At 54.0% G+C, this 87,854-nt stretch carries 67 protein-coding genes, 1 tRNA gene and 2 pseudogenes (1 of these 70 only partly in view); 55 read left to right on the forward strand and 15 right to left on the reverse strand.

Translation table 11 applies throughout. The features are described from left to right. The 3 genes from JWG43_RS06020 to JWG43_RS06030 all read left to right on the forward strand — a co-directional run. Positions 1-748, forward strand: partial view of a radical SAM protein gene (locus tag JWG43_RS06020; RefSeq protein ID WP_205241920.1) — the 3' portion only. It extends 188 nt beyond the left edge of the window; only the last 748 of its 936 coding nucleotides appear in the window; the start codon falls outside the window, past its left edge; it ends in the stop codon at positions 746-748. 483 nt (positions 749-1,231) lie between these two features. Continuing rightward, positions 1,232-2,479: an aminotransferase class I/II-fold pyridoxal phosphate-dependent enzyme gene (locus JWG43_RS06025; protein WP_205241921.1), complete on the forward strand. Its 1,248-nt coding sequence runs from the start codon at positions 1,232-1,234 to the stop codon at positions 2,477-2,479. Position 2,480: 1 nt separating this feature from the next. After that, positions 2,481-2,696, forward strand: coding sequence for a hypothetical protein (locus tag JWG43_RS06030; protein ID WP_205241922.1), 216 nt, complete (start codon positions 2,481-2,483; stop codon positions 2,694-2,696). A gap of 60 nt (positions 2,697-2,756) precedes the next feature. On the opposite strand, the gene JWG43_RS06035 is transcribed toward JWG43_RS06030, so the two are convergent. Continuing rightward, complete coding sequence (locus tag JWG43_RS06035) at positions 2,757-3,233, reverse strand: alpha/beta fold hydrolase (protein ID WP_240193424.1); 477 nt, start codon at positions 3,231-3,233, stop codon at positions 2,757-2,759. A 230-nt stretch (positions 3,234-3,463) separates the two neighbouring features. On the opposite strand from JWG43_RS06035, the gene JWG43_RS06040 reads away from it, so the two are divergent. From JWG43_RS06040 to purL, 3 genes are all read left to right on the forward strand, one after another. Then, the gene (locus JWG43_RS06040; protein ID WP_205241923.1) at positions 3,464-5,053 is read left to right on the forward strand and encodes a peptide chain release factor 3; all 1,590 of its coding nucleotides are present in this window, start codon (positions 3,464-3,466) and stop codon (positions 5,051-5,053) included. A gap of 55 nt (positions 5,054-5,108) precedes the next feature. Next, positions 5,109-6,641, forward strand: a complete 1,533-nt coding sequence (locus tag JWG43_RS06045; RefSeq protein WP_205241924.1) for a B12-binding domain-containing radical SAM protein — start codon at positions 5,109-5,111, stop codon at positions 6,639-6,641. A gap of 264 nt (positions 6,642-6,905) precedes the next feature. Further along, positions 6,906-10,706 (forward strand): phosphoribosylformylglycinamidine synthase, encoded by a 3,801-nt coding sequence (gene purL / locus JWG43_RS06050; RefSeq protein WP_205241925.1) that lies wholly within the window; start codon positions 6,906-6,908, stop codon positions 10,704-10,706. A gap of 314 nt (positions 10,707-11,020) precedes the next feature. On the opposite strand, the gene JWG43_RS06055 is transcribed toward purL, so the two are convergent. Then, complete coding sequence (locus tag JWG43_RS06055) at positions 11,021-11,338, reverse strand: cupin domain-containing protein (RefSeq protein ID WP_205241926.1); 318 nt, start codon at positions 11,336-11,338, stop codon at positions 11,021-11,023. 365 nt (positions 11,339-11,703) lie between these two features. Between JWG43_RS06055 and JWG43_RS06060 the strand changes: the two genes are divergently transcribed. The 5 genes from JWG43_RS06060 (at position 11,704) to tsaA (ending at position 18,416) form a co-directional block, all read left to right on the forward strand. Continuing rightward, complete coding sequence (locus JWG43_RS06060; RefSeq protein WP_205241927.1) at positions 11,704-12,600, forward strand: DMT family transporter; 897 nt, start codon at positions 11,704-11,706, stop codon at positions 12,598-12,600. Between the two features lie 67 nt (positions 12,601-12,667). Then, positions 12,668-13,504: a DUF362 domain-containing protein gene (locus tag JWG43_RS06065; RefSeq protein ID WP_205241928.1), complete on the forward strand. Its 837-nt coding sequence runs from the start codon at positions 12,668-12,670 to the stop codon at positions 13,502-13,504. Between the two features lie 208 nt (positions 13,505-13,712). Continuing rightward, positions 13,713-14,231: a lipocalin family protein gene (locus JWG43_RS06070; RefSeq protein WP_205241929.1), complete on the forward strand. Its 519-nt coding sequence runs from the start codon at positions 13,713-13,715 to the stop codon at positions 14,229-14,231. A gap of 407 nt (positions 14,232-14,638) precedes the next feature. After that, positions 14,639-17,923 (forward strand): PAS domain S-box protein, encoded by a 3,285-nt coding sequence (locus JWG43_RS06075; protein ID WP_205241930.1) that lies wholly within the window; start codon positions 14,639-14,641, stop codon positions 17,921-17,923. An 88-nt stretch (positions 17,924-18,011) separates the two neighbouring features. Next, on the forward strand, positions 18,012-18,416 hold the full coding sequence (gene tsaA, locus JWG43_RS06080; protein WP_205241931.1) for a tRNA (N6-threonylcarbamoyladenosine(37)-N6)-methyltransferase TrmO: 405 nt from the start codon (positions 18,012-18,014) through the stop codon (positions 18,414-18,416). 153 nt (positions 18,417-18,569) lie between these two features. Here the strand turns inward: tsaA and ilvC are convergent, their stop codons facing one another. Further along, on the reverse strand, positions 18,570-20,042 hold the full coding sequence (gene ilvC / locus JWG43_RS06085) for a ketol-acid reductoisomerase (RefSeq protein ID WP_205241984.1): 1,473 nt from the start codon (positions 20,040-20,042) through the stop codon (positions 18,570-18,572). Between the two features lie 565 nt (positions 20,043-20,607). On the opposite strand from ilvC, the gene JWG43_RS06090 reads away from it, so the two are divergent. After that, positions 20,608-21,039, forward strand: a complete 432-nt coding sequence (locus JWG43_RS06090; RefSeq protein WP_205241932.1) for a PilZ domain-containing protein — start codon at positions 20,608-20,610, stop codon at positions 21,037-21,039. A 30-nt stretch (positions 21,040-21,069) separates the two neighbouring features. On the opposite strand, the gene JWG43_RS06095 is transcribed toward JWG43_RS06090, so the two are convergent. Beyond that, positions 21,070-22,296, reverse strand: a complete 1,227-nt coding sequence (locus tag JWG43_RS06095) for a VanZ family protein (RefSeq protein WP_205241933.1) — start codon at positions 22,294-22,296, stop codon at positions 21,070-21,072. A gap of 328 nt (positions 22,297-22,624) precedes the next feature. Continuing rightward, positions 22,625-22,846 carry a Nif11-like leader peptide family natural product precursor gene (locus tag JWG43_RS06100; RefSeq protein ID WP_205241934.1) on the reverse strand — a complete coding sequence of 74 codons (222 nt, stop codon included), beginning with the start codon at positions 22,844-22,846 and terminating at the stop codon, positions 22,625-22,627. 634 nt (positions 22,847-23,480) lie between these two features. Between JWG43_RS06100 and fusA the strand changes: the two genes are divergently transcribed. The 14 genes from fusA (at position 23,481) to dsrP (ending at position 39,042) form a co-directional block, all read left to right on the forward strand. Next, complete coding sequence (gene fusA, locus JWG43_RS06105) at positions 23,481-25,565, forward strand: elongation factor G (protein ID WP_205241935.1); 2,085 nt, start codon at positions 23,481-23,483, stop codon at positions 25,563-25,565. 63 nt (positions 25,566-25,628) lie between these two features. Continuing rightward, positions 25,629-26,324 carry a P-loop NTPase family protein gene (locus tag JWG43_RS06110; RefSeq protein WP_205241936.1) on the forward strand — a complete coding sequence of 232 codons (696 nt, stop codon included), beginning with the start codon at positions 25,629-25,631 and terminating at the stop codon, positions 26,322-26,324. A 55-nt stretch (positions 26,325-26,379) separates the two neighbouring features. After that, entirely contained in the window at positions 26,380-27,141 is a 762-nt protein-coding gene (gene hisA / locus JWG43_RS06115; RefSeq protein ID WP_205241937.1) for a phosphoribosylformimino-5-aminoimidazole carboxamide ribotide isomerase, read from the forward strand. Beyond that, positions 27,128-27,304, forward strand: a complete 177-nt coding sequence (locus JWG43_RS06120) for a hypothetical protein (protein ID WP_240193433.1) — start codon at positions 27,128-27,130, stop codon at positions 27,302-27,304. Before hisA ends, JWG43_RS06120 begins: the two co-directional genes overlap by 14 nt. A 331-nt stretch (positions 27,305-27,635) precedes the next feature. Continuing rightward, the gene (locus JWG43_RS06125) at positions 27,636-28,493 is read left to right on the forward strand and encodes an HDOD domain-containing protein (protein WP_205241938.1); all 858 of its coding nucleotides are present in this window, start codon (positions 27,636-27,638) and stop codon (positions 28,491-28,493) included. A gap of 583 nt (positions 28,494-29,076) precedes the next feature. Next, positions 29,077-30,000: an MBL fold metallo-hydrolase gene (locus tag JWG43_RS06130; protein ID WP_205241939.1), complete on the forward strand. Its 924-nt coding sequence runs from the start codon at positions 29,077-29,079 to the stop codon at positions 29,998-30,000. A gap of 54 nt (positions 30,001-30,054) precedes the next feature. After that, the gene (gene yedF, locus JWG43_RS06135; protein ID WP_205241940.1) at positions 30,055-30,672 is read left to right on the forward strand and encodes a sulfurtransferase-like selenium metabolism protein YedF; all 618 of its coding nucleotides are present in this window, start codon (positions 30,055-30,057) and stop codon (positions 30,670-30,672) included. Between the two features lie 87 nt (positions 30,673-30,759). Beyond that, complete coding sequence (locus JWG43_RS06140) at positions 30,760-32,952, forward strand: carboxy terminal-processing peptidase (protein ID WP_205241941.1); 2,193 nt, start codon at positions 30,760-30,762, stop codon at positions 32,950-32,952. A gap of 162 nt (positions 32,953-33,114) precedes the next feature. Beyond that, the gene (locus tag JWG43_RS06145) at positions 33,115-33,639 is read left to right on the forward strand and encodes an RsbRD N-terminal domain-containing protein (RefSeq protein ID WP_205241942.1); all 525 of its coding nucleotides are present in this window, start codon (positions 33,115-33,117) and stop codon (positions 33,637-33,639) included. A 282-nt stretch (positions 33,640-33,921) separates the two neighbouring features. Then, the gene (gene dsrM / locus JWG43_RS06150; protein WP_205241943.1) at positions 33,922-34,941 is read left to right on the forward strand and encodes a sulfate reduction electron transfer complex DsrMKJOP subunit DsrM; all 1,020 of its coding nucleotides are present in this window, start codon (positions 33,922-33,924) and stop codon (positions 34,939-34,941) included. 34 nt (positions 34,942-34,975) lie between these two features. Continuing rightward, entirely contained in the window at positions 34,976-36,607 is a 1,632-nt protein-coding gene (gene dsrK / locus JWG43_RS06155) for a sulfate reduction electron transfer complex DsrMKJOP subunit DsrK (RefSeq protein ID WP_205241944.1), read from the forward strand. A gap of 29 nt (positions 36,608-36,636) precedes the next feature. Beyond that, positions 36,637-37,011 carry a sulfate reduction electron transfer complex DsrMKJOP subunit DsrJ gene (gene dsrJ, locus JWG43_RS06160; RefSeq protein ID WP_205241945.1) on the forward strand — a complete coding sequence of 125 codons (375 nt, stop codon included), beginning with the start codon at positions 36,637-36,639 and terminating at the stop codon, positions 37,009-37,011. A 23-nt stretch (positions 37,012-37,034) separates the two neighbouring features. Beyond that, a complete protein-coding gene (gene dsrO / locus JWG43_RS06165; protein WP_205241946.1) occupies positions 37,035-37,862 on the forward strand; it encodes a sulfate reduction electron transfer complex DsrMKJOP subunit DsrO in 828 nt (275 codons plus the stop codon). Positions 37,863-37,869: 7 nt separating this feature from the next. After that, positions 37,870-39,042 (forward strand): sulfate reduction electron transfer complex DsrMKJOP subunit DsrP, encoded by a 1,173-nt coding sequence (dsrP, locus tag JWG43_RS06170; protein WP_205241947.1) that lies wholly within the window; start codon positions 37,870-37,872, stop codon positions 39,040-39,042. 289 nt (positions 39,043-39,331) lie between these two features. Here the strand turns inward: dsrP and JWG43_RS06175 are convergent, their stop codons facing one another. Next, complete coding sequence (locus tag JWG43_RS06175) at positions 39,332-40,117, reverse strand: prepilin peptidase (RefSeq protein ID WP_205241948.1); 786 nt, start codon at positions 40,115-40,117, stop codon at positions 39,332-39,334. 64 nt (positions 40,118-40,181) lie between these two features. On the opposite strand from JWG43_RS06175, the gene JWG43_RS06180 reads away from it, so the two are divergent. Genes JWG43_RS06180 through aroA form a run of 5 tightly spaced genes read left to right on the forward strand, consistent with a single transcriptional unit; the run spans position 40,182 to position 44,744 of the window. Next, positions 40,182-40,964, forward strand: a complete 783-nt coding sequence (locus JWG43_RS06180) for a dihydroorotate dehydrogenase electron transfer subunit (RefSeq protein ID WP_205241949.1) — start codon at positions 40,182-40,184, stop codon at positions 40,962-40,964. Next, positions 40,952-41,893: a dihydroorotate dehydrogenase gene (locus JWG43_RS06185; protein WP_205241950.1), complete on the forward strand. Its 942-nt coding sequence runs from the start codon at positions 40,952-40,954 to the stop codon at positions 41,891-41,893. The genes JWG43_RS06180 and JWG43_RS06185 overlap by 13 nt, the downstream gene beginning before the upstream one ends. Continuing rightward, on the forward strand, positions 41,893-42,585 hold the full coding sequence (gene aroD / locus JWG43_RS06190; protein ID WP_205241951.1) for a type I 3-dehydroquinate dehydratase: 693 nt from the start codon (positions 41,893-41,895) through the stop codon (positions 42,583-42,585). Before JWG43_RS06185 ends, aroD begins: the two co-directional genes overlap by 1 nt. Beyond that, complete coding sequence (locus tag JWG43_RS06195; protein ID WP_205241952.1) at positions 42,585-43,439, forward strand: shikimate dehydrogenase; 855 nt, start codon at positions 42,585-42,587, stop codon at positions 43,437-43,439. The genes aroD and JWG43_RS06195 overlap by 1 nt, the downstream gene beginning before the upstream one ends. 27 nt (positions 43,440-43,466) lie before the next feature. Then, entirely contained in the window at positions 43,467-44,744 is a 1,278-nt protein-coding gene (aroA, locus tag JWG43_RS06200; RefSeq protein ID WP_205241953.1) for a 3-phosphoshikimate 1-carboxyvinyltransferase, read from the forward strand. 138 nt (positions 44,745-44,882) lie between these two features. Here aroA and JWG43_RS19575 read toward each other — a convergent pair. Both JWG43_RS19575 and JWG43_RS06205 read right to left on the reverse strand, forming a co-directional pair. Beyond that, a pseudogene (locus tag JWG43_RS19575) lies at positions 44,883-45,416 on the reverse strand (ABC transporter permease); the annotation flags it as partial. Positions 45,417-45,616: 200 nt separating this feature from the next. Then, positions 45,617-46,525, reverse strand: coding sequence for a hydroxymethylglutaryl-CoA lyase-like TIM-barrel protein (locus JWG43_RS06205; RefSeq protein WP_205241954.1), 909 nt, complete (start codon positions 46,523-46,525; stop codon positions 45,617-45,619). A 963-nt stretch (positions 46,526-47,488) separates the two neighbouring features. Between JWG43_RS06205 and JWG43_RS06210 the strand changes: the two genes are divergently transcribed. Together JWG43_RS06210 and JWG43_RS06215 are read left to right on the forward strand one after the other, a co-directional pair. Continuing rightward, complete coding sequence (locus JWG43_RS06210; protein ID WP_205241955.1) at positions 47,489-48,322, forward strand: nitroreductase family protein; 834 nt, start codon at positions 47,489-47,491, stop codon at positions 48,320-48,322. Positions 48,323-48,389: 67 nt separating this feature from the next. Beyond that, a complete protein-coding gene (locus JWG43_RS06215; protein WP_205241956.1) occupies positions 48,390-49,520 on the forward strand; it encodes a 6-phosphofructokinase in 1,131 nt (376 codons plus the stop codon). Positions 49,521-49,726: 206 nt separating this feature from the next. Here JWG43_RS06215 and phoU read toward each other — a convergent pair whose 3' ends face one another. Then, a complete protein-coding gene (gene phoU / locus JWG43_RS06220; protein ID WP_205241957.1) occupies positions 49,727-50,398 on the reverse strand; it encodes a phosphate signaling complex protein PhoU in 672 nt (223 codons plus the stop codon). Between the two features lie 265 nt (positions 50,399-50,663). Here phoU and JWG43_RS06225 point away from each other — a divergent pair, with 265 nt between their 5' ends. From JWG43_RS06225 to JWG43_RS06235, 3 genes are all read left to right on the forward strand, one after another. Then, on the forward strand, positions 50,664-51,359 hold the full coding sequence (locus tag JWG43_RS06225; RefSeq protein ID WP_205241958.1) for a response regulator: 696 nt from the start codon (positions 50,664-50,666) through the stop codon (positions 51,357-51,359). Between the two features lie 122 nt (positions 51,360-51,481). After that, positions 51,482-53,287 carry a sensor histidine kinase gene (locus tag JWG43_RS06230; protein WP_205241959.1) on the forward strand — a complete coding sequence of 602 codons (1,806 nt, stop codon included), beginning with the start codon at positions 51,482-51,484 and terminating at the stop codon, positions 53,285-53,287. A gap of 109 nt (positions 53,288-53,396) precedes the next feature. Continuing rightward, a tRNA-Asn gene (locus tag JWG43_RS06235) sits at positions 53,397-53,472 on the forward strand. A 370-nt stretch (positions 53,473-53,842) separates the two neighbouring features. On the opposite strand, the gene JWG43_RS06240 is transcribed toward JWG43_RS06235, so the two are convergent. Both JWG43_RS06240 and JWG43_RS06245 read right to left on the reverse strand, forming a co-directional pair. Then, positions 53,843-54,130 (reverse strand): hypothetical protein, encoded by a 288-nt coding sequence (locus JWG43_RS06240; RefSeq protein ID WP_205241960.1) that lies wholly within the window; start codon positions 54,128-54,130, stop codon positions 53,843-53,845. Between the two features lie 11 nt (positions 54,131-54,141). Further along, positions 54,142-54,813 (reverse strand): nucleotidyl transferase AbiEii/AbiGii toxin family protein, encoded by a 672-nt coding sequence (locus JWG43_RS06245; RefSeq protein WP_205241961.1) that lies wholly within the window; start codon positions 54,811-54,813, stop codon positions 54,142-54,144. Positions 54,814-54,935: 122 nt separating this feature from the next. On the opposite strand from JWG43_RS06245, the gene JWG43_RS06250 reads away from it, so the two are divergent. From JWG43_RS06250 to JWG43_RS06330, 17 genes and pseudogenes are all read left to right on the forward strand, one after another. Then, positions 54,936-55,079, forward strand: a complete 144-nt coding sequence (locus JWG43_RS06250; protein ID WP_205241962.1) for a hypothetical protein — start codon at positions 54,936-54,938, stop codon at positions 55,077-55,079. 751 nt (positions 55,080-55,830) lie between these two features. Further along, positions 55,831-56,394, forward strand: a complete 564-nt coding sequence (locus JWG43_RS19580; protein ID WP_240193426.1) for a hypothetical protein — start codon at positions 55,831-55,833, stop codon at positions 56,392-56,394. Positions 56,395-56,513: 119 nt separating this feature from the next. Continuing rightward, the gene (locus JWG43_RS19585) at positions 56,514-56,948 is read left to right on the forward strand and encodes a class II glutamine amidotransferase domain-containing protein (protein ID WP_240193427.1); all 435 of its coding nucleotides are present in this window, start codon (positions 56,514-56,516) and stop codon (positions 56,946-56,948) included. Between the two features lie 125 nt (positions 56,949-57,073). Further along, the gene (locus tag JWG43_RS06260) at positions 57,074-57,601 is read left to right on the forward strand and encodes a gamma-glutamylcyclotransferase family protein (protein WP_240193428.1); all 528 of its coding nucleotides are present in this window, start codon (positions 57,074-57,076) and stop codon (positions 57,599-57,601) included. Between the two features lie 162 nt (positions 57,602-57,763). Next, positions 57,764-57,991, forward strand: coding sequence for a helix-turn-helix domain-containing protein (locus tag JWG43_RS06265; protein ID WP_205241963.1), 228 nt, complete (start codon positions 57,764-57,766; stop codon positions 57,989-57,991). A 69-nt stretch (positions 57,992-58,060) separates the two neighbouring features. Then, positions 58,061-61,507, forward strand: a complete 3,447-nt coding sequence (locus tag JWG43_RS06270; protein WP_205241964.1) for a helicase-related protein — start codon at positions 58,061-58,063, stop codon at positions 61,505-61,507. Continuing rightward, positions 61,507-62,814 (forward strand): HD domain-containing protein, encoded by a 1,308-nt coding sequence (locus JWG43_RS06275; RefSeq protein ID WP_205241965.1) that lies wholly within the window; start codon positions 61,507-61,509, stop codon positions 62,812-62,814. The genes JWG43_RS06270 and JWG43_RS06275 overlap by 1 nt, the downstream gene beginning before the upstream one ends. Next, entirely contained in the window at positions 62,814-63,359 is a 546-nt protein-coding gene (locus JWG43_RS06280; protein WP_205241966.1) for a hypothetical protein, read from the forward strand. Before JWG43_RS06275 ends, JWG43_RS06280 begins: the two co-directional genes overlap by 1 nt. Further along, positions 63,334-66,432, forward strand: coding sequence for a DUF1156 domain-containing protein (locus JWG43_RS06285; protein ID WP_205241967.1), 3,099 nt, complete (start codon positions 63,334-63,336; stop codon positions 66,430-66,432). The genes JWG43_RS06280 and JWG43_RS06285 overlap by 26 nt, the downstream gene beginning before the upstream one ends. A gap of 48 nt (positions 66,433-66,480) precedes the next feature. Further along, a complete protein-coding gene (locus JWG43_RS06290) occupies positions 66,481-67,590 on the forward strand; it encodes an AAA family ATPase (protein WP_205241968.1) in 1,110 nt (369 codons plus the stop codon). Further along, the gene (locus JWG43_RS06295; RefSeq protein WP_205241969.1) at positions 67,583-68,134 is read left to right on the forward strand and encodes a hypothetical protein; all 552 of its coding nucleotides are present in this window, start codon (positions 67,583-67,585) and stop codon (positions 68,132-68,134) included. The genes JWG43_RS06290 and JWG43_RS06295 overlap by 8 nt, the downstream gene beginning before the upstream one ends. A 12-nt stretch (positions 68,135-68,146) precedes the next feature. After that, on the forward strand, positions 68,147-71,104 hold the full coding sequence (locus tag JWG43_RS06300; protein ID WP_205241970.1) for an ATP-binding protein: 2,958 nt from the start codon (positions 68,147-68,149) through the stop codon (positions 71,102-71,104). 284 nt (positions 71,105-71,388) lie between these two features. Continuing rightward, complete coding sequence (locus tag JWG43_RS06305) at positions 71,389-74,949, forward strand: DEAD/DEAH box helicase (protein WP_205241971.1); 3,561 nt, start codon at positions 71,389-71,391, stop codon at positions 74,947-74,949. Next, the gene (locus tag JWG43_RS06310) at positions 74,939-77,986 is read left to right on the forward strand and encodes a sacsin N-terminal ATP-binding-like domain-containing protein (RefSeq protein WP_205241972.1); all 3,048 of its coding nucleotides are present in this window, start codon (positions 74,939-74,941) and stop codon (positions 77,984-77,986) included. Before JWG43_RS06305 ends, JWG43_RS06310 begins: the two co-directional genes overlap by 11 nt. A gap of 7 nt (positions 77,987-77,993) precedes the next feature. Continuing rightward, positions 77,994-78,982 (forward strand): annotated as a pseudogene (locus JWG43_RS06320) (ADP-ribosylglycohydrolase family protein). Between the two features lie 415 nt (positions 78,983-79,397). Further along, positions 79,398-79,814: an alternative ribosome rescue aminoacyl-tRNA hydrolase ArfB gene (gene arfB, locus JWG43_RS06325; protein ID WP_205241974.1), complete on the forward strand. Its 417-nt coding sequence runs from the start codon at positions 79,398-79,400 to the stop codon at positions 79,812-79,814. 84 nt (positions 79,815-79,898) lie between these two features. Continuing rightward, complete coding sequence (locus tag JWG43_RS06330; RefSeq protein WP_205241975.1) at positions 79,899-82,376, forward strand: helix-turn-helix domain-containing protein; 2,478 nt, start codon at positions 79,899-79,901, stop codon at positions 82,374-82,376. A gap of 146 nt (positions 82,377-82,522) precedes the next feature. Here JWG43_RS06330 and JWG43_RS06335 read toward each other — a convergent pair whose 3' ends face one another. The 4 genes from JWG43_RS06335 to JWG43_RS06350 all read right to left on the reverse strand — a co-directional run bounded on the left by JWG43_RS06335 (position 82,523) and on the right by JWG43_RS06350 (position 85,129). Beyond that, complete coding sequence (locus JWG43_RS06335; protein WP_205241976.1) at positions 82,523-82,864, reverse strand: hypothetical protein; 342 nt, start codon at positions 82,862-82,864, stop codon at positions 82,523-82,525. A 459-nt stretch (positions 82,865-83,323) separates the two neighbouring features. Next, a complete protein-coding gene (gene hepT / locus JWG43_RS06340) occupies positions 83,324-83,746 on the reverse strand; it encodes a type VII toxin-antitoxin system HepT family RNase toxin (protein ID WP_205241977.1) in 423 nt (140 codons plus the stop codon). Further along, on the reverse strand, positions 83,736-84,131 hold the full coding sequence (gene mntA / locus JWG43_RS06345) for a type VII toxin-antitoxin system MntA family adenylyltransferase antitoxin (protein ID WP_205241978.1): 396 nt from the start codon (positions 84,129-84,131) through the stop codon (positions 83,736-83,738). The genes hepT and mntA overlap by 11 nt, the downstream gene beginning before the upstream one ends. Before the next feature lie 404 nt (positions 84,132-84,535). After that, on the reverse strand, positions 84,536-85,129 hold the full coding sequence (locus tag JWG43_RS06350) for a hypothetical protein (RefSeq protein WP_205241979.1): 594 nt from the start codon (positions 85,127-85,129) through the stop codon (positions 84,536-84,538). Between the two features lie 442 nt (positions 85,130-85,571). Between JWG43_RS06350 and JWG43_RS06355 the strand changes: the two genes are divergently transcribed. Together JWG43_RS06355 and JWG43_RS20200 are read left to right on the forward strand one after the other, a co-directional pair. Beyond that, a complete protein-coding gene (locus JWG43_RS06355) occupies positions 85,572-87,557 on the forward strand; it encodes a cache domain-containing protein (RefSeq protein ID WP_205241980.1) in 1,986 nt (661 codons plus the stop codon). 122 nt (positions 87,558-87,679) lie between these two features. Continuing rightward, positions 87,680-87,854, forward strand: a 175-nt coding sequence (locus JWG43_RS20200) for a transposase family protein (RefSeq protein ID WP_205241987.1), incomplete at its 3' end; no start/stop codon positions are given.

Here is an 87,854-nt window from a genome sequence, read left to right on the forward strand (position 1 = left end):
ACAGCCCCTGGTGGGAACCCACGGTTCCGGCACCATATTTCTGGCCGGCTGCAGCCTGCATTGCTGTTTCTGCCAGAATGACGATATCAGCCGGGGGAGTGATGCAGGCCAAGAGGTTGATGCCACTGATTTGGCGGCCATCATGCTCGAACTCCAAGCCATGGGCTGTCATAATATCAACCTGGTGACCCCAAGCCATGTGGTCGCGCAGATCCTGGCTGCCTTGCCGCCGGCAATCGAAGGCGGCCTTGACCTGCCCCTTGTATACAACTGCAGCGGGTACGAAAGTACTGTTGCCCTGACCCTCCTGGATGGGATCATCGATATCTACATGCCCGACTTCAAGTTCTGGCGGCCGGAAACCGCAGCCCGCTACGCCAATGCTCCCGACTATCCCGAGCGGGCCAGGGAGGCCCTGGTGCGCATGCACCGTCAGGTCGGTGACCTGGCCTTGGACTCGAATGGATACGCCCGGAGCGGTTTGCTGATCCGTCACCTGCTCATGCCGGACATGATCGCGGAAACCGAACAGATCCTGCATTTCATCGCCACCCGCCTCTCTGCCCATACCTATGTCAACATCATGGGCCAGTATCATCCCTGCGCCAGTGCCAATCAATTTGAAGAATTACGCCGCACCATAACCGGGGCCGAATACCGACAGGCTTTGGAGGCGGCCCGGGCAATGGGCCTGACCCGGCTGGATCAACCAGACCTTTCCCGACTGTTACGCCGTCTGCAGCGATGAGATGCAAGATATTTTTTTGACGTAAGGCTCTGGTTCTGGTATCTGCATGCAATACCTTGCCTGAATAGGTTGTATTGACCAGAATCTGTTTGCTACCGTCCTGGATCCATTCGCGCTCGTTTGCACATGAGCGATCACAGGCACCCCATCTTTACCCGGCCAAAACTGGCTGCACAATGGGGTGAGAGCAGGCAGCCGCACCTGGACAGATCTGGAGTGCCTGTACGTACCCTCGTCCAACACACAAGCATGACAAACCAGCCAGCTGCATCCCCGTGTTTGACTCCCTTTGCACGCCCTGAAGAGCGACGGGGACAGGTTGATTCAGAAACAAATTCTCCATATTTATAAATACATTTCAGCGTATTATATCATTACATCAAACAAAGAATCCATCCGTCACGGATTCAGGACCATCTCCTCTTAGACCAGGAGCATCGGTCTCCGGCTCCCGGCATTTTATTCCTTTGACAGGAGAGTATCATGAGTACCCAGACCCCCATCCGTTTTGCTGACCGCATGAGCCAGCTGCCACCCTATCTCTTCGGCATGATCAATAAAATCAAGATGGAAAAACGGTGGCAGGGCATCGATGTCATCGATCTCGGCATGGGCAACCCCATGGATCCGACGCCGGACAGAGTGACGGAAAAACTCTGTGAAGTGGCGGTGGATCCTAAAACCCACCGCTATCCGGCCGCCGGCGGGATGAAAAACCTGAAGCGCGAAATCGCCCTGTATTATAAGCGCAAGTATGACGTCGAGTTGAATGGCGAAGACGATGTCATCTGCACCATTGGCTCCAAGGAGGGCATCTCCCATCTCTGTCTGGCCCTGCTCGGTCCGGGTGATACGGTGCTGGTGCCTTCACCGGCCTTTCCCATCCATGTCTACGCCGCGGTCATCGCCGGAGCAAGTGTTTTCCGTTTCCCCCTGGGATCGGAGGAAGATTTTCTTCGTCAGGTCAGGGAAATGTGCAAATCGCTCTATCCCCATCCCAAACTGGTGATGCTCAACTACCCCCATAATCCCACCGGCACCCTGGCCTCGCGAGAATTTTTCCAGGAAATCGTCGCCCTGGCCAAGCGGTTCAATTTCATGGTCATCAACGATTTCGCCTACGGCCAGATCACCTATGATGGCCTTGTGGCCCCATCCTTCCTGGAGATCCCCGGGGCCATGGATGTGGGCGTTGAATTCGGCTCCTTCTCCAAATCCTACAACATGGCTGGCTGGCGGCTGGGTTATTGCGTCGGCAACACGGAGATCATCAAGGGACTGGCCAGCATCAAGGGGTATTACGATTACGGTATTTTTTCCGCTATCCAGGTGGCCGGTATTGTCGCCATGCGTGACTGTGACGACATCATTGTCGAACAGGTGGCCATCTACCAGAAGCGTCGGGACGTGCTGTGCGAAGGCCTTGTTCGCATGGGCTGGGAGGTGGAGAAACCCAAGGCCGGGATGTTTCTCTGGGTGAAAATCCCTGAGCCCTACGTACGTATGGGCTCAATCCGCTTTTCCGTCGAGATGATGAACCGTGCCAACGTGGCCCTGGCTCCCGGGGCCGGGTTCGGTGAGGAAGGCAATGACTTTCTCCGCCTGGCCCTGGTGGAAAACGAAAATCGCATCCGTCAGGCTCTGAAGCAAATGAAACGGGCCATGGTGGAAATCGACCAGGAGATCAATGCCGGTATTTTTATTCTTGAGGACAGCGGACAGGAAGCATGAGGTGTATCGTCGCTGGCCTCCCCTTTCTGCTGCCGGTCCATCAATATACCAGCCAGCTCAGGGAACCATCAAGGGATATGAGGCAACAAAAGCACTGATGATCAACCGCTTCTTCACCCAGTCCAGTCGCATGCTGGTGTTGAGCATGCAGGCCCTGATCAGGAAAAACCATCTCTCCCCGGCCGCTGCCGAGACCGTTGCCGTTGTCTCCCGGTAACCCGCAAGCTGCCCTGCTGCCACCGCCGGCGAACATTCTCCTGGACCACGAACCGAGGCTTCAACAGGCAAGCATCTCGCGCCAGTTCAGCTGTGGAAAGACGGTTGCCAGCATGTGATCATCGTCAACCAGGGTAACGACAGGAGCGGCAAAAGTTTGTTCCGCCAGGGGCAGCACCAGGTCCGGCGGCGTGACCGTGTCGTATTTGCCGATAATGATCCGGGTTGGGGTGGTGATTTTGACCGCGGGAGGGACGAAATCGGCGAAGTTCAGGGCCGGGGCCAGCAATATCAGGCGGTGGCACTGTTGCGGATAGCGGCTACAGTGGATGGTGGCCATGAGACCACCAAAACTCGAGCCTACCAGGATCAGGTGGGAGAGGCCTCGGCATTGCTCCGCCAACTGCTCCAGACGCGCGGCCAGGTCACCATGATAGTCCCGGCGCAGCATGGCGGGAAAATGGTGGGCAAACCATCGCCCCTTGGTGCCCTGGGCCGATGAATCGAGACCGTGCAAAAAAAGCAGCCTTTTCTCCATGGTTTTCTCTCCTTGCTGGCATCGTCTCCGGACCCGGAAAAAGAATCAAGATTGGACAAATCGGGCCCTTCAAGATATAGTATGGGGTTATTTTAAGCTTCGGCCCCTCTCTTTTCTGTCCCATCCAGCACACGCTCACCGGGTGGCAGCAATAAACCGCATGACCTGAACACCACGGATCCCGCATCCACAAACAATCCCCAACAAACGATAGACGGACACCATAAATCGTGAGCAGTCAACGACGCAAGGAAATAGAGAAACGCAGAACCTTCGGTATTATCAGTCATCCCGATGCCGGCAAAACCACCCTGACCGAAAAACTGCTGCTTTTCGGAGGGGCGATCAAATTGGCCGGGGCGGTCAAATCGCGGAAAACAGCGGTGCATGCCACCAGTGACTGGATGGCGATCGAAAAAGAACGCGGTATTTCGGTGACCACCTCGGTGATGAAATTCAATTACCGGGACTACGAGATCAATCTCCTCGACACCCCGGGACACCAGGACTTCTCGGAAGACACCTATCGGGTGCTTACCGCGGTGGACTCGGCCCTGATGGTCATTGACAGCGCCAAGGGCGTCGAGACCCAGACCACCAAACTGATGGAAGTCTGTCGGATGCGCAACACTCCGATTATCACCTTCATCAACAAACTGGACCGCGATGGACTCGAGCCCCTGGACATTCTCGCCGACATCGAGGACAAACTACAGATCGAATGCGCACCGCTCTCCTGGCCCATCGGTATGGGCAAGGGATTCAAGGGGGTCTACGATCTGCACCGGCGGCAGATTACCCTGTTCACCCCCAGTCAGGCCACCCGGCCCGAAGACTCCATCGTGGTCAAAGACCTCAATGATCCCAAACTGGAGCAACTGCTCGGTGCCTATGCCGCCGATAAGCTCCGTGAGGATATCGACCTCCTCGAAGGGGCCGCCAATCCGTTTGCCTACGAGTATTATCTCAAGGCGGGTCAGACACCGGTTTTTTTCGGCAGCGCCATCAACAACTTCGGGGTCCAGGAAATGCTCGATGCCTTTGTCGAACTCTCCCCTGCTCCAGGCCCGAGAGCGACCCTGACCCGGATGGTCCACCCCGAGGAAGAAGCCTTCAGTGGTTTCACTTTTAAAATCCAGGCCAATATGGACCCGGCCCACCGCGACCGGATCGCCTTTTTCCGCATTTGTTCCGGAACCTTCACCCGCGGCATGAAGGTGATGCACCATCGCCTGGGCAAGGAAATCAACCTCAGCAACGCCACGGTCTTCATGGCCCAGAGCCGTGCCCATGTCGACGAGGCCTATCCCGGGGATATTATCGGCATTCACAATCACGGGACCATCAAGATCGGCGATACCTTCACCGACAAGGAAGAACTCAAATTTACCGGTATTCCCAATTTTGCCCCGGAACATTTCCGACGGGTGGTCCTGCGCAATCCCCTGAAAATGAAACAACTGCAAAAGGGCCTGCTGCAGATGGCCGAGGAAGGTGCGATCCAGGTATTTCGGCCGATTGTCGGTAACGAGTATATCCTCGGGGCCGTGGGTGTCCTCCAGTTCGAGGTCACCATGACCCGGCTCAAAGATGAGTACGGGGTCGATGCCGCCTATGAGCCGCTCAATTATTCACTGGCCCGCTGGGTGAGCAGCGACAACAAGCAACAGTTGCGGGAATTCGAGAAAAAATACCAGTTCAACCTGGCCCTGGACGCCGAAGGCCATCTCTCCTACCTGGCTGAAGGCAGCTGGCGACTGGCCCACACCCAGGAACTCTTTCCCGAGATCGTGTTCCATACAACCAGAGAGTCGGTGTGACCAATCCGGGACCGCGGCGGCCCGAGGTATTGCCCAGATTTCCGCGCGCAGGGCAATGCTGCTGATTGCTCCCCCCGTGGCCAAACCGGATGCACCGCCCGCCGGAATCGCCCTGCTTGCCGGCAGCCTGCGCCACCATGGAGTTCCCTGCACCCTGCTGGACGCCAACCTGGAAGGATTACTCTTCCTCCTCGACCAGGCGGAAAACCCGGGCGACACCTGGTCGAGCCGGGCTTTGCGCCATCGCCACGCCCATCTCGTCGCCCTGCGCAGCCTCACCCTCTACCGGAACAGGGATCGATACCAACGAGCGGTCCGCGATATCAACCGGGTTTTGGCATCAGCGGTCCATTCACGCCCTGAACTCAGCATCAGCCTTGCCAACTATCAGGACTCCAGCGCCGATCCTCTCAACAGTCGCGATCTGCTCAGGGAAGCCGAACAATTCGAGCGCAGCATCTATACCCCCTGGTTTCGTGCGCGGCTTCCTGATCTGCTGGCAAGCGAAAATCACCGACTGATCGGCATCTCGCTCTCCTTTCTCAGCCAGGCGCTCCCCACCTTCGCCCTGTTGGGATACCTCAGGAGCACCTTTCCCCATCTGATCCTGGTCCTTGGCGGCGGTCTCATAACCTCGTGGATGAACAGCCGGGACTGGAACGATCCCTTTGCCGGCCTGGTTGATCACTGCATCGCCGGCCCTGGAGAAAACCCACTGCTGAGACTGTTCGGCATCGACAATGCCTGCGAAGACCCGGTGCCAGATTATGCGGATCTGCCGCTGACTGACTACCTCGCCCCCGGGCCGATTCTGCCCTACGCAGCCTCGCAGGGCTGTTACTGGAACCGCTGCTCCTTCTGTCCGGAGGCCGCCGAGCAGAATCGCTACCGGCCGATACGCCCCTCAACAGCCCTGACCCATCTGCGCCAACTTTGCGAGCAGATGCAACCAATGCTGATCCATCTCCTGGACAACGCCCTCAGTCCGACCCTGTTGCAGACCCTGGGCGAGCATCCACCGGGTGCGCCCTGGTACGGCTTTGCCCGGGTCAATGAGCAGCTGGCCGACCCGGACTACTGCCGGACCTTGCGGTTGTCCGGCTGTGCCCTGCTCAAACTCGGTCTGGAATCAGGCAGCCAGCACGTCCTTGATGCCATGAACAAAGGCATTCAGCTGGACCTGGTGATCAGGGTCCTTGATACCCTCCACCAGGCCGGCATCGCCACCTATGTCTACCTGCTCTTCGGCACCCCGTCGGAGTCAATTGACGAGGCCAGACAAACGCTCGCTTTCACCCTTCGCAATCACCAGGCCATCACTTTCCTCAACCTGGCGATTTTCAACATGCCGCGCGGCAGCAAGGAGGCTGTCCAGGTCGGTGGCACTGCGTTTTCCGCGGGCGACCTCTCCCTGTACCGGGATTTTATCCACCCCCGGGGGTGGGACCGGCGGGCGATCCGAACCTTTCTTGATCGGGAATTCACCCGGCACCCGGCAATCAGCAGCATCCTCCACCGCGACCCACCCCTGTTCACCTCCAACCATGCCGCATTTTTCAGTGATTGTTTTCCCTGGCCGGCCGGCTGAAGGAAAAAAGAATGGAGAAATTGTCTACTTTGGGGCGGAAAAAAACCACGGTTCATGATAGATTTGCCCTGCTTGATCGGCCTGATTATCACCGGTCAACGGAGTTATACCTGTGTGGTTTATCAGGTTCCTGTACTGTATCTTCCTGCCACACTACCACATGGCGCGGGTCACCATGCTGCGAAAAAGAGTCAGGGAAAAACCGTTGTTTCTGAACGGGCACTGACTCCCTCCATCCCTTGAACCAAAAGGATATGCCTGTTCATGGCTTCTCTTGTTACTCAACTCCATCGTCAGCTCACAGCAGATTTTGCCTACTGTTTCAACATTGAAACCAGCCGTTCGCTCGAAGCAGTGGAAATGGAGCGGCTGCGGCTGCTTCTGGCCGACGGTTTTCTCCTTGAGACCGTCACCCCGGAACCGCGACTTGCCGGGGAACGGGTGATCGAGGTCGGCCCCCGGCTCAACTTCGCCACCGCCTGGTCCTCGAATCTGGTGTCGATCTGTCAGGCCATCGGCCTGGACTGCGTCAGCCGGGTGGAACGCTCCCGCCGCTATCTGATCCCCGAGGAAGAAGACATCGAGACCTTCCTGGCAGCCCATCACGACCGAATGACCGAATGTGTCTATCCGGCACCACTGATGAGCTTCGAGACCGGTCTTGTCCCGGAGTCGGTCTACGAGATCGACCTGATGACCAAGGGGCCGGACGGATTGCTCGACATCCCCGGTATATCCATGGACCAGTGGGACCGGGAATTGTATTATCGCTATTTTGTCGAACGCTGCGGCCGCAATCCGACCATTGTCGAGATCATGGATCTCAACAATGCCAACTCCGAACACTCCCGCCACGGCTTTTTCCGCGGCCGTCAGGTGATCGATGGCCAGGAGTATGAACAGACCCTGTTCCAGGTCGTCACCGCAACCCTCGAGGCCAACCCCAAAGGGAGTCTCGTCGCCTTCAAGGACAACTCCAGCGTGGTGGCGGGTCACATCATCCCCACCCTGCACCCCGAGGAACCCGGCGCACCTGCACCGCTCAAGGAGGTCTCGGTCCGCTATCATCCCCTGCTGACCGCCGAAACCCATAATTTTCCCACCGGCGTCGCGCCGTTTCCTGGCGCCGAAACCGGCACCGGGGGCCGCATCCGTGACGTCCAGGCCACCGGCCGAGGTGGTTTTGTCCTTGCCGGCACTGCCGGCTACTGTGTCGCCAACCTGCACATCCCCGGCTATCCCCTGCCATGGGAAAACGATTATGATCGCCCCGACAGCCTCGCATCAGCCCTCGACATCGAGATCGAGGCCAGCAACGGCGCCTCGGATTACGGCAACAAATTCGGTGAGCCTCTCATCCAGGGGTTCACCCGCTCCTTTGACCTGCGCCTGGACAATGGTGAGCGCTGGGGATTTCTCAAGCCGATCATGTTCACTGGCGGGATCGGACAGATCGACGATCGCCATACCGAAAAAAAGGAAGCCCGCAAGGGCATGCTCATTGTCCAGGTCGGCGGTCCGGCCTATCGGGTCGGTTTTGGGGGCGGTGCCGCCTCCTCCATGCTCCAGGGCGAAAACGTCTCGGAACTCGATTTTGATGCGGTCCAGCGCGGCGACGCCGAAATGGAACAAAAGATGAATCGGGTCATCCGCGCCTGCAACGAAATGGGCGACCAGACCCTTATCGATGTCATCCACGATCAAGGGGCCGGCGGCCCGGCCAATGTCCTCAAGGAACTGGTCGAACATGCCGGTGGTCGGGTTGAAATCCGCAATATCCGGGTGGGGGACCCCACCATGTCGGTGCTGGAGATCTATGTGGCCGAATACCAGGAACGCAACGGCTTTCTCATCAGTCCGGAGAACATTGACCATTTTCAGGCCATCTGCGCCCGGGAGAAGGTAGCCTGTGAAATCCTTGGTGAGGTCACCGGCGACCTCCGCTTCATAGTCCATGATCAATGGGACAATTCCACTCCGGTAAACATTGAACTCCCTGAGCTGCTTGGAAACATTCCCCAGAAAACCTTCACCGACACCCGGACAACCCCTGCCCTGTCTCCCTTTGTCCCCTCGGACAATCTCGGGGTGCGCGAGGCGCTGCACCAGGTGCTGCGCCTGCTGTCAGTGGGGTCGAAACGTTTCCTGACCAACAAGGTGGACCGCGCCGTCACCGGCCTCATTGCCCAGCAGCAATGTTGCGGCCCTCTGCAGCTGACCGTTGGTGACGTCGCTGTGGTCGCCCAAAGCCACTTTGGCTTCACCGGTATAGCCACCGCCATCGGCGAGCAACCGATCAAGATGCTGGTGAGTCCGGCGGCCGGGGCGCGGATGGCGGTGGGGGAAGCCCTGACCAATCTGGTCTGGGCCAGGATCGATGATCTCCATCAAGTCAAGTGTTCAGCCAACTGGATGTGGGCCCCGAAGCTCAGCGGCGAAGGCACTGCCCTGCGGGATGCGGCCGAGGCCATGGCCGCGACCATGATCGCCCTTGGCATGGCCGTGGACGGCGGCAAGGACAGCCTGTCCATGGCCACCATGGTGGGGCCAGAAACAGTCAAGTCCCCAAGAGAACTTGTTATTTCCGCCTATGCCGCCATGGCCGACATCCGCAAAAAAGTCACCCCGGACCTCAAGGCATCCGGCACACCGCTGTTGTTGATTGATCTGGCACCAGGTAAAAACCGCCTGGGGGGCAGTGCTCTGGCCCAAGTCCATGGCCAGATCGGCAACGAGGTCCCGGATCTGGAGGACCCGGCTCTGCTGCAACGGACCTTTCTGGCTGTCCAGGAACTGATTGACCAGGATCTCATCCTCGCCGGCCACGACCGCAGTGACGGCGGCCTGATAACCACGGTCCTGGAGATGGCCTTTGCCGGCAATCGCGGCCTCAACCTTGCCCTGCAAGGTTCGGCGACCGCTCTGGAGGTTTTGTTTAGCGAGGAACTCGGCCTGGTGATCGAATGTAACTGGGAGACCCTGGCCCGGGTGAAAAAACGGCTGGAAATGGACCGCCTGCCCTGCACGGTGCTGGGTACGACCACGGAGAGAAAAGCGGTTACCATCCTATACAACGGCGAGATGGTGCTCGATGACTCCCTGGTGCTGCTCCGCCAGTGGTGGGAGGAAACCAGCTATCAACTGGAACGGCTGCAGGTCAATCCTGATTGTGCCGATGCGGAAAAATACAATATCTTCGACCGGACCGGCCCGAGCTATCAGCTCCATTTCACCCCTCAGGCCACCCCCGCTGCAATCCTCAAACAAGATGGCAAGCCCAAGGTGGCCATTCTGCGCGATGAAGGCTCCAACTCGGACCGGGAGATGACCGCCGCTTTTTACAGTGCCGGATTCGAACCCTGGGATGTGACCATGACCGACCTGCTCAGCGGCCGGATCGATCTCTCGTCATTCCGCGGCCTGGCGGCGGTGGGTGGATTTTCCTATGCCGATGTGCCGGAAAGCGCCAAAGGGTGGGCCGCCACCATTCTCTTCAACGAACGACTGCAAGAGCTTTTCCAGACCTTTTATGAGCGGCCGGAAACCTTTTCGCTTGGTATCTGCAACGGCTGCCAGCTTTTTGCTCTCCTAGGCTGGGTCCCCTGGCAGGGGATCGCGGCGGATCAGCAACCCCGCTTTGTCCGCAACATCTCCGGCCGGTTCGAATCACGCTGGGCCACGGTCCGCGTCCTGCCCAGCCGGGCCATTATGCTCCATGACATGGACGATCTGGTTTTTGGCATCCATGTCGATCATGGCGAAGGGCGGCTCCTTTTTCCCGAGCAGGCCATTGCCGAACGGGTCTGGAAGGAAGAGATGGCGGCAATAGTCTATGTCGACGACGCAGGCGAGCCAACCGAAGCCTATCCCTTCAACCCCAACGGTTCCCCGGGGGGACTCACCGGCCTCTGTTCCCCGGATGGTCGCCATCTGGCCATGATGCCACATCCGGAGCGGACGTTTCTGCCCTGGCAGGCGCACTGGCTGCCGGGTAAAATGAACCAATTGCCGGTCACACCCTGGCTGCGGATGTTTCAGAACGCCTACGAATGGTGCAGACTATAACAACAACGCCCTGAACGGACCATGTCCGCCAGGGCGTTGATGATTGGTATAAAAGGACCTGAATCCGTGAGCGTTCGTCCGTGCGTCAGCTTCGTTGTTCGTGACCGTTCGATTAAAGTAAACTTTATCGGGCGGTTACGGGCAATGAAGATGGCGTGCGGACGGATGCCCCGAAGGGCGGCTGGTGAAAGGTATTGCCAAGGGTTCCGCTGCAATTATAAGATGATTACCGCAAGATATATCCGAAACAAGAGTCCAGCCGTCACGGATTCAGGAAGGATACAAGCGAGCTGGGGTGCCGTTGACCGTTGACCTCAAATCGGCGGGGCGATGGTCACCACAATCCGCATGTCGGTGCCGGCCTTGACACCGTGCGGTTCACGAATGTCCGAGATGAGCATGTCACCGGTTTTCGCCGGGATGGAGACTTCATTGTCGCCGAGAAAGGCTCCTTCTCCCTCAATCACCAGGATGCTCAACTGACCGTCCAGGTCGTGGGAATGAACCGGAAACAAAGCCCCGGCCTTGAGGTTGAAGTTGAGAATCTTGAAATGTTCGGAATCATGGAGCAGGACACTCTTCATTCCCAGAGGATTGAACTCCCTGGTTGCAGCCAGTTCGATTTTTTTCATGACGACCTTCCTTCTTGATGCGGTGCAATCGGTTCTGCCGCCAAACAGGAGGCTGGAACCCGCCAGTTCCGTTAACCGGATCGGTTGATCCGGCACAACGGTGGATACATCTTGGGGGCAAACAATACATAACCCTGAATCCGTGAGCGTAATTGCAGCAAAATATATCCAAAACAAGAGTCCAGCCTTCACGGATGCAGGAGTATGCCAAACGTACCGATAAGACGCAATACGAAACATTTCCCGCACCCGACGAATGTTTGCGTGCAGCATCCTTTGCATTGCATAATAGATCGCTATGCTTTGCATTTCTTTTCCCCAACCTCTGAATCCTCCTCGCGAAGGATCTTCCCAGGATTGTTTCCATGTCCCGGCACACCAAGGCCTGCCTGTTCACGCTTCTCACCATTCTTTTCTGGTCGACAGCGGCCTCAGCCTTCAAAATTGCCCTAGGTCATGTCAGCCCCTACACCCTGCTGATCTATTCAGTGGCGACCTCCACCCTGGTCCTGCTGCTCATTCTTGTGCTCCAGGGCAAGCTGGGCTCGCTCTGGGATGTCTCGGGCCCGGTGCTGGGCAAAGCCCTGCTGCTCGGGATCCTCAATCCCTTTCTCTATTATGTGGTCCTGTTCGCCGCCTACGCCCGTCTTCCCGGCCAGGTCGCCATGTCGCTCAACTACGCCTGGCCCCTGGTCCTGACCCTGCTCTCGGTTCCCATCCTCGGTCAATCCCTGAACCGTGGCCAGCTGATTGCGGTGGCGGTCAGTTTTTTCGGGGCCATCATCATCGCCACCCAGGGACAATTCATCCACTTTGGTGATTTCAACCCCTTGGGACTGATATTGGCCGCCGGTTCCACCCTGATCTGGGCTTCCTTCTGGCTGTTCAATGCCAGAGATGGCCTTGACCCGGTCCTGAAGCTCTTCCTGGGCTTCTGCTCCGGGTTGTTGTGCACTCTGCTGTGCAGCCCGTTGTTCGGCGGCATTGTCTGGCCGCCGGCCGCGGCCTGGCCGGTTCTCATCTATATCGGTCTTTTTGAAATGGGCCTGACCTTTGTCCTCTGGCTCCATGCCCTGCAACTCGCCACCACTGCTGCCCGGGTGGGAAATCTAATCTACCTCACCCCTTTTTTCTCGCTCCTCCTGCTCCGGCTGATTATCGGTGAACAAATTCATATCACCACCTTTGTCGGCCTTCTTTTCATTGTCGGGTCCATCGTCTCGCAGGAACTGTGGGGCAAGCATGTCGAACAGAAGCCTTAAGCACACGGACGAGCGCGCACGGATTCAGGACAATATTTCAGCCCACTCAGCCAGAGGAATGACCCCAATGAACCAAAAGCCAATCGCTATCGTTGAACGGTTTGTCAACTACCACGACTCGGTTGCCACCTGCCTGGATCGTCTGGGTGCCGGTCCTTTTTTATGCGCAAGCGAACAGATCCTCATCAAACCGAATCTGGTGAACAGTACCCCCTTTCCAGTCACCACCTCACCGGAGATGATCCGCGCCCTGGTGGCGTATATCCGCGCCAACTCCCGGGCCCGGGTGATCATTGCCGAGGGATGCGGCGATGCCCGGTTGGAGACAGGGGAAATCTTCACCCGACTGGGGTTTACCGAACTTGCCCGTGAACTTGATGTCGAGCTGGTCGATCTCAATCACGAGCCCGTGACCATGCTGAAAAATCCGCACTGTAGAGTCCTGCCGACCATCTACCTGCCGAAAATTGCCCTCAAGGGCGCACTCATTTCCGTACCGGTCCTCAAGAGACACTCCCTGGCGGGTGTCACCCTGACCATGAAAAACATGCTGGGTCTGGCACCGCCTCAATACTACCGGCAAAAAGGGAGTTGGAAAAAATCATTCTTTCATAACCAGATGCACCGATCGATCCTTGAATTGAACCTGTATCGGGCCCCGGATCTTTCCCTGATCGATGCTACCGTGGGGATGGCCGAATACCATCTTGGCGGCAGAACCTGTGATCCAGCGGTCAACCGACTTGTCGCCGGCTTTGATCCGGTCCGGGTGGATGCCCTGGGTGCCGCTCTTCTTGGCCTCTCCTGGCGGGATATCCCCCATATCCGTATGGCCCATGGGCTTCTGGGCAAGGCAGAGGAGGAGGCAGGGGCCTCTTTTTCAAACGGCCGTCACAGCTCATAGGGAATACACGTTAAAAGTGGTACAGACCGATAGACTGTTCTTCTCCTCAATCCCTGACGGCTGGGCGCCACGCTTATTTTTAATATATCTTACTGTAATCATATCATAATTACAGCAAACCCCTTGAAAAATACGTTTCACCAGCCTCCCTTCGGGGCATCCGCTCACGGATTCAGGCTTCTTAATACTGCTGACCAGGAGAGAAACCATGAAAAAAATACTGGCCCTCATTACCTTTACCTTGCTTGTCTCGGGATGCGTCGGCATGCCCGATGGTGTCAAACCTGTGGAAAATTTCAACCTGGAGTCCTATCTTGGTACATGGTACGAAATCGCCAGGCTCGATCACTCCTTTGAACGTGGGCTGAGCCGAGTGACGGCTGAATACAGCATGCGGGAAGACGGCGGTGTCAGGGTCATCAATCGTGGATACTCGGCGGAGCAGCAGATCTGGAAAGAGGCCGAGGGCAAAGCCTACTTTGTCGGCAGTCCGGATCAGGGGTTCTTGAAGGTCTCCTTTTTCGGCCCGTTTTATGGCTCCTATGTTATCTTCGCCCTGGACCATGCCGAGTATCAATATGCTCTGGTAAGCGGTCCCAACAGGTCATATTTATGGCTTCTGGCCCGAACTCCGACAATTACCGACGACCTGAAGGAAACTCTGGTCGGCCGGGCGCGGGAACTGGGGTTTGATACCAGTCAGTTGATTTTTGTCGAACATGACTGAAACCTGAATCCGTGACGGCTGGACGCTTTTTTGATATATATTACTGTAATCATATTATAATTACAGCTAAACCCTTGAAAAAAACTTTCACCAGCCGCCCTTCGGGGCATCCGTCCGCACGCCATCTTCACTGTCCGTAACCGTCCGATAAAGTGTACTTTAATCGAATGGCCACGAACAACGAAGCTGACGCACGGACGAACGCTCACGGATTCAGGTGAAAGACACCGACCTCGCTGAATCAGGGCCAGCCCACAGAAAAATCCCTTGATCCGGAGGCCTTGGTGCAAACGTCCGTCTTTTTTCCTGAATCCGTATCATCTGTTCCCTTGCCAGCATGCTCGGGTTGGGGCAAAATATTGATAAATGGACCATGACCAGCAGGTCAGAAAAATAGTAGGAGGTTTATGATCACCACACTCGTGAAGCGGACCTGTTATCCCCTGATATCGTTCTGCCTCGCAGTATTCCTCTCGAGCCTGTTCTGGCCTGCACAACCGGTTGCCGATACCGGAGCTACAATTCCTGCCACTGCCCAGCCTGCCCACAATTTGCCCCTGGTCGAGCGCCTGCGCATTGCCGATGATGTCGCCTATGCCCCTTTTGTCTTCCTGGGTGCCGATGACCGCCCTGCCGGGATAACCGTCGATATCTGGAAATTATGGAGCAGCAAGACCGGCATCCCCGTTGACTTTGAACTCATGCAATGGAGCAACGCCCTTGCCGTCGTCCGCAACGGTACAGCGGATGTCGTGGGAGCTCTTTTCAAGACCGAAGAACGGCAGGAGCACTTTGGTTTCACCACTTCATTCTACTCGATTGCCACCACGATTTTTTTCCACGAACAGATTCACGGTATCAGAGGAATTACTGATCTGCGGGGGTTTCCCATCGGCATTGTCAAAGGCGACAGCGCGGAGGCATTCATCAAAGCTCGCTACCCGCAGGCCCAACTGGTCCATTATCCCAGTGCCGAGGCCCTGATCGAGGCAGCGGTGGGGGCAGAGATCAAGGTTTTTGTCGCCGACGCGCCGGTGGCCCGGTTTTACCTGGCCAAACACGATCGCGAGGGTGTTTTTCGTGAAGCCCTGCGGCCTGTTGCCACCAATCCACTCCACGCGGCAGTGCGTAAGGACAATAAAGCCCTCCCGACAGTGGTGGAGGAGGGCTTCAGTCGCATCTCCCAAGACGAGATCAATGATATTGTTGCCGCCTGGAGCGGCACAAAAAAGGCAACATCGATCTCATGGACAACTGTCCGCCTGGTGGCGGTAATAATCGCTTCGTTGCTCTCTTTGATCCTCCTCTGGAACTTTCATCTGAGAAGAACAGTGGCCAAAGCCCTGCAACAGGTCGAACAACGCGACCGGGAACTGCAGGACAGTGAGATCCGAATGAAAACTTTCTTCGATCTGGCGCCTTTCAGCTGCGTTGTCACGGACCTGCAAGGCCGCTTCCGTATGGTCAACAAAGTCTTTTGCAGCCGGATCGGGCAACGGGCAGAAGACGTGCTGGGTCGTACTGGGGAAGAAGTGGGGCTTTTCCTCAATCAATCGATATCAGAGGATATTTTCTCGGAACTGAAACGAACCGGTGCCGTCACACACCGGGAAATTCTCTTCAATTCATCCGAAGGGCCACGGTATGCGCTTTATTCGAGTCGCCTGATGGAGCTGGACGGTGAAAAACTGATTCTTTCCTCAGCGGTTGATATCACCGACCGTAAGCAAGCGGAAGCAGCGCTGCGCGAAAGTGAAGAACGCTTTTTCAAAGCCTTTGCCCTGTCGCCTGCCCCCATGGTCATTTCCGACATCCGAACCGGCCGTTTCATTGATGTCAATGAACAGTGGCTGCGCATGCTTGAGCATACCCGGGAAGAAACTATCGGCCGAACTTCCTATGAGCAGGGTATCTGGGAAGATCCCGACATCAGAACCCGCTTGGGGCAGCGACTGCGGCAGGAAGGATCTTTTCGGGACGAGCCGATCCGCTTTATCACTAGATCAGGAAAAATCCGGGACGCTCTGTGGTCGGCGGAAACGGTCAATCTCGGTGGATCAGAAGTCATGCTGTCTTTGATCTACGATTTCACCGAGCGAAAAAAAGCGGAGGATGCTCTGCGGGAAAGCGAATCGTACAATAAGATGCTGTTCCACGATTCCCATATCCCCCTGGCGGTCCTTGACCCCATGAGCCACCAGTTTATCGACTGCAACCTGGCTGCCCTGCGTATATACGGATTATCAGATGACAGCGAACTCCTGGGAAAAAGCCCTGAACATGTTTCCGCACCAGAACAATACGACGGCCGTCTTTCGGAAATCGTTGCTGCCGAGAGAATCCAACAAGCCCTTGAACAGGGAGAAATCCTTTTCGAATGGCGGCATCAGCGACCCAGCGGAGCGTACTGGGATGCTGAGGTGCACCTGGTCCCCTTTACACATCAATCAAGAAAACTGATGCAGCTGAGCCTGCAGGATATTACCGGGCGTAAACAGGCAGAATCAGAACGGGAAAAAATGCAACACCAGCTCCTCCAGTCCCAGAAGATGGAGTCCATAGGCCGGCTGGCCGGCGGCGTGGCGCACGATTTCAACAATATGCTCAGTGTCATCCTCGGGCATGTGGAACTGGCCATGCAATCCATGGATCAGGACCAGCCACTGTATCCACGCCTCCTCAACATCCGCAAAGCCGCCGAACGTTCAGCCGCCCTTACGGGACAACTGCTTGCCTTTGCCCGCAAGCAGACCGTGGCTCCCAAGGTTCTCAATCTCAATGAAACCGTGGCAGGGATGCTCAAGATGCTGCGCCGGCTCATCGGCGAGAACATCGACCTGTCCTGGATTCCAGGGGCAAACACGGGAGCGATCAAGATGGATCCATCCCAGCTTGATCAGATTCTGGTCAACCTGTGCGTCAACGCTCGGGACGCCATCAGGGACACCGGCTCGATCACCATTGAAACCGGTGTGGCCAGCCTGGACGAGGATTTCTGCGCCGCCATCCCCGGGGCCAAGCCCGGTGAGTATGCCCGACTCGCCGTGAGTGACAACGGTTGCGGCATGGATGCCGCAACCCTGGCACACCTGTTTGAACCCTTTTTCACCACCAAAAAAATGGGCGAAGGTACCGGCCTGGGTCTGGCGACAATCTATGGGATCGTCAGGCAGAACAAAGGCTTTATCAATGTCTATAGCGAACCGGAGCGGGGTACGACCTTCCGGATCTACCTGCCCCACCACACTGCTATGGTTGAAGAGCAACCCAGGGCAACGACCGTCGACTCTCCCGCTGCACAGGGGACGGAAACCATCCTGCTGGTGGAAGACGAGCCCATGATCCTGGACATTGCCTCCAACATGCTCAAACTCCAGGGATACACAATCCTCCCGGCATCCTCGCCGGGCGAGGCAATCCGCCTGGCGAGGGAGCAGGACGGCGCTCTTCACCTGCTCATAACCGATGTCGTGATGCCTGAAATGAATGGTCAGGATTTGGCGAAAAAGCTGCTTGCCCTCTTTCCCGAACTCAAACTGCTGTTCATGTCCGGCTATACGGCCAATGTCATTGCTCAGCATGGAGTACTCGACGAGGGCGTCCACTTTCTCCAGAAACCCTTTGTCCTCAAGGATCTCGCCGCCAAAGTTCGGGAAGCTCTCGACACAAAAAAAGCAGTCAGGAGTAGATGATTGCTTGTCTCGAAACCGAGAACAGTTCTGGCCCGAAACAACACTGCCATTGCCCCTCCGGATGGTGCAAATTTTGTGAAACAGCCCTATGGACCTCCCTGAATTACGCTGTATCGGTGTGCTGCACGGCGACATCACCACTTGTGAAGATGCTCCCAAAAATTTTGATATCTCAAACCGCAAGGGAACACTGGAAATCTACCCTGAATACCAGCAAGGTCTTGACGGGATCGTCCCGGGCCAGACCATTGTGGTCCTTTTCTGGCTGCACAGGGCCAACCGTGATATCCTCAAAGTCTATCCCCGAGGTGATCGATCCCGGGGACTCCGGGGGGTCTTTGCCACCCGAAGTCCGGCACGGCCCAACCCCATTGCCATTTCCGAACTCAAAGTGCTGGCCGTCGACGGTCTTCATCTGCAGGTCTCAGGACTGGATATCCTTGACGGGACTCCCATCCTTGATATCAAAAAAAAACTGAGCGAACCTGGGTGAAAGAAGGCATTCAACCCTGCCAGGATCACAACCTGAGCGAGTATTGCCGGGTTCACTGGCATAACATCGAAAAAAATCCCCCTCCGCAACAAAAACGAAGGGGGATATACCGCCGCCGGATCACAGACCGGCGGAGCAGGAGGAGATTTTTTATCAGAGAATCGGCTTCATGGCGCTCATGTGGGAACGAAGCTCCTCGCCCACCTGTTCGACCAGGGTGTAGCGGATGGCGGCATTGATGTCGATCAATTCAACATTGTCCACCGCATTGTCGGCGAGATCGAGTCCTTTGCCGATCACATCCGCCTCAACAGCGCTCATGAAATCGGCCAAAAGTGGCACGGCTTGATGAGCAAAAAGATAGCAGCCATACTCAGCCGTATCCGAGATGACCACATTCATCTCGTAGAGTTTTTTGCGGGCGATGGTATTAGCGATCAGCGGCACCTCATGCAGACTCTCATAGTACGCTGACTCTTCCTTCATGCCGGTGGCGACCATGGTGTCAAAGGCCAACTCCACTCCTGCCTTGACCATGGCCACCATGAGGATACCATGGTCGAAATATTCCTGTTCAGGTATCTCGGTCGTGGTGGATTGCGCCTTTTCAAAGGCTGTTTCCGCGGTCTGAGCCCTCCAGGTGAGCAGGTTTTTATCATCATTGGCCCAGTCTTCCATCATGGTGCGGGAAAATTCCCCGGACATGATATCATCCATGTGTTTTTCAAAAAGGGGTGTAAGAATTTCCTTCATATCCTCGGCAAGATAAAAGGCACGGATCTTTGCCGGATTGGAGAGTCGGTCCATCATATTGGTGATGCCGCCATGCTTGAGAGCTTCGGTGATGGTTTCCCAGCCGTACTGAATCAGTTTGGAAGCGTAGCCGGCATCAATCCCCTTTTCGATCATCTTATCGTAGCAGAGCAGGGAACCGGCCTGCAGCATGCCGCAGAGGATAGTTTGCTCACCCATGAGATCCGACTTGACCTCGGCGATAAAAGACGATTGCAGGACCCCGGCTCGATGGGCACCGGTCCCGCAGGCATAGGCTTTGGCGATGTCCCAACCCTCACCTCTGGGATCGTTTTCCCGATGCACCGCGATCAAAGTTGGTACCCCAAAGCCACGCTTGTACTCTTCGCGCACCTCGGTACCAGGGGACTTGGGAGCCACCATGATGACAGTCAGGTCGGGGCGGATCTGCATTCCTTCCTCGACGATGTTGAAACCGTGCGAATAGGAAAGGCAGGCCCCTTCTTTCATCAAGGGCATGATTGCGGCCACGACTTTGGCATGCTGCTTGTCCGGGGTCAGGTTGATGACCAGATCAGCGGTGGGGATCATCTCTTGGTAGTTACCCACCTTGAAGCCATTGTCCCGGGCATTCCTGAAAGACTGCCGTTGTTCGGATATGGCGGAATCACGCAGGGCATAGGCAACATTCAGTCCGGAATCACGGAGATTGAGTCCCTGGTGCAACCCCTGGGCGCCGCAACCGACAATAACGATTTTCTTGTCTTGCAGTTTGGCAACACCCTCAAATTCCGAAGCAGCCATGAAACGACACTTGCCTAATTCCTCCAGTTGCAGCCGTAGAGGTAATGAATTGAAATAATTAGCCATAATAAAAATCTCCCACGGTTGTTGTTGGCAGCGGGAGGACGAGGTCCATCACTCCCGAAAATTTTGATGAAAAAAGCATGGTTCCTGTACTACCTGGATCCGTGAGCGTTCGTCCGTGCGTCAGCTTTGTTGTCTGTGACCGTTCGACTAAAGTACACTTAATCGGACGGGTACGGGCAATGAAGATGGCGGGCGGACGCACCGAAGGGCGGCGGGTAAAGGCTATTATCAAGGGTTCCACTGCAACTATAACCCAAGTACAGTAAGATATATCCAAAACAAGCGTCCAGCCGTCACGGATTCAGGGTAATGATGATCCGATATACTATGCGCAGAGACCGTGCATGCATGAAATCGCATTGCCTCATACCATAGATTTGCGGCCTTTTCTGCTACTTTATGGATAGCAATGGCAGCAAATTCTGTGATAGAATGCCCCAGCGAACCATTGAGTCCGCTCCTGTTCATCCACGTGGTACAGCATACACTCGTATTGATAATAACGAAGGATTGATATTTGTATTAAAGCAAAAGACGTGCGCGCGTTCTTCACCAACCGGAGTCATCCATGCATGGACGATCACAGACCTGTACAGTCAAAAACGGCCGCATCCGTGTGCTCTGCAACCGGTGCGGGAAAAAACGCTATTTAACTGTCCCTGCCGGGCTGAGAAAAAAATCGGTGCGCTGTATGTGCGGGATGTCGGCGTTCTATACCCTCAACCACCGTGCTTTCCCTCGAGAGTCAACCTGCGGCAAAGCCCTGGTCTTCCTTGCCAACGGTCGACAGATCCCGGTCTATCTCTGCGACAGTTCCCTGGGCGGTATTGGTTTCAATGTTCCTCCCCAACACAGCCGGTCCATGGCCACCAATCAGGACCTCAGTATTAAATTCCGCTCCGGCAGCGGCGCGACGGTGCAGAGAAAAATTCGCGTCAAAAGCATGATGAACAACCGAATCGGTGCCCAGTTCCTTGATGGCTGCCTGCCGACCTTCTGAGAGCACCAGCCAGTCCCAGCCCTTGCATATTTATTTTCTAGTGGCCGCCCAACAGGCCACGCCTAGGGTAGTGACCATCAAAATACCCAGGACACCGAGAAGCGTTGCTTGAGAGACGCGGGTTATCAGAGAGTTGCTCACCGGGCTGTGATACCGGGGTCCATCACCACCCAGTTCTTCCCACCTTTGCCGCACCGCTGAAGGCCAGGCATAGCCAGAATGGTGGAGGATATTGGGAAAATACAACTCCAAAATGGTGTTTTCACCATGGGCGATATGGGCGTATCGCTGTTGGCGCTGGGCAGCGTCGGCGGCCTGCCTTGCCATGGCCGCATAGCGGTCACGCCGAAACAGATGTACCCGGGCTTCCGCCAGCAAAGGATCCTGGTAGGCTGGAAAACGGGTGACAAACTGATGATACGCCTGGTCACTGCGCAATTGATCAAGGACGGCAGCCACCTCGCCATATCTGGTCCGATCCTGATGAGCCAGCTCTTGCAGATCAAGGCGTGAATAAAAACCACCAAACCTCGAATCGAGGTGATAGAACCCATACTCCGCGGTGACCTCTCCGATTCGTTCACTGCCGGGAATGACGTTGATATACCAGCTTCGCAAGGCCGGAGTGTTGGAGACACAGAATGCCAGCAGCAGAAGATTGACAAAAGCGAGCAGGCAGCCGAGCTGTAGCCCCCGGAAATCGGTGCCCGGATACCTGCGGAAGGGCTGCACGGCCGGAGCAATGGCCAGCAAAGCCAGCAGGACGCCCAGGGTATTCAGGCCGATGTCTCGGTAATCGAAATACCGCAGAGGAACGAGCCATTGAATCAATTCATCGATGATACCGAAACCGATTCCGGCCATGGCCACGGTAAAATAGAGAGGCCAGCCATCCAGCCGGCTCCGGAAAGCGCGCAGCAGCAACAGGCTCAAGACACCGTACTGCACGAAATGAAAGCTTTCCTCGGGATTGCCGCGCAAAGACCAGGTCAGCCATGCATACAGGGAAAAAACAGTGCAGACACAAACCAGAACGGGAAGTGTCAAGAGCAGTTGGCCACGCCGGGCAGCACGGACCATTCCAATCGCCGCCAGCGCCAGGGCGGTGAAGGTTACCCAGAGAAAGAGATGTTTGCCTACACTGGCGCTGACCCACTCCTGCAGGGAACGGGCCAGAGGTATGGAGCCGTAAATGAACAGAACCCAGAGAAAGACCGCTGCCCAGTTGCTTCGCTCCTTGCTCGCTGGTTGCATCATATGGCTTTGCCTCCGAAAAATTGATTAGCATGTACCAAGTAAAAAGGCCGCCGTCCACAAGACATTGCGGACGCGGCCATTCAACCGGCAACAGCCGGTCTGCTGATCATGCACACCTGGATCCGTGAGCGTTCGATTAAAATAGAATTTTATCAAACGGTTACGGGCAACAAGGATAGAAGACGGACGGATGCCCCAAAATACGGCTGGTGAAGGTTATTATCAAGGATTCCTCTGCAACCATAATAGATTATAGTATGACATATCCAGATAAAGCATCCAGTTGTCACGGATTCAAGGGCATACATTCCGATAAGCTGTTATCCGCTTATTGCCACCAGATAATCCTTTTGGGCGGGTTACCAAAGGAATCGAAGGCGTCGCCGGATTCCCGCAGCACATCGTTCAGATCCTCGACTGAAAAAATATAGCCTTCTGTCGCGGCCAGCGCGACAAACTCTTCTTTACTCCGCAAGGCATCATACCTTGTGCGGATCTGCTCATCAGCACCACCTGCTATCAAAAGTTTTTCAACATTCTTTTTTGACATGACCGTCTCCTTTTCTGTGTACAAAATTTTTCATTTGGGCACCTGAAACCAGCGGCCGGATCCCCTCAGCCTGACCCCTGCTAAAGCAAAAAACAGGCCATATCAACAAACAGTACATAATCAAACAATTCGACATGAAAAACTGCCCCAGGGCAGATCCGGGCTTTAGCATTTTGAACAAAATTGCATTTTACGTGGCTCAAAAAATTCATTTTTGTCGACAAATAGTCATTACGTCATGGTGTATGTTCACCCGGTACAGGATGTCGTGTCCTGGGTTGAAGCGCGCTGCGCACGGACGGACGCTCAGGGATCCAAGAGCAACCCATAGTTTTTTTGCGAAGATCAGTCAAAAAGCTTTACAAGAAAGCCATGATGCATTAATAAAATTTTTTTCCTGTAACAGGACACCTGCCACCTGGCCGCAAAACCGGCAGGGTGACACCGGGGTCGGCTCCTTGAAGGTTGTCAACAACCTTCGCCTCCCCAATCCGGCCAAGACCATCAAAAAGTCGAGCATGGAGTTACAGAACCTGCTGTAACTCCATTTTTATTTACTCACCCACCAGACAATATCTTTTGCCAACGGCAAACATGAAACAAGCGATCTGCAAGCGGTAACGAGGAATTCGTGATGAAAAACAATCTGGAGAAAGTACGCAATATAGGAATAAGCGCTCATATCGATTCGGGGAAAACCACCCTGACCGAGCGCATCTTGTTTTACACCCAACGAATTCATGCCATTCACGAAGTTCGGGGTAAGGATGGGGTCGGTGCGACCATGGATTCCATGGAACTCGAAAAAGAGCGCGGCATCACCATCCAGTCCGCTGCCACGTACTGTTCATGGAAAGATTATAACATCAATATCATCGACACCCCCGGTCACGTGGACTTCACCATCGAGGTCGAACGTGCGCTGCGAGTGCTCGACGGTGCCGTGCTGATCCTGTGCTCGGTTGGCGGTGTCCAGTCCCAATCCATTACTGTCAACCGGCAGATGACCAGGTACAAAGTCCCTCGAATCGCTTTTATCAACAAATGTGACCGAACCGGAGCCAATCCGTATCGGGTGACCAGGCAGCTGCGGGATAAACTGGACCTTAACGCGGTCATGATTCAAATACCCATTGGCCTCGAAGGTGACCTGCAGGGCATGGTCGACCTGGTGGCCATGAAAGCCGTCTATTTTGACGGCGCCCAGGGCGAACAGATCCGCACGGAGGATATTCCGGTTGATCTGCGGGACGAGGCCGAGAGCAAACGGGAAGAGCTGCTCGATGCGGTCTCCATGTTTTCCGACGAACTGATGGAGGCGATGCTGGAAGAGGCCGATATCCCTGAGACCCTGCTGCATGATGCCATCCGGCGGGCCACCCTCAGCCTGGAACTGACCCCGGTTATGCTCGGTTCCGCCTATAAGAACAAAGGGATCCAACTGTTACTTGATGCGGTTGCCTCCTACCTGCCCTGTCCCACCGACATTGAAAATACCGCCCTTGACCTGAACAAGGATGAGTCCGAAGTCATGGTCAGCCACAATCCAGACGACCCGCTGGTGGCCCTAGCCTTTAAACTGGAGGATGGACGCTACGGCCAGTTGACCTATATCCGCACCTATCAGGGCACCGTCCACAAAGGAGACACCATTATCAACAGCCGGACCGGCAAAAAGACCAAGGTCGGTCGCCTGGTCCGCATGCACGCCAACGAGATGGAGGAAATCGAGGGAACCGGATCAGGGGATATCGTTGCCCTGTTTGGAATCGATTGTGCCTCCGGAGACACTTTCTGCAGCAATGATCTCAACTGGTCGATGAGTTCCATGCATGTCCCGGCCCCCGTCATCTCCCTGGCTATCAAGCCGGTGGACAATAAGGCCCAGATTAACATGTCCAAGGCGCTCAATCGCTTCACCAAGGAAGATCCGACCTTCAGGACCTATGTTGATCACGAAACCAGCGAAACCATCATCTCCGGCATGGGTGAACTGCACCTCGAGGTCTATGTCGAGCGGATGAAACGGGAATACAAGGCGCTGGTCGAGGTGGGGGCGCCCCAGGTTGCCTATCGAGAGACCATCACCCAAAGAGCGGAATTCAACTACATCCACAAAAAGCAGACAGGAGGCTCCGGTCAGTTCGGCCGCGTCAGCGGCTTCCTTGAGCCTCTTGATGATGGCGAGTATGAATTTGTCGACCAGATCGTCGGTGGCGTCATACCGAGAGAATTCATCAGCTCCTGCGATAAGGGGTTTCAAAAAGCGCTGGAAAAGGGCACCCTGACCGGTGCACCGATTACCGGTATCCGGGTGACCATCAACGACGGCAGTTATCATGCCGTGGACTCCTCGGATGTTGCCTTTCAGCAGGCGGCCATTGGCGCCTTCAGGCAAGGATACCCCAAAGCAGTCCCGGTTATCATGGAGCCGATCATGAAAGTGGCGGTGGAAGGTCCTTCCGAGTTTCAGGGCGCGGTCATGGGCAGCCTCAATCAACGCCGCGGTGTGATTATCGGCACCCTGGAGGAAAGCAATTACACAGTGGTCGAGGCGGAGATGCCATTAGCCGAAATGTTCGGCTATTCAACCACATTACGTTCCCTGACCCAAGGAAAAGCGGAATTTACGATGGAATTTTCCACCTACAAACAAGTGCCGAAAAGTGTTGCTGAAGAATTAATCAAGAACTTTGCCTCACAGAAGAAAGAGGCGTAACCCGGCCTGGTGATCCGCTGCCAATCGGAGAGAACAAGTGATAAACACTAGAGAGGAATGCATATGGGATACGAGCCACTGGTCCAGCAGAACCCGCTGAGGGTTCTCGATACGGGCGGAGAAAACAATCAGATGGGTCTGGTCATGGCCCGGCCGGGCCTCGGCAAAACCGCGCTACTGGTGCAGATAGCCCTGGACAACATCTTTCGGGGCAAGAGGGTCATCCATGTCAGCATCGGTGAAAGCATCGATAAGACAAAAAGCTGGTATGACGGCATTCTTCAGTCCATCATTCAGGATTACAGCTTGTCCAACCCCCAGGAACTGATCGACATGGTGACCCGTAACCGAATGATCATGACCTTCAAAATAGCCGCCTTCAGCCGTTCCAGACTGGAAGAACGACTCAACGATCTTGTCCTCCAGGACATATTCCGGCCCAACTGCCTCATTGTCGATGGCTTTGATTTCGTGAACGCCGACCGTGAAGCCCTGGAAGATATCAGAAACCTCATGGAAACCATGAACATGCAGGCATGGTTCTCCGCTAATTGCCGCCGCGAGGACACCCGGGTCTCACCCGCCGGAGTCCCGGCACCCTGCCATGAGATTGATGATCTCTTTGACATGATCATCCTGCTCAAGCCGGAACAGGATGCCACCATTCAACTGGACATCATCCGAAACTATGGTGAACAGGTGGAAAACGGCAAAGGGCTGCGCCTGGACCCCACCACCATGATGGTCAAAAAAATTTAATTTCCAGGGGGCGACGGTCCCGGCTCCGGCGGCCCCCTGCTTCAGGATCATCGCCATGCGGTTCCGTCCTTGCATAGACTTGCACGAAGGCAGAGTCAAACAGATTGTCGGCTCAACACTGGCGGGCAATGGCACCGGGCCGCACACCAATTTTTCCTCGGAACTTCCGTCTTCTTATTACGCCGAGATGTACCGTCGCGACCGCCTGACCGGCGGTCATGTCATCATGCTCGGTCCGGGCAACGAAGCGGCGGCTCGTGAAGCACTACGCGCCTGGCCCGGCGGTCTGCAGGTGGGCGGTGGTATTAGCGACCAAAACGCTGCCCAATGGCTCGAACTCGGAGCCTCCCACGTCATTGTCACCTCCCATGTCTTTCACGACGGCCACATTGACCGGCAGCGCCTGCGCCGGCTGAATGACCTGATCGGCGCCAGGCATCTGGTGCTCGACCTTAGTTGCCGCCGTCGCGGCAATGCGTATTATGTGGTCACCGACCGATGGCAGAAATTTACCGACGTCACGATCAATGCCGCGGTTCTTGATTCGCTGGCAACCTGCTGCGATGAATTCCTGATCCATGCCGTCGATGTCGAAGGCAAATGCATGGGGATTGATGTGCAACTCCTGAAAATCCTTGCCACAGCTACACCCATCCCGACAACCTATGCCGGCGGAGTGGCTTCAATGGCTGACCTGGAACTCATCAACACTGCCGGTCAGGGGCGCATTGATGTCACTGTGGGCTCCGCCCTCGATATTTTCGGCGGCACCGGTCTTTACTACCGTGACGTGGTGGCGTATTGTGACCACACCTGAACCGCCCTCAGTTGACCTTGCCGAATTGAAACTCCTGATTCCCGAGGAATTGTACCGGGCTTTTCAACGATGCCTCTGGGTCCGGATCAATGAAACCGGACAGACGCAATTACAACTCATGGAAGAAACTGTCCGTGACTTTCTCGCCAAGCATGGATGTTGACCGAGACATCGTTGCTTGACCTCCCTTCCTCCTTCATTTAATATTAATCTCGATCACCACTCCCATGGTCCTCAATCCGTGACGGCTGGACTTTTTTCGATATATCTTGCTGTAACCAAATTATAATATTGGCGGAATCCTTGATAATACCCGTCACCAGTCGCCCCTCGGGTCATACATCCGCACGCCATCTGCATTGCCCGTAAACGTCTGGTGAAGTCTACCTTTATCGAACGCTCACAGACAGTACAACTGACGCATGGACGAACGCTCACGGATCCAGGATGGTATCTGTCCACCAGCTCTTATTATTGTCTCCGTTAATGAACCTATGAACGAACGACAAAAAAAACTTGAGAAAATCCAAACTGTTGTCGATAAAATGCCCAGCTTGTCCACCACGGTCGGCAAGGTATTGGAAATCTGCAGCAGAGTGGATACCTCACCCAACGATCTCAACAAGGTCATATCCCTTGACCCCGTGCTCACCGGCCAGGTCCTGAAGCTGATCAATTCGGCTTATTATTCGTTGATGAACAAGGTCACCTCGCTGACCCGTGCCATCATCATGCTGGGTTTGAATACTGTCAAAAATCTTGCCCTGTCCACCGCCATCATCCGTTGTGTCGGTCAGGTAAAAAAATCCAAGGCCTTGCCGATCAAGGCATTCTGGACTCATTCCATCGGTGTCGGGGTCATGGCGAAACTCCTTGCCGCTGAACGTGGGATTCCCCTGGCTGAACGGGAAGAATATTTTGTTGCCGGTTTGCTCCATGATCTGGGAAAAATTCCCTTTGGGGATGAATATACCGATGTCCTTGCCCGGGTGCGGGACATTCAGGAGGCTCTTGTTCTCGTCGAACGCCAGACCTTAGCCATTGACCACGAAGAGACTGGCCAGATGATCGCCTCCAAATGGAAACTTAATGCCGTCATTACCGACGCCATCTGCCATCACCATACCCCCGACCAGGCCCACCCGGACAACCAGGCATTGGTGGCCACCGTTGCCCTTGCTGATTTTTATGTGTGTCTGTTCGATATCGGCTACGCCGGCAACCTTTTCCCGGAGGAAACAAACCTGACCTATCTTCTTGAAACCTGCGGTTTGCAATGGAGTACGGTCGCCGCTCTATCCGAAACCGTGGACCTTGAAATAGAAAAAGCGGAAATTTTCCTGCAGATCTGAACGAAATATCCGAGAATCAAAGAAAAGCTCACCGCTTTTCCAGACTATCACCTGCCTGGATCCGTGAGCGTTCGTCCGTGCGTCAGCTTTATTGTCTGTGACCGTTCGATGAAAGTAAACTTTATCGGACGGTTACGGGCAATGAAGATGGCATGCGCACGGACGCCCCGAAGGGCGGCTGGTGAAGGTTCTCTTTAAGGATTCTGCTGCAATTATAATATGCTTACAGCAAGATATATCCAAAACAAGCGTCCAGTCGTCACGGATTCAGGACCTGGATTCGTGACGGCTGGACTCTTGTTTGGGGGGTTTATTTTGCTGTAATCAGGTTGTGATTGCAGCGAAATGTTTTATGATAACCTCTACCAGTCGCCCTCCGGGGCGTCCGTCCATACGCTATCTTTATGGCCCGTACTCGTTCGATACAGTGTACTTTCATCGAACGGTCAACAACATCAAAGCTGACGCGCGGAAGAACACGGACCAGGTATCAATAACACGCTCGCTGCGTGTTGCAGGACGTTCCACTTTGCACAGATAGGCCCGATGAACCTGTACAACACACACTGATACGACTGATACAATGATCAAGGTGAAATTCTGGGGCGTACGCGGCTCCATCCCCTGTCCGGGACCCAAAACCGTGAAATACGGTGGCAATACCGCCTGCATTGAGTTGCGATTTCCCGAAGTCGATCGCCATATTATCATTGATGCCGGTTCCGGGCTTCGCGAACTGGCCAACTATATGCTTGCCCACGACCTGCCCCGTGGCCCCATTGCCACGGAAATCTACCTGTCCCATACCCATTGGGACCACATTATGGGGTTTCCTTTTTTCATTCCTGCATATATTCCAGGAACCTCCATCAAAGTGTTCGGGCCAGTGACCTACGAGGATGAACCTCTGGAAGCAGTGGTCGGCGGTCAGATGAAATACCGCTATTTCCCGGTCAATATGGGAGAACTGGCTGGCTCCATTGCCTATCATCGACTGAAAGAGGAACCGCACATTGATCTTGGCGATGGTATTATTCTCTCGACCACGATCATCAACCACCCCATCACCACCCTGGGATACCGGTTCAGCTTCCGCGGCGCTGTTTTCTGCACCGCCTATGATACGGAACCTTTTCGCAATCTTTTTGTCACCGATCCAACCGATCCATCCTATGATGAACTCATGGCCCATGAGGGAGAAGAAGCCGCGAGGGAGCAGAATCAGGCCCTGGAAAACTTCTTCAAAGGTGCTGACCTGCTCGTCCATGACGCTCAATATACGCGGCATGAATATGAAAAAGGCAAAACTGGTTGGGGCCATACCCCCATTGAGGATGCCATAGCCGCCGCGCGCCGGGCCGGTGTCAAGCAACTGGCGCTCTTCCATCACGATCCGGAACGGAGCGATGAACAGATTGACACCATGACCTCTCTGTACTGTACCCCGGAACAGACCGGCACCATGCATGCTTTTTTCGCTTATGAGGGCCAGGAAATCATCCTCTGAGCCTTACCCAACTTCTTTCCGGAACACCCGGATAGCTCCACGCAAGGTGGCCCCATGACGTATATGCTTCTGGATTGCAGCGGTCTTGCCTGCCCCCAACCCGTTCTCCGCACCAAGGAAACCCTGGAGCAGGGCGCGGTTCTATTTGATGTGGTTGTCGATAACGAGGCGTCAAAGAACAACATTCTTCGCTTTGCCGGCAGCCAGGGACACCATGCCGAGGTCATCGATACCCGGAAAGACCGCTTTACCATCCGTATTCAGGCGACAGCGACACCTGCCGCCAACCAACCATTCACAGGTGATGCGTACCAGTGCGATCCCCCCGAAGGAATCAGCATGATCTACGTCATCTCGGCCGATGCCATGGGCCGGGGCAATGATCAACTGGGGTGGGCTCTCCTCCAGACATACATCCAGACGATCAAGGAGGTGTCGCCCCTGCCTGATAAAATTCTGCTCTACAACAGTGGCGTCAAGCTGGTGACAGCCGCCTCCGGGGCGCTGACTGCCTTGGAAGAGTTGCAGGCCAAAGGGGTGGAAATCCTTGCCTGCGGCACCTGTCTGGATTTTTATAAGTTAAAGTCGGCAATCAAGGTCGGCCGTATTTCCAACATGTATGACATAATGCAGGCAATGGCCGATGCCGATAAGATCGTCAGTCCATTGTAATGCAGCATCACCGGAGTTTTTCCCTTGCATCTGCGTATCCTATCCCGGAAAAACCCTGCTTCTCTCTCTTCTGACCCCACATGACCGATGACACACCAAAAAGCCCCCTGCCGTCGTAATCGCCCCGATGTTGGCCTGTGCCTTTACTCCTCCAAGGTTTTCGTGCGAGCTGTCTTTTCCTCCCTTGTCACCACCCTGTTGCTGCTGGCCCTGGCATCCGGATGTCTCGCCAGGACAGCTCCGCCATCCTTCGATGAGGACCGTAACCGCCTCATCGCGTTTATTCTCAGCCAGCAACTGCCCAACCAGCATTTCGGCCATGAGTCGCTGGATGACACTTTTTCCCACAAAGCCTTCGATCTCTACCTCCGCCAGTTGGACCCGAGAAAAAGATTTCTGCTCCAATCCGATGTCAGCGAGCTTTCCGCTTTTTCGTCCCACATCAGCAATGAACTGGCCAGAGGCCGGCTTGTCCTCGCTGATGCCGGAATGGACCTGCTCAACGACAGAATCAACCAGGTGCAGCGATTCATCGACCCAGTCCTTGACCAGGGTTTTGACCTGGAACGAAAAGAATATCTTGAAATTGATCCGAAAAAACTGGACTACGCCAAAAACATCGATGATCTGAGGGAACGATGGCGTCTTTCCCTCAAGATACAGGTACTGGACACCTACATCGAAGCTCTCATCGCCCAAGGAAAACAGCATCCCGAAGCCCTTGCACATCTCACCCCAAAATACCACCCAGCCGAATATGAAGAGGCCGTACAAAAGGTCAGGGCCAGTACCCATCGCTCACTCAACCGATTATTGCAACAAACCCGGCAGGATCATTACGATCGCTATTTCAATGCGGTGACCAGGGCGTTCGATCCTCACACCGACTACATGCCACCCACATCCAAGGAAGATTTCGATATCCAGATGAGCGGATCACTGGAAGGAATCGGTGCCCTGCTTCGCGAGGATGAAGGGCTCATCAAAGTGATGAGGATCATACCCGGAAGTGCAGCGGAAAAAGAGGGACAGCTGCAGGCGGAGGACATCATTCTCGCCGTAGCCGAAAAAAATGGGGCTCCAGTCGATATATCAGAAATGCGGATTCGCGAGGCTGTCAGATATATCAGAGGCCCTAAAGGGACGGAGGTCCGTCTCACCGTCCAGAAGCCCGATGGGGCCAAGCGCATCATCACCATTGTCCGCGACGTCGTCCGTATCGAGGAGTCTTATGTGCAATCCTTTATCCTCGAAGGCGAAAATGACCTTGCCGTCGGCTATCTGCGCATACCCAGTTTCTATCGCGATTTTGCCGCGCAGAACAATGGCCGACCAGGTCGAAATGTCACCGATGACACCAAGGCCGAACTTCTCCATTTACGCAGCCAGAACATCGGGGGCCTCATTCTCGACCTTCGCAACAATGGTGGTGGAGCCCTGACCGATGCGGTCACTATTTCCGGCCTGTTTCTTCCCGGGGGCCCGATTGTCCAGGTCAAGGACTCGCTGGGATCAATCAGGGTCATGGAGGATGAGGAATCCGACGTTATCTACGACGGCCCCCTGATTGTCCTTGTCAACCAGTTCAGTGCCTCTGCCTCGGAGATCCTCGCCGCCGCTCTCCAGGATTATGGTCGGGCCTTGATAGTCGGTGGAGAACATACCCACGGCAAGGGAACGGTACAGGCACTGCTTGACATGAACAAAAACCTTCCCCTTCTCAACCTGCGCAGGCATGACGACCTTGGCGCACTCAAACTGACCATTCAAAAGTTTTATCGAATCAGCGGAGGATCCACCCAATATAAAGGAGTTGAACCCGACCTGGTGTTCCCTTCTCCCTACGATCATATTCAAAGCGGGGAGCGATTCATGGAACACTCACTGCCGTGGGACCAGGTTGAAGATGTACCTTTTACCCCGTGGTCCGGTGTCCGTTTCGATACCAGAAAGGCCGAAAAAATGGGCAGGCAATGGGCTGCAACGAACGAACTCTTCCTGAAGATTCAGGATGAAACCAACAAAGCCAGGGAGCGGGGCGAGCAAACCAGGATGGCGGTTGCCCTGGAAACCATGTGGCAGGAACGCCAGGAACTGGCAACCGCGCGCCGAGAGGCACGGATCGCCGGTCTGCTTGAGGACGAACAGGATCCGGATACATATCCTGACGAGAGCATTGATCTCGAACAACGTCTTGCTCAGGATCCTTTTGTACAGATCTCACTGTTTTTAATAAACAATGCGATTAAAAACACCGGCACGGTCGCCCGCACCCCATGAACTTTTATCTTGAAACAAACCTCCAATCATGCTAGAGGATGCAGTGCATGAATCGTCATTCATTTTCAGACCGATGGGACTTGCTGGTAAATTGAAGCAACTATCTGAAATGTCCCACTCGTTACGTACCAAACTGAACATTCGGGCCGATATCCGCACACGATGGAATTAAGTGAAGCACTGTCCGCCAAGAAAAAAGATATAGTTGGCCTGTGGATTGACAGAACTCTTGACAGCTATTCTTCTCCCGGTTTTTTCAAAAAATCGACGGATCCTTTTGCCAATCCGGTTGGCAGCATTATCTCCCAAGGCCTCACCATCCTGTACGAACACTTGCTGGCCAATGCTGAACAGCAGGAATTTGTAGAACCCCTTGATCAGGTGGTTCGAATCCGGGCTGTGCAGGATTTCGCGCCATCCCAAGCCATGGCCCCTTTTCTGGAATTGAAATGGGTGATTCGGCAGATTTTTTCCGCCTCCAAGGAAACCCGGCACCTGCTGGGTGAGTTGGATAAACTTGATTGCAGAATTGACGCCATGGCCCTGGCGGCCTTTGACAACTACCTTGTATGCCGGGAACAACTATTTCGTAACCGAATCCGCGAACTGAAAAGCGGCAGAGCTATCCTGACGGATTCGGCATGCCCTTCGGCGATAATGCGACACAACAACGACCAGAGTGCATAGGTGGTCAACGAGACACGTGATAGCTTGGTGTGCATCGAGTCGCTCTGGCGGCTGTAACCGCAGACATATTGAGACTATTCCGAGGATACATTTGACAGCGTAACAGAGCATCAGGGGGAAGAGAGCCGTTGCTGGACGGCCAGAGTCAGGATGAGCTGCCCCCTGTCTTCATTGTGTATGACCGGTCAGATCGTCACCATCGCAAAGAGAACGTTTCTGGTTCCGGCCTTAATCATAACGTATTGGACGTTAGTGTTTAACAAGAATGAGAAGGAGTGATCGATGAAGTACGCCTTCCCTTTGGCGGCAGTAATTGCCCTGGTGTTGATTGCGCTGATTGGAGTGCAGATACCGGGAATGCAATATCTTTTTGGTGTTGCCATTCCCTATCTGGCCATGGCGCTGTTTTTAGGCGGTTTTTGTTACAGGGTCATCTATTGGGCCAAATCGCCGGTCCCGTTTAAAATTCCCACCACCTGTGGTCAGGGCTACTCGCTGCCCTGGGTCAAGCAGGATAAACTGGAAGCGCCGGTGAACACCGGGCAGGTCATCGCTAGACTGTTCCTGGAAATCTTTCTGTTCCGCTCACTGTGGAGAAACACCAAGGCCACCGTCCATAGCGGTCCGAAATTAACCTACGAGTCGAGCAAGTGGCTCTGGCTGTTCGGTATCCTGTTCCATTACAGTTTCCTGGTCATAATCATCCGCCATATGCGATATTTCCTCGATCCAGTGCCCTGGCTGGTCTCTTTCGTGGAAACCGCTGACTCATTACTGGAGATCGGCTCACCCCTGATGTACACGACCGACGTGGTCATCATCCTTGGCCTCCTTTTTCTGCTGGCACGAAGGCTGTTCAATCCCCAGGTCCGGTACATTTCCCTGTCCAACGATTACTTCCCGCTCTTTCTCATTCTCGCCATCTGCATCACCGGTATTCTCATGCGGTATGGCCTGCGCACCAATGTGGACATCGTTGCCATCAAGCAACTGGCCGTTGGCCTGGTCACCTTCAGCCCGACCATTGTGGCTGAAATCAGCTCTTTATTCTATGTCCACCTTTTCCTGGTCTGCGTCCTGCTGGCCTATTTTCCCTTCAGCAAGCTGATGCACCTGGGGGGCGTTTTCCTCAGCCCAACCAGAAATATGGCTAACGACTCGCGCATGAAACGGCACATCAATCCGTGGAACCCCGATATCAAGCCTCACTCGTATGCGGCTTATGAGGATGAATTCCGAGAAGACATGGTCGAACAGGGCATTCCGGTGGAAAAAGAGCTGCCTCCCAAGGCAAATGACTAAAGCTGGATAATTTCTAGAGCATAAGGATATAGCAATGGCAGTAGTAAAGGTAGATAAGCTGGCAAGGAGCGTTGCCGAGGGACCTACGCTGATGACAGGCTCCATCCCGAAGCGGGACTGGATGGACACCCCTGTGGTGTTCAAGCCTGGTAATTATGCCTATCCGACCAAACCCGAGGTACTCAAGTATCTGGACAGTCAGAAAGGTGTCAGTTTTCCCAACGCACGCGAATGGAATCCGGAACAGGACGACTGGAAACTTCCGGAAAACTGGAAAGACATTATCCTTCAGGGTTTGGCTGATCGGCTGGATCGCTTTCGTTCCCTGAAGATTTTCATGGACTGCTGCGTTCGCTGCGGTGCCTGCTCCGACAAGTGCCATTTTTTCCTTGGCACCGGGGATCCGAAAAACATGCCGGTGTTGCGTGCTGAACTGCTACGTTCAGTCTACCGGCAGGATTTCACCCGCGCCGGCAAGATTCTCGGTAAACTCGCCGGAGGCCGTGAAATGACGGTGGGTGTCCTCAAAGAATGGTTTATGTATGCCTACCAGTGTACTGAGTGTCGGCGCTGTTCCGTGTTCTGTCCTTATGGTATTGACACCGCCGAGATCACCATGATGCTCCGTGAACTGCTGCACCTGGTCGGCGTTGGCATCAACTGGGCAATGGAACCCGTGTCAAACTCGAACCGGACCGGTAACCACATGGGTCTGACCCCTCAGGCCTTCAAGGGCAATGTCGAATTTCTCTGCGAGGACATTGAAAACCTCACCGGGGTCAAGGTGAACCCCACCTTCAACCGCAAAGGGGCCGAGGTGCTGTTTGTCACCCCATCGGCGGATGTTTTCGCCGAACCCGGTATCTTCACCTGCATGGGCTACCTGTTGCTGTTCGAGGCCATCGGCCTTGATTACACCTGGTCGACCTATGCCTCCGAAGGTGGCAACTTCGGCCTGTTCACCTCCAACGAGATGATGAAAAAGCTCAACGGCAAAATCTATGCGGAGGCCAATCGACTTAAGTCCCGCTGGATCCTGGGCGGCGAATGCGGTCACATGTGGCGCGTCCTCCACCAGTATATGGATACCATGAATGGACCCACCGATTTCATGGAAATCCCCCGTTCACCGATTACCGGCACGGTGTTTGAAAATGCCAGATCAACGAAGATGGTCCACATCTCCGAATTCACTGCCGATCTGATCAAAAACGGCAAAATTACCCTGGACAAGAGCCGGAACGCGCACGTCAAGGCTACGTTCCATGATTCCTGTAACCCTTCCCGTGCCATGGGTCTGCTTGAAGAACCCCGGTACATCCTTGATCATGTAGTCGACAACTGGGTGGAAATGCCCGCCAACACTATCCGCGAGCAGACCTTCTGTTGCGGCTCGGGAACGGCGCTCAACACCGACGAAATCATGGAACTCCGCATGCGCTCCGGTTTTCCACGCGCCAACGCGGTGAAATATGTCCACGACAAGCATGGTGTCAACACCCTTGGCTGTGTATGCGCTATTGATCGCGCCACCCTGACCACGCTCATGGACTACTGGGTCCCTGCTGTACAGGTGGCCGGTCTGAGCGAGTTGGTCGGCAACGCTTTAGTTATCGAAGGTGAGCAACGACAAGACCTGACCGAAGGGCTCAGGACCATGGTATAATCTACCGGCAGGAATGGAGGATACAAGAGATGTATGACAGCGGTAAAATAATCCCGGGACTGTTGATTTTCGTCCTGTTTGTCACCATACCCATATGGTACAACCGCGGTACCGCCCAGGCAGTACCGGAAATCGTGTTGCCGAAAGATGTCGAGAGCTGTGTCCTGCCTCTGGCGGCTATCCGGTCCGATCATATGAAGCTGCTGATGACCTGGCGTGACGATGTGTTACGGGATGGCGATCGATCGACCTTTGAGATTGAAGGCAAGCAATACCAGAAGAGCCTGACACTGACCTGTTTGCAGTGTCACGCCAATAAGGAACAGTTCTGTGACCCTTGCCACACCTATGTGGCCGTCAGACAACCTAACTGCTGGGATTGCCATTTTGCTCCAGTTGAGTGAACGGCAAAGGAGGAGATAGACAGATGGATATAAAACGACGAAATTTCCTCAAAGTGGCCGGCATCACCACCCTCGCCGGACTTGGAGGAACCGCGGTGGTTGGTCGGTTGGTCGCCAGCTCAGGTCTTGCGCAAGCCGCGGGTGGTCAAGGCGCAGCACAAGCAGGCCAAGCCAACCTCAATGGCAATCAAACCAATCCCGGTGTCAAGCGATATGGCATGATCATCAATCTCAAATCCTTCCGGGACGACCCAACCCTGGGAGAAAAAATTGTTGAGGCCTGTCATTCCTACAACAACGTGCCTGATGTCCCCAATCCTAAAGACGAAATCAAATGGATCTGGATGACACGGTACGAAAACGCATTTCATGAAAACTACCACCTGTACAGAGATGAGGCCACCGAAAAACAGGAGCTGCCTGTCCTCTGCAACCATTGCGACAAACCACCCTGTGTCCGGGTTTGTCCGACCAAGGCAACCTTCCGCAACAGGGATGGTGTTGTGGTCATGGATTATCATCGCTGCATTGGTTGTCGGTTCTGCATGGCCGCCTGTCCCTACGGCATGCGCAGTTTTAATTATATCGAACCCGCTCCCTATATAAGCAACCTGAACCAGAACAAACCGCGAAGAATGCGGGGGGTGGTTGAGAAGTGCAACTTCTGCGTTGGGCGCATAGAGGTAGGACAACTTCCAGCCTGTGTCGAGGCGTGCGGCGAGAGCAAGGCTCTGGTCTTTGGCGATCTCAATGATCCAGACTCTGAGATCAGAAAACTGCTGAGGGAAAATCATACCATTCTGCGCAACCCATCCCTTGGCACTCTTCCTTCAGTCTTCTATATAGTATGAGGCAGCCATGTTTGAGAAAGCATTAAAAGGAAACAACTACTACTGGATGTGGCTGGCCTTTCTCGGCTTTTTTATCGCCGTGGCCGTGGTCGCCTACCTTCGGCAATATTTTGTCGGATTAACGATTACCGGAATGAGTCGTGATGTCTCCTGGGGGCTGTATATTTCTCAGTTTACCTTCCTGGTCGGTGTAGCCGCCGGGGGTGTCATGCTCGTTCTTCCTTATTATATTCATAATTTCAAGGCATTTGGTCGCATCACCATTCTTGGAGAATTCCTGGCGATTTCCGCACTGATCATGTGCCTGATGTTTATCATGGCCGACCTGGGGCAACCTCTGCGTGGCCTTAATGTTGTCCTGTTCCCCTCTCCGGGATCCATGCTTTTCTGGGATATGATAGTCCTCTGGGGCTACCTCATCCTTAACATTCTATGCGGTTGGGTTGTCCTCACCTCGGAGCGAAACCAGATCGCTCCTCCCAAGTGGATCTATTTTTTCATTTATCTGTCCATCCCTTTTGCCTTTTCCATCCACACTGTCACCGCCATGCTGTACTGCGGTCTTCCCGGTCGCCACTTCTGGTTGACAGCTATCACGGTACCCCGATTTCTCGCCTCGGCTTTTGCCGCCGGTCCGGCACTGATTGTCATCATGGCCTTGATCCTCAAGCGTGTTGCTAATTTTGATGCTGGCAAGGAAGCAATAGATAAAATAGTTACTATTATCATTTATGCTGCTATTGCCAACGTCTTTTTTCTTGCCATGGAATTTTTCGTTGGCTTCTACTCCAACATTCCGGGCCACATGCACACCATAGAGTACCTGTTCTTTGGCCTGGAACACCACGGAAATGTCTACAACAATCTTGTGCCCTTCATGTGGGCCTTTATCGCCCTCTTTTTTGTCGGCTTGGCCCTGCTCAGCAATCCCGGCACCCGAAGAGGAAACGACCTGTGGCTGGGTCTCGGCTGCGCCTCGATCTTCACCGCATTCTGGCTGGACAAGGGCCTTGGTTTCGTCCTTGGCGGTTTTGTCCCCAGCCCGCTGGAAGAAATAACCGAGTACTACCCGACCCTCAATGAAATTTTCATCACCATAGGGATCTGGGCAACCGGATTTTTCATCCTCACTATTCTCTACAAGATAGCCATCGGCGTCGAGCACGAAGTCGAAGCCTGACACCAATCAGAATCTTCTCCATACCCCCCGAGTCATCGGGGGGTTTTTTTTTGCCTTTCATCCTGGATCCGTGAGCGTTTGTCCGTGCGTCAGCTTCGTTGTTCGTGACCGTTCGATTAAAGTACACTTTATCGAACGGTTACGGACAATGAAGAGGGGTGACGGACGCCCCGAAGGGCGGCTGGTGCAGGGTATTCTCAAGGATTTTGCTGCACTTATAAGCTGATTACAGCAAGATATATCCAAAGCACGAGTCCAGCCGTCACGGATTCAGATTTGATTCAAGGGATCAGAATCCGCTCATGCTGAGATACATCGTCCAAAGCGAGTTAATCTGATCATTGAAAATCAGATACGCCATGGCCCCCAACGCCAGAAAAGGCCCATACGGGATGCGGGTTCTTGCCCCCGTTTTCTGTTTGATCATCGCCGCTACACCCACCACACTGCCGGCAACTGAACTGGAAAACACCACAAACAGCAGGCTCTGCCAGCCGAGAAAAGCGCCGATCATCGCCAGTAGCTTAATATCTCCGCCCCCCATGCCTTCACGTCTGGTGAGAAAGAAATAGCCATAGGCCACCGCGTACAGGATCCCACCACCCAGGAGAATCCCCAACCCGGATTGCTGCCAGGTGACCTGGTCATTGAAAAAAGAACCGGCAAACCCTATGGCAATTCCGGGCAGGCTGATACGATCGGGAATTATTTGATGATGGAAATCAATAAATATGATAACCAACAAGGCAGCAAAAAAAATAAAATAGAGGATGAATGCAAAACTGAGAGCAAACCGGGCCGCCAAGACCGCCGCCAGCACAGCCATGGCCAATTCGACCAGCGGATATTGCAGAGATATCGTTTTCCCGCAGGTTCTGCATCGTCCCCGCAGTAGCAGATAACTGATGATCGGAATGTTATCAAACCAGCGCAGGGGCTGTTTGCACCGCGGACAATGTGATGCGGGAAAGATGATGGACCTGTCTGTTCTGGGCAGGCGCAGGATGACAACATTCAGAAACGAGCCCACCACTGCGCCCAGCAAAGCCGCCGAAAAAATAAGATAAAGTTCCATTGCAAATAGTTCACCAGTTCATAATCACGGTTTAACCTCTTCCTTCTTCTTTCTATCTGTTTCCATGCGCGAGTACCAGGAAAATTCCGTTGTCCAGGCGATCGATCGCTTATCCGACTCCTTTCATCGCCTGACCCTTTTTGCCCCACGGATAGCAGCTGCCGCCCGTCCCGGTCAGTTCGTGATGGCATCCTGTGGAACCACCCTTGATCCGTTGCTGCGGCGGCCTTTTTCGATCCATCAAGCCTTTGCTGATGGCGCCCTGGAGCTTCTGGTCAAGGTCATCGGCCGCGGAACCAGTTACCTGTCCACTCTTCGTCCCGGTGCTGAGCTGTCCCTCATCGGTCCCCTTGGCCGTGGATTTCACCTGACCACTCACGGCCCGGTCACCCTTGTTGGTGGCGGTATCGGTATAGCCCCTCTATTATTTCTCGCCAGCCATTTGCCAACCGATTCCAAGATATCCACCTGTACCGTGTTGCTCGGGTCCCGGACCAATACGGATCTCCTTGTCCTGACTGAAGAATTCAAACAACTTGGCTGCCAGGTCCGTACGGCCACTGATGACGGCAGCCTCGGCCACCATGGATTTGTCAGCGAACTCCTGCCCGCTGCTCTTCCCGGAGCGCACATGGTTTTCACCTGCGGTCCCCATGCGATGATGACCACCGTTGCCCGCCTGTGCCTTGACGCCGGCATACGCTGCGAAGCCTCGCTCGAGGCTCACATGGCTTGCGGCCTCGGCGCCTGCCTGGGCTGCACTATTCATGGTGCCGGAAACACCTACCGTCATGTCTGCAAACACGGCCCGGTTTTCGATGCCACGGAGGTCGCATGGACACCTTGACCACTGCCGTACCTCCGGAAATGAAGATCTCGCTTGGCCCTTTGCACCTGGCCAATCCGGTGATGACCGCCTCCGGAACCTTCGGGTATGGTGCCGAGTTTTCCAACCTGGTCGACTTGCAGCGTCTGGGCGCCTTGGTAGTCAAGGGGATCTCTCTTGAGCCTCGACCTGGTAACCCACCGCCGCGGGTCGTCGAGACCGCCTGCGGCATGCTCAATGCCATCGGTCTGGAAAATGTCGGCCTGGATCGCTTTATTCACCAAAAAATGCCGTTTTTGCGCACCTGCGGTAGCCGAATCATTGTCAACATCCTTGGTGACTCCATTGACGAATACGCCATTCTTGCGGAAAAATTAACCCTGGTCACTGGTGTCGATGGTCTGGAGGTCAATATCTCCTGTCCCAATGTCAAGAAAGGCGGAGTTGCCTTTGGCACGGTTCCGGAGATGGCCGCCGCTGTGACTCGGGCGGTGAAGAACGCCACCGACCTTCCTGTCATCATCAAGTTGTCTCCCAACGTCACTGACATCGCCGCCATGGCCAAGGCCGTTGATGAAAGCGGTGCTGATGCAGTTTCCCTGATCAATACCCTGATCGGCATGGCCATCGATATCCACAGCCAAAAACCAAAACTGGCCAATATAATCGGCGGTCTTTCAGGCCCAGCCATCAAACCTGTTGCCCTGCGCATGGTCTGGCAGGTTGCTCGGACGGTATCGATTCCAGTTGTCGGAATCGGCGGGATTGGTACCGCTGAAGACGCCATTGAGTTTCTCCTTGCCGGGGCCTCGGCAGTGCAGATCGGGACAGCCAACTTTTACAACCCGGCAGCAGCGGAACAGATACTCACCGGGATCGAAGCCTACCTCAGCCGGCAGGGGGCTTCGTCGATTCATGACATCATCGGCTCCCTGCGGACGACCATCTAATGACACAGCGTGGTCGACTCTGCGTTTCTGTTGCCGCACCCGACGCTGGTAGTGTGCTGGCGGCAGTCATGCCGGCGGTGCACCTGGTGGATGTCGTCGAAATCCGTCTAGATGCCATGAAGGATCCTCACATAGCTCAATGTATTGCCGATCTGCCCTGCCCGGTGCTGGTCACCAACCGGCCACAGTGGGAGGGGGGACTGTTCATGGGCAGTGAGGAGGAGCGGATACACATCCTTTGTCAGGCAATCCAGGCCGGTGCCCGATATGTGGACGTCGAACTGGGTGCTCGCCAGGATTTGCGTCGCAAGGTGCAGGAAACAGCTCGGCACAACGAGGCCGAAGTCATCTTGTCCAGTCACGATTACCTTGCTACCCCCCCATCGGCCAGACTCAAGGAAATCCTTGCCGAGATGATCACTGCCAAAGCCGACATCGGTAAAATCGTCACTACCGCGACAACCGCGGCGGACGTGCTTCGCATCCTGGCGCTGCATGAAAATGCGGCAGCCGCGCACTTCCCTCTCTGCGCCTTTACCATGGGTGAGGCAGGGCGAATCAGCCGACTGGCAACCCTCTATCTGGGCGGGTTCATGACCTATGCCGCCATTGACCAACAGCAGGTAACGGCCCCCGGGCAGATCTCCATTGCTGATCTGCATACCCTGTGCACTTTGCTCGAGGCTGAATAATGATCAACGGCACAACCCGCTTGTTCGGCATCATCGGCAACCCGGTTGCCCACTCCCTCAGTCCGATTATGCACAATGCCGCCTTCAAAACCCTGGGGTTGAACGCTGTCTACCTGCCCATGCAGCCGAAGAATCTGGATGAAGGGTATCGGGGTCTGCGTGCCCTGGGATTTGTCGGCGTGTCGGTCACTGTCCCCTTCAAGGTTGCCATCATGCCGCTGCTGGACCAGATCGACCCGGTGGCCCGCAAAATCGGTGCAGTCAACACCCTATTGTTTCACCAAGATGCCCATGGATCAACCCTGTGCACGGGCTCCAATACCGACTGGATCGGTTCTAATCGCGCCTTAGAGACAGAGATTGACCTGTCCGGCAGCACGGTGCTGATTCTTGGTGCCGGTGGTGCCGCCAGGGCGATAGGGTTTGGCCTTGTCGAGGCCGGAGCGACCATCCTGGTGCACAACCGCACCGAAACCAAGGGCCGAAAACTTGCCGCCCAGCTCGGCGCTACCAGCGTCCCGGACCAGCAACTCGCCGACATTCGGGCTGATGTCCTGATCAACACTACCTCGGTGGGCATGTCCCCAAATCACCAGGCACTGCCGATCAACCCGAAGCTGCTGTCTCATTTTTCCGTGGTCATGGATATTGTCTATGCACCTCTGGAGACCGCCCTGCTGCGGGAGGCTGCCGCCTGTGGCTGCAGAACTGTTGACGGTCTCCAGATGCTGCTGCATCAGGGAACCGCTCAGTGCAGTCTGTGGACCGGCCAGGAAGCACCGCTGGCCGTGATGCGGCAAGCCCTGCTGTTGGAACTTTCGTCCCGCGGCACTGCCCCGGCACCAGGCACCTAATCCTCTCCCGCCCCTTGAGCAATTGCCATGAAAACCATAACCCCTGTCGGACCCATCGACACCACCATCAAAGTTCCCGGTTCAAAAAGCCTCACCCAGCGCGCCCTTATCGCCGCCGCCCTGGCGGAGGGGACTTCGCACCTCATCGGTCCCCTGGCCAGTGAAGACACCCGCTTCACTATGGAGGCGCTCCGGCTTATGGGTGTTGTCTGCGATGACAGCGACCCTGAGCGCTGGCAGGTGCAGGGAACCGGCGGTCTGATCAGTACACCTCGCCGTGATATCTTTCTCGGTAATAATGGCACAGCGACCCGTTTTCTGACCTCGGTGGCCACCCTCGGCCAGGGCCGATTCCACATCACCGGCAGTGAGCGGATGGCGGAACGGCCCATCCTGCCGTTGATGGAGGCCCTGCGTGGCTGGGGTGTCGAGATCGACAGCGACACCGGCAACGGATGTCCGCCGCTGACCATCAACGCCAACGGCCTTGGTGGCGGCGCCACGGTTCTTCCCGAGGGCAAGTCAAGTCAGTACCTCTCCTCACTCCTCCTGGTTGCTCCCTATGCGGCAAATCCGGCGGCACTCGAAGTCCGGGGTGAAATCCTCTCCCGTCCTTATGTGGAAATGACCCTGGCGGTGATGGCTGATTTCGGCATCCGCGTTGAAGCCGCGCCGACACTGGATTTTTTCAGGATCCCGCAGGGGCGGTATCAGGCCAGAAGATACTCGATTGAGGGTGATGCCTCCGGGGCCTCCTACTTCTGGGCAGCAGCCGCCATCACCGGCGGCAGGGTAACGGTTACCAACATCCCCCTCCCTTCCCTGCAGGGAGATACCGGACTGCTGCCCTATCTGGGGCGCATGGGCTGCTGGATCGATCTTGATGATGCCGGCGGCATTACCCTCACCGGCACAGACCACCTGCAGGCGATTGAGGTGGACATGGGGGACATGCCCGATGTCGCCCCGACTCTGGCCGTGGTTGCCGCTTTTGCCGAGGGCACCACGGTGATCAACAATATCGCTCACCTGCGGATCAAGGAATGCGACCGTCTGTCAGCGGTGGTCACGGAACTGCGCAAACTCGGCGCCAACGTCGAAGAGGGGCCGGATCGAATGATCATCCATGGAAAAAAAGGCGGCGCCAACCTGCACGGCGCCACCATCACCACCTACAATGACCACCGTATAGCCATGTGCTTTGCCGTCGCCGGTCTGCGCATTCCCGGGGTGCGGATTACCGGCGAAGAATGTGTGGACAAATCCTTCCCCGATTTCTGGGAACGTTTCTCCTCTCTGGCCTGAAAGAAACAATTCAGACGGTTCTGGTCCAGCGGCACACACGACGCTCGATAACATCCAGCACCATATAGAAAAAGAACCCAGGGCAGCCATGGCAACGATTCCCGCATAGAGCCATTCATAGTCCGCCTGCCCCCAGGCGGCCATGATAATAAATCCCAACCCATTAGTGGTGGCAAAGCTCTCCACAAAAAAGAGGATAGCCACCGCCGTGCCAATGGAAATACGCAGTGCGGTCAGGATTTTTGGCAGGGTAGCCGGCCAGACAACGTGCCGATAGATCTGTGCCCTGCTGGCACCCAGAGTCTGCATGGACAGAAAATAGTTACGATGGATCGATTTGGCCGCATCCAGGGTCGTGACCAGGATTTGAAAAAATACGATCAAGGCAATGAGGATAATTTTGGAAAGATCACCAATGCCAAAGAGAATGATGATCAGGGGGAGAAGAACCACATGGGGAATGGGATAGAGCAGATAGATGTAGGGTGAGAACCGCCGATCCAGTACAGCTTCCGTTCCGACCAGTAAACCCAGCGGCACCGCGGTTACCAGGGCCAGGCCAATACCAAGGAGAGCACGAAGGGCGCTGATGCTGATATCTCCGGCCAGCCGACCGTCCTGCATCATGGCCGCCAACAGGGAAAAAACCCGCCAGGGTTCGGGCAGTGCCATGGAATCAAGCAATAGGGCCACTGCCTGCCAAACGCCGAGCAGGATTACAGCAAAATAAAACCCGAACAAGCGTCCCGCTGTCACGAATCCAGGTCTTGTTTTGGATGAATTTTGTCCAGGTCCAGCAGACGCGCGACAGCTTTGTGCACAATTCTGCCGTCACCTGAGGCTCGGACGAACATCCACGGATTCAGTCTCTCTCAATTCCGCCCTGGAATATAGCGGTATGCTCCCATGCGGTCAACCGTATGCGATAACCGGCGCCCGAGGAGATGCTCGAGATGAGCGACAGCCCGACGGAGACGATGTCCATCAATAGCGATGCTGTACCCCCTTTGCTGAAGAAGAAACACCGCATCCTCGGTGGCAACATTACCGCCGCTGCCCTGAATGAAAGGGCAACCGCCCAGACCTCCCAGCACCGTGTCAAAGAGACGCACCCCGCCTGCCAGCCCGGCGGTCATGTTGGCCAGCCCCTGATCCCGGGCCCCGTGGAGATGGAGGGAGAGGACAGCAGCCGGAACCAACCGTCGTATCCGGGTAACAAGTGACTCCACCTGATCTGGTCCGGCCGCGCCGGCGGTATCGGCCAGATTGACTTCCATGGCTCCGGCCGCCGTCATATGTTCCACCGCCCTGACCACCATCGCCTCGGAAACCTCCTCTTCATTGCCACAGCCAAAAGCGCACTGCACTCCGGCCCGGACAGAGAGCCCGGCCGCGGTGGCCGCGGCTATCAGATCAGTCATCACTTCCAGAGCCCTTGCTGCCGGCAGGCCTGCATTACTCCGGCTATGGCTGTCTGCAACCGAGACCGACATGCTTACATGGGTGAGGCCGCAGCGAAGGGCACGCTCCAATCCTTTTCTGTTGAGCACCAGCGCTGTACAGACCACCGCCGGATATTCCCGCTGCACCATTATGGCCAGGAGATCGGTATCGGCCATCTGCGGTACTCTGCGAGGATCGACAAAGCTGCCGATCTGTAGACGGTTGACCCCGGCCTCGATGAGCAGACGGGCAAGGTGCAATTTTTCCGTCAGACTGAACAATCTGCCTTCCGCCTGTAAACCATCACGTAAGAGTTCTTCTTCCAACACGACAAACATGCTCTTCCTGAAAGAGAAGACATTTATGCAGCGCTATCACCACACATTCTCTGGGTCGCCGCTACTTTTGTCGGTGCCCTGAATCAGGTGAACTGGCAGGTCAGTGAACTGGCCCGGCAGTATATGATAGCCACCGGCATGATGAAACCACCCTGAATCCTTGACGGCTGGACTCTTTTTTGGGTATATCTTGCTGTAATTATATTATAATTTCTGCAGAATCCTTAAAAAAGTACTTTCACCCGCCGCCCTTCGGGGCGTCCGTCCGCACGCCAACTTTATTGCCCGTAACCGTCCGATAAAGCTCACTTTAATCGAACGGCCACAGACAATAAAGCTGACGCACGGACGAACGCTCACGGATCCAGGACCACTGCACACCCTGGTTGATTATTCCTCACATATCAAAGGGGTCGAATATTTAATCTGTGTCGCCTTTTTCGTGGCCTTTCCCATTTTCTTTAAATATGTTAATGAAGAGAAGTAAAGGGTCCCGGTCAAAAAATAGTCTGTCCCATAAAGTACCCATCACGGGCCCGATTGTCGCAATCGGGCCCATTATCTTTGTGCACACGCCTCTTTCGCTTCCCCTGTCAGTTTCCTGAATCCGTGACGGCTGGTCGCTTGTTTTGGACATATCTTATTGTAATCATATTATAATTGTAGCTGAATCCTTGACAATAACTTTCACCAGTCACCCTGCGGGGCACTCATCCACACGCCATCTTTATTGCCTATGACCGTCCGATAACGTGTAGTTTAATCCAAGGGTCAGAGATAATAAAGCTGAAGCACCGAGGAACGCTCACGGATCCATGAACAGGGCTGACGAATGGCTGAGTATTTACCTGTCCAGACAGGTCTCAGCAAAGGCCGCCAACTATCGAAAACAATGTTCTCCACACAACCAGGGAACATACCAACAGCCGGTCTGCTGAGATCGGGAAGACTCCGGAGGCATATATGGAACCGCAACTTTTCATCGACCATGATCTCTGTATCCAGTGCGGAGCTTGTGTGGACGACTGTCCTTTTCATATCATCGCCCTGAACCCTGAGTATCCAGAACTGTTGCCGCAACGGGTCCATCACTGCATCCATTGTCAGCACTGCCTGGCAGTCTGCCCCACTGGCGCCTTGTCGATTTTCGGCTGCGACCCCAACCAATCAATGCCCCTGCCGCGGAGTCTTCCCGAACCGCGGCAAATGACCGCCTTGATCAAGGGACGCCGTTCCGTACGCCACTATCGGCCGGAACCCCTTGAAACCGAGGTGATCGAAACCATGCTGCGCACCGCAGTCAATGCCCCCACCGGTAAAAACATTCGCGGGTGCCTGTTCACGGTGATTGAAAATCAGGCCACCATGGCTCAGCTGAGAAGAGAAACACTGGAAGGGCTCCGGCAGGCAGTGATCGAGAAGAGACTTTCTGAGGGTTTGAGTTATTTCCGCCATGTAGTGTCGGCCTGGGATAACGGCCGGGACATTATTTTCCGGGACGCACCCCACCTGCTGATTGTTTCTGTTCCGGCAACGAATTCCACGCCCGATGCGGATATCATCATTACCATGAGTTATTTTGAACTGCTGGCCGCAAGCATGGGAATCGGCACGCTGTGGAATGCCATGGTGAAATGGGCTTTTTCAGTGATTCCAGATGATATGTATGCCCGCCTGGGGATCCCCGACGATCATATCAAGGGCTATGCCATGCTGTTCGGTCGTCCTGCGGTCACCTATTATCGCACTGTGCAGCGGGACTCTGCAGCCATCAACCGGGTTCGGCTCGATCCTTAAAGGGTTGAGAGCTGACACATATCCAAAACAAGATCCAGCCGTCAAGGATTCAGGTAAAGGAGAAGACATGGCAAGATGCATCGGCATCCTCACCGCGGGAGGCGACAGCCCCGGACTCAATGCAGCCATACGGGCCATCGGTAAAAGTGCCCTCAACGCGTATAACATGCAGGTTATTGGTTTTCGGGATGGTTTTCGTGGCCTCATGGAAAACCGCACTGTCCTGCTCGAAGGTGAGATCCTTTCCGGCATACTCACCCTGGGCGGCACCATTCTCGGCACCAGCCGTGACAAGCCCCACAAAATGCCGGTCGGCTCCAGGGTGCAGGACATGACCGAGGTCATGCTGGACAATTACCGCCGCCACAACCTGGAGGCCTTGATCTGCATCGGTGGTGGCGGCACCCAGAAAAACGCTCACCGACTCGCCCAGGCCGGTATGCATATCATGACCTTGCCGAAAACCATAGACAACGATGTCGCCATGACCGACATCACCTTCGGCTTTGATACAGCGCTGTCGATTGCCACCGATGCCATAGATCGGCTCCATTCCACCGCCCACAGCCACCACCGGATCATTGTCGTTGAAATTATGGGCCACAACACCGGCTGGCTTGGTCTCGGTGCCGGCATGGCCAGTGGGGCCGATGTCATCCTTATTCCCGAAATCCCCTACGATATCAAACAGGTAGCCGATGCTATCCGCAGACGAAGACACCGGGGCAAAAACTTCAGCATCGTCGCAGTCTCCGAAGGAGCCATTTCCATCGAGGACACCCGAAAACTGGCTGCATTGCAGAAAAAAAAACAGGCGGCCGGGGACAGCAAACAGCAGAAAAAAACAACGGCTGCCCTGGAGGCCTTCAAGGCCCAGCAGAACAACAATACGCTGCACCTGTCCCGTCAACTGGAAGTCCTCACTGGCCTGGAAAGCCGCCTGACCATCCTGGGTCACCTGCAGAGGGGCGGGACTCCAACGGCCGCCGACCGGATCCTGGCAACCCGCCTTGGATCAGCCTGTGCCGCGGCCATCAATGAGCGGCAATTTGGCTGCATGGTGGCGGTGAAAGGAGAAACCACCGCCCTGGTGCCGCTGGATCAGGTTGTCGGCAAACGCAAGGTCGTCCCCCTGAACCATCCCTGGATTCGGGCGGCCCTGGAAACCGGGACCTGTCTGGGGAATCACATTTTTTGACTTCAGCACACCCCCGCCCGAAAATAAAGGAAATCGGCCCGGCGAATTCATTCCTGTCGCTCAGTCCTGAATCCGTGGCGACTGGACGCTTGTTCTGCACACATCTTACTATAATAAGGTTATAAATGTAAAGCAACCCTTGACAACAACCTGCACCAGCCGCCCTTCGGGGCACCCGTCCAAACGCTCACAAACCCAGGTCAGTGTCAAGGATCTTCGCTGCTTCGCACGATTTCCCCTTCCACCAGATAGATAATCTCTTCGGCGATATTCGTGGCCCGATCACCAATCCGCTCCAGGTGGCGGGCGATCAGGTAAAGATTCACCAGGCAGGCGGCATCGGCCGGCTGGCGACCAATCTCCTCGATCACGGTTTTATAGGCCTGATCGCGGGCACGATTGACTTCGTCGTCCATAAGAAAAATCTGACGAGCCAGGGCGGCATCCTCGGTCACCAGCGCATCCAGGCATGTTTTCACCATCTCCATAATCTTGGCTGCCATGGGCTGATAATCAAGTACATAAACAAAATCGCTCGTTTTCTTCTCACTGATGGTCAGGATCCGCTTGGCCAGATTGACGGCAATATCCGCTATCCGCTCAAGTTCACTGTTGATTTTGATCACCGCAACAATCAGCCTGAGGTCTCGGGCCACCGGCTGGTGCAAAGCAAGTATCTTCAGGCATTCCTCCTCGACTCGGATCTCCATGTCGTCGACCTCCCAGTCCGAGGTCATAATCTTGCGGGATTCCTCCTCGTCCTGGGTCTCGAGAATGGCGCAGGCGCGTCGTAGACGGTCTTCCACCAGGGTCCCCAAGGTGATGACCATATCCTTGAGCTGATCAATCTCACGGTGAAAAAACATATGTTTACTCACAGAAATCCTCCGGTTTATTTAAAAGAACCGTTCACCAGCACACCATCTGCAGAGAATCAGGCTGCTGTGATGGGATCTTGATTGGTTCAAGCAATGCGAGGCGATCCGGGCATGGCATAATCTACAAACGGACAAAATACAAGGCGTTGATTACTCCTTGGTTATAAATGAGTTAGGATAGTGTTAATCGGCTTTTTTTTATTGCATCACCGGTGGCGCTGCATAAAAATAAAGCAGTAAAAAATCATTACCGGGGGACAATAGCGTGAAAAAACCAAGCATTCTGGTTGTCGAGGACGATACCGACATCCAACAGCTTGTCAGTTACAACCTGATCAAGTCAGGTTTCAATGTCACCTGTGCCGACACTGGCGAAGAGGCGCTGCAGTTGCTCGGTCGGGAATTGTTTGACGCCATGGTCCTTGACCTGATGCTGCCGGGTAAAGACGGGAATGAAGTCTGCCGGGCGGTGCGCAATCAGGAATCGACCCGAGCCATCCCCATCATCATGCTCACTGCGAAAAGCGAGGAAGATGATATCGTGTCCGGCCTGGAATGCGGCGCCGATGATTACGTTACCAAACCTTTCAGCCCCCGGGTACTGATTGCCAGACTCGAAGCCGCCCTGCGCCGTACCCCGGAGCAGCAGTCTGACATTGACGATGCCGCCGGGGTGATCATCCGGCACGGAATGGAAATCCATCCCGGCCGTCATGAAGTACGGGTCAACGGTGAAGAAGTCCATCTCACCGCTTCGGAATTCACTATTCTTGAACTGCTTGCCAACAGACCTGGCTGGGTCTTTTCCAGGCAACAGATCATCGACCAGGTGCGGGGGTACGACTACAGTATCACTCCGCGGGCGGTGGATGTGCAGATTTTCGGACTGCGGAAAAAACTCGGCTCCTGCGGATCCTGCATCGAGACCGTGCGAGGCATCGGCTACCGGATTCGAGAGTAATCCAAAACAAGCGTCCAGCCGTCACGGATTCAGGGCCATCGCCCGGCCCGCTCCGCGAATCCGGCCCGCACCCTTGCCGACCAAGACGCAACCCCAAACAACAACCCCTTTACATTGATCCCATGCGCAATATTCGGCTTTTCTGGCAGATCTTTCCCACCTGCGTCGGTATTACGATTTTTTCCCTTGTACTCGCCGCCTGGTTAGCCACCACCACCAACCAGGCATTCTATATCGATCATCTGAAAACCGACCTCCGGAACCGTGCCCTGCTCATGGAACCGACCATCACCTCGCTCAGCAGCGGTGACATGGGACAACTGCAGCAGTTTATCCGTCAGACCGGGCGACGAGCCGCCACCCGCATTACCCTCATTGATGCCGAGGGCCTGGTTCTGGCCGATTCCCATGAAAATCCTGCCTTGATGGACAATCATGCCACGCGATTGGAAGTCGCCGCTGCCCTGGCCGGCGAAACCGGCTTTTCCCTGCGTCTCAGTCCCACCCTGGGAGAACCGATGCTCTATACGGCTATTCCCATTGTCCTGCCCCATACCGACCACCGGGGAGCACTACGAATGGCCCTTCCTGCCACCGCTGCCGACAAGATGCTGTCCGCACTGCGGATGAAGATGATCGGGATCGGCCTTGCCGTGGTCGGCCTCGCGGGACTCCTCTCGCTCTATAGCGCTCGAAAAATCAGTCGCCCTTTGGAAGAGATGAAAGCCGGCGCTGAACAGTTGACCAAGGGCCGCATCGATCAGCTTGTCAAAATCAGCAGCGACCGCATGTCCGTTGAGATGGCCGGCCTGGCCGATTCCATCAACCAGATGGCGGAACAGATCAACCGGCGCATCCGCATCATCATTCAGCAGCGCAATGAATTGGAGGCTGTTTTTTCCAGCATGGCCGATTCCGTGGTGGCCATCGACGCCGATAAGAAAATTATCCGGATGAACCAGGCGGCCACAGCCTTGTTTGCCCTACCCTCCGAAGTGGTCAAGGGCAAACCGGTTCAGGGTATTATCCGCAATGCCTATCTTCTCGAGATGATCGATTTCACCCTGGCGCAGGAAACCGAGCATGAACAGAAAATCACGCTGTTCAACGGGACCGAGCCTATCATTCTCCAGACCCATGCCATCCCTCTCCGCGATGAGGACAACCGGAGCATTGGGGTCTTACTGGTCATGAACGACCTGACCAAACTCAATCGCCTGGAAAACATCCGCCAGGATTTTGTCGCCAATGTCTCCCATGAACTGAAAACCCCGATCACCGCTATCAAGGGGTATGTTGAGACCTTGCTGGATGGAGCCCTGGAGGATCATGACAATGCCCGCCGCTTTCTCGACATCATCGCCCGCCAGTCCAACCGGCTCGATGCAATTGTCGATGATCTGCTCACCCTGTCCCGTATTGAAGATGCCAACAACAAGCATACTATCACCCTGACCATGAATCGGATCGCTCCGGTCCTGGAAAATGCTGTTCAGGTCTGCGCCGGTCATGCCGAAAAAAAGAACATTGAAGTTCAGATCGATTGCGACGAACATCTGACAGCGCCCATCAATCAACCCCTCCTCGAACAGGCAATAATCAACCTGCTCGAAAATGCCATCGCGTACAGTTCAGTTGATTCGCGGGTCTCGCTGCGTTGTTGCAGCAGCCGCACCATGCAGAATGAAGAGTTTATTCATCTCAGCGTCCTTGACAACGGTCCCGGCATTGCCAAGGAGCATCTCCCCCGTTTGTTCGAACGCTTCTATCGATGTGACAAGGCGCGGGGCCGCGATCAGGGCGGGACCGGCCTGGGCCTGGCTATTGTCAAACACATTGCCCAGGCCCACAAAGGGTCCGTGGAGGTCGAAAGCACCCTCGGCAGTGGCTCGACCTTCACCATTACCCTGCCGATGGCGGACCGATAAGCGACACCCTGGAAACTTTCTCTTGACGACCCGTTTTCTCTGTGCTAATTAGCCATTCTCAAAGCGACTGCGGACAAGTTTCACCCGCATCCCGTCCTTCGTGCCCTATTCCTCGGTAGCTCAGCCGGTAGAGCAGGTGGCTGTTAACCACCCTGTCGGCGGTTCGAATCCGTCCCGAGGAGCCAACCACGAATGCAACCCTTTTCCTAACCGGTTGCTTAACGCATAGAGCCCCGCATCGATGATGCGGGGCTTCGTTGTTGTTATGACATTGATTTCATAAAGTTACGCCAGCACCGACATTCCCAACTTCTTTCTCCATTCTCCGCCAAACCGTCCGTTTCATGTCCAGCGTCGGATATTTAACCTGAAATTCGCCTTCGAACCTCGAAACGAACGCGGAATTTTCTGATTCTCCGTTTTTCAAAATTCCTTGTTTAACAGGCCGGTTGCACCAGGGTATGCGTGATTTGAGGTTGCTTGAAGCGGTTGTAACGTTGCCGTGAGCCTGTTTCCATGGACAAAGCCTTTATCATAAAGAGTCGAAGGAATTGTTCAGTCCAGTCCTTTGTGGCGTTTTACGTTAAGCGCCTTCCATTCGAGAAGCGGCTGGCCTTGGATAAGTTTCTGCAGGGCTGTATCAGATGTCAAAAGCGTCGCGTCAATCTTCCCCCGGTCGAGTAGCAGGTCCAAGAATTCCCGCTCAGCTCTTGAAAAGGGCAGCACCGCCGACAAACCATCTCGACATTCTTTCACCAGTCGCGCACCGTATTCAGTTGATTCCACCTGGAGTTCCGGCGAATTGACGCGTAGCGTAGGAATCAACTGCCTGGCCAGTTCCATGGCGTCGAATTCTACATCTTTCGCGGAAACGTCCTCCAGTCTTTCCTGATCATAGCGCCGTAGACCACGAATCCGATTCGAAGGCGGCGAGAATCGAGGTTGCCCATTTGGAGAATCCGGTGACTGTCGAACAGGTCCCGCGCTTGTCTGCGTGCAAGCAGCGCCGCCAATTTCCCGGCTGCCAGTTCGTGGTGCTCCAACACGGGAATTTCCGTAGCCCGCCAAGTCCCGACGGAATGAGAGTCCCTGATCGTCACCGGCCACAACGGGACACGGAACATGAAATTCAGATCGACTTCGAGGTTACCGACCCGTCCGGGACCGTTTTCATACCGCAACGACCACTTGCCTCCGGCGTGTTCTTCAGGCATACGCCTGACCGTAAACCCCTCCCGGGCAAAAACCGCTTGAACGGCCTGCTCGACCTTGGGGCGGTCAGCGAGCATGCCTTCTCGATCTTCGGCACCCACATAGTTCAGATCGATGTCGACGGAGAGTCTGGGTACATCGAAAACGAAGAGGTTCAAGGCCGTTCCGCCCTTGAGTGCCAATTTCCCTTTCAGGAATGGGTGACTCCGCAAAGCATCCAGCAGCCCCAACAGCTGAGCGACTTTTTCGAGCACATCCGGTCTGAAGCCTGTCGCCTCCGCTTCGGCTGCAAGCTTCTCAGGGGAGATCTTCATAGCACCTCCCCCCAGGATCGTTCGAGAACTTCCCGTGGTATTACCAAGTTCCATTCCGATACGAATCGACCGGATTTCCGCTTCGAACGGTTCAGGTAATGAGGCTGCCTTGGGCGCATGTCGTGAAGCAAATTGAGATGGTGGTCCTCGACCATCAAGGTTTGGCGGTGCTGATCGAGAAAGAACCCCACCTTCGCCCCGGTGGTCGCATTTCCGAGAAGAAGCGCGTACTCCACGACCTTATCAAGGTCGAAAAATTCGACTGACTCCAGCGACCGCCATATTTCCTCCCAGCTTCCTGAGAGATCTGGACGATCAAGCACATCGACCAAGGTCCGTTCCAGTGACGCAACCTTCAATTTCTGCCCAGATCGTTCCGAAGTCGAAACGCCGAAATGTTCTTTCCCAATACGGAGAAGCGCTTGACGAAACCTCGTTCCCCGGAAAACGTGCCTACGAAATGTCAAAGGTCCGAGCGGACGAGATGCCGAGTAGGTGAGGTGTGTATGAACCGAGTAAGCCTTTCCATGGAATTCAAGCGCGGTGTGGTGCGACAGAATTGCTTCCGGCGTCAACTTTGCGGCCACAAGGAACGGGTCGACCGGATATGAATCTGGGTCGGCTCCCGGGGGGATAACGGCATACAACCCTCGTCGCACCGGGATAACCCGACCAACCTTCCGGTGATAAGCCAGAAGTGCCTCCTGCGCTCGCCCGCCGACTTCGCCCAGGGACGATAAATGGTCACTCAGTTCTTTTCCGGTAAAAACCGGATGCTTTCGGAAAAACCCGTCATGTTTCATTATCGGTATCTTTGACATTGTTACATGTTACCCATAACAATGGTATGGGTTTCAAGTAATATTGTCAAGAAAAAACCTTCGTCCCGCCAAACCTTCACTCGGCCTGGCTACTTGATAATATTACACATAAACCATCTTAAATTATGAGTTTCGCGTGCGCGTGTCAAGAATCAAGTAATCCGCCCACCGACACCCCCCCTTTCCGTTAAGAAACATGGAGAGAGAGTTCTCCCCCGCTACGAAGCAAGAATGCCGCACCTACAATGTTAAGAACAGAAGAAAATCCGACGACGGCATCAACTGGGACAACGAAAAAGAGATCACAGGCATCGCGGCGGGCGGCTACCATGTCGTCTGCGCCCTGAAAACTTCGGATCGTTTGCGGATTCTCTACTGGGACCAGAACGTTCCAAAACAGCCCTATGCCATGGCCGGTCTGCGCACCGCGATCTGCAATCCCCAGGTCGATGCCTCGGCGTTCACCGAAGACACCGCCTGCACGGGAGACCTTGTCACCGAGGGAAGCGAACCGGTCTGGAACCGAGGCCACTACGGGCCCTCGTTCCTCTGGTACAACCCGGAGCCGTCCTCCGCCCCCGGCAAGCTTTTCACCTGGCGCTACGCCATGCTCTTCATCGCCTCGACCGGCGGCAACGACAGTCTCGGTCTGGGTTACTCGGACGACGGGTTGAACTGGCGACTGGGCAAGAAACGGCGACGGGTCGAGGAACGGGAGCACCTGGACTGGCTGTTCACTCGGCTGCTGGTTTTGAGCTAAAGCCGGGGTCCGCACGCAACCGGGGTGGCCTGGCTCAATCGGGACGGCGAGCATCGCCTCTTCAAAAGACCGGTTTCCGCCGGTGTCAGTTCGTCACCGACAAGGCATTCCACGAGGTCATGGCCGGTATCGACAACCGCACAACGGTTCTGCTCGGCCACACCCGCCGGCGGACCCGAGGGGATGAACAGGTCAATCGCAACAACCACCCGATCCGGGCCGGGGACGTCATCGGCATCCACAACGGCACCATCTACAATGCCGACTATCTGTTCCTCCGTTTCAAACTGAGGCGCTTCGCCGAGGTGGACAGCGAGCTGCTTTTCCGCCTGGCGGCCAGGGCCGCACGGAGCGGCCGGATGGATATCGAGTGGTTCAAAGAACGGCTTCGTCGCTGCCGGGGCCAGATGACAGCGGTGCTCGCAACCCGGCTCGATCCTGAAACCATCCTCGTGCTCAAGGGGAACAAGCCGCTCGAGCTCCGCACCCACCGAAAGCATCGGGCAGTGCTCTACGCCTCCGATCCGGCCTTTCTGGATGCGGTCCTGGCCTAAGAGCGCGGCTGGCGGGAGCTGTCTGTTCGCTCCATGAGCATGATTGTGTTCCGGCACGAGGTTCTCACGGAGTTCTCGAGGGAGACTCTCGAGTTCATCGTCCAGGAAAAGAGGGGGAAAGCACCATGACAGAGCATGCAATGAACCCCGATGAACCCTTGAAGGAGAACACACAGGGAATGCTGAGATTATTCGTTTACGGAACCCTGAAGCGCGGGTTCTGGAATCATGACCGTTTCTGTGCTAGCGCAAAGAAAATCGAACCGGCCATGGCCTGGGGTAGGCTCTATCATCTCTCCGCCGGATATCCAGCCTTGGTGGTTCCGGAAAGCATTATTCTGGCACATGGAACGAAAGATCCTTTGTTGGACACCCAAATCCAAGCCAACATACGTTTCCAAATCTGTAGCCGTCCGGATGGTGATTGGGATCTGGTTCACGGTGAGTTGGTCACATTCACCGACCCGCTGAATGATCTGCCGCCTATCGACCGCCTGGAGGGGTTTCGCCCTGGCGGACACAGCATGTACCAGCGAGTGCTTGTGGCGATTGTAACGCAAGATCATATCAATGTCATGCCTGTTTGGATCTACATTATGGAATGCCGAACTCAATGCAAAAGGATCTCCGAAGGTCGGCGGGAGCGTATTTAAGCCTGCCTGTGCATGCCTATACAGACAAAAACAATTGACAGCGAGTATTTGCCCATGTATATTAGCGGAAGGTTTAGATTGGGGTAGCTGTGCCCAGCTACCCCGGTTTTCGTCTATGGCGAAGGTGACTATTAACCAAATCCCCCATGAGGAGCATAAAAGATGGCCGAGATTGAAGACCGTTGGTTATCAGTAGATGAAATTGGCAAGTACCTTGGGGTCAGCAGCGACACCGTGTACCGGTGGATCGATAAGCATAACATGCCTGCTCATCGTATGGGTCGTCTCTGGAAATTCAAGAGAGATCAGGTTGACGCGTGGGTCGAAGCTGGCGGGGCAAACATGGCGGGCTCAAGTTCTGGCCGGCAGAAGGACTCCACGGGAAATTAATGGAGAATCAGCGTGAACAGATACAAGGCAACAAGCGAGTATGACCACCGAAAAGGGACATGGTAAGACATGAATCTTGAACAACTCAAACCAAATGCCATCGCATACGGGCCGGTGTTCCCTGAACCCGTGAAAATCATTGCCGTTGTTCCAATGGGAATCTCGGTTAAAGTTATCGCGGAAGGGCTGGATTCAGGCAAAGTTCATCAGCCCGTTCTTTCCCCGGAACAGATAGCGACACTCGAAGTTTCGCCGGATTCAAAGCCATACGATGGCGATTCGGAGCGTTTCCGGCTTGGGATTGAATCTATTCGTTTAGGCCTGGCATATGAGTATGACCCCTACTTCAGTCTTTCCATCGCTCGCGTAGACCCCTTACCGCACCAGCTTGAAGCCGTTTATGATTACTTTCTCAAACTCCCGCGTATCCGGTTTCTGCTCGCCGATGATCCCGGTGCCGGAAAAACCATCATGGCAGGATTACTTGTCAAAGAATTGAAAGTCCGTGGCCTGATTCGCCGTGTGCTGATCGTCACCCCCGCCAATCTTTCCTTTCAGTGGCAGCGTGAACTCAAAGATCGTTTCCGTGAGGACTTCACAGTGATCCGAAGCGACTTGCTTCGGGCCAATTATGGCGCAAATCCCTGGCAGGATATAGACCAGGTGATTACCTCCGTTTCCTGGATTTCCCGCATTGAGGATGCAAAAGACAGTCTGATGCGCAGCCACTGGGATCTAGTGATTGTCGATGAAGCACACAAAATGAGTGCCTATGGGGAGGAAAAAAAGACGCTGGCATATCAATTGGGGGAGTCGTTGTCGCGCATGACGGACCATTATCTCTTAATGACTGCCACACCGCACAAAGGCGATCCCAAGAACTTCTCATTATTCCTGCGGCTGCTCGATCCTGATGTATATGCCGACGTAAAGAGCCTACACCTCGCTATGGAACGTAATGAGGCGCCGTTTTATTTGCGCCGCGTCAAGGAAGCGCTGGTCACTTTCCCTGATCAAAAAACTGGAAAATCAAAGAGCCTGTTCACCAAGCGGATTGTCCACACTGCCGGATTCGAAATAGACGACGCAGAGCTGGATTTCTACGATGCGTTAACCCAATATGTTGAAGACCAGTCCATTCGTGCGTCGGAACAGAACACGGCGGCAGCCAGGGCTGTCGGATTTACAATGGCCATGCTTCAGAGGCGTTTCGCGTCGAGCATTTATGCCGTCCGGCGCACCTTGGAACGAATGATACAGAAGCGTCGCTGGATTCTTGAGAATCCTGAAGAATACCGGCAAAAACAAATTGATAAGAAAATACCGGACGATTTCGAAGATCTGCCCGAGGACATGCAGCAATCCGTTCTGGAAGCCGCCGAAGCAGCCGTCATTTCCATCGACCCCCAAGCCCTTCGCGATGATATCGTCGAACTCGAAAACCTGGTCGAGAAGGCGCGTGCGCTGGAAAAACGGGAAGTGGAGTCAAAACTCGTTCGCCTGAAATCCTTCCTGACCGACGAGAATTTCTTTGATGACCCTCGAATGAAGCTGCTCATATTTACCGAACATAAAGACACACTGGACTATCTCGTGGCCGACGGCCACGATGGGCGTCCTCTCGGGAAGTTACGAGAATGGGGATTCAACGCCACGCAAATCCATGGTGGTATGAAGATCGGCGACCGGAACACCCCTGGGACCCGTATCTATGCAGAACGAGAGTTCAGGGAGGATTGCCAGATTCTCGTGGCCACAGAGGCTGCCGGTGAGGGCATCAACCTTCAGTTCTGCTGGTACATGATCAACTACGACATCCCGTGGAACCCGAATCGACTCGAGCAGCGTATGGGGCGTATCCATCGCTACGGTCAGGAAAAGGACTGCTATATCCAAAACTTCGTGGCGACGAACACCCGTGAAGGCCGGGTTTTCGAAAAGCTCTTTGAGCGGATTGATAAGATCGAAGCCGATCTGGACCCGAACCGCACAGGAAAGGTCTTCAATGTCCTTGGCGACGTCTTTCCTGCCAACCAAATCGAGCGGATGCTCCGGGACATGTATGCGCACAACCAGATGACCGAGGAACTCATTAAATCACGCATCATTGAACAGGTGGATACCGAACGCCTGCGCGAGATCACGGAATCCACGCTGGAGGGACTGGCCAAACGAAGCCTGAACCTATCGGCCATTGTCGGAAAGTCCGAAGAGGCCAAAGAGCGCCGTCTTGTGCCGGAGGTTATGGAGGGTTTTTTTCTTGGAGCCGCACCGCTGGCCGGCGTTTCACCCAAAGCACAGCAGCAGAACCGGCACGTTTACCGTATCGGGCGTTTGCCCCGCAATCTGATGCCGCTTGCCAATGAACTCGAGCCACAATTCGGCCGCCTGGGCAGAGAATACAAGCACATGGTCTTTGACAAAGAGGAGCTTCAGGAAGATCCAACCCTCGAGTGGGTGACACCCGGCCATCCATTGTTTGAGTGCATCCGCGTTTTTATTGAGCGCGATGTGAGAGATTGCCATTCACGCGGCGCTGTATTCTACGATTTGCACGCATCAAACCCCGCGCATCTGGACGTTTTCTCAGCGGAGGTGCGGGATGGGCGGGCCAATGTGCTTCACAAGCGACTGTTTGTCGTACAGACTGACGTCAACGGTCGTATGATGGTCAAGCAACCTACCATTTTCCTCGACCTGTCCCTTGCGCCCAAAGGCACCGAAATACCGGCGGGGTTGACACAGCCCGACGCTACCGCTCTGGAAATTGCTCTCCATGAACAAGCGCTGCAGCCATTACTGAAAGCGGAAATAGGTCGCCGGGAGCAGGAAACGCGTAGGATTTCCGAACATATGGAAATCAGTCTCAACGCGGTCATAGACAAGGTTCAATGCCAATTCGCCGAACTGATGAACCAGAAAGAGGCGGGCACCAATGAAATCGGCCTTGAGGGGCGTCTCAAGATGACTGAGGACCGTCTCGATGAACTGAATAATCGTCTCGAAACTCGTCGGGCCGAGCTGCTTAAGGAGCGTGAATGTACCATCAGTAACATTCACCATTTCGCCTCCGCTTGGGTATTGCCGCACCCGGACCGTGAGGCTCCTGACATAAAGCCCATGGTAAGCGATCCAGAAATCGAGCGTATTGCTGTGGAAACTGTCATTGCCCACGAAGAGGCCCGTGGATGGAAGGTGCAGAGCGTTGAAAGTGAGAATCGTGGCTTCGACCTCATCTCGCGCCGGCCCCATTCCGAAGACCCGCAGACCTCTGTTGAAGTTCGATTCATCGAAGTCAAAGGCCGTTCCCACATCGGCGAGGTGGCTCTTACGACCAATGAATTTCAGACCGCCAAACGGCTCAAGGGTGATTTCTGGCTCTACGTCGTCTTCAACTGTGCCACTAATCCGGAATTGCACATCGTTCGCAATCCCACCAGGCTCGGATGGAAACCAATCGTCAGGATCGAGCATTACCATGTGGGGCCGCAGGCGATTCTGCAGGGAGAAGAGTAATGGCAAAGCAGACTCATGAAATTCGCGACCCTGTTCATGTTTTCGTCCGTTTGAGCACAGCAGAGCGAAAGGTTCTGGATTCCAAACCACTTCAGCGATTGAGACATATACACCAACTGGCGACAACATTTTTGGTGTATCCGGGAGCGACACATAAGCGGTTTGAACATTCGCTGGGCGTTATGGAACTGGCAACCCAAGTTTATGATGTAATCACTCGGCAAGACAGGCTCCGCGAGGATGTTCGCAGTATTCTCCAGATTGGGGAGCACTTTGACATGGAGTACTGGCGCCGCGTTCTTCGAATGGCTGCGCTATGTCACGATATCGGACATTTGCCCTTTTCCCACGCAGCGGAGAAAGATTTGTTGCCGGATGGCGTAAATCATGAGCATTTCACCTGCGAAATGATCGTTGATAACGATATGGCCCCTTTATGGGACGATTTGCATGTGAAGGCTGAGCATGTGGCAAAATTGGCTGTTGGCCCAAAGGACTTGCCGGAAACCTCCTTTACGGATTGGGAGACCATTCTGGCGGAAGTCATCACGGGCGATGCTTTTGGCGTGGACCGTATGGATTACCTATTGAGGGATTCGTTGCATACAGGAGTGGCCTACGGCCGTTTTGATCATCATCGGTTGATAGATACCCTGTCTATTTTGCCGGTTAAGCAAGACGGTTCCGTTGAACCGAAACTCGGTGTTGAAATCGGCGGCATACATGGTGCGGAGGCTTTGCTGCTGGCCAGGTATTTTATGTTTACCCAAATATATTTCCACCCGGTCAGACGTATCTATGACATCCACCTTATGGATTTTCTCAAGCAGTGGCTTAAGAACGGGAGATTTCCAGCTAAAGCGAATAAACTCACCGAATTCACAGACAATGAAATAATGACGGGAATCCTGAAAGCATCCAGAAGTGATAAAATCAAGGGGCATTCTTATGCACGGCGGATAGCAGACCGGAGACATTTCAAACTGCTCTATGAACGCAATCCGGAAGACATCAAGAAAAATCCAAACGCTACCGAAGCCATCTTTGAAAAAGCTGTCGAAAAGTTTGGGCATGAGAATGTACGTTTGGATATCATACCGGCAAAGAGAAAAGGCTATGATTTTCCAGTTCTCACCAAGGATGATCGAATTGTTTCATCGACAATGGTATCGGAAATGTTGAGTCGGATTCCCCCCGCAGATGTTGGATATGTTTTTATCGAACCCGGACAACTTGACAATGCCAGAAAGTGGCTTGACGGGAGCCGTGAATTTATAATTTCAACTCCAGGAGAGGAGAACGAATAATGAAAAGACTTCAAAGAGATAGCGTACTTATATCGCTTATTGAGGCCCTCAGGGATAGGGGTAGTTGGTGCGGTGAAACGCACATGCAAAAGATATCCTATTTTTTGCAGGAACTCTTGGAGGTGCCTCTGAGCTTCAATTTTATCTTATACAAACACGGCCCGTATTCCTTCGATTTGAGTGACACCCTTGCGCAAATGGAAGCGGACTTTCTCATCAGGCCCGTTCCAAAAAGCCCTTATGGACCGACAATCACGATAGAACCGACAGGTAAACGTTTCCGAGAAAAATTTCCAAAAACAAATAGAAAATACAAGGGCGCGGTTGACTTTGTTGCGAAAAAACTCGCCGAAAAAAATGTGGCGGAATTGGAACGGATTGCCACGGCAATGTATGTCACGCTAAATGAAAATAGTATCGTAGACGTGTCAAATCGTGCCGAGAAGATTCATCACCTAAAACCGCATTTATCATTAGACCAGGCGATAGAAGCGGTAAAAGAGTTTGATCAGATTAAATTTGAAGCGCAAAGAATTCAAAATTAAGGCTGACTCGATGACCGATTATCCCAAAAGACTAATAGAAGTGGATATGCCGATCAAACGGATTTCGGTACATTCTCGGCGGGAAAAGTCGATTCGCCATGGCCACATTTCGACACTCCATATCTGGTGGGCGAGGCGGCCGTTGGCGGCGTGCCGGGCTGTGGTGTGTGCATCATTGTGGCCCGATCCGGCCGATGACATCTGTCCGCCACGGTTTGTCGAAACAGCCAAGCGGTTGATGCATTACTGGGGCGAAAGATACCTGCAAAAATGCAGTGCCGACAGCTATCCGCGGTTCAACAAGATCGCCAGGACACCAGGCTGCCTGGATGATGGGATGGAGTTGCGCAAGGCGTTGCTTGATTTCATTGCCGACTTTGCCGACTGGGATAACTCGACCAGCGCCGAATACCTGGCCGTTGCCCGGACCCTGACTGTTGCGGCGCATGACGCTCTGGAAAATTCGGATACCTTTTCCCTTCCCGAATCCATAAGTATTGAAAGTCTCAATGACGCCATCAGGGATGCGCCTCGACCGTTGCTCGTCGATCCGTTTGCCGGAGGTGGCGCGATTCCCCTTGAAGGTTTGCGCTGCGGAGCTGATGCCTTTGCCAGCGACCTGAATCCCGTGGCGGTTTTGCTTAATAAAGTCGTACTTGAATATATCCCCAAGTACGGCCAGCGACTGGCTAACGAAGTCGAAAAGTGGGGCAAGTGGATCAAAGAAAAGGCAGAGGAGGAACTGGCCGAATGCTATCCGAAGGACGAAGATGGCGCGACGCCGATTGCCTATCTCTGGGCACGGACGATTACCTGCGAAGGCCCCGGCTGTGGTGCGGAAGTGCCGCTGATGCGTTCCCTCTGGCTGGCGAAGAAGGGGGCCAGGTCGGTTGCTGTGCAAATTGTGCCGAGGCCCGATGAGAAACGCTGCGATTTTGTCATCATCCGGAAAGAGAACGGGAAATGGGTTTACCAGGAAGGTGGAAATCTCGCACGGAGCCACGGAGACACGGAGAACACCGCTCAAAAAACGCTCCGTGGCTCTGTGGCTCCGTGCGAGTCCCCTAAATTCGATGGTACGGTGGCCCGAGGTTCGGCCACCTGTCCCTGCTGCGGGTTTACCACACCCGTCAAATCGGTCCGCGCCCAACTCAAACCACGGAAAGGCGGCGCGAACGACGCCCGCATGTTCGCCGTGGTCACTACCCGGCCAAAACAAAAAGGGCGGTTTTACCGATTGTCGACCGAACGCGATCTTGAAGCTTTCTGCAAGGCCGCAGAAGAGCTTGAACGTCGAAAAGAGGCGCATTCCGGCGAACTCACTCTGGTGCCGGAGGAACGAACGCCATCACAAAGTGGGCATAGAGCTGTGTCGAGTGTCCAAATTTACGGCATGAACCATTGGGGGGATCTCTTCACCCGTCGGCAATTGCTGGCGTTGACAACATTGGTTGGACTGGTGAAACAGATAGAGGATGAAGCGACAAAGGCTTTACTAACATGTTTTTTTGGACGCGCTGCAGAACACAATTCTGCGCTGTGTCGCTGGAATGCTAACGGCCCGAAAATACAAGCTTCTTTCGGGCGCCAAGCCCTCCCTATGACTTGGGATTTCGCAGAATCAAACATTGTAGGGAGTTCTGTTGGTAGCATTGAGAATCTTCTTCCACTATTGGCTATCGTTTTTAAATCCATTCTTTGCTTGGATAAACCTGGTGATGTTGAAACATGTAATGCGTTGGATAACCCACTGCCTGATGACTCTGCAGGGGCTTTCTTCACTGACCCTCCTTATTATGATGCGATTCCTTATGCAGAACTTTCTGATTTTTTCTATGTTTGGCAAAAACGCTGTATTGTGGCGTTGAATAACCAGAATTTGACTCCCAAGAAAGAACAAGCCATTGTATGGCACCCTGGTAACATTATAGAGCGAGAATCCTTTGAAGAGAAGATGAACAAAGCCATGGCGGAGGGCCGCCGCATTTTAAAACCATCTGGCATTGGAACCATCGTGTTTGCCCACAAATCCACTCTCGGTTGGGAAGCCCAAATGCAGGCAATGGTCGAGGCTGGATGGACAATTACCGGCTCGTGGCCCATCGACACTGAAATGGGTAGCCGTATGAATGCTATGGACACCGCGTCTCTCGCATCTTCCGTCCACCTCGTCTGCCGCCCTCGCGAAGACGAGGACGGCAACGTAATCGAACGGATTGGCGACTGGCGGGATGTGCTTTCGGAATTGCCGGGGCGCATTGCAGCCTGGTTGCCACGTCTGGCATCTGAAGGTGTGGTGGGGGCTGACGCTATCTTTGCCTGCATAGGACCTGCTTTAGAAATCTTCTCTCGTTATTCGTCAGTTGAAAAAGCCAGTGGCGAGGTCGTGCCGTTGCGCGAATATCTGGAACAAGTCTGGGCCGAGGTGGCGCGGCAGGCCCTCAACATGATCTTTGAAGACGCTGACGTCAGCGGCTTTGAGGAGGACGCCCGATTGACGGCCATGTGGCTATGGACCTTGCGCACCGACGCAAATGGCAATGGCGAGGACGAAGAGAAGGCCACTAGCCTGCCGGGCTATACCCTCGAATACGATGCGGCCCGCAAGATTGCCCAAGGACTGGGCTGTCATCTGGAGAATCTGACCCACTTGGTCGAGGTTAAGGGGGATAAGGCCATGCTGCTGTCCGCAGAGTCGCGGGCGCACTATCTCTTCGGCAAAGAGGATGTCCGCACGACAGCCAAACGCAGCAAAAAAAAGGTGGGGCCGATGCAGCAAGACCTGTTCTCACTCCTGGGAGTGCCCGACGAGGAAGAATCTGCGGCGGAACGGGCTGAACTCGAGCGGCCTCCGGCGGGCAAAACCGCACTGGATCAGTTACACCAGGCGATGCTGCTATTCACGGCGGGTCGAGGCGCGGCTCTCAAGCGTTTTTTGGTGGATGACGGCATCGGCGCTAATCCGCAGTTTTGGACGCTCGCCCAGGCGCTCTCGGCTCTCTACCCGTCCCACACCAACGAAAAACGCTGGGTCGACGGCGTGCTGGCACGGAAAAAGGGATTGGGATTCTGATATGAATGAATCGACCGATCATCAACCGATGATAAAGGAAATCGACCGATGATAAACGAAATCTATATCGACAATTTCCGGTGCTTGACCAATTTTCGAATTGAGCCGAAAGATTTTCAACTTTGGCTTGGCGACAATGGATCGGGGAAAACATCCGTGCTTGATGCGATCCGGTGCGTTCAACGGCTGATGCGCGGCGAGCATGTAGACGATATTTTCAAGCAAAATAGCCTGACAACCTGGGATAAAAGGAAAGACCAGACATTCGGGCTCTCTCTGATGATAGAAGGAGAGGTCTACAAATATGAATTGACTGTTGAATATTCCGATCAGGAAGATAAGCGGCGCATCAAGCAGGAAAAATTGATCTGGAAAGATTCGCCTTTCTTTTGGTTCGATGGACAAGAGGCCCATCTTTATCGAATCAATCGGAACACCCAGAAAGCAGAAGAAGGCGCCGCTTTTCCCGCGGATTGGCGGCGGTCCGTGATTCCGACCATCGCCCAGCGTGACGACAACTTCCCTTTGATTCGGTTCAGGGAAGAACTTGAAAATGTTCTGCTGATTCACCCGGTTCCATTGGGGGTAAAAGACGCCGCTGAATCCGAATCGCGCAATCTGTCGGATCACGCCGAAAATTTTGCCCAATGGTACCGCCATCTCCTACAGGAACAACCATCCATTGGTTATCAAGCCAAACAGATTATCGATGACGTTCTTCCCGGTTTCGAACAATTAAGTCTTCGAAAATTCGGCGAATCTCGAAAATTGATGGTGACATTTCGTATCGACGACAAGGACCAAGATTTCGATTTTGCAGATATTTCCGACGGCCAACGTCAACTGATCGTGCTCTATACGGTGCTGGAGGCTTTGCGCGCAGGGATCTTCTCGACGGTGCTGATCGATGAGCCGGACAACTTCGTTTCGATGCGCGAAATTCAACCCTGGATTGAAAACCTCAATGACATCTGTGATGAAAAAGAAAAACAGGCTATCATTATATCTCATCACCCTGAAATCATAAATAAAATGGCAAGAGGTTCGGAGCTGTGGTTTTCCAGGAAGTCGGGGGCGCATGTTGTGGTAAAGCCCTTCCCCAAGGTGACCGAGTTGCCGCCGGCGGAAGTTATGGCGCGGGGGTGGGAAAATGAGTAAAGCATCGCAAATCATCGTTCTCTGCGAGGACAAGGCCCATGAACTCTTCGTGAGACGCTTCCTGAAAAAGGGATGGGGTGTAAAGCCCCGCGCCATTCGGGTGCCGCCTTACCCGAATGGGAAGGGATCGGGGAAAAAGCATGTGGAGGACAATATTTCCCTGGAAGCCGAAGCGCTGCGCAGGCAGCAAGCCTCGACGATTTTACTGGTGATTCAAGATGCGGACGAGATTTCCGTTGGCCAGGTGAAAACCAATCTGGATGCGAAACTTCAGAATCCCAGGGACGATAAGGAGCCGATAGCTTACATCATACCCAAGTGGCATATCCAGACCTGGATAGCGTATCTGGACGGCGAGAAAGTCGATGAATCGGATAAGGACGCCTACGCACGCAAGTATCGTGCAATTTCCGAGAGCAAAGAGGCGCATCCCTTTATCGATAAGCTTGCAGACGATTGCAGAGGCAATCGGGAACTTGAATCACCGCCGGATTCACTGGTTACGGCTTGCGAAGAATTCGAGCGCATACGCAGCGCGCTATAGGGAGAGTGCATTATGCCCACATTGAAGCCCTGGTATAAAGTCGTGACCCCCCGCGAGGATCTGCGGGAGGGCCGCCCTTTAGACGCCTCCGAGTTTGCGGTCCATCTGGATCACATTCGAGACGGTGACGCCCATCCTGACTATCAGGACCCGGTGCGGTTCTTCGAGCGAACCTTCCTGACCCGAAACCTGCGCGCCGTATCAGGAGAAGTGTTGCGTCGTTTAAACGGCATCCATACCGAATCGTCAGCCCTGTACAACATGACGACGCAATTCGGTGGCGGCAAGACCCACTCCCTGGCGCTGCTCTACCATTTGGCGACATCCGGCGATGCAGCTAAGGCGTTCATGGGCGTCCAATCCATTCTCCAGGCCGGGGGCGTCAGCGAAATTCCAAAGGCGAATGTCGGTATTTTCGTTGGCACACGCTTCGATGTGCTGACCGGACGTGGTGGCGACGACGGAACACCCCAGCGCCGTACGCCATGGGGCGAACTGGCGTGGCAACTGGGTGGGGAAGCCTCTTTTGATATCGTGCGCGAACACGACGCCCAGGGGATTGCCCCGGCGGGGGATGTCATCAGGAAAATGATCCCGAACGATAAACCCGCCTTGCTTTTGATTGACGAAGTCATGAACTACGTCAGCACCGAGCGCAAAACCAAAAAAGCCGGGGAGATGTATAACTTTCTGATGAAACTCTCCGAGGAAATAGCGGGGATGGATCGCGTGGTCGCAGTGGTGTCGATTCCCGCCTCGGAATTGGAAATGGGGGCAGACGACGAAGCGGACTATACGCGTCTCAAGAAGATGCTGGACCGCAAGGGTAAGCCGGTCATTATGTCCGCCGAAAATGAAATGTCCGAAATCATCCGCAGGCGCTTGTTCGAGTGGGACCTTCGGACCGTGGGCACGGAGGGACGGCTATTGCTGCCAAGGGATGCCGTGAATGCCTGCAAGGAATATGCGGATTGGATTCAGGACAACCGCAATCAGGTTCCCAACTGGTTCACCGACCATGCCCACGATGCATTCGAGACAACCTACCCCTTCCACCCGATGGTAATTTCGGTTTTCGAGCGCAAGTGGCGCGAGCTGCCGCGTTTTCAGCAGACCCGTGGTGTCCTGAGGCTCCTGGCCCTGTGGGTTTCCCATGCTTTCCAGAGCGGGTTCAAAGGGGCGCAGAGAGAATTGTTAATCAGCCTGGGTTCCGCTCCACTGGGTGATTCCCAATTTCGTACGGCAGTATTCGAACAGCTCGGCGAATCACGATTGGAAGGTGCCGTTGCAACTGACATTGCGGGTAGCAGGGAATCGCATGCCGTACTCCTGGACAAAGAGGCGGGAGAAACCCTTCGCAAGGCGTGCGTCCACCAGAAATCCGCCACGGCTGTGTTTTTTGAGTCGAACGGCGGCCAGGGTGAGAAGAGGCAGTCGGCGACGGTCCCGGAGCTGCGACTGGCCGTTGCCGGACCGAACATTGATATCGGAAATGTCGAAACGGCCCTGGAGTCATTGACCGACCGATGCTACTACCTGATCCTTGAACGCAACAGCTACTACTTCAGCATGATGGAGAACCTCAACAAACGCTACTCGGACCGGCGCGCCGGGGTAAAAGAAGAGGATGTTGCGCGGTTGGTTCGTGAGCAGGTTGAAATGGTGTTTGCCAATGCAGATGGGCTGGAGCGCATATTCTTTCCCGAGAAAAGCGGACAAATTCCCAACCGGCCTGTTATTACCCTCGTAATCGGTCCGCCAGAGAAATCCTTTCGAGATACACCGGAACTTGTTTCCGAACTCACCGCCATGACAAAAGAATCCGGCAGCTCCATGCGCACGTTCAAAAGCGCTTTGATATGGGTGGTGCCGGACAACGCGGACGTTATGCGGGATGACGCCCGTAAATTGCTGGCATGGGAGGCAATCGATGCCGAAAAAGGCACGATGAACCTCGACGACGGCCAGCGGCGACAATTGGCCGAGCATTTGAAGCGCGCGCGCCGGGACCTGAAGGAAAGCGTCTGGCGTAGTTACAATAAGGTTATGCTTCTGGGAAAAGACGGTGCGCTGAAAACGGTCGATCTCGGATTGGTAACATCAAGTTCTGCCGAGTCGCCAACAAAGTTGATTCTATCCACATTGCGGCAGAATGATGAGATTGTGAAGGCGGTCAGCCCGCGGTTTTTGCTCAAGAACTGGCCGCCCGCTAAGCCGGAGTGGAGCACAAAGGATGTCAGGGATACGTTCTTCGCATCCCCGCTATTTCCTCGCTTGCTGAGCGTTGAGGCCGTCAAAGGAGCTATTGCCCGGGGTGTTTCAGAAGGACAAATGGCCTATGTGTCCCAGGGAACGGACGGATATGATCCCTTCATCTATAAACAATCCCTTAATGAGAACGATGTCGAGATTTCAGATGATGTCTTCATTATCACCGCAGAAGATGCGGAGAAACACATCAAGCCGCCGGAACTGACTCGTATCCTTGTCACCCCCGAATATGCGCAGATGAAACCGGGGACAAAGCAAACCTTCAGTGCAAAAGGATTGGATCAGTTTGGCCGTGACTTCGAATGTCCGGATCTCGAATGGAACGCGACCGGCGGAGTCATGGACAAGCAGGGCGTATTTCAGGCGAGGGAGGACGAGGGACGATTTCTTGTGGTTGTAAAGGCCATGGGTGTAAAGGGCGAGGCGAGTGTCTCTGTAGCCAAGGAGCCAGGTCCTGCAGGTGAGAAACCGACACCTGTTACACCTCCGTCTGAGCAGACAATGAAATGGTCAGGCGAAATTCCGCCTCAGAAATGGATGAATTTTTACACGAAGGTGCTTTCAAAACTTGTATCAGCCGGCGGCCTGAAGATTACGGTAAATGTTGAGTCCTCACCGGAAGGAGGCCTTGGCGAACGGCAAACAGATGACATCCGCGCGGCTTTGAGAGGATTGGGGTTAAACGACAACGTTGAATAGAGGATGGCAACACGCTGGGGTAATAAGTATAAAGCAGTACTGAACTGGAAAAATCTATTGTTCGGGGGGTCAGAGCGAGTATCAAGCCGTTAAGTGGTGGAAAAACATAGCCCATGAACAAAAATCTTTTAGAATGCACACGGTTGATCATGCGAAGACAAAGGAAAATCTCATTGGTTTTGCCCTTGAACTGAATACTAACGGTTACCATAGAATCAAGAACATTCATGAGTTTGTTATAGAAAATGACGGACCGACCAGACGCAAACAAAATGCAGGCATCCATGGCTCACCTTTTGGGTAAGGCGTCAAAGAACCTTGCGCGTTTTCTGGAAAAGGTTCTGCCGGACCTTTTTGACAATTGGTGGTATGAGGCTGTAGTCAACATTCTTTCATTTCAGCAACGGCGTAGGATCAAAGAACGCGACATCAATACCTTGGCATCTTTGGACCTCGCCGCGCTGCTTCGTGTGCTTGATCAGAACTGGTATCAGATATCAACGAAACTGGAGTTGACGTCGGAGGCACGCCACTTTGTTAAAGAGATGCAGACAGTTCGAAACAGATGGGCGCATGCGGGCAGTGAGGGGTTTCCTGAAGACGACGTATACCGGGACCTGGATACGCTGCAGCGCTTCGCTGTTGTCGTTGAGGCTGATGAAAGGCTGCTCGACGAGGTGCGCGAGACAAAGGCGTCCTTGCTTTCCAAGGACCGTCCTGCCCCTGATCAAGATGATGCTGTTATGGAAAGTCCATCTCCGGAGGAACCGGGGTCTGATACGGAATTTACGCCCGGTCAGATAGTTCATCTCAAATCAAATCCAGCCATGCGTGGTGCCGTTGTTTCCTCAATACCTGGCAAATCGGAGAACCGATTCCTGGTTTTTATGGATGGCGAAACGCATTCCTACTATGCATCACAGCTAAAAGCCGAAGACCGACCGGAGGACGAAACGCGGTTCTTGACCTGCGATGAATTCCATTCATACCTCACCGCTTTGCAGATTCGATATCCAGGACTTTCAACGCTTTATTCTTTGAATGCCGCCCGAGTGGATTTCATTCCATATCAATTCCGCCCCGTCTTGAGATTCATCCGATCAGATCGTCCTCGATTGCTGGTTGCTGACGGTGTTGGCGTCGGCAAGACCATCGAGGCGGGTTTGATTCTCCGAGAGCTCCAGGCCAGGCGCGACATACGATCCATCTTAATAATCTGTCCCCGCCCGCTTGTTACCGAACGTAAATGGCAAATCGAGATGAAGCGGTTTGAGGAGCGTTTTGTTCATCTGGATGGCCCTACATTGAGGTACTGCATCAACGAAATGGATTTGGAAGGATTCTGGCCAGAGCAGCACCAACGAATCATCATCCCTTATTCCCTGTTCGACGAAGCACTTCTATATGGTTCGGACGGTAGGCGAAAGCGCAAAAAAGGACTGCTTGACTTGGACCCGCCCCCCCGCTTCGACCTGGTCATTGTAGACGAGGCCCATCACATACGGAATCAGGATACATTCAGTCATAAAGCGGTGCGGTTTTTCTGCGACCATGCGGAAGCCGTGATCTTTCTGACCGCGACTCCCATCCAACTCGGCAACCATGACCTTTTCGTCTTACTGAACACCCTTCGCCCCGACCTGATTCTCGATCAAGAGAGCTTCGAGCATATGTCAGAGCCGAATCCGTTCATTAATCAAGCGGTAGCCCTGACCCGTGCGCAGGATCCGGAATGGACCATCCAGGCCAAGGAGGCTCTGGACAACGCAGCGGGAACGCCTTGGGGACAGTCGATTCTCAGGCACAATCCAGAGTTCAATCGTATAAATGCACGGCTCGCCGAAGGCCAGATCGGCCTGGAAGAGCGCGTGCAGTTGATAACCGATCTCGAGGCTCTGCATACGTTTTCAGGGCTAATCAACCGAACGCGCCGACGCGATATCGGAGAGTTCACGGTGCGAAAGCCCGAAACCGTGATCGTTGAATTTACACCGAATCAGAAAGATCTACACGACGAACTGCTTCAGATACAGGCGGAGATATTCAGCAGGCTTCACGGGGATGTCAATGTCAAGTTCATGATGACAACCATTCGTCGCCAAGCTGCGAGCTGTCTTTTTGGACTCGCGCCCTTTCTCGAGGAAATACTGGGCCGCCACCTTGATGAGTTGTCATGGGAGGAGGCGGACAACACCGAGTTTGTTCCAGAAAGTGACGCCGTTGATAGCATCGAATCACGTATCCAGGCAATCCTTGGAAAGGCTCGTGACCTCGATCCATACGATCCGAAACTGGATGCCCTCCGCAATATCATCCGGGACAAGCAGAAGCTACCAAATAACAAGGTGATGCTTTTCAGCAGCTTCCGTCACACGCTTCACTATCTCTATGAATATCTCAAGGCGGATGGATTTAGGGTTGGTCTGATTCACGGCGGGACACCTGATGAGGACCGGGTAGAGCTTCGGAACCGTTTTGAATTGCCGCCGAATCAGCATGACGGTCTCGACATTCTACTGTTTTCAGAAATTGGCTGCGAAGGTTTGGACTACCAGTTCTGTGATTGCATCGTCAATTACGACCTGCCATGGAACCCCATGCGGGTCGAACAGAGGATTGGCCGCATAGATAGGAATGGACAGAAAAGCGAGAGCGTCGCCATTTTCAATTTGATCACGCCGGGTACGGTCGATGCGGATATCTACGAGCGGTGCCTGGTGCGGATTGGTATGTTCAACAGCGCTTTAGGTGGCAGCGAGGAGATACTCGGAGAGATCACCAGGGAGATTCGTAGCATCGCGGAAAATTTCTCTTTGAGCGAAACCGAACGTGGGGAGCAGCTTCAACAACTGGCGGACAACAAGATCAGGCTGATTCAGGAACAGGACGAACTCGAACAGAAACAACTCGAGCTGTTCGGCATCCGTCTGCCCCAAGACCAGATGAAGCGGGAAATCGAGCAAGCATCGAGCTATTGGCTGTCCCCTATATCGATACGAAGGCTTATTACGATTTACCTTCAGCGCGCTTGCGGCAGGAATCAGGAATTCATTCTTGGCGAAAAATCGCTTAAAACGCTACGTCTATCCCAAGAAGCCAGAAACAACCTATTGCGGGATTTCCGGAGGATTCCTCGTCAGAACACGACCGTTTATCGCGAATGGGAAAACTGGCTCAAGGGGGGGAACCCGCATCTCCTTATTACATTCGATTCCGAGTGCGCTTCGCAACACCCCGAAGCGGTCTTCATAATGCCCCTTCATCCTCTTGTAAAACAGGCGGCCTTGACCTTCGATACGAAAAGGCGGGTCATGACGGTTCTGCGCGCCAAAAGCAATGAGGTCCCCAAGGGCAGCTATGAATTCGCAGTTTATCAGTGGCAGTTCCATGGCGTCAAGGAGGACTTGGTTCTACAGCCGATCGCTTCGAATGATGTTGTAGCCAAGCACATTTCCAATCTTCTTGAGAGGGCAGAGAGCGTATCAACGGAAAGAGTCGATACCCCAGATTCGGATATATGGAACGGTCTGGATGCTCAGCATCATAAGATGTGGTCTGAGGCGCGCAACCAACATCAGCGTAGAACCCAGGAGCTGGCGGAGTACCGTAGGGAAAGTCTCACGACAAGCCACAGAGCACGAATTGCTCTCCTGGAGGAACAGCTCGATCAGGCAACAAATGAAAAAATCCAGAAGATGCGACGTTCGCAGATAACCGCGGCGGAGGCCGACTACGCGCGACGCATTCAGGAGCTGGATATAGCGATGGAGAGAGCGGAGGTCACCGCCGGGCCCGTAGCTTATGGTGTCATTCAAGTCGATGAGGATTCGATCAATGCCGTGTGACTACGATCAAATCAGAGCGGACAATATTCGGGAATACGGTGAGGGAACTCGCCATCTGTCTTTTCTTGGTCGTTTGTACACAGATCGAACACACTTTCTTTTCGAGCTGTTGCAGAACGCCGAGGACGCTGGCGCGACAAGAGTCCTGTTCCATCTTTTCGAAGGCAAGCTCAAGGTCTTTCATGACGGTCGCCTTTTCAATGAAAAAGACGTGCGTGGTATCTGCGGGGTGGGCGAGGGCACGAAGGCTGAAGACCTCACACAGATCGGCAAGTTCGGCATCGGCTTCAAGTCTGTCTATGCATATACGACCACGCCTGAAATACACTCAGGACATGAAAGCTTCAGGATCGAGAACTATGTTCGCCCATATGCTGTGCAGCCAAGGGGCATTGGGGACTCATGGACCACCCTCTTCGTGTTTCCCTTCAACAAGGAGGATGTCGAGTCGGTAGTCGCATGTAGGGAAATCAGCGCAAGGCTTCGCAAGCTCAGTGCCAGGACACTTCTTTTCCTTCGCAAGATTCAGGAAATTGAATACAGGCTGCCGGATGGCACGGATGGTGTTTATCTGCGGGACGAGGCTGCTCGTGGCGCTGCAAGGGAAATTACGGTCATCGGGCAGAGCAATGGCGAAGATGAGAGCGAGAGTTGGTTGATATTTGAACGCCCCGTGGATGTGCCTGATCCTGGCGACGATTGTCCTCGCCACGTTCAGGTCGAGGTAGGTTTTCGTTTGGAGAAAATCGAAAAGGATCGTCGGGACGAAATTGTAAGGGTCAAGGACTCGCCGCTCGTGGTCTACTTCCCAACAGAAAAGGAGACTCGATTCGGATTCTTGATCCAGGGACCGTACAAAACGACTCCCGCACGGGATAATATTCCAAAAGATGACGATTGGAACGCGACTCTTGTACGCGAGACAGCGCGCCTAATCGCTGATGTGTTGCCAGAGTTCAAGGACCTTGGCCTCCTGGGTGTATCGCTGCTTGATGCGTTACCAATCAGGATGGACAACTTTCCTCCGGGTAGTATGTTCTATCCGATTGTGGCTGCGGTTCGGGAATCACTCGCGGCCAAGGAGCTGCTTCCAACAGATGACGACAGTTTCGTTGCTGCGCGAAATGCCAAACTTGCCCGTGGCGCTGATCTCAGAAAATTGCTGGATCAAGATCAACTTACCGACCTCTTTCAATCTGAAAATACAATCAAATGGCTGGCCGGATCGATCACTCAGGATCGAACTCCTGAGCTACGCACATACTTGTTAAATGAACTCGACGTCGAGGAAGTCACCCCCGATAGCTTTGCCCGCAAGATCACACAATCTTTCTTGCTTAAGCAGATTGATGAATGGCTGTTGAAGTTTTATGGGTACTTGTCAGGACAAGAGGCGCTTTGGCGTTCTCCAAGATGGTCCGGGGACTCGGGAGGCACGCTCCGTTCGAAGCCTATTGTCCGGCTTCAAGACGATAGTCAGGTGACCCCGTTTCGGGCTGATGGTACGACACAAAATGCCTTCTTGCCTCCGCCGGAAGATACCGATTTTCCGATTGTGAAGCGGTCGATTGCAGGCGATGAGCAAGCGGGAAACTTCCTTAAGCGTTTGGGTCTTTCAGAGCCGGATGTTTTTGACGATATCGTCGAGAGGGTTCTGCCCAAATACTTGAAGGAAGATTTCTCCTTAATCTCCGAGACCGAGCACACGGCAGACATTCTCAAAATATTGCGTGCCTTGACCTCTGATTCTGAGGCTGGGAAGAAAAAGGTTATCGGGAGAGCTAAGCAGACACCTTTTCTCAGGGCTGTCGACCCGGCTGGTAACTTTGCGTTCAAGAAACCCTGCGATATCTATCATGATAGCCCGGATTTGAGTCTATATTTCTCGGGCTCGGCTGATGTTTGGTTCCTATCAGAAAAGGCGCTGGCTTCAGCAACCGACTCAAGCGTTTTGAGCGAACTCGGCGTTGCGATCCTTCCACGGCGCATTCTGTTTTCCGATGGATTGCCTCCTGGGGTTAGGGAATACTCAACGCGCGGCGAAACCGTCGAGAACTATGAGCTCCATGGGCTGGTTGATTTTCTTGATTCCTTGGAGAGTGCGCAGGATTTTGAAGATAGAACGAAATCGGCTCTCCTTCTGTGGGGTTATCTCAAGGAACATTTGGAATCAGATTCATGGTTCTTCAAAGGCCGCTATCATTGGTTCTACTATAGCAGTCATAGCAAGTCATTCGATTCTCAAATGCTGACCCGCCTTCGGAACACGAAGTGGATTCCAACGCAGCACGGTAGCATGGAGAAACCTGGGGATATTACCACAGATCAGCTGTTTGAGGAATTTCAAGGGGCAAATGAATTGATTGATGTCTTAGGCATCAGTCAAGGCGTTGGCCCAGGCGCGGTATCCGAAGAGGAACGGAAACGCGAACATGCGGACCAGTTGGGGGTCTCTCTTGAGGACATTGAATTCTTGAAGAAACATCCGGATGAATTTGCACGTCTGAAAGCGGCGATGGCATCAAGGGATGATAGGCCATCATTTCCGTCAAGGACGGTAGCGAATCCTGAGCGCCGGCAGGAACGCGTAAGGGAACAACTCGCCGATTCCCCAGAGAAGGATTACGAGGAACGCGAAAGAAGTGTTCGGACAACCAGAGGATCTGTCGACCCTTCTATTTGGCTAAGAGAACAGTACACCAACGATGACGGTCAAATGGTCTGCCAAATCTGCAAGGAGGAGATGCCTTTCAGAAAGCGCGATGGGCAGTACTATTTTGAAGCGGTCGAGGCACTTTCTATCGACTATTTCAAAAGAGAGCATGAGGCGCAGTTTCTGGCTTTATGCCCGGTGTGCGCAGCGAGATATAAGGAATTCGTGAAACTTGACAAAAGTGCAATGGAAGAACTGAATCAGGCCCTACGTACTTCTGACGAAGGCGAAGTAACACTGAACCTGGGTGAGTTAGAAACAAGCATCAAGTTTGTGGGGAGCCATTTCATTGAAATGAAAGCAATCCTTGAAGTGGAAGATTGAAATCGAAATGAAGAAAATTCAAGGTCCCAACGATGCAATTCTGATTCGAGCCCAAGGCTGCCTCCTCGGGCAGCTCGCCGGTGATGCGTTGGGAAGTCTGGTCGAATTTCAGACGCCCGAACAGATCCGACGGGAGTATCCCAACGGCGTCCTGGAACTTGCCGACGGGGGACTTGGAACACGATTGCCGGCCAACCGACAGACGATTCCGAGATGGCGCTGTTGCTTGCCCGTCTGCTGGCGGATCAGGGGCGGTATGACCCAGGGGAAGCCGGAAAGGCTTACCTGTTCTGGCTGGACTCAGGGCCGTTCGATTGTGGAATGACCGTCTCCGGCGGTCTGCGGGGTCGTCCTAACCCCGACAGCCAGGCCAATGGGGCGATGATGCGGGTCAGCCCGCTGGGCATCTTCGGAGCCAAACATGATTTGGAGCATGTGGCCGAGTGGGCACGACAGGATGCCGCGATCACCCATCCCCATCCGGTCTGTCAGCAAGCCAATGCATTGTTCACGATGGCGATTGCCCACGCCGTCCGCCATGGGGGCGACGCCCGAAACCTGTACAAGCAGATCGTGACCTGGGCGGTAGACATGGAGGTGGTTGGGAGCCTTCTGGAAGCGGTCCGAGGTGCCGTCGAGGCACCGCCAGCCGACTATGTCCACCAGCAGGGATGGGCCCTGACGGCATTCCGCAACGCCCTGTGGCAGCTCCTGCATGCCCCGAACTTGGAGGAAGCCGTAGTTGACACCGTCATGCGCGGCGGAGACACCGACACCAACGCCGCCATCTGTGGCGCGCTTCTGGGCGCTGTGCGGGGCCGGAACGCGATTCCCGACCAATGGACCGAATGCGTGCTGAATTGCCGCCCTGCGGCCGGACAACCGCACGTACCCCGTCCACGTCCGGAGTGCTTCTGGCCCGTGGACGCTTTGGAACTGGCGGAGCGTTTGGTCGACCAAAATTGCTCGGAGAATTCGAATGCAGAGGAAATGTGACTCAACACCGCTTCCGCCTCACCGGGAACGGCCTGATATTTGATAACCCGTTGAAATTGAAGGTTTTCGGTTAACTGCGGGAGAAGGAGAACGGTTATGAAGAGGGTTGCACACGGGGAGCCAACAGCAAATCCGCGCAGGCAACGGATATCGCATAATAAAAAGGTCCTCGGGGATACCCCGAGGACCTTTTTGCTTTTATAGCAAATCCAGCATCGCTGTGTATGGCCCTTTAGCCGGTATTGCTTTGCAGGCGCATTCCGGGTAAAAAATAGTAGGTGGGACGCAAGACCGGCTGCCCCTGACATCACGCCGCCACAATCTCCCGACTAGGAGCACCGATGGGTTGCCGGATGGCAAGCCCATTTCATTACCGCTCAACTGTTTTGTTTATATCCAGCCTCAAGGTACAACCATGCCGGCAATCCACATCACCGACACCCTGACCATCGACACATCGGAAATAGAGATAATTCCCATCCGGGCCCAGGGTTCCGGAGGCCAGAATGTCAACAAGGTCTCCAGCGCCGTGCATCTGCGCTTTGATATCAACAAATCATCCCTGCCGGACCGGTACAAAGCCGCCCTCCTGTCCCGCAGTGACCAACGCCTGACCGACTCAGGCGTGCTCATTATCAAAGCCCAGGAATTCAGAAGCCTGGAAAAAAACCGGGAAGCCGCCTATGATCGACTGAAAGACATCATTCGGGCCGCAGGCCGGCTCAAAAAAAAGCGTAAGCCCACCCAACCGACCCAGGCTGCCCGGAAACGGCGAATGGAAGCGAAAACCAGACGGGCTCGAATCAAAACCTTGCGCAGGAAACCGGAATGATGGCTAAAACCAGTACCCAGGTCTTTGCTGCACCTGTGCTGAACGCCCGGTTCACAAGCATTCTTCCCGGTATCCTCTCCTGTCATGAAAACTTCTGATGCACCCGTCAATCCCGAGCTGAACCTGGCCGATGAATTCGTCCGCCACACCAACTCTTCCATCTTTCTCACCGGCAAAGCCGGCACCGGCAAGACCACCTTCCTGCACACCATCCAACAGCAGACTCATAAACGTCTGATCGTCACCGCCCCCACCGGTGTGGCGGCCATCAACGCCGGCGGGGTGACCCTACACTCCTTTTTTCAGATGCCTTTTGGCCCGATTCTACCCGGCAGCGAACTGCACGGCGGCCAGTATCGGCTCAGTCGGGAGAAAAAAAATATCATCAGAAGCCTTGACCTGCTGGTGATCGATGAAATCAGTATGGTGCGGGCTGATCTGCTGGACGGCATCGATGCCGTTCTTCGCCGTTTTCGCCGTTCCGACCAGCCCTTTGGCGGTGTTCAACTGCTGATGATCGGTGATCTGCATCAACTGGCCCCGGTGGTCAAGGAAAACGAGTGGCAGCTGCTCAGCTCCACCTACCAGTCTCCCTACTTTTTCAGCAGTTCAGCCCTGGCTCAAGTGGAGCTGATCGCCATCGAACTTCAGCATATCTATCGCCAGACAGACAGTCGTTTCATCCACCTTCTCAACCGGGTCCGTGACAATCGAATCGACGCCGAGGTCCTGACCCAGCTCAACACTCGCTATCTTCCCGATTTCTCTCCGGAACAAACAGCCGGGTGCATAACCCTCTGCACCCACAACAGCCGCGCCGACGCCATCAATCGGGCCAAACTGCAGGCCCTGGCCGGCACGTCTCGAAAATTTACCGCCACCATCGACGGCACCTTTCCAGAGCACGCCTTTCCCACTGCCGCCACGCTTGAGTTGAAGATCGGGGCTCAGGTCATGTTTGTCCGCAACGATCCCTCAGCCGATAAACGCTATTTCAATGGGAAAATCGGCACCATCACCGGGATGACCAGGGAGACGGTCCGCATTGACTGTCCGGACGAGGACCGCAGCATTGAGGTCGGACCGGCCACCTGGGAAAATCCTGAATACCGCGCTGATCCGGAAACAGCCGAAATATCGAGAAAGGTTATTGGCACCTTTCACCAGCTTCCTCTCAAGCCAGCCTGGGCCATCACCATCCACAAGAGTCAGGGCCTCTCTTTTGACCGGGCGATCATCGATGCCCAGGCTGCCTTTGCCCATGGCCAGGTCTATGTGGCCTTGAGCCGCTGCCGCAGCTTTGATGGACTGTTTCTGAGCACGCCCATCGCGCCGCGGGGGGTGCAGACCGACCCGGCCATTCTTGATTTTGTCAGCGATACAAAGCAGCAGCGGCCCACGCAAGAAACGCTGATCAGGGCAAAAATCCGCTACCAGCAGCAACTTCTCCTCGAGTGCTTTGATTTCGAACAACTGCGCCGCGCGCTCGACCGCCTTGTCTGGCTGCTGCGCAGCAATGCCGGCAGTCTGCATCTGGCAGCTGGAGATGACATCGCCGAGCGCCAGCAACACACCACGGACGCTATTGTCACCGTAGGCACTCACTTTCGCCGAGAGCTGCTATCCCTGTTCAACCCGGACCAGCAACCCGTGGACGACCCCTTCATTCGCGAGCGGCTCGCCAAGGCCTCGGTCTATTTTACGGAAAAATTCGACACCATCCTGGAACCCTTCGTCCATACTTTTACCGTGGAAAGCGACAACAAGGAGATCAAAAAGCGGCTCAGCAACGCAGTCAAGCAGTTTCGGGAAGAATACGCGGCCAAACGGGCGGCCATTGTCTCCTGTCGGGACGGATTTTCCCCTTCACGATACCTTCGCGCCCTGTCCTCGGCCGTCATGGAAACCGGCAAAACCGAACGACAAGCCGCGCCAGTGTTCACGGAAGCGGATGTCGGCCATCCGGACCTGTTTCGACGGCTCCAGGAGTGGCGGTCTACCCAGGCCAAGGCCGAGCAGGTGGCGGCATTCCAGGTGCTCCACCAGAAAACTCTGATTCAGATCGCCGTGCATTTACCGGACACCATGGCGGCCTTGAAAAAAATCAAAGGGATCGGTTCTCGTCTGGCGGAAAAATACGGGAAAGAAATCATCTCCCTGGTGTCCGGATACCGGCAGGAACATGGCATCACCGAGGTTTTCCTGCCCAATCCCACCGCCGTCAGCCCGAGCGGGGCAAGGAAAAAACAATCGGCTCCCCGGGTAGACACCAAAAAAATCAGCCTGGAAATGCATGAACAGGGCTTGAACATAGCCCAGATTGCGGAAAAACGGGAATTGACGATGCAGACCATCGAAGGCCACCTGGCCTATTACGTCGGCAAGGGGGAACTGCCGGTCGATGGCCTTATCGACGAGCAAAAACGACAACACATCGAGGCTGCCATTGCCGCTCACTCCAGTCCCTCTCTCAAAGAGTTGAAGGAAACCCTTGGTGAGGGCTATTCCTACGGCGAGATCAATTTAACGCTGGCCCACCTGCGCTGCCGCGATACACAGTAACCTGAACCCGTGACGGCTGGTGAAAGGTATTGTCAATGGTTCAGCTGCAATTATAACGTTATTACAAAAATATATATCCGAAACAAGAATCCAGCCGTCACGGATTCAGGGTGCTGTTTCAGCCGACTGCGGGCAACCTGGCAGTATCATGGCTCCGGAGATTGCTCTTCCTGACCGTTGTCGGGTATTACTGCCGGCAGATCACTGTGTACCACCTCCTCTTCAACCTCTATCGCTTCTGTCTGCGGAGGGGGGACATCGGTGTACGTCAGATAGACAGCTGTAGCGATCCCCACGACTGCGGCAAGCAGGATAATCAACCCGATCTTGACCGGATCGAAATGTGTTTGGCTCCCGGTGCTCGTGGTTGTGCTTCTATCCCGCTTCGCAGGGATTTTCCCTTGAATGGTCGGAGCATTTTTTCTCGATTTTTTATTGTTTTTATCTGGAGATTGTTCTTTCGATTTCTTCATTTTTTCTCTCAGCAAATCCTTTCTTCGATACCACCTGAAAAGCGGTCTTGGGCTTCATGCACCAATGAAATATATAAACAATATTCTTGAAAAACACGAAGGCAAAAAAGGGGACAGATTTATTTTGAACCTGGCCCCAAGTGTATGGCCATCGCTGAAGTACGTATTGCGGCTCTATGGGTACAGGTGACCTGAATCCGCAAATATTCGTCCCAAGGGCGGCTGGTGAAGGTTATCATCAAGGATTCCGCTGCAATTATAATCTTATTACAGCAAGATAAAACCAAAACGAGCGTCCAGCCGTTACGGATTCAGGGGTGAGTTTTCTTTCCGTATACAAAGGGAAGAGCAGTTCAATCCCCAGATGGATGTTCTTCCCGCCGTGCGTATAAACGTATCAGTGAGCACCGGTCCGCGAAAACAATTGATCTCGCCCACGTCAAAGGGTGTGAATACCTCAGCAACGCTCCCGTATCATCGAGTGACTCCGTCCCGCAGCAGGATCGCCTTGCTGCAGGCAAGAAATTCATCCAGATGCAGGGTGATGATACGCTCCACGATCGGCAGGTAAAGGGCCTGATAATCGTGGACAGCGATGTTGCGAAAACCAACCATGCGCTTGAGGGCATCGGCCAGCGCCGCATCAATCCAGCCTCCCCGAGCAAGCAGTGTAAATACATCCCGTGCACTTTGCGGCACACCCAGCCGTTCTCGCCGGATCAGGTGGTGGCCCATATCCAACACCGCTTCGCAGGCCCGTTGGATATTAAGAATAGCCGCATCCTGCCGGGTAAAATTATGGGAAAAACCCTCAGGGTCGTCCGCATACTCCTCCCGCGCCCGCGCCACGCTTCGTTCTATGGTAGCCGCCTTGTTGATCAGGACATCATCGACCATAGACTGTTCCCCTCTGTTGAATATCCGCCAGCAGACCAGCTCGGGCAGTATCAAGCGCGGTTTTTTCACTGAGCATAGCCGCTTCAAACAGACCCGCCCGCACATCCAGAGCCCACCAACGCTCACCCTTGGTCAACACCTGGTATTGCATCACCGTGGAGGCTGCCCGCAGATCAATCAGATCAACAGAGCACCCTGCCAGATCTTCAAGCGCACCGGCCAAGGCCCAAAGCTGCTCCTGGTCAGCATAGCCGGCAATCAGCACGGCAAGGTCAAGGTCACTCTCCGGACTTTCCTGCCCCTGAATACGGCTGCCGAACCCATATACGGCCAGGAGCCCTGGTAGCTGATCCCGCAGCAATTTGACGATTGTTTTTCGATTCATGCTCCCGTTGGCCATCACCTGGATCCGTGCGTGTTCGTCCGTGCGGCAGTTTTATTGTCTGTGACCCTTTGATTAAGGTACACTGTATCGGATGGTTGCGGGCAATAAAGATGGGATGCGGACAGATGCCCCGAAGGGAGGCTGGTGAAAGTTATTATCAAGGATTTCACTGCCATTATAATGTTATTACAGCAAGATATACCCAAAAAAGCGTCCAGCCGTCACGGATTCAGGGGTCTGGCTTCTGCGGGGTGGTCAATAGTAACACTGACAACAGGGCCGACGTCATTCGCCCCCTGTTGCTCCCCTTTCTTTCGGCTCAGACCCCATCTCATGCTGCATGTCAGCATCATCTCCAGCCTGGTGGCTGATGACTGATCAGCTCTGAATATTTCGGCCGCATTTCAGAATGATGGCACCTCTAATTTGGTGTATCCCGGAGGCGGAATAAACAGGCTTGCCGGCTGACTTCCCTCCTTGATGTTGGTCAATGCAAAGCGCCCATCTTCATCTTCGCTGCGAATCGGCATTTGCAAACGGGTGTCGTACCACACGGTCTCAATCCCTTCTCCGGGCACGTCACAGGTCCACTTTTCCGTGTTGCGTCCGTTCACATCTTCGCTGCCAATACGATTCGCCACAGCCTCCGGTGGGCAGGGCATACCGAACTGGCCAATCTCGCCCATCCCTAGTTCGTCGCCGTCGACAGCAGTTTCGATATACATGCGCTCTGCGTCGATCACGCTCCAGGCAACTCCGCGGTTGAAGTTAAAAATCATCACAAAAGATTCACCGCCAGCGCTCCCTTCCAGCCGAATTCCCTCGGATGAAGCGTGCAACTTCCCTCCTTCCAGCCGCTGCCCATCCTCATAATGGGCCCAATCGGCTGAAAAAGGAACGGGAGCACCCTTGAGTCTGGCGTTCAAGGGTATGCTCAAGACAATGACAACGCCGCAGGCCATGATGGCTGCAATGGCAGCTTTCTGGAATTTTTTCATACCACCACCTCCTTGTTGAATAAATTTGACATTAACTTTCAGGCATTTACATACCATTAACATCGCTCGCTGACAAGCTGTAACCGCACCGTTAAAAAAAGAAAATCAACCTGTCGGTTCCAATTTACCGATTAGATCATTGAACAATCGCTGCTCTATTGCCCTGTTTCTGGACAGACAGCAAGAGTTAGTTGAAACTCGGTACAAAATAGCAATTTTGAGTTTGCATAATCTAACCCCGTGTTGCATAATTGAAATAAAGTGTATCTCAACATTTTAACATGTTACATTTTTGTTGCCTATGAACAATCAAGAAATATCCGCTCAGCGCGACAAGTTACTCTCCGTGATTCCGCTAATTTCTGGACTAACGTATCATTTTAAAGGGGTCAACAAGCGGTGGACTTCAGCTATCACTTCAGGCATGATTGAGGTGGGCAGGATGAATCCCGAAGCCACCAGGCTATTTACCCCCTTGATTAAAGACATGCGTGCCACCAAGACAAAATATGAAGGCATTCAGCAGCAGCTGGTTGAAGTACTTCTGCACGAGATGGTCAGAAAAGTGGTCATGGAAATCACAGATACCGCCAAATTTACCATCAATATCCTTAAACGTAATCTATTCGAGCGAACCGCGGATGTCGGATACCTGGCAACGGACGTGGAGATTGTCCATTTTCTGCGTCTGTCTGGGAATGAAGCGGATCAAGAGCAGATTGATCGCCAGGCAGCAATCATAAAAAAAAGACTGCTGGATTATCAATACGAATATACAGTATATAATGATATTCTAATTATTGATCTAGATGGCCATGTACGTGCAAACTTTGATGAAAATAACCCTGTCTCCTTCTCGAACGATCCTCTTTTAGCCGAGACGCAGGCCATCGGCACGCGCAATCACTCCGGAGAAGATAAATTTATTGAAACATTCCGTGCCACTGACCTGCGTCCAGGCTTGGGCGATGTTCTCATGTATTCTCAGAAGATTGAAGATCCGGAGACATTAAAATCTCTTGGGACTCTCTGTCTCTGTTTTGATTTTGCGGATGAGATGCAGAAAATATTTAGCGACCTGGTCAAAGGGGATGAAAATATAATTGCCGGGGTGCTAGATAGGAACGGCTCTGTCATTGCCTCTAGTCAACCGTCTATCCTGTCGTCAGGAATGAAAATTCAGGTTAATCTTGAGGCTGAATTCAGCTTTCACGCCATCAACGGCATGCAGTATCTCGCCAGAACCGTGGCAACAGATGGTTATCAGGGATTTTATGGGCTGACCTGGTACGGAGTCGCAATGATAGAAGTCGGGAAAGCATTCTCTGGTGCTGGTAAAGAAGGTTGCAATCCTCCCGTCATCGCTCGACTGCAAAACATGTCCCATGAACTTACCGCCGTCAAACGTTCTTCCGATGAACTCCTGGACGATATGAAAATCGATGGGATAAACGGAAAAATTCAAGCTCAGGTTTTCAGTGCAAAACCTTTTGTCGAGGTTCTCGAGTTCATCGACAACATTGGTCTAGAGATTGACCGACTCTGTTTAACTGTTATTGAAAACCTTCAGCGGATAGTGGTGACGTCACGTTTCAACGAAGTACAGTTTCGTGCTTTTCAGGGAAACAATATTGCCGATCGCAACCTCTACGAACGAGCCAATGATGTCTGTTGGTGGGCTCTGAACCCCTTATTCCGCAGGCTGCTTGCAGGTCACCTGAACTCTGGCATACGTGACGAGGAACGTCGGCAGCTCACAGAGAGTTTGCAGTACATCAACAATTTGTACACGCCATATCTTCGTCTGGTACTGGCAGATCCTGATGGCATCGTACTGGCGGTCTCCAATCCTCCCAATGAAGTAGAAGAGCGCTTTATCGAAGATGCACTCCCACGTGAACAGGAATTTGTTGGCATGCGGCTGGAAAACACCTTGGTCAGCCAAGCAATTAAGCTTGGCAGTAAAAAAGACTATTGTGTTTCTGCTTTTGAACCGACCATCCTGTACGGCAACCGGCCGACGTATATTTACAGCACTGCGGTGAGGGCTCCTGACAACGAGGGCAAGGTGGTGGGGGTCATTCAGATCGTTTTTGATTCCGAGCCACAATTTCAGGATATGCTTGAGGGAATTCTTCCCAAGGACGCGAACGGCCAAAGTCGGGAAGGTTGTTTTGCCTTGTTTGTCGATAAAGAACGAAATATCATTGCATCCACATCCACCAGCTATCCCGCAGGCTCCCAATTAGATCTCGACAGTCGATATTTTTCAATGAATAATGGAGAACGACGGTCTTCAATTGTTGAGATCGGCTCGATTTCCTATATTGTCGGTTTACAGTGCTCCAACGGTTACCGTGAATACAAGCGCACTGATCGCTACAAAAACGACGTCCTCTGTATAATATTTCTTCCTACCGATTCGTAATCCTGGCCCCGTGAACCAGGGCAATCGCATCAAAATTTCAAATAATTCAAATTATTACGTGCGTTCAGTATAAGATAATAATATATACATAGTGCTCAACTCAATTTACGACGGGGGGAACTATGGAAAACGATTTCAACAACACGACACTTGTAGCTCATTTTTCGACCTTGAAAGATCCTCGGATTACAGGAAGGAGTGCCCATAAACTGATCGATATCATTATCATTGCCATCTGCGGCATGCTTTGTGGAAGTGACGATTGGGTTGGCATCGAAGCCTTCGGGAAGGCGAAGC

Source organism: Desulfobulbus alkaliphilus (assembly GCF_016918545.1).
In the GTDB taxonomy this organism is placed as follows: Bacteria; Desulfobacterota; Desulfobulbia; order Desulfobulbales; family Desulfobulbaceae; genus Desulfobulbus; species Desulfobulbus alkaliphilus.

Coding starts and splice junctions, on each gene's coding strand:
- JWG43_RS06025 (WP_205241921.1), top strand. CDS start 1,232: ATGAGTACCCAGACCCCCATCCGTTTTGCTGACCGCATGAGCCAGCTG.
- JWG43_RS06035 (WP_240193424.1), bottom strand. CDS start 3,233: ATGGAGAAAAGGCTGCTTTTTTTGCACGGTCTCGATTCATCGGCCCAG.
- JWG43_RS06045 (WP_205241924.1), top strand. CDS start 5,109: ATGCTGCTGATTGCTCCCCCCGTGGCCAAACCGGATGCACCGCCCGCC.
- purL (WP_205241925.1), top strand. CDS start 6,906: ATGGCTTCTCTTGTTACTCAACTCCATCGTCAGCTCACAGCAGATTTT.
- JWG43_RS06055 (WP_205241926.1), bottom strand. CDS start 11,338: ATGAAAAAAATCGAACTGGCTGCAACCAGGGAGTTCAATCCTCTGGGA.
- JWG43_RS06060 (WP_205241927.1), top strand. CDS start 11,704: ATGTCCCGGCACACCAAGGCCTGCCTGTTCACGCTTCTCACCATTCTT.
- JWG43_RS06065 (WP_205241928.1), top strand. CDS start 12,668: ATGAACCAAAAGCCAATCGCTATCGTTGAACGGTTTGTCAACTACCAC.
- JWG43_RS06070 (WP_205241929.1), top strand. CDS start 13,713: ATGAAAAAAATACTGGCCCTCATTACCTTTACCTTGCTTGTCTCGGGA.
- JWG43_RS06075 (WP_205241930.1), top strand. CDS start 14,639: ATGATCACCACACTCGTGAAGCGGACCTGTTATCCCCTGATATCGTTC.
- tsaA (WP_205241931.1), top strand. CDS start 18,012: ATGGACCTCCCTGAATTACGCTGTATCGGTGTGCTGCACGGCGACATC.
- JWG43_RS06090 (WP_205241932.1), top strand. CDS start 20,608: ATGCATGGACGATCACAGACCTGTACAGTCAAAAACGGCCGCATCCGT.
- JWG43_RS06095 (WP_205241933.1), bottom strand. CDS start 22,296: ATGATGCAACCAGCGAGCAAGGAGCGAAGCAACTGGGCAGCGGTCTTT.
- JWG43_RS06100 (WP_205241934.1), bottom strand. CDS start 22,846: ATGTCAAAAAAGAATGTTGAAAAACTTTTGATAGCAGGTGGTGCTGAT.
- fusA (WP_205241935.1), top strand. CDS start 23,481: ATGAAAAACAATCTGGAGAAAGTACGCAATATAGGAATAAGCGCTCAT.
- JWG43_RS06110 (WP_205241936.1), top strand. CDS start 25,629: ATGGGATACGAGCCACTGGTCCAGCAGAACCCGCTGAGGGTTCTCGAT.
- hisA (WP_205241937.1), top strand. CDS start 26,380: ATGCGGTTCCGTCCTTGCATAGACTTGCACGAAGGCAGAGTCAAACAG.
- JWG43_RS06125 (WP_205241938.1), top strand. CDS start 27,636: ATGAACGAACGACAAAAAAAACTTGAGAAAATCCAAACTGTTGTCGAT.
- JWG43_RS06130 (WP_205241939.1), top strand. CDS start 29,077: ATGATCAAGGTGAAATTCTGGGGCGTACGCGGCTCCATCCCCTGTCCG.
- yedF (WP_205241940.1), top strand. CDS start 30,055: ATGACGTATATGCTTCTGGATTGCAGCGGTCTTGCCTGCCCCCAACCC.
- JWG43_RS06140 (WP_205241941.1), top strand. CDS start 30,760: ATGACACACCAAAAAGCCCCCTGCCGTCGTAATCGCCCCGATGTTGGC.
- JWG43_RS06145 (WP_205241942.1), top strand. CDS start 33,115: ATGGAATTAAGTGAAGCACTGTCCGCCAAGAAAAAAGATATAGTTGGC.
- dsrM (WP_205241943.1), top strand. CDS start 33,922: ATGAAGTACGCCTTCCCTTTGGCGGCAGTAATTGCCCTGGTGTTGATT.
- dsrK (WP_205241944.1), top strand. CDS start 34,976: ATGGCAGTAGTAAAGGTAGATAAGCTGGCAAGGAGCGTTGCCGAGGGA.
- dsrJ (WP_205241945.1), top strand. CDS start 36,637: ATGTATGACAGCGGTAAAATAATCCCGGGACTGTTGATTTTCGTCCTG.
- dsrO (WP_205241946.1), top strand. CDS start 37,035: ATGGATATAAAACGACGAAATTTCCTCAAAGTGGCCGGCATCACCACC.
- dsrP (WP_205241947.1), top strand. CDS start 37,870: ATGTTTGAGAAAGCATTAAAAGGAAACAACTACTACTGGATGTGGCTG.
- JWG43_RS06175 (WP_205241948.1), bottom strand. CDS start 40,117: ATGGAACTTTATCTTATTTTTTCGGCGGCTTTGCTGGGCGCAGTGGTG.
- JWG43_RS06180 (WP_205241949.1), top strand. CDS start 40,182: ATGCGCGAGTACCAGGAAAATTCCGTTGTCCAGGCGATCGATCGCTTA.
- JWG43_RS06185 (WP_205241950.1), top strand. CDS start 40,952: ATGGACACCTTGACCACTGCCGTACCTCCGGAAATGAAGATCTCGCTT.
- aroD (WP_205241951.1), top strand. CDS start 41,893: ATGACACAGCGTGGTCGACTCTGCGTTTCTGTTGCCGCACCCGACGCT.
- JWG43_RS06195 (WP_205241952.1), top strand. CDS start 42,585: ATGATCAACGGCACAACCCGCTTGTTCGGCATCATCGGCAACCCGGTT.
- aroA (WP_205241953.1), top strand. CDS start 43,467: ATGAAAACCATAACCCCTGTCGGACCCATCGACACCACCATCAAAGTT.
- JWG43_RS06205 (WP_205241954.1), bottom strand. CDS start 46,525: ATGTTTGTCGTGTTGGAAGAAGAACTCTTACGTGATGGTTTACAGGCG.
- JWG43_RS06210 (WP_205241955.1), top strand. CDS start 47,489: ATGGAACCGCAACTTTTCATCGACCATGATCTCTGTATCCAGTGCGGA.
- JWG43_RS06215 (WP_205241956.1), top strand. CDS start 48,390: ATGGCAAGATGCATCGGCATCCTCACCGCGGGAGGCGACAGCCCCGGA.
- JWG43_RS06230 (WP_205241959.1), top strand. CDS start 51,482: ATGCGCAATATTCGGCTTTTCTGGCAGATCTTTCCCACCTGCGTCGGT.
- JWG43_RS06240 (WP_205241960.1), bottom strand. CDS start 54,130: ATGGAACTGGCCAGGCAGTTGATTCCTACGCTACGCGTCAATTCGCCG.
- JWG43_RS06245 (WP_205241961.1), bottom strand. CDS start 54,813: ATGAAGATCTCCCCTGAGAAGCTTGCAGCCGAAGCGGAGGCGACAGGC.
- JWG43_RS19580 (WP_240193426.1), top strand. CDS start 55,831: ATGGAGAGAGAGTTCTCCCCCGCTACGAAGCAAGAATGCCGCACCTAC.
- JWG43_RS19585 (WP_240193427.1), top strand. CDS start 56,514: ATGGCCGGTATCGACAACCGCACAACGGTTCTGCTCGGCCACACCCGC.
- JWG43_RS06260 (WP_240193428.1), top strand. CDS start 57,074: ATGACAGAGCATGCAATGAACCCCGATGAACCCTTGAAGGAGAACACA.
- JWG43_RS06265 (WP_205241963.1), top strand. CDS start 57,764: ATGGCCGAGATTGAAGACCGTTGGTTATCAGTAGATGAAATTGGCAAG.
- JWG43_RS06270 (WP_205241964.1), top strand. CDS start 58,061: ATGAATCTTGAACAACTCAAACCAAATGCCATCGCATACGGGCCGGTG.
- JWG43_RS06275 (WP_205241965.1), top strand. CDS start 61,507: ATGGCAAAGCAGACTCATGAAATTCGCGACCCTGTTCATGTTTTCGTC.
- JWG43_RS06280 (WP_205241966.1), top strand. CDS start 62,814: ATGAAAAGACTTCAAAGAGATAGCGTACTTATATCGCTTATTGAGGCC.
- JWG43_RS06290 (WP_205241968.1), top strand. CDS start 66,481: ATGATAAACGAAATCTATATCGACAATTTCCGGTGCTTGACCAATTTT.
- JWG43_RS06295 (WP_205241969.1), top strand. CDS start 67,583: ATGAGTAAAGCATCGCAAATCATCGTTCTCTGCGAGGACAAGGCCCAT.
- JWG43_RS06300 (WP_205241970.1), top strand. CDS start 68,147: ATGCCCACATTGAAGCCCTGGTATAAAGTCGTGACCCCCCGCGAGGAT.
- JWG43_RS06305 (WP_205241971.1), top strand. CDS start 71,389: ATGGCTCACCTTTTGGGTAAGGCGTCAAAGAACCTTGCGCGTTTTCTG.
- JWG43_RS06310 (WP_205241972.1), top strand. CDS start 74,939: ATGCCGTGTGACTACGATCAAATCAGAGCGGACAATATTCGGGAATAC.
- arfB (WP_205241974.1), top strand. CDS start 79,398: ATGCCGGCAATCCACATCACCGACACCCTGACCATCGACACATCGGAA.
- JWG43_RS06330 (WP_205241975.1), top strand. CDS start 79,899: ATGAAAACTTCTGATGCACCCGTCAATCCCGAGCTGAACCTGGCCGAT.
- hepT (WP_205241977.1), bottom strand. CDS start 83,746: ATGGTCGATGATGTCCTGATCAACAAGGCGGCTACCATAGAACGAAGC.
- mntA (WP_205241978.1), bottom strand. CDS start 84,131: ATGAATCGAAAAACAATCGTCAAATTGCTGCGGGATCAGCTACCAGGG.
- JWG43_RS06350 (WP_205241979.1), bottom strand. CDS start 85,129: ATGAAAAAATTCCAGAAAGCTGCCATTGCAGCCATCATGGCCTGCGGC.
- JWG43_RS06355 (WP_205241980.1), top strand. CDS start 85,572: ATGAATCCCGAAGCCACCAGGCTATTTACCCCCTTGATTAAAGACATG.